Source organism: Pseudomonas sp. lyk4-TYG-107 (genome assembly GCF_030209055.1).
Lineage (GTDB): Bacteria > Pseudomonadota > Gammaproteobacteria > Pseudomonadales > Pseudomonadaceae > Aquipseudomonas > Aquipseudomonas putida_A.
This window is the reverse complement of sequence record NZ_JARVST010000012.1, coordinates 1-113,786: the sequence shown is the minus strand read 5'-3', so window position 1 is coordinate 113,786 and position 113,786 is coordinate 1. Positions and strand designations below refer to the sequence as shown.

Sequence of the window (113,786 nt, the reverse complement as noted above, 5' to 3'; positions counted from 1 at the left end):
AAGTGTTACCAAAGTGTCTGACCGCCTGGCCCAGGTTGAGTATCGAAAAAGCCAGTGTAAACTTCTGTTCGGTGTCGAGTCTCGATGCCTCCGACTCTGTCGGGCTGTAAAGGGTGTCTCTATACCCGGGAATTCTTGAAAATATGAAATCATCCAAGAATGCAATCGCCTCAGGCTTCACGCTATCAATCCCAGCACCGTGCAAGCCCTCGACGCGCATCGCGTCAACAACGTCCTCGATTGTCAGTCCTGAAACATCAACACCAACGTCACAGCTACCTGGATTTGAATTGCAGAAACCCAATGCCTGTTTCGCGAGATCCCGCGCTGCTCCCTCGTGCAAATCGTGGTTGTACCGCGTTGCATTTCCCGCGATATCAGCACCCAGTTGGAAGTCCCCCCCAACAGCTGCCGCCCCAACTAGACCAGTAAGCTGCGAAAGCATTTGATGCAGTTCTTTGTTATCGCCTACGAAATCAACAAGAACATTCATAGCCGCTTCGTTCAACCCGGCAGCCGCCGCACCGGTAGCAAAATCCCCGCCCATTGCCTCGGAAAGCAAGCCACCCATCAGCGCATGCGCGACGGTTTTCTCAAGACTGCCCTCTGGGAACTTGATGGTGTCGCCAACCCAATTAAACCCGGTCGCCATCGCTACACTGCTCGCCTCCCCCAGCAATGCAGCACCAAAATTATCACCAAAACTTCCCCCACCAATGGTGGTGGAAATGCCACTGGAAATGATCGCCCGGCCAGTCGTGCGGATTGCGACGTCGGTAAAGTTGCTGCTGGTCAGGATATTTGCTGTTTTGCTGGTTCCACCCGCAAACCAATTCGCGTCTGCATAGTTCAGTACGCCAGCCGTAAAGCCGGCGATGGCCGCACTCTTGAGGCTGTCAGCGCTGAACGTCTCCTTGAAAGCAGCGCCCAGGTTGCCCTTGTTGTTGATCGTGCTGGTCACGGCGGTGGTCGCCAGAGAGGTGGCAATTACACCGCCGGCACCGCCGCTGACCAAGGCCAATCCTCCGGGGCCCATCACGAACGACATCATGATCGCAATTGCGATTTGTGCTGCCGGACCAACTCCCGAGTTCTCGTACTTGAACGACTCGTGAATCTCCTTCACCAGCCGCCAATCAACATCCCCACGCGCCTCGGCATCCTTCAACCACGCCAACTGCGGATCAGCCTTGACCATCGCATCGATGGTCTGGCTGACGGACTGCTGGTTGACATCCTTGATGTCGATCTTCAGGCCATCGACCGCTTTGATGACGATGTTGCCCTTGGCAATCATCTGGGTCTGACGCAGGGTTTCATCGGTATTACCGCGACCTTTGGACGACACCCACGCAGCATTGTTGTTGGTCTTGGTATGGCTTTCGTCATGGAGGTCTTTGACCCCTTCAAACGTAATCGCTCCACCGCTGTCCAGCGTGATGTTGTTCCCACTTTCCAGCTTGGCAACCTGGTAGAGCTGATCGCCTTTGCTGGACAGCGTCAGATCGCCGCCAGCCTTGATCTCGGAGCCGATATGCTTGATATCGGTCACCTCGTCCCGCTTCATTTTGAGCTTGCCGAAGCTGCCCTTTTTCTTCATGTCATACAGCGAGTAGTCCGTGTCCTGCGCTGCAAGAATGTTGAGGTTGTCACCCGCGACCAGATAAGCTTCGTCGCCTGCAGTCACGCGACTGGAGATCACGCTGAGGTCTTTACCGGCACTCAGCTTGACGTCGCCGCCTGCGGTGATCCCGGACATGACCTGGCTGACATGGTCCTCCTGCATCGTGAGTTTTTTGCTTTTGTACAGCGAGTGCTCCTCATCAGCAGCCGAGCCGATGGTCAGGTTCTCGGTCGCAGACATCGACACGTCACGCTTGGCATCGATCTGACTGGCGATGACCGAAAGGTCCCGTCCGGCCGTGATGTTCAGATCACGCCCGGCATCGACGGTTGAGCCGTACTGGGTAACGTTGTCATTGGTATGCAGTCCACGCTGAGAACTGAAGGCCTTTTCAGCGGAAACCAGATTCACATCGCGACCGGCATTGATCGTGGTATCTGCGCCGCTCTTCAGAACACCACCCGTGTTGATGACGTCTCGTCCAGCCTTGAGCGTCAGATCGTTGGCCGCTTCGATGCGCGCAGCGTTGTCGATGAAGTCCGAACGCTCGTTCATGTCGCCAACACCACTCTCATGGGTGGTGACGCTGCGTTCATTGATGATGTCGCCACGAGTGGCAGTCAGCGAGACGTCACGCCCGGCGATAATGCCGCCAGCCTTGTTTACAAGGTTATTGCCTGCGAGAAGATCAAGACGATTGCCTGCTTCAATCAGGCCACTGTTGACCAGATTGTTGTCGGCGGTGGCTGAAAGGTTGTTTTTGGCGCGCAATGTTCCGGCGTTTTCCAGATCCTTGCCGGCAATGAGCGTGACATCACTGCCTTGAATCAGCGCGCCGTTAGCTGCGAGGCGATTATTGGCATTGGCCAGGTAGAGTACCGGGACAAGCACTTGCTCGCCGTTTACCACGGCGTTTTCCATCCAGACGATATCGTGAGTCAGTGCCGCGACCTGTTCGGATGTCAGGCTGACTCCCACTGCCAGATTGAGCTGATTTTTGCTGGCGATGGCGTTGTCCATCAGGTACTTGTACAGACCCTCATCGGTGGTCTGACCATCGATGAAGCGCTGGCCGGTACGTGCCACAACCGCCTGCTGGACCAGGCGCTGCTCATAGAGCCCGTCGCCCAATCGCTTGGCGCTCTTGTCAGGATCGTACCCAAGGTTCGACAGCAGATAATCCGAACCCATGAACTGCTTGAGGTCAGTCAATACCGGGTTGGTTTCTATCAGATACTTGTGTGCATTGGATGACTTGCTGGTCACCGGCAAGCCTTGTACGCGATTGATCGTGAAGTCGGTGGAGCGGCCAGGCAATGCCGTGCCACTGGTGTCGGCAGCGGGTGTGCTGACGTCGAGAGCGCTGGCCGTCGCACCCGTTTCGCCTGCCTTGTGATCAGCCGTCTTCAAGTCAACCGTACTGCCTGAAGCCTGAGCATTGTTTGCCAGATGGATGTTCCTTGGCTGGGTATCGGTCAAGGTTTGCTGGCGATTGGCGGGGCTGATCGCGGCGCCACCCATGGTCCAGCTATCCGGACCGGTGGCGGTCGGCGTGCTGTTGCCTTGTCCGCTCAGACGGAACAAGCCGTTTTGCCCGGTGGGCAGACTGAAACCGGGCAGCGCTAACGGGTTGACTTGCTGTTGAGCCAGATCGGGTGGCAGCTGTGCGTTGATGTAAATCGGTGTCGAATAAGCGCTACCCGCACCTGTTTCGGTTTTGTTGCGGCCGGCTGCGACATAGGCGTAGTAAGGCCGTTCGACGCTGTTGCTGATTTTCTGCGTGGCATTGAGTGTGATGTTGCCGCCCGCCTGAATCACCGCATCGTAGGCGTTGGTCGAGCCTGTTACCGTAATCTCCGGGCCGGTGAGCTTGCCCCCGCCCATCAACTTGATAAAGGCACTCAGATCCGCTTCGACGTCGGGTGACGGCGTCCCACCGTTTTTCTTGTTGAACGCATCTGCTGCGGCGACTGCCCCGAAGATCTGCTTCACATAGTTCCAGTACGTGCGCTTGGTGACGATCTCCTGCTCTTGCAAACCGGTGTTATTGATAGTGTCGGCATTGGCCACGATGTTGCCGGTGGCGGCAATCGTGCTACTGGTGTTGTTCAGCGTCGACGCATTGATCGAGATGTCGCCGCCGCTGGTCATGCTGGCAGCCGCACTGCTGGCGTTGACTTTCAAACGATCGGTTTCAGCGATTTCCCACAGGCCATTTCGCCGCCCTCCACTACGGAAGTCACAGCCAACGATAGGAACCAGATTGCAATCAAGTTGCGTGATGACAACTGAACTTTTTTCTTGCTTGGTGTATTCCAGGATCGCCCGAACGTTGTTGATGGTCAGGGCATTGATGGTCAGGTTCTGAGCGCTGTAGATGTCACCGGAAGAGTTATCCAGCAGATCGGCTTTGCCAGTTCCGGAATCCCTGCCGATGTAAACGTTGCTCAGCCCGTAGAGTTGGCCATAGGAGTTATTGAGGTTCGCAACCTGCAGGCGCATGTCGCCGCCGCTGGTGATCAACGCATTGGTGTTGAGCAGTGATCCGCTGGTCAGTGTCAGATTTTGTGCCGCAGCCAGCGTGCCGAAGTTGTTGACCGCTCCGGCATTGATGGTCATGTTGGCTGCCGAGGTCAGACGAGCGCCATTGTCCAGGCGGCCACCGACATTAAGCGTGGTGTCCCCGCCGCCGGCGATACTCGATGTCGCGCTGCTGAGACTCACCTGCGCGGCACTCAGATTCAGAGTACCCAGGCTACTGAGCCGCCCCGCGCCCCAATAAGCGCCACCGAGGCCGACATTCATCCGGCCGTCACTGGCAATCAACCCGTCGTTGAGCCAATTGACGCCATTGCCGGTGAAACTGTCAGACGCCAGCAATTGCCCGGTAGCGGTCTGGGTCAGACTGTTGACATTGACGGTAAGACGCCCGGCCTGGATAACGCTGCTGTTGGTCCAGCTGTCAGCACCGATCGTCAGGCCGCCACGGGTTACCAGCGCCCCCCCTGCATTCATCAGGTTGGCGGTGGATATATCAAACGTGCCGGTGCCGACGTGCAACAGGCTGCCGCCGGTATTGAGGAAGCTGCCGGTGCCGAGCGTCAGGTCGGTGTTGGCGGTTTCCAGCGTGCCGTTGCGGTTGTCGAACAGGCCGCCAATCTGGAAGCTGGTTTTGCCGCCGCTGCCGAGGGCACGCAACTGGCCGGTCTGGTTATCGAGGCTGGCAGCCTTGATGGCAAGGGTGCTGTCGCTTTCGATGATGCCCAGGCGGTTATTCAATGCGCCGGTCAGATTGAGGTCGATCTGCTGGCCGGCAATCTGGCCGTCGTTGTCGCCGCTGTTGTCGAAGTTGTTGCCGGTGACGTTGATTTTGCCTTTGGCGTAGAGGCCGCCATTGCGGTTGTCGAAGTTGCCGGTGGTGATGACTGCATCGCCGCTTTGCGCCGAAATGCGTCCGCCGTAGTTATCGAGTCCACCCGGTGCGACGAGATTCACGCGTTGAGCCTGAATCACACCGCCCTGGCGATTGTTATTCAGGTCGTAGCCATTCTTCAGCGCACCGGTCAGGCGCGCAGAGAACGCAGCTTTCAGGCTGGCGAGGACGCCGCCACGACTATCGAGGTTGCCAGCGTCGAGGGTAAGGTCCCCGGCATCGGCAATGATCCGGCCGCTCTGGTTATCGATGTCGCCGCTGGTGGTCAGGGTCAGTGCGCCCTTGCTTTGCAGAGTGCCCTTGGCGTTGGCCAGACTGGCCGCCCGGATCTGTACATCGCCATTCTGGCTGTAGATCAAACCGTCGGCGCTGTTCTGGATGACGCCAGGCGTGGTGATCGTCAACACGTCATTGGCCGCGACGGTGCCGCGATTGCGGTTGTCCAGGCCGCCACTGAGCAGGGTCATCAAACCCTGACTGGCCAGTTGGCCGCCCTGATTGTTGATCTGTGTGGCGCGTTGCAGCAGCAGTGCGCCACCGCTGGCGAGCTTGCCGTTGGTGTTGGTCAATGCGCCGAGCAGGTCGAGGGTTACGGCGCCATCGCTGGCCGCCATGCCACCGGTGTTATCCAGTGTGGTGCCGACAAAGCTCAGGTCCTGTTTGGCACTGACACTGCCGCCGGCGTTGCCCAGCGTCATCGCCTGCATCGTCAGGGTAGCACCGCTGTAGATCGAACCACCCGCAGCGTTATTCAAAAGACTAGCGACGGTCAGAGCCTGCGCTCCGCCACTGGAAACCACGCCCTTGTCGCTGTTATCCAGGCTCGCGGCGTTGACGTTAAGGGCTTTCTGGCTGACCAGTGCACCGGCACCGCTGTTGAGCAAGTCCCCGCTCAGTGTCACATCGAGGCTGCCGCTTTTGCTGGAGAGCGTGCCGCTGTTGCGGTTGTCGAGGCTCTGGGCATTGACGTCCAGACCTTGCCAACCGGAGATCAGACCGTTCTGGTTGTGCAGTTGGCTGCCCGTGAGGCTCAGCAGGTTGCTGCTGATCAGTTTGCCGCCGCTGTTATCGATGGCCCGGGTTTTAAGGCCGATGCTCTGGCTGCTGGAGATTTCGCCGCTGCGGTTGGTGAGGTCACGCAGGTGCTGAATGCTCAACTGGCCTTCAGTGGTGATCAGGCCGCCTTCGTTGTTCAGATCAGCAGCGGCCGCGCCGAAATCAATGGCGATGGCACTGCCCAGCAGCGAGCCGTTCTGGTTGTTCAAGCCGTTGCTGTTGACAGTCAGGCCAGTGGTGGCATTGATCAGCCCCAAGTTCTGGTTGGTGAGCAGGCCGTCGAGGTTAAGGTCCAGATTCGAACGGCTGGTCAGTGTGCCGCCGCTGTTGTCGAGGCTGGTCGCTTTGACATCCAGCGCAGCCGCGGCAATCAGGCCTTTGATGTTGGTCAGCGCCTGGTCGATGCGCAGCGTCACGGCCTGGTTGCTGAGCAATTTGCCGTTGCTGTTGTCGAGGCTGCGCGCCGTCACTGTGAACGCCTGGGTGCTGGAGATCTCACCGCCGTCGTTGTTGACGTCCTCAAGGTTCTTGAGCATCAGCAACGGCGCGCCGATCAGGCCGTTCTGGTTGTTCAGTTGACCGTGATTGAGGTCCAGGTCCAGCGACATGTTGCTGAACAACTGGCCGCCCTGCTGATCGAGACCGGTGACGTTCGCGGTCAGCGCAGCAACGCTGGCAATACGACCGCCATCCTGGTTGGTCAGTTGGGTCGCCTTCAGGTCCAGCGTATCGCCACTGTTCAACTTGCCGTTGTGGCTGTTATCCAGCGTACCGGTGTGCACCACTACCGCGCCTTTGGCGCTGAGGCTACCCCCGTTGCTGTTGTCGAGGCTGGCACTGCTGAGATTGAGGCTGGCGTCGGTGACGATCTGACCACCGCGGTTGAGCACCACGCCGGTGGTGTTCAATGTCAACGGCCCGGCAACCGACAGGCTGCCGAGATTGTTGGTCAGACTCGCCGCTGTCACGCCAAGGCTGCCCTCGGCGCTGATCAGGCCCTGACTGTTATTCAGGTCACCGCTCAGGTCGAGCTTCAGGTTGCTCTGGCTCAGGAGCGCACCCGCAGTGCTGTCGAGGCTGCGGCCGGTCAGGGTCAGGTCGGTTTTACCCGAAATCAACCCCTTGGCACGGTTGAGCACTTCATCAACGGTCAGGCTCAACGCACCTTGTGCAATCAGCTTGCCGCCGTCGCTGTTGTCCAGACGACTGCCGACCAGCGTTACGTCAGCCTGGCTGGACAGCTCGCCGCCACGGTTATCGACGGCATCGACCGTCAGTTGCAGCGCCTGATTCGCCCCGACGAGACCGGCGTTACGGTTGTCGAGGCTGTTGCCGGTGAGCTTCAGCCCGGCGGTTGCCACCAGTTCACCGTGCAGGTTATCGAGGGTCGCGACGTTAGCGATAACGTCGGCTTTGCCGGCGATATGCCCTTCGCTGTTGTCGACGCTGTCGGCTTTCAGATTCAGTTCATCATCAGCGATCAGCGTACCGCCTTGGTTGACCAGTTGGCCGTCCACCGTCACCCCGAGGGTGCCACGGCTGGTGATCAGGCCGCCGCTGTTGTCCAGGCGAGCGCGTTTGGCATCCACGCTCTGCGCGGAAATCAGGCCCTTGACGCTGGCCAGCAGTTGCTCGATGCGCAGGGTCAGGTCCTGATTGCTGATCAACTTGCCGCTGTTGCTGTTATCGAGGTTTTGCGCGATCAGGGTGAAGGCTTGGGCGCTGGAGATTTCACCGCCCTGGTTGTCGACATCCTTGAGGTTTTTCAGCACCAGCAGCGGCGAATTGATCAGGCCGTTGCGGTTGTTCAATTGGCCGTGGTTGAGGTCAAGGCTCAGGAAGGTTTTGCTGAACAGTTGACCGCCCTGCTGATCGAAGCCGGTGACCGTTGCGGTCAGGGCTTTTTCGCTGGCGATGCGACTGCCGATGCCGTTGCTCACTGCGCCGGCGTTGAGCGTGAGGGTGTCACCGCTGACCAGGCTGCCGCCGGAGGCGTTGTTGACGGCACCGGTGGTCAGCGCGGTGGCTTTCTTGGCGCTGATCAAGCCGCCCTGACTGTTGTCCAGACTCTGCGAAGTCAGGATCAGCCCGCTGTCAGTGGCAATTGAGCCCGCCTGATTGTTCAGGCTACCCGTGGTGGTCAGCGCCAGCGCGCCGGCGCTCGACAAGTGACCGCGTGTGTTATCGAGACTGCCCGCGTTTACAGTCAGCTTCCCTTCGCTGCTGATCAGACCCTCGATATTGCTCAAGGCGTTGTCGAGACGAATGTCCAGATTGCCCTGTCGGGTAACGAAATTACCGCCGCTGTTGTCCAGACTCTGCCCGATCAGCGTCGAGGTACCCACACTGAACAGTTGTCCGAGGGTCTGATTGATGACCCGGGCCACAGTCAGGCCAAGGGTGGTTCCGGCGAGGACTTTGCCGCTGTCACTGTTGTTCAGGCTTTGACCGATGACGTTCACATCGACGGTGCTGGAGATTTCACCGCCGCGATTGTCGATCTCGCCGACCGTGAGTTTCAGCGCTTTTGTGGTACCGACCAGACCGGCCTTACGGTTGTCGAGCGACTGGCCACTGAGCAACAACGAACCTTGGGCGACCAATTCACCACCCTGGTTAACCAATTGCGTCACGTTGGCGTTCAGATCGGCTTTGCTTGAGATACGCCCGGCGCTGTTATCGATGCGCGTCACGCCGAGAATCATCGGCCCTGCCGCACTGAGCAAGCCGCCACGGTTATCCAGTTGTGTGCCGCTGTAGTTGACGGCGGCCTGACCATCGAGCAGACCTTTGTCGCGGTTGTCGAGTGCGCCAACGCTGAGTTGCAGGTCTTTGGTCGCGCGAACTTTACCGCCACGGTTGTCCACGGAATCGCTGCGCAAGGTCAGGCGATCCTTGCCAACCACGCTGCCGCCACGGTTGTCGAGGCTGCCACTCTGGACATCGACCGCACCTTTGGCGCTCAGCTCACCGTTCTGGTTATCGAACAAGCCAGTGATGCGCGCGGTCAGACTGCCGTCGCTGACGAGGCTGCCTTGCTGGCTGTTGTCGAGGCTGGCGGCGGTGATGCTGACATTCCCCCCCGAACCCAACACACCGTTGCGGTTGTTCAGCGCACCGATCAAACCGATGTTCAGCGCTACGTCGCCCGTCACCTGGCCATCGCTGTTGTCCAGCGTGATGGCGTTGATACGGGTGGTGCCGGCGCTGGATATCTCGCCATCGTGATTATTCAGATCGCCGAGATCGGCGCCGAGGCTGCCGTTGCTGCTGATCACGCCCTGGGTGTTGATGACCTTGCTGGCGTTCAACTGCACCGTCGAGTTGCCGAGGACGCTGCCCTTGTTCTGATTGTCCAGAGTGGTGGCTGTGAGGCGCGTGTCCTGCTGGGCGCTCAACGTACCGCCCTGATTGCTCAGGGTTTGCGCGACAGTCGCCGTCAGGTTGCGACTGGCGATCACGCTTTTGCCGCTGTTGTTGAGGTTCTGCGCACTCAGGTTCACGTCGCCAGCGCTGTTACGGCTGTTGTCGGCGTTGACCCCGGCTTCAATGATGCCGTTGTTGCTCAGGGTTCCACCGGCGCTGAGGCTGATGCTGTCGCGTGCAGCGAGGTTTTGCTGGTTGCTCAGATCGCCTTGGGTTTGCACGTTCAGAGCGGTGCCAGCGTAGACCGGACCTTGGGCACTAAGGCTGTTGGCTTTGATGTTCACAGCAGTGGCTGCCGAGGTCTGCGCCAGGGTCAACTGGCCGTTGGCATCGATCTGGATATCGCCACCACTGGCAGCCAGGTTGCCCGCCAGTTTCACCCCGACCCCGGCCTCGGTGCCAACCAGTTTGATCGCCCCGGCATACATCCCGCCCAGCGCCGAGGAGTCAATCGCCAGTTGCGGTTTGGTGCTGCCGTCATCGGCACGGGCCGTGGCATTCAGGGTTTGTGCGTTGACGTCGTTGCGCCCGGCAACAATCGTCAGATTCTGCGCCTGAATTTCGGCGTTGATCTTCGCGCTACGGGTGATGATTTCGAAGCGGTCGACGTTATTGGCGTTGAGGCCTGCGCCTTCGATCGCCACAGAACCCTGATCAACCTGAAAACGATCCAGCCGGCCCGCGCCATCCAGCACCGGCTTACCGGTAGTCAGCGTCACGCGCGGTGCGTTGATGAAGCCGCAGCCATTACAGGTGATGCCATACGGGTTGGCGACGATCACTCGCGCTGACTGCCCTGCCACTTCGGTGTAACCGCGCAACTGGCTTGGGTTGCCGCTGATGACTTCGTTGAGAATAGCTTGCGCCGAACCGCTGTTTTTCAGGTTCGGGTTGCCAATGATGTGCCCGGCCAACTGGGTGTTCGAGGTCTGCGCCGAGCCGTTGTTGAGGATGACACCCTGCGCGCCGACGTTGTAATCGTGGAACTGGTTATGCGACAGCCCGCTGCCGTTGGGCGTGGCGATGTTGATGATCGGCACGCCATTGCCGGCCCGATCCAGCGCGGTGTTCGGGTTGGCCACGACAATGCCGTCGGCCTGCGCCCACATCGGTTGCCAGAACATCACGTTCGCCAGCAGGAACGCCAGCCCGCGCTTGGGCATGCCCAGAAACGACTCACGGGTTTTTACGGCCGCAGAAGGCTGGCCTGCAAGGAAGGCGAACTGACGAACATCCATGTCGATGGTCTCGAAGAATTTGAATTAGATGAAAAAGTCGAGGCGGAAATAGATCGGCGCTTCACGCTCGGTCAGCACGTCCGGGCGTTCGAGGGAATGCGCAAAGGTCACGCTGGCGGCCACATGCTCACCGCGGGCGAACAGTTCCAGCGAGTTGCTCGACATGCGTCCGTGCTGATCACCGTTGTAACGGTCGCCGCGAATCACGCCTTGGTCGTAACCGAGGCTGGTGCCGTATTCAGCGAACACCGGGCGCAGCCATTCGGCCGTGACCGGTCGGCTCCAGCGCAGATCGTTGCGCCAGTAGCCGCCGCTGTCGCCGGACAACGACTGATCCTTGTAGCCACGGATCGACGCTGACCCGCCAAGGCTGGTGCGCTGCGGACTGAACAGCACGTCTTCGCTGCGCTGGCCGGTCATCAGGCTGCTGAAGCTGAAGGATTCGCCCCATACCTTGAACGGCTGCAGGTAGCTCAGAGTCGCGGTGTATTTGCGGTAGCGTGCGTCGGGCTCGCCGGGGCCTGGATCGTGGCTGCCCTGCGCATCGAACGCGCCGATGCCTTCCTGCATGCCGGCGTCGAAGTTGACGAAGGCGCTGCCGATGCGGCGACCGTGGTTGAAGCCGAACTGCGCTTCGCTGATGCGGTTGCTGCTCAGCTTGAGCTTGCTGTCTTCGATGTAGGTGTTGGTGCGCAGGTAGGACAGCCCGGCGCTGAGCGAAGTCTTGCTCACCGAGTCGCGATGGATCACTCGCTCGGCGCGCAATTGATGGTTTTCGCTGTCGCCGGTCTGCTTGAAGTTGTAGCCGTTGGCGGCGATCTGCGAGCGGTAGTCGCTCTGGCTGTAGGTGTAGCTGAAGTTCCACCAGCCCCACGGCAGGTTGTAATTGAGCATGGCGTTGCTGGAGGTGTGCTGGTGATCGGTCATTGCGTCGTGACCGCCGCGCAGGCTCAACTGATCGGCCAGGCCCAGCGGGCTGTCCCAATCGAAAGTGGTGCCCCACTGCTGTTCACCGGTGCTGCGTTGGCCGTCGTTGCTGCGCGACAGTCCGGCCCGCCATGGCTTCTGCGGATTATTGGTGACCAGCACTTCACTGCCGCCGACGTTCTTGCCCGGCGCCAGCTCCATCTTGGCCTGATTGGACGGCAGGCGATTGAGCTGATCGACCATCTGCTCGATCTCGCGCAGGTTGACCAGATCGCCGGACTTGCCGGGAAAGGCCATCGCCAGTTCACGCTCCGAAAGCTTGCTGTTCTCGGCGCCTTTCATGCCTTCAAGTTTGCCCTCGACCACCAGCACTTTCAGGTGCCCGCCGGACAGATCCTGCTGCGGCAGGTAGGCACGGCTGGTGACCAGGCCTTTCTCGATGTAATGGTCGGTGATGACCTTGAGCAACTCGTTGAGTTGCGGCACCCCGAGGCACTGGTCGATGTAGGGCTTGAGCAAGCGAGTTTTGTCGCTGTCGGACAGACTGTCGGCGCCCTTGAGCTCGATGTCCTTGATCGGGAAACAGCGGGTGTCGGTGGGCGCTGCCGGTTGCGCAGGCTTGGCATCTTTGCCGGGCAGGTCCTTGAGTTCTTCCAGACGTCGCTGCTGCTCTTCAAGCAGGCGATTCTGGCGATCGCGGATCAGGTCGGTTTCACCGGGAGTGGGTGCAGCGAAGGCAATCTGGAGTGGAGACAGGCACAGCAAAGCTGCGCACAACCTCGCCGCGAGGGCGGGTGGGTACATGTTCGATCCCTCGATACGGAATGACATCAAAATAGTGGCGCGATATTAGATGGCCATCATTTTGACGTCAAACAATCGTTTCATCCTTTTGTCGGGTTTGTAACAGGGATTGAACAATCGACGCGGCTGCGGTTTTCCGGGGGGAATCCTTGGTTCAGTGCGCAACGCCCAACTTCGTCGTCACGTCCTGAGGTGCCAGTAAGCGGCCATCCGCTGAACGCAATTTCAGTTTCCTGATCGGCTGCCGCTGCTGCGCATCAACCATCACCGAACCCGGCTCACCCGGCGCATACAGGTGCTCCCCGCCCCACTGCGACAGCGCGACGATCACCGTCTGCAAGGCCTTGCCGCGTTCGGTCAGCACGTATTCCTTATAGGCACCGCCATCGGCGGCCGGCACGGTTTGCAGGATCCCCTGCTCTACCAGGCTCTTGAGCCGAGCGCTGAGCATATTCTTGGCGATATCCAGATTCTTCTGAAAATCACTGAAGCGGCGGATGCCCTCCAGCGCATCGCGGATGATCAGCAGCGACCACCAGTCACCGATCAAATCCAGCGTACGGGCGACCGGGCAGGCGTTGCCGTGCAGGCTTTTGCGCTTCACAGGGTGTTTCTCCATCAAATCCAGCGTGTGGTTGCATCTTACAACTGTGAAGCTGGAAAAGAACCACGCCACCCGCCATGGCAATTGAGCACTTGCGTACAAGTGACAGCCGCGATTTGCGCCGATAGTGATGGGCGGCCATGCGGCATCCGGCCTTCCTGAACGATTGCCCACAGCAAGGAGTTTCCATGAGCACATTCACTACCGATGACGGCACACAGATCTATTTCAAGGACTGGGGCAGCGGCAAACCCGTGCTGTTCAGCCATGGCTGGCCGCTGGATGCCGACATGTGGGAATACCAGATGGAGTACCTGAGCAGTCGCGGCTACCGCACGATTGCGTTCGACCGCCGTGGTTTCGGCCGCTCCGATCAACCATGGACCGGCTACGACTACGACACCTTTGCCGATGACATCGCGCAACTGATCAACCACCTCGACCTGCGCGACGTGACGCTGGTCGGCTTCTCCATGGGCGGCGGCGACGTCAGCCGCTACATCGCCCGCCACGGCAGCGAGCGCGTTGCCGGGCTGGTGCTGCTCGGTGCAGTGACGCCGCTGTTCGGCAAGAAAGCCGACTATCCGCAAGGTGTCGACACCTCGGTGTTCGACGGGATCAAGGCCGGTCTGCTCAAGGATCGCGCGCAATTCATCGCTGATTTCGCCGCGCCGTTCTACGGCACCAATCAGGGCCAGAAAGTCTCCGACGGCGTGCTCACGCAAACCCTGAACGTCGCCCTGCTCGCCTCGCTGAAAGGCACCGTGGATTGCGTCACCGCATTCTCGCAAACCGACTTCCGTCCGGACATGGCGAAGATCGACGTACCAACCTTGGTGATCCACGGCGACGGCGATCAGATCGTGCCGTTCGAAACCACCGGCAAGCAAGCCGCCGCGCTGATCAAGGGCGCCGAACTGAAAGTCTATGCCGGCGCCCCCCACGGTTTTGCCGTAACGCACACCGAAGCGCTCAACGAAGACCTGCTGGGTTTCCTGAACCGCTGATGTTCGTCGGCGCGACAACCTTCTAAGAGTAGTTGTCCGCCTGCTTCAATCTGCCATCAACGCTGCCAGTGCCAACGCGTTACCCAGCGCGGCACCACTGGCAGTGTTGTCGAAGATGCACCAGGCCGCGGCACCCTCTGCTGCCGCGACTTTCATTTGCTCTGCCAGCGCTTGCAGATAGCGCTCATCGTAGGCGCTGTGGTAAATGCGTGGCGAACCGTGCAGCCGCCAATAACGCACATCCGCCCAGCCCTGCGCCGAACCATCGGTGCTGATCCGCGACGGATCGACCACGACCTGGGAAATCCGATACGCCTGCAACATCGGCGCCGCCACCACCCACGACTCATGCCGTGGCTCAAGCACCACGTCACCGGCGAAGCGTTGGCGCAACGCCACGAAAAACGCCTCTGTGCGTGCCGGCTCAAAGGCCAGCGACGGCGGCAGTTGCACCAGCAAACACCCCAGCCGATCGGCCAGGCCTTCGCACTGCCCGAGAAACTCATCCAGCGCTTGCTCACAGTTTTGCAGACGCAACTCATGAGTAATCTGCTTCGGCACCTTCACTGAAAAGCGAAAGCCCGGCGGCACCGAATCCGCCCAGCGCGCATAAGTCTGACGCCGATGCGGGCGATAGAACGAGCTGTTGATTTCCACGCAGTCGAACCGCGCCGCATAACGCTGCAGATGCGTGCCCTCGGCCGGAAACTGCGGCCAATACTCACGCCCCAGACTCCAGCCCGCGCAACCGATAAACATCAAAAAAGCCCCTTCGCCGCTTCACGCATGAAAATCTCCACTGTCTCGTTCACAGATTTCAGGCACAACGAAATGCCTGTGGGAGCTGGCTTGCCAGCGAAGGCGTCGATACATCCACAAACGCTGTGCCTGACACAACGCTTTCGCGAGCAAGCTCGCTCCCACAGGGTTCAGCGGTGCTCACAGATTGGAGCGCGACGAAGCGCCTACACGATTATTTTTTGCCGGGCAGGACGCTGGCCAGTACCTGCTTGGCGGCTTGCACGATCACGCCCGCCTCGTCCGGGTCGCCTTTGAGCAAGGTCGTGGCAAATTTCTTCGCCTGTTCGAGCTTGATGTGCGGCGGCAACGGCGGCACGTTGGGATCGGTTTTGAACTCGATCAGCACCGGCACGTCCGAGGCCAGCGCCTGCTCCCAGGCGGCAGCGACGTCCTCGTCGCGGTCGACGAAAATCCCCTTCAGGCCGATGGAAATGGCGAACAGGTGATACGGCACGTCGGGAATGCTTTGCGAGGCTTCGAACTTCGGATCGCCCTCCATCACCCGCTGCTCCCAGGTGACCTGATTCAGATCCTCGTTGTTGAACACCGCACAGATCCACTTCGGGCTGCTCCACTGGCGCCAGTATTTGGCGACGGTGATCAGCTCCGCCATGTTGTTCATCTGCATCGCGCCGTCACCCACCAGCGCAATCACCGCGCGCTCGGGATGGGCGAACTTGGCGGCGATCGCATATGGCACGGCAGCGCCCATCGAGGCCAGGCCACCGGACAGCGAACACTGCATGCCCCGGCGAATCTTCAGGTCTCGGGCGTACCAGTTGGCGCAGGAACCCGAATCGCTGGTGATGATCGCTTGATCCGGCAGGCGCGGTGACAGTTCATACACCACCCGCTGCGGATTGATCGGATCGGCTTTGGACATCGCGCGTTTTTCCAGGGTCTTCTCCCAGGTACTGCGCCAGCCTTCGATTTTCTTGCGCCATTTGTGCGAAGTTTTCTGTTCGAGCAACGGCAGCAGTGCAGCAAGGGTTTCGGCGGAGTCGCCGACCAGATTGACCTCCATCGGATAACGCAGGCTGAGCATGTCTGGCTGCAGATCGATCTGCACGCCACGCGCCTGACCTTCCTTGGGCAGGAACTCGGCATAGGGGAAACCCGAGCCGATCATCAGCAAGGTGTCGCACTCGTGCATCATCTTGTAGCTCGGTTCGGTGCCCAGCAGGCCGATGCTACCGGTGACCCACGGCAAATCGTCCGGCAGCGCAGCCTTGCCGAGTAACGCCTTGGCGACCCCGGCACCGAGTTTTTCCGCAATGGCGATCACTTCATCCGTTGCCTGCAGTGCGCCGGCGCCCACCAGAATCGCGACTTTTTCACCGCTGTTCAGCACATCAGCGGCGCGCTGCAGATCGGCCTCGTAGGGCAGCACTTTCGGCTTGGTGTAACCGACGCCGGAATGCGCGGTGCCATGCGCCCGCGCCGGTGGCTCATACTCAAGATCCTGCAAATCATTGGGCAGGATGATCGCCGTCACCCGCCGCTCGCCAACCGCCGTACGCACGGCGCGGTCGAGCAAATGCCGAACCTGCGACGGCGCCGACGCCTGCTGCACAAACGCCCCGGCCACATCCTTGAACATCGAGACCAGGTCCAGCTCCTGCTGGTAATGACTGCCAAGCGCCGTCCGCGCCTGCTGGCCGACAATCGCCAGCACCGGTTGATGATCCATGCGTGCGTCGTATAACCCGGTGATCAGGTGCGAAGCACCCGGTCCCGAAGTGGCGATGCACACGCCCAACTCGCCCGTGAACTTGGCGTGGGCCGAGGCCATGAAAGCGGCCATTTCTTCGTGTCGCGCCTGAACGAATTCGATCTTGCCATTGGCTCGGGCGAGCGCGCCGAACACGCCGTTGATGCCGTCTCCCGGATAACCAAAAATCCGCGTGACGCCCCATTGGCTGAGCCGCTCAACCAGAAAATCTCCCACTGTCGTCGTCATCTCGTTCCTCGCCTGTCACCTGTGCATGAAGCCTGCCCGGCGAGATATCCGCCGGGCAGTACATGGGTCTGGACAGCTTGGGAGCGCGCGAAGTTTCGATTGTTTTTACCCGACGGCGTTGCCGAGCCGCTCCCTGTAGGAGCTGACGAAGGCTGCGATCTTTTGATCTTCAAAAACAACATCAAAAGATCGCAGCCTTCGGCAGCTCCTACAGGTTCAAGTGGTTCAACTGGTAGCGGGCATGGGTGAAGGCCACTCGGCCTCATCGATTTGCGCCAGACTCAGGTGCGCCGTTTCTCTGAGCAGCAATGAACACAGCGCCACGATGCCCAGCGCAATCGCGCCGTAAACTGCCACCCCGAAGGCGTTGTGATTGTTGGCGATCAGAATCGCTGTGGCCGCACTGGAGGCTGTCCCGCCGCCCAGCGCCGCACCGATCTGATAAGCAGCCGACATTCCCGAATAACGCATGTGCCGCGGAAACTGCTCCGCCAGAAACGCGGGAATCGGCCCCTGCGTTGCGCCCATGAACGCACCGATGGCGACGTAGGCGGCGGTTGAAACCAGCAGGCTCTTGAGGCCGACCAGCGGGAAGAACGCAAAAAAACCGAGGGCCATGATCACCGCGCCGAGGATCATTACCTTGCGGCGTCCGATGCGGTCCGAGAGCAAGGCAAACAACGGCGCAGTGATCACAATGGCGATCGACAGCGACAAGTCGAAAACCAGCGCATCGGTGCTGCCATAGCCCAGTTGCGTGGCGTACGACAGAAAGAACGTGCTGCCGATGTAGGCGATGGTCACGTAGCCGAAAGCGATACCGGTGCACAGCAGCATGGCTCTGGGCCGTGCGCGCAGCGCTTCGAGCAACGGCATGCGCACGTGCGTCTGCGGTTCGGCGGGTTGTTCAAGCGGTTTTTGCAAGCGCGCATACAGACCGATCAGCACCAGCACGCCACCGAGCCAGAATGGAATACGCCAGGCAAATCCGGTCAGGTCATCGTGCGACGCGACACTGACAATGGCGAAAACCCCGGCGCCGAGAATCCCGCCGATTCCGATGCCCATGCTGGTGAAACTGCCCCACAGACCACGTCGTCCGGGCGGCGCCGACTCGATGCCGAACAGCGCCGCACCGCCCCACTCGCCACCGGCGGCAAAGCCTTGCACCAGCCTGAGCAGCACCAACAACACCGGTGCGCCAGCACCAAGGGTCGCATAGCCCGGCAGACACCCGATCAACAAAGTGCTCAGGCCCATCAACAGCAGCGTGATCACCAGCATTTTCTGCCGGCCGAGTTTGTCGCCGTAATGCCCGAATACCATGCCGCCAAGGGGCCGGGCAAAAAACCCGGCACCAAAGGCGCCGAACGCCACCAGCGTCGCGGTCAGCGGGTCCATCTGCGGAAAGAACACCTTGGGAAACACCAGCGCGGCGGCGGTGCCGTATATCACGAAGTCGTAAAATTCCAGGGCGGTGCCCATGCCGGAGACGAAAAACGTCCTCAGCGCAGACGGGGAACCGCTCGTGCGATCAATCTCGGTAGCCATGTGCAATGCTCGTTTTGTTTTTATTGGAGGCAGCGATTCAGAAGCGCAGATGGCCGTTTCGGGCCAGCTGCGCGGGGTTGCCGGCGGCGTATTCGAGCACGCTGTTTTCAGTGTCGATGCCGATGGTCAGCAAGGTTTCCCAACGCTCGGTCGCCGGCATGCTCAGATCCGGGTGGAAGCAGATCGGCGCGTCTTCGCCCGCCTCGCCGCACATCGCCTCAGCCCTGCGGCTCAGATTGCCGCTGGCCATGTTTTGCAGCGCCGCGTTGACGTGATCGAAACGCGCGTAAGTCGTCGAGGCATCGGGGGTACGCTCGCCGAGGCTCAGTTCGGGATCGAGAAAGTGGTTGGTGTGGGTGATCCAGCCTTCGGCATCGGGCCGCACCACAGCGGTGAAGACCGGCGACATTTCGATGCTCACCGCACGCGGGGTAGAGTCCTCGCGGGAGAACACGGTCAGTACCGTCGAGGCACTGACCCGTGCCGAACGCGCCAGCGCAATCGCCTCCTCAACGCTGCTGGCTTCTTCGAGGATGCGCCGCGCAATCGCGTGCACCGGCACCCCGGCGGACCCGTTGTCGCTGGCGTGATGCAGGATGTTGAAATGCAATCCCAGCCCCGCACTGTTGACGCCAATCTTGCCGAGCATGCCGAACTCGGTGAACAGCTTGACCGTCATACCCTTGGCCGTGGTCAGTTGCAGGATCAACCCGTTGGGCACCAGCGAATCGTGCCAGTCCCAGGTCTGAATAGTGCGCGGCGCCAATGCGCCGTTGGGCGCAAACACCGCGGTGGAACACTCGCCTTCGGTGGACGCCGGCATCACCGCGAGAATCTCGGTACGGGCATTCAGGCTGGCGAGCTGCCAGAGTGGTATCCCGGCGCCCTCAGCAGTGGCGACGATCTCTTCGGCTAGGCTCGGGCACCAGCTTTGGAGGGTTTGCAGACTGGCTTCGCCGATGGCCTGCACCTGTGCCTGAGGCACACCGACCTGATTGAAGAAATCCAGATAGAGCTCAACGGTCTGGCGGATCTGAGCCGCCCAGGTGGCGCCAATCTGTTGCCCGCGAATCTGTGGGTTGCGGGTGTCGGTGACAAAGCAATGAACATTCACGAAAAGGTTTCCTTGGGTACGTTACAGAGAGATGCCGTCAAGGCTTGCGGCGGTAGATTTCGCGCCCGGCAAACCAGGTATTGAGCACTTGGGTGTCGCGCAGGGCCTGCGGCTCGACACTGAACACATTGCGGTCGAGGACGATCATGTCGGCCTGCTTGCCGGGTTTGAGCGAACCGATCCGGTCTTCCAGGCGCAGCACTTTGGCTGCGTTGAGGGTGTAGGCCTGGAACATCGTCTGGCGGTCGATGTCTTCAGCGGCGTTGAGCACGCCTTTCGGGCCTTTGCGGCTGACGGCCTGATAGATCGCCTTCCACGGTTCGGGGGTGGTGATCGGCCAGTCACTGGCACCGGCGATGGTCGCGCCATTCTTGAGCAGCGAGCGCGCGGGATAGGTGTACATGAAGGCCATCGCGCTGACGTAAGGCTTGACCAGATCCATGCTCGACTCGTCGGCAGCGGCCCAGAACATCTGCATCGAGGCGATCACATTCAACGCCTTGAAGCGGGCGAATTCCTTTGGGTTGACCATTTGCAGGTGGGTGATCGAATGGGCGATGCCGCTCTGCCGATCCTTGCGCGACTGCTCGATGCCGTTGAGCGATTCACGTACCGCACGGTCGCCGATGGCGTGGATGTGCACCAGCCAGCCACGGGCATCGGCGGCACTGACCAGCTCGCCGAAGTGCGCCGGGTCGATCAGCAGCTCACCGGTGTTTTTCGAGTTGCGGTAAGGCTCAAGCATCGCCGCGCTTTGCGCCGGCACTTCGGCCACACCATCGGCGAAGATCTTGATCCCCGGCAGAGTCAGGTTGCTGACCCCGAGAAACTGTTGGCGCACCTTGTCCAGCTCATCAAGGTCGGTCGGCCTAGCCTTGGAGTCCGCCATCAGCAGCGCCGCAACGTGAGCGGTGAGTTCGCCGTTTTCCGAGAGTTTTTTGTAGGTCGGCAGCACGCCGAGCGAGGTGTTGGTAACGTCACTGCCGGGGACCTCGTTGGCGAGCGGGTCCAGCCACCCGGTGATCCCCAGGCTCTTGTAGTAGTTCAGAGCCGCGCGCCCGCCCGCCAGCAACTCATCAGCCGTCGGCGGCGGCAGCAAGGCCTGCACCGGGTACAGACCGGCATCGACGAGGAAGCCATCCGGGCTGCCGTCGGGGTGGTGGCCGATGGTCGCCTGCTCTTCGCCTTTGAGTGCCTTGATCTTTTCAGCCGTCACGCCAGCGCGGTCGAGCATGGCCCGATTGGCCCAGCCGGTGTGCAGATCCCAGCCCAGCAGCAGGATCGGCTGGTTCGCCCATTCGCCCTGATTGAAGCGCTGTTCAAGGCCGGCAATGTCGCTCCAGTAAGTCGACGGCAATCCGCCGACACTGAGGAATTCTCCACGCTGCGCCTTGCCGTCCTGACGCCATTTCCGCAGGTGCTGTTCCAGTTGATCAAGCGGCAACAGTTGCCCGTCGAGGTTGGCCTGCAACATCTGCAGACCGCCCTTGATGGTGTGCGAATGCGAGTCGATGAAGCCGGGCATCAGCACCTTGCCGTGCAGGTCGATCACTTGCGTGGCCGCCGTCTTCAGACGCATCACCTGCGCATCCGTGCCCACGGCGAGGATCTTGCCGTGTTCCACCGCAACCGCTTGCTGCAAGGCTTGGCCGGGTTCGGCGGTGTAGACCCTGGCGTTGTGCAGGATCAGATCGGCGGACGCCAGACTTTCCAGTGAGGCACAGGCCAGTGCCGATGACACCATCAGCGTCAGTAGCTGCTTCATGAGGCTTCTCTTTATTTTTGTTAGGCTGCGAGCAAGCCTATCCAAGCCCTGGCGATAACTGAATGCCACCTCGCGCACAACTTCTGTGCCCAGCAGGAATAGATCAATGGACAAGATGAGTGCCCTGACCATGTTCGTCGCCACCGCCGAACACGGCAATTTCAGCCGCGCCGCCGATGTGCTCGGCAAGACGCCGTCAGCCCTGACCAAAGCCGTGGCGCAGCTGGAAGACGAGCTCGGCACGCGCCTGTTCGACCGCACGACCAGACGCATGGCGCTGACCGAGGCCGGACGGATTTATCTGGACGGTGCGCGGCAGGCGCTGATGCAATTGCAACTGGCCTGCGAAGGCGTCGAACAGCTCAAGCACGAATTGAGCGGCGGCTTGCGCATCACCGCCCCGCCCTCCTTCGCCCCGGCGTTTCTCAACGAAGTCTGCTGCCGTTTTCTCGACGCCCACCCGCAGGTGCATCTGGAAGTCGACTTGAGCGACAGCTATGACGATCCGGTGGATGGCGGTTACGATCTGGCGCTGCGTGATGGCCCGATCGACCTGCCGGGGGTGATCGCCCAACCTATCGTCGAGAATCAGGTGGTGTTGTGCGCCAGCCCGGCGTACCTGGCGCGCAAGGGCAAAGAGGTGTCACTGGACAACTATCAGCAGCACGAGTGGCTGATCTTCCGCCACCCGCTGCTCAACCGGCATTTCTGGTGGGTCAAGCAAGGGGACCGGCGGATTCGCCTGACCCAGCCGAACCCGCGAGTAGCCAGCGACAATTACGACTTCCTGCTGGCATGTCTGCTGAAGGGTCAGGGCCTGCAGTTTCTGCCGCAATGGAGCGCCGCAGCGTATCTGGCGCGCGGTGAACTGGTAGAAGTGATGCCCGAATACTGGCGTGAGCCAAGCGCGTTCGGCCCGTGGATCTACGTGCTGTACCTGGCGCACCGGCGCAGTACGCGCAAGGTCAAAGTGTTTATCGAATTCTTGAAGGCGCACTGGCGCCCACTGTCACAAGGGACGAATGAAAATGGATCTGCCACAGACATGGCGCCAACGCTTCGCTGATATCCGCTACGAACAACAAACCATCGGTGAATCCCGTGCCGACGTGTTCCGCCTCACGCCCGCTGGATCAGACCCGCTGTTCGTCAAATCGGAACCGCGGATTTCCTTTGCCGAATTGCCCGGCGAAGTGCAGCGCCTGCGCTGGCTGGCGGAGCAGGATCTGCCAGCGGCGCGCGTGCTCGACAGCGTCGAAGAAAGCGAGCGCTTCTGGTTGCTGATGACTGCCGTACCGGGGCGTGACCTCGCCAGCAGCGAGCATCTCGCACCGCAGCAAATTGTCTCGCTGGCGGCTAATGCCTTGCGCACCTTGCATGCGCTCGACATCAAAAACTGCCCATTCGATCATCGCCTCGATGCGAAAATCGCCTTGGCCCGCGAGCACCTGCTGGCTGGTTTGATCGATGAAGAAGATTTCGACGATTCGCGCCTCGGCCAAAGCGCCGAAGCGGTGTTCGAGCAGATGCTGGCCGCGCGCCCGCACAGCGAAGACCTGGTGGTGACCCATGGCGACGCATGCCTGCCCAACTTGCTCGCCGACAACGGTCGCTTCAGCGGTTTCGTCGACTGCGGGCGACTGGGGGTTGCCGATCGGTTTCAGGACTTGGCACTGGCAGCCCACAGCATCGCCTACAACCTGGGCGAGCAATGGCTGCCGGTATTTTTCGAGGCTTACGGAGTGCAACCGGATCAGCAAAAAATCGCCTTTTATCAGTTGCTCGACGAGTTTTTCTGAGGCGTATCTCAGCGATGCGGATGCACCGTCATCGCCACCAGTTTGATCACGATCGGCCGCACCACGAGGATGCAAAGGAAAGCCACCGGCATCGCCAGCTTGTAGGCGTGCAAGGCATTACTCAGGTAGTCGTTATCAATCCCGGAGTTGGCCGCAGTGATCACCAGCGACATCAGGAACGCCATGATCGTCGCCATGTACAACGCAAACACGTACGGCGTTGCACGCGGCGACAGCTTGCGCCGGTTGGGATACAAGGCATCGGTAGTGGTTCTTTGATTCATATGGCTTTTCCATCCATTGACAGGGAGCCGGCACCTTAGCAAAGCCCCCTGCCCTCAACTAGACGGCCCGCCACAGGTACTTTATAAAGCACAACTTACGAATCAAACCTACGCGGCGGGACACGGATGAATCTGTTGGCGGCGATTGCCAGTTTTATCAAAGTGGTCGAAGCAGGCTCCATCGTCGGCGCCGCCAAGACCCTGGGCGTCAGTGCGGCCGCGGTGAGCCAGACCCTCAGTCGCCTCGAAACGCACCTCGGCGTTCGCCTGCTGCAACGCACCACCCGCAGCATGGCCCTCACCGAAAATGGTGCGCTGTATTACGAAAAGGTCCGACGCATCGCGGCTGATCTGGAGTCGGCGCAAAGTGCGATCGTCGGCGATGAAAGCGAACTGCAAGGGCGTTTGAGCATCGCCTCCACCAGTGCATTCGGCCGCCACGTCCTGGCGCCGTTACTCGCCAGTTTCGCCGCGCTGCATCCACGCCTGCTGGTCGAGCTGTCGACCACCAACGGCAAAATCAACCACATCCAGGACGGCATCGACCTGAGCCTGCGGATCAAGCCGCAACTGGAAGACGGCATCGTCGCGCGCCGGATTGTTTCCCTGCCGTTCATCTTCTGCGCCGCTCCCGCCTACCTTGCGCGCGCCGGGGTGCCGCAATCACCGCAAGAGCTGCAACACCACGCCTGCCTCGCGTTTCGCTATCCACTGGATGGACGCTTTCTGCGCTGGGGCCTCATCCGCGACGGCCAACGCTACGACGCCCCGATCAACGCCACCGCCATCAGCGACGACATCGATGCCTTGGCGCAAATGGCAGTCAACGGCGCAGGTGTCACGCGCCTGGCCGAATTCGTCGCTGCGCCCTATCTCGAGAGCGGTCAACTGGTGCAACTGTTCGAAGATCTTCCGGGTGAAACCCACGGGCATGTCGAACCGATGGACATCTATGCATGCGTGCAGGAACGTGCAGCGATGACGCCGAAGGTCAGAGCCTTCATGGATTATTTGACGGAGCACCTGAACAGGCGCTGGCCGATGCAAGCCCGTTGATCATGCCTGGCTGATGAATGCAGCGCTCTGTCTTCAAGGCTGCAGATCACCCCCGAGCCATTGGCTGCACGCACTCATCTGCTGGCTAATCCACTCACGAAAAAGCATGGCATTGGCGCTCTGTTCGAAGGGTCGCGGTGACAGCAGGCAATAACTCGAACCGTCGCGAACGAAGCCGAACGGCGCGATCAACTGGCCGGATTTGAGTTCGTCCTGCACCATCAGAAACGACGCCATACCGACGCCCAGCCCGGCCAGCGCGGCCTGAATGCACAGGTAGAAATGCTCGTAATCGACCCGACTGCCCCCTGCCGCGCTGATCCGGGTCTGTCGCATCCAGTTGTCCCACGCCTGCGGGCGGGTCTTGCTGTGCAGCAGGCAGGCGCCGCGCAAATGATCGCCGTCAGGACGACTGGACAGCACGCAAACCGGACCGATCCACTCTTCACAAACAGTCACGGCGTGCACGGTCTCGTCCCAATGGAAATCGTCGCGGCGGATCGCCAGATCCACGCCTGAACGAGCGAAGTCGATCGGTCCGCCGGCCGTCAGCAATTGCACCTGCAACTGTGGGTGTGCGCTGTGGAAGTCAGGCAAGCGCGGGATCAACCACTTCATGGCGATGGTTGGCTCGCAGGACACCACCAGCACATCGTCGTGGACTTCACGCTGCAGGCGATAAACCGTGTTCTGCAATTGCTCGAACATCGGCGCGGTGACGTTGAACAGCAAGCGTCCCGCGTGATTGAGAAAAATCGCGCGGTTACGCCGCTCGAACAATTCGACCCCGATCGCCTCCTCCAGCAAGCGCACCTGACGGCTGACCGCGCCGTGGGTGACGTGCAGCAACTCAGCGGCCTTGACGAAACTCTGGGTCTGGGCGGCGGTGTTGAAGAAGCGAAAGGCAGCCAGCGGAGGCAGGTTCATATAGACGATGATTTCTCACAGATTTTCGCGACTATAAATCGTTTTTTTTGCCAAAGACACTTCTCCATCATGTCGCCGCTCAGGGCCTGTTAATTCCATCCACGCTGTTGGCGGCGATGCTGCAGGCTCTGTATCTGTGAATTCAAGTAGCGCAAATAACGCGATGGAGCGTAGGGATGAATGAATTGTTTCTGGTAATCGCCATCACTATTCTGGCGGTGATCAGCCCCGGCCCGGACTTTGCCATGGTCACTCGCAACAGTTATGCCTACGGGCGGCGCAGTGGTTTGCTGGCTGCGCTGGGCATCGCCTGTGGCGTGCAGGTTCATGTGTTCTACACGGTGTTCGGGGTGGCGCTGATCATCACTCAGTCACCCATGTTGTTCTGGATGATGAAGCTGCTGGGTGCCGGCTACCTGGTCTATCTGGGCATCAAGTCCTTTACCAATAAATCTGTTCTGACATTTGCCGAGGCGAGCGCTTCGGCACCCCGTGCCTGGAAGGTGTTCTGCTCAGGTTTTCTGACCAATGCACTGAATCCGAAAACCATGTTGTTCGTGGTAGCGGCGTACAGTCAGGTGGTGGAGCCAGGCAGTTCGCTGACGATGAACTTCGCCTATGGCCTGTTCATGTCGGTCATTCATTGGCTGTGGTTCAGCCTGGTCGCGCTGTTTTTCTCCACCGAACGGCTACGCCGGCGCCTGCTGGAAAAACAGCGGCTCCTCGACAAGGTCATCGGGATCGCGTTGATGGGTCTGGCGGCGTGTTTGATCATTCCGGGGGTTGCGCAGTCTTGAGCTAGAGCGTTTATGCTGTCTGGTCTGATACCCGTCAGGTCATTCTCGGCAAGTTCACCATGAGGCCCATTTCATGAGTAAAGCGCCCTACGTACCGCCCAAAGTCTGGAAACACGAAGCCCCGTCCGGCGGCCAGTTCGCCAGCATCAACCGCCCGATTGCCGGGCCGACGCATGAAAAGACCCTGCCCGCGGGCAAACACCCGCTGCAGTTGTATTCACTGGCGACGCCCAACGGCGTCAAGGTGACTATCCTGCTGGAAGAATTGCTCGCACTGGGGCACACCGAGGCCGAGTACGACGCGTGGCTGATCCGCATCAACGAGGGCGATCAGTTCTCCAGCGGTTTTGTCGAGATCAATCCGAACTCGAAGATTCCGGCGCTGCTCGACCGTAGCGCACAGCCGCCGATTCGGGTATTCGAATCCGGTTCGATCCTGCTGTATCTGGCAGAGAAATTCGGCGCCTTCCTGCCGAAAGATCCCGCCGGCCGCACGGAAACCCTGAACTGGCTGTTCTGGCAGATGGGCGCCGCACCTTATCTGGGCGGTGGCTTCGGGCACTTCTACGCGTATGCGCCGGAGAAGCTCGAATACCCGATCAACCGCTTCACCATGGAAGCCAAGCGTCAGCTCGATGTGCTTGACCGGCGCCTTGGCGAGAGCCGCTATCTGGCCGGCGACAGCTACACCATCGCCGACATCGCGGTCTGGCCGTGGTACGGCCAACTGGTGCGCAATAACGTGTATTCGGCGGCCGAATTCCTCGCAGCGCAGGAGTACACCCACGTACAACGCTGGGCAGAAGAAATCGCCGAGCGCCCGGCAGTCAAGCGTGGCCAGCGGGTCAATCGCACCTGGGGTGACGAGGCCAGTCAGGTTGCGGAGCGACATCAGGCCAGCGATCTGGACTGACGCCACATTCCCACAAAGATTTGCGCTGGACAGGGGCATCCCGGTTCACAGCAACCTTTGTGGGAGCGAGCTTGCTCGCGAAGGCGCCAAGTCAGTCAACACTGACATCACAGACCTACCGCTTTCGCGAGCAAGCTCGCTCCCACAGGGAATTCGGGTTGGACATGAGGATTTGTGAACCTCAGCAATTACATTGAGACCACACCACCACTGTCGCCAAAGGATCTGCAATGCCCCCTGGAAAACGTGAACTGGCGCGGATCGAGCGGCGCTTGATTGCCACGCTCACCGACGCGTGTGAAACCGCAAAAGCTGAAATCAACGGCTTCACCTGGCTGACCCACACCGCTGACCTGAACGCGTTGGCGGCGACCCTGAACGTCATTTGGGTGTTCGACACCGAAGCCGACAAAAACCTCGCCCTGACTGACGCCAAGGCACGCCTCTTCGAACTGACGGCCACTGCGCTGAGGGAAGCCGATATCGACCTGTCCCCTTCAGAGCGCAACGTGCGTTTCGACTCCGAGGAGGCGTGCCAGCGTACTCACGGTGGCAACTGGCGTGAGCGTCTGGCGCAAAAAACGCGCGGGCAACGGTGACACCCTGCTTTCGATCAGGTTGGCTATCATCGCTCGCAGCAGGCTTCTCTCAGAGACAGTGAAACCATGGAACAGTCCAGACCAGATCCAGATTCCGATTGGGTAGTGCGCAGCACTCAACCGGGGCGGATAGAACGTATCGAAGCCCGGTTTGGCGGCCATGGCTACCACCCACATCGGCACGATACTTACTCGATCGGTCGCACCCTCTCTGGCGTGCAAAGCTTTCACTACAAGGGCAGCCTGCGCCACGGCTTACCGGGAAACACCTTGCTCCTGCATCCTGATGAACTGCACGATGGCATGGCCGGGACCGAAGCGGGGTTTCGCTATCGAATGGCCTATATCGATCCGGCTTTGATTCAGCAGGTGTTGAAGGGTGAACCGCTACCCTTCATCGCCGGCGGTCTGTCCAACGACCCACGCCTGTATCGCGCCAGCGAAGCGTTCGTGCAGGCGATGGATTACTCACTTGATCCGCTGGAAGAACAGGACGCCCTGTTTGATCTGGCAATGGCCCTGCGCGCCGTGGCCGGCAAACCTCGCGGGCGCAAACTGCTCGATTACCCGGCAGCCGAGCGCGCAAGGGAATTCATCATGGCTCACCTGCACCAGAGCATTACGCTGGAAATGCTGGAGCACGCCAGTGGCCGTGAAAGATGGAGCCTCTCTCGGGACTTCAGAGTGCTGTTTGGCACCAGCCCCTATCGCTTCGTGACCCTGCGTCGCCTGGATATATTGCGCACGCTGCTGCTTGACCGATTCTCGCTGGTGGATGCCGCACTGGCTGCGGGTTTTCACGACCAAAGTCATATGACCCGGCACTTCACCCGCACTTATGGGGTATCTCCGTCGCGTTGGCTGGAACGCGTCCTGGGGCAAAGGCAACTTGCAGGATCGTACAAGCATCGCCAATAGCGCCTTCGCTAGGCTGACGACTCCTGTCTGATAGAGGATTTGTCATGCCACATACCAACAAAGTACCAGCACTGCACGCCATCAACATGGCGCAGAAATCCGCGCTGATTGATCAGCAGTGGAGCCCCCGTGTGGTCGCCGAAATGAATGACTACCAGTTCAAAGTGGTTCGCATCGAAGGTGAATTCATCTGGCACTCCCACCCGGAAACCGATGAGGCCTTTATTGTGATTGATGGCACGCTGCGGATCGACCTGCCCCATGGCAGCGTATACGTCGAACCAGGTGAGCTGTATGTCGTGCCGCGCGGGATCGAACATCGGACGGCAGCGGAGGGAGAAGCGCGCCTGATGATGATCGAGCCTCGGGGTGTGCGTAACACCGGGCACGAAGGTGGCGAGCGCACGGCTGACAACGACGTCTGGATCTGAGCAGGAGGCGCCGTCAATCTGCGATTTGACGGCGCCTTTTTTGAGTGGCGGGCCGTTGGTTGGCCGCTGATTGTACGGGCGTTTTTGTACTGGGTTTACTGAGCGAGCGCCGCCTCAGACCGCCTCTTCGTCAGCCGGCAACGAAGCCAGCATCTCCGCGCGGCACACCTCAAGAATCTCGTCGGCCAGCGCGGAATCATCCGGACAGGCGCGCGACAGCACAATCGCGCCGACAGCCCGCGACAACAGGTCGATCATTTTCTTCCTCCCCTCGCCCGCCACGGCGTCCGGCCCGGTTGGATATTTGTCTCCCAGGGTCTGCAGGGTGCGCTCGATCCCTTCGGCAAACGTCTTTTTCACCTCATCCGATTGACGCGCCGCGTCGCCACACAGCGCGGCCATGGTGCAACCGCTGCCACGTCCGTCGCGATGTTCTCTCGTCACATAGACATCGATGAAGCCTGGCACGTCGAGCGCTTCAGCACCTGCCAGCGACTTGGCAAGACTGCAGGACGCGGCTTCAGCCATCAGGTCGGCCTTGGAGCCGAAATGCTTGTAAAAACCACCGTGGGTGAAACCGGCAGCCGCCATGAGATCCGCCACACCGACGCCGTCAAAGCCACGCTCACGGAACAGTTCGGAAGCGGTCTCGACGATATGTTCTCGATTGGCCTGCGCCTGGGCCTTGGTCACTCGCACGTGCAGTACCTCGTGTTCATTGGGAATGCTTGCGCCAATCATACATAGATGCTGGTCATAATCAAAACCGTTGACAGTTTAGATTTCGATCATCATCCTAATTGCACGCACACCGATCTCTACCAACGGGCACGGAAGAAATACCAGATGAGTAACCAGACTCTGTTCACCCCTTACACACTTGGCGACCTGACGCTGTCGAACCGCGTGGTCCTCGCACCGCTGACTCGCAACCGTGCAGGCGCAGGCTTTGTACCCAGCGAGTTCGCGGCCACCTATTACAGCCAACGCGCCAGCGCAGGCTTGCTGATCAGTGAAGCCACGCAGATTTCCCGACAAGGTCAGGGCTATCAGGACACGCCGGGGATCTACACGCCGGCACAGATCGACGGCTGGCGCCAGGTGACCGATGCAGTCCATGCCAAGGGCGGAAAAATCTTCCTGCAACTGTGGCATGTCGGCCGCGTGTCGCACGTTGATCTGCAAGAAAACGGCGCCGCCCCCGTGGCCCCTTCTGCGCTACGCGCCGCCACCAAAGTCTTCGTCAACAATCGCTTTGAAGATGTCTCGGCGCCGCGCGCGCTGGAGACCAGTGAACTGCCGGGGATCGTCTCGGATTTTCGCCAGGCTGCGGCAAACGCGATTACCGCCGGGTTCGATGGCGTGGAAATTCATGGCGCGAACGGCTATTTGCTCGATCAATTCCTCAGGGACAGCGCCAATCTGCGAACCGACGCCTATGGCGGCTCGATTGAAAACCGGGCGCGTCTGTTGCTTGAAGTGACGGCGGCCGTCGTTGATGAAATCGGCGCCAATCGCACCGGTGTGCGCCTGTCTCCGGTGTCGCCGGCCAACGGCGTCTCCAGCAGCGATCCGCAGGCGCAATTCGATTACGTCGCCGAGCAACTCGATGCCCTCGGCGTGGTTTATCTGCATGTGGTCGAAGGCGCGACCGGTGGCCCGCGCGACGTGGCGCCCTTCGATTTCGGCGCACTGCGCCAGCGCTTCAAAAACACCTACATCGCCAACAACGGCTATGACCTGGACCTGGCGACTTCGCAGCTCGCCAAAGACCACGCCGACCTGATCGCCTTCGGTCGCCCGTTCATTGGCAATCCGGATCTGGTGGAGCGCCTCAAGCAGGGCGCGCCGTTGTCCGCGTTCGATCCCGCCACCCTCTATGGCGGCGGTGCGGCAGGCTACATCGACTACCCGACGCTGGCTGAATCGAGCGTCAGCGCCAGCTGAGCGCGTTCCGTTTCTCACACCCTGAAAGAGAGATCCCCCATGAGCACCCGCCCTACTGTTCTGATCACTGGCGCCTCCACCGGCATTGGCGCGGTCTACGCCGAGCGCTTCGCGCAACGCGGCCACGATCTGGTATTGGTCGCCCGCGACCAGGCACGCCTGGACGCACTTGCAGCCCGCTTGCGCAGCGAACACGATGTCACCGTCGATGTGATCCCGGCGGACCTGACCCAACTCGCTGATCTGAGCACCGTTGAAAACCGCCTGCGCGAGGACGCCCGTATCGGCATCCTCGTCAATAACGCCGGCGCCGCCCTCTCCGGTAACTTCATCGACCAAAGCACCGACAGCGTTGCGCAACTGGTCGCCCTCAACACCACCGCACTGGTGCGCCTGGCCAGCGCCATCGCTCCACGTCTGGTCAAGGCTGGTGACGGCGCGATCATCAACGTCGGTTCGGTGGTGGGCCTGGCACCGGAGTTCGGCATGACCGTCTACGGCGCGACCAAGGCCTTCGTCCTGTTCCTGTCCCAGGGACTGAGCCTGGAACTGTCACCTCAGGGCGTCTACGTGCAAGCCGTACTCCCCGCCGCCACCCGTACGGAGATCTGGGATCGCTCCGGCATCGACATCAACACCTTGAGCGACATCATGGAAGTAGGTGATCTGGTGGACGCCGCTCTGGTCGGTTTCGATCGCCGCGAACCGGTGACCATCCCGCCACTGCACGAAGCGCAACGCTGGGATGATCTGCAAGGCGCACGTCAGGGCCTGATCGGGCAAATCCGTCAGTCTGCGGTTGCCCAGCGCTACCTGGACCCACAGTGATTGTCTGGTAGCGAGCACGCGCGGCGGATTCGATGCAGGCGCAAGTCACTGCATCGAATCCGGCCTGCGATCCGGAGCAGAAATGAATCAAATCCTGGCAAATAACCACACTGGCGCGTCGACGCCATTCAGCAACGCGGCGAACCAGTCGATCACGGTCAACGGCGTTCGCTTCGCTTACCGCGACATCGGCCCTGCTATCGGCGTGCCTCTGGTGCTGTTCAACCATTGGGGCGCCGTGCTGGACAACTTCGATCCCGCGATCATTGATGGCCTGGCACGAACCCGACGGGTCATTACCACTGACTATCGCGGTATTGGCGGCTCTGGTGGAACCGCGCCACTGACTGTCGGTGAAATGGCTGACGATGCCATTCAGTTGATCCGGGCGCTGGGCTTGGAAACCGTTGATGTACTGGGATTCTCGCTCGGCGGCTTCGTTGCTCAGGACATCGCCCTGAAGGCGCCTGATCGGGTGCGTCGCTTGATTCTGACCGGTACCGGTCCGGCCGGTGGCGACGGCATCGACAGAGTCGGTGCGGTCACCTGGCCATTGATCCTCAAAGGCTTGCTGACCTTGCGCGATCCCAAGGTCTACCTGTTCTTCACCTCGACAGCCAATGGCCGTCGATCTGCGTCGCAGTATCTGCAACGCCTGAAAGCACGCAAAAACAATCGCGACAAAGGCTCGACACCAAGCGCTTTTCTGCGCCAGTTGAAAGCGATCACCGCGTGGGGCCAACAGCCGCCGCAAGACCTCGGACGCTTGCGCATACCCACGCTTATCGTTAACGGCGACAGCGACATCATGGTGCCCAGCGTCAACTCGATGGCGCTGGCCAAGCGCATTCCCAACGCACAACTGGTGATTTATGAGGATGCCGGGCACGGCGGAATTTTCCAGCACTGCGTTGATTTTGTCGCCAAGGCGCAGGCATTCCTCGACGCCTGACGACACGGCGCAGCAACACCGCAACGCGCCAGCTACCCTCCTTACAACCGCCAAGAGCCGCACTACGATGAAAGCATTTCTGATTGATCGCTATGGAAAGAACACCGGGCGCATTGGCGAAGCGTCTGCCCCTGTGGTGGGTGCCCGTGATGTCTTGATCGAGGTACACGCCAGCAGCGTCAATGTGCTGGATTCGAAGATCAGCAGTGGCGAGTTCAAGCTGATTCTGCCCTATGCATTACCGCTCATACTGGGCAATGATCTGGCGGGTGTCGTGGTTGAGGTTGGCTCACAGGTGATGCGGTTCAAACCGGGAGACGAGGTTTACGCTCGCCCGCCGGAAACGCGGATCGGAACGTTCGCCGAATGGATCGCCGTGGACGAAAACGCGGTCGCACGAAAACCTGCCAATACCAGCATGGCACAAGCCGCGTCCCTGCCCTTGGTCGCGTTGACGGCGTGGCAAGTACTGGTCGAAACCGCACAACTGAAAAAGGGTCAGAAAGTACTGATTCACGCGGGATCCGGTGGGGTTGGCAGCATTGCCATCCAGTTGGCCAGACACCTCGGCGCCTTCGTCGCCACGACCACCAGCACCGCGAATGTCGAATGGGTCAAGGCACTGGGGGCCGATCTGGTCATCGACTACAAACAGCAAGACTTCGAAAGCGTCCTGCACGACTACGACGTGGTGTTGAACAGCCTTGGCCCGGACGTTTTGCAAAAATCACTCAAGGTCCTGAAGCCCGGCGGCCAGCTCATTTCCATCTCGGGCCCGCCCACTGCACAGTTCGCCCAAGAACAAGGCTTGTCCTGGCCATTGCAACAGGTCATGCGCCTGTTGAGCTTCGGTATCCGGCGCAAGGCGCGCAAGCAGGCGGTCAACTACACGTTCGTCTTCATGCGGGCCAATGGTGCACAACTGCAAAAAATTGCCACGCTGGTCGAGGAGGCAATCATCCGACCGGTGATTGACCGCAGCTTCTCGTTTGCCTCGACGGCAGAGGCGTTGAAGTACGTCGAGCAGGGGCGCGCCAAGGGCAAGGTCGTCGTTACGCTCAAATGACAACGTGTCCCTCGTCAGCCGGCCGCGTTCGACTCGACCAGATGAACTTCAGTCGCACTGCGACCGGCGCACCAAGCGAGCACCGACGCAATCACCAACACCGCCGCGCTCAGTTCGAAGGTGGCTTTATAACCGCTCAGATCAAACGCCAGTCCACCGACGATGGCCCCTGCGGCGATGGCCAGTTGCACGATGGCCACGAGCAAGCCTCCGCCGGCTTCGGCATCCTCCGGGAGTGTCTGCGCCAGCCAGGTCCACCAGCCAACGGGAGCCGCCGTGGCGACCAGCCCCCAGAGTCCGAGCAGCACCGCAGTCAGCAGCGGCGATGCGCCGAAGTTGACCAGCGCCAGCGCAATGACCGCCATTATCAGCGGGATAACTGTCAGCGTTCGGTACAGGCCAGTGCCGAGGAATCTTTCGATCACAAAGGTCCCGATAAAACCGGCAAGCCCCAGCCCCAGCAGCATCAAGGACAGGGTTGCAACGCTGACCCCGGTGACCCCCTCCAGAAAGGGCCGCAGGTAGGTGAACAGCATGAATTGCCCCATGAAAAAGACGCTGACAGCGACCATCCCCAAGGCGACCGGCCATTGCTTCATCAGCCGCAGGGCGTTGCCGCTACCGGCCTGACGCTCGAGCTTGAAGGACGGCAGACTGATCAGCAGCCACACGGCCGCCAGCGCAGCGACCGGAACCACACAGAAGAACGCGCCGCGCCAGCCTATCAACGCGCCGAGGAAACTCCCCGCCGGAGCGGCAATTACCGTCGCCAGCGCGTTTCCGCCGTTGACGATCGCCAGTGCCCGGGACACTTGGTCAGGCTGCACCAGACTCATCGCGGTTGCCGCCGACAACGACCAGAAACCGCCAATGGCGATACCGATCAGGGCCCGCCCGAACATGAACGACGGATAGCCCGGCGCGAATGCGACCACCGTCCCCGAGACGATCATCAGCAAGGTCAGACCCAACAGCAGCTTCTTGCGCTCGACACGAGCAGCGACCGCTGCAATCACCAGGCTGGTCATCAGGGCGAATGCACCGGACACGGAAATCCCCTGCCCGGCCTGACCTTCGCTGATGTGCAGTTCGGCGGCAATCGGCGTCAGCAGGCTGACCGGCATGAATTCTGAAGCGACTAAAGCGAAAGCGGCCAGCGACATGGCCAGCACCGCGCTCCAGCCGCGTTGTTCTGTAGAAAGAGAAGTCATTGAAACTACCTGTATTGCGAGAGGCGTCCGGGCGATTGCCCGGACGCACTGTTTTTCACAGTGCCAGGATCGCATCGTCGAATCGCGTCAATCCCGTAATGGTTTGACACATTCTCCCGGTCGATTGGCCTCTGCCCTAGTGCATTCCTCTTGAATGCTTGCCTGATCCTCTGAGGTTGCAGGGTGGTGTATAGGAAACGCCTGTGCAGCGGATTAGAGTTCGTTCAACAGGAGTTGCCCGACATGATCCCTACCCCGCTGCGCCACCAATCACCTTTGGCGTTGAACATTGACTCGCGCGTGAGCGTGCCGGGTGACTTCGCCACGTCGATAGCCGGCCTGTCGCTGTTTCGTCGCGATCAGCCGGCGCCACCAACCGTGTGCATGATCGAGCCGAGCCTGATTCTGGTGGGCCGCGGGGAAAAGCGCTTGTGGGTCGGCGGTGAGGGTTACAGCTACGACCCTTCGCGGTTTCTGGTCACCTCGCTGGATCTGCCCGCCAATTCCGAAGTGATGCTTGCCAGCCCCGAGCAACCCTGCGTCGGGCTGGTGCTGAAACTGGATGTCGGCATGCTTGCCGAGATCCTCAGCAAAGGTGGCTTGCCTGCGAAACGGCAGCCGTCGACGAACACCGGCGCTGGCATTGGCAACATGTCTTCCGCTCTGGAAGGCGCGCTCGAACGCCTGCTGGCATTGCTCGACGAGCCTGAGGCGATCCCGGTGTTGGCGCCGCTGGTGCTGCGGGAAATCCACTATCGGCTGCTCCATACCGATCAAGGCGCGCGGCTGCGGCAGATCACGGCCGTCGATGGCCAGGGTTATCGCATTGCCAAAGCCATCGACTGGCTCAAGGTCAACTACACCGAGGCGCTGCGCATCGATGAACTGGCGGCGCGGGTGCAGATGAGCGCACCGACTTTTCACCACCACTTCCGCCAGCTCACCGGTATGAGCCCGCTGCAGTACCAGAAATGGCTGCGATTGAACGAGGCGCGCCGGCTGATGTTGATGGAGCGTCTGGACGTTTCGCGAGCGGCGTTTGCGGTCGGTTATGAAAGTCCCTCGCAGTTCAGCCGCGAATACGCACGCCTGTACGGCACCGCACCCAGTCGGGACATCGCGCTGCTGCGTGGCGACCCCTTCGCCGCAGAAGCACTGGGCAATACGGCCAGTTGAGCAAAAGAACACGCTTTACCGGTGAGGCGCCACGCAGCGTTTCACCGCTTATAAAAATGCACGTCAACCGATGATCGAGCGGGTGAACCATGGAACTACGAATCAACCAGAAAACCTATCAGGTCGATGCCGACGCCGATACGCCCCTGCTGTGGGTGATCCGCGATGATCTGGGCATGACCGGCACCAAGTACGGCTGTGGACTGGCGCAGTGCGGCGCCTGTTCCGTGCTGGTGGACGGCAACGTGGTGCGCTCGTGCGTCACGCCGGTGGCCGGTGTGGTCGGCCGCGAGGTCACCACCATTGAGGCGATCGAGGCCGATGACGTGGGCAAACGCGTGGTCTCGACCTGGGTTGATCTGCAGGTCGCCCAATGTGGCTACTGCCAGTCCGGGCAGGTGATGGCCGCCACGGCACTGCTCAAGCAGAACCCCAAACCAAGTGATGCGCAGATCGAGGCGGCGATGGTCAACCTGTGCCGCTGCGGCACGTACAACGCCATTCATGCCGCCGTGCATGAACTGGCCGGCAAGGGAGACGCCTGATGAACGTGCGTATCGATCCTGCTCAGGAAGCATCAGCACTGGCTCTGCACGAACCAATCAACGTGTCGCGCAGACGTTTCCTGGCCGGCACCGCTGTCGGCGCACTGGTGCTCGGTTTCGGCCTGCCGCTGGGCACGACTCGGGTGCAAGCCGCAGTGGCGGCCGCGACTGCCGAGCGCGGCACGCAGGTGCCGGCGTTTCTGGAAATTCGCCCGGACAACCGCGTGCGCCTGCTCTGCCCGTTCATGGAAGGCGGACAAGGTACGTTCACCGCGATGGCGCAGATCGTCGGTGAAGAACTGGATGCCGACCCGTCGACATTCCTGGTCGAAGCCGCGCCGCCCGGCGAAGCCTATGTGGTGATGGAAAACGGTATGCGCATCACCGGCGGCAGCATGTCGGTGCGCATGAGTTACCCGGTGATGCGCCGCCTCGGCGCCCTCGCCCGCGCCATGCTGCTGCAGGCCGGTGCGCAGAAACTTGGGGTGCCGGTGAGCGAACTGAGTACCGAACCCGGCAAAGTCGTGCACGCCAAGTCGGGCCGCTCGCTGGCCTACGGCGAACTGGCCGAACATGCCATGGATCTGCCGGTTCCCGATCCGGCCTCGGTGCAACTGCGTGATCCGAGCCAGTTCCGCTGGATCGGCAAACCGGTGAAGCGCGTCGATGCCTACGACAAGTCCACGGGCAAAGCGCTGTACAGCATCGACCTGAAGGTCGACGACATGCTCCACGCCGCCGTTCAGCATGCCCCGCGTTTGGGCATGACCGTGGGCAACCTGCGCAACGAAGAGCAGGTCAAAGCAATGAAAGGCGTGCATTCCGTGCATCGTCTGCCGGGTGCCGTGGCCGTGGTCGCCGAACGCTGGTGGCACGCCAAACGTGCAGTGGAAGCGATTCAGGTCGACTGGCAGGAACCCACGGCCGACAGCAAGGTACGGCCGATGCCCGCCGACTTTTCCAGCGATGCCTGGCTCAAGCGCCTGGCTGAAGACAAAGGCCCGGCCAAGGATGATGAAAATGAGGGCGACGTGGCTGCAGCTCTGGCGAACGCCAAAACGCGGATCGACGCCACCTACCACAACCAGTACCTGAACCACGGTCAGTTGGAGCCGCCGTCGGCGCTGGCCCGCTTCAATCCCGACGGTTCGCTGGAAGTCTGGCTGCCGAATCAGGCGCCGGACATGTTTCGTGCCGACATCGCCAAACGCACCGGGCTGGATCCGTCGCGCATCACCTTGCATTCGCCATTGCTCGGGGGCTTCTTCGGTCGGCACTTCCTCTACGATGCCGCCAGTCCCTACCCGCAGGCAATTGAGTTATCGAAAGCGGTTGGTCGCCCGGTCAAACTGATCTGGAGCCGCGAGGAAGAGTTCCTGCGCGATGTGCTGCGTCCCGTGGCCGCCGTGAATTTCCGCGCCGCGCTGGACAACGACGGCTGGCCGCTGGCAATCGAAGCAATCAGCGCCACCGAAGGCCCGACCGAGGCGCTGGCCGGCAAACAGGGTGAAAAACTCGACCCGACGGCGCTTGAAGGCTTGTCGGGCAAGTCCTATGCGATCCCCAACAAGCGCATCGCGCAGATCTACGCCAAAGGCCCGGCGATGCTGGGTTACTGGCGTTCGGTGGGCAATTCGCTCAACGACTTCTTCTACGAATCGTTCCTTGACGAACTGGCCGACAAGGGTGGCAAGGACCCGTTCGAATTGCGCCTGCATCTGCTGCGCGACAACCCGCGACTGACCACGCTGCTGCAAGCAGTGGGCGAGCTGTCGGGTGGCTGGAAGCGTGGGCCGTTCACCGCGGCGGACGGCAGCAAACGTGCGCGAGGCGTGGCGATGGCGTCGCCGTTCGGTACCCAGACCGCCGTGATCGCCGAGGTCTCCATCGAGAACGGTCAGGTCAAGGTGCACGACATCTGGCAGGCGATCGACCCCGGCAGCATCGTCAATCCGGCGATTGTCGAAGCACAGGTCAATGGCGCGGTGGCGCTGGGCCTGTCGCAGACCCTGGTGGAGGAAGCCGTGTGGATTGATGGCAAACCGCGCGCGCGCAACTACGACCTGTATCCGATCCTGCCGCCTGCGCGGATGGCCCGGGTCCACGTGCGTGTTGTCGAGAGCGGGGAAAAAATGGGCGGCATCGGCGAACCACCGTTGCCCGCTGTCGCGCCCGCCGTCGCCAATGCGGTGGCAACGCTGACCGGGCAACGGGTGCGCAGCCTGCCCATGAGCCGACACACCTTCACTTGATCAGCGCCGGAGCGTCCATGAATAACCGCCGATTCGCAAGAACCGCTGGCTGGCTGGCAGTGCCGTGCCTGGTCGCGGCAGGCCTGCTGGCCTGGTATGTCACTCGTGAGCCTGTCTCGCGCCTTGAAAACAACCAAACCGCCGTGGCCGATATCGACCCGGCGCTGGTCGCTCGTGGCGAATACGTCGCCCGACTCAGCGATTGCGTGGCATGCCACAGCGTGCCGGGCGGTGCGCCGTTCGCTGGCGGCCTGGAAATGGCCACGCCACTTGGCGCGATCCACGCGACCAACATCACCCCGGAGCCGGAAACCGGCATCGGTCGCTACAGCCTGGCGGACTTCGACCGTGCGGTACGCCACGGCGTGGCACCCGACAGCCGTCGTCTGTACCCGGCGATGCCCTACCCGTCCTACGCCAAGCTCAGTGACGACGATGTGCGAGCGCTGTACGCGTTTTTCATGAAAGGCGTGGCACCGGTCAAGCAGGCGAATATCCCGAGTGCGATTCCTTTTCCGTTGAACCTGCGCTGGCCGATTGCGTTGTGGAACGGTGTGTTTGCCGATACCGAACCTTACGTGGCCAAACCGTCGCAGGATGCCGTGTGGAATCGCGGCGCTTATCTCGTGCAAGGCGCCGGGCACTGCGGCAGTTGCCATACGCCGCGCGGTCTGGCGTTCAACGAGAAGGCTCTGGATGAATCCGCCACGCCGTACCTCGCCGGCGCCTTGCTCGATGGCTGGTACGCGCCAAGTCTGCGTGACGACCACAACACCGGTCTGGGCCGCTGGAGCGAACCGGAGATCGTGCAGTTCCTCAAGACCGGGCGTAACAAACATGCAGTGGTTTATGGCTCAATGACCGAGGCGTTCAACAACTCCACGCAGTTCATGAGCGATGACGATCTGAGCGCAATTGCCCGTTATCTCAAGTCATTGCCCGGGGACCGTCAGCGCGACGGCCAGCCATGGCAGTACCAAACGGTTTCGGCGACGGAACGTCTGGACGCGCCCGGTGCCCATACCTACGTCACGCGCTGTGCTTCGTGCCACGGTTTGGACGGCAAGGGCCAGTCGGAATGGATGCCGCCGCTGGCCGGCGCCACCTCGGCACTGGCCAAGGAAAGCGCCTCGGCGATCAACATCACCCTCAACGGTTCGCAACGGGTGGTGGCCGCCGGAGTACCGGACGCCTATCGCATGCCGGCATTCCGTGAACAGTTATCGGATCAAGAGATCGCCGAAGTGCTGAGCTTCATGCGCAGCACCTGGGGCAATCAGGGTGGTGCCGTTGAAGCGCAGGCGGTCAACAAACTGCGTGGACGCACGGATCCGGCCAGCAGCAGCCCGATCATCCTGCAAATGCGTTAGAGGAACGTTTGATGGAAAGCATCGACTTGCTGGTCCTGCGCACCGCGCGGGACTGGCTCGCCGCCGGCGAGCAAGTGTTGCTCGCCACGGTGGCGCGCACATGGGGCTCTTCGCCGCGCCCGACAGGGTCGATGATGGCCTTGCGTAACGACGGTCGCGTGGTGGGCAGCGTGTCCGGCGGCTGCATCGAGGACGACCTGATCCAGCGCTACACCACCGCGCATGGCGGCAGCGGCCTCAAGGACAGTGCGCCCGAGGTGGTGCGCTACGGCGTCAGTGCCGACGAAGCGCATCGTTTCGGTTTGCCCTGTGGCGGCACGCTTGAGCTGATTCTGGAGTTCAACCCGTCCTGGCAGGTGCTCGACGAACTGCTGGTGCAACTGGATGCCGGGCAACTGGTGCGCCGCTGCCTGGCACTGGATAGCGGTCGCGTCACGCTGGAAACCACGGCAACTCCTGAGCAATTCAGTTTCGACGGTCACCGGATGCTCAATACCCTCGGGCCGGGGTATCGGCTGCTGATGATCGGTGCCGGCGCGCTGGCCGAGTATCTGGCGACCATGGCGCTGTTCAACGGCTTCAAGGTCGCGGTGTGCGACCCGCGTGCCGAATACATCGAAACCTGGGCGGTGAACGGTGTGGAGCGGATCATCGGCATGCCGGATGACGTGGTGCGCGACTTCGCGGTTGATCTGCGCACCTGCATCGTCGCCTTGAGCCATGATCCGCGACTCGACGATCTGGCACTGCTCGAGGCCCTCCACAGCCCGGCGTTTTACATCGGCGCCATCGGCTCGCGGCGCAATAGCCAACTGCGCCGCGAACGTCTGATCGAGCATTTTGGTGAGACCCAGGCATCACTCGAGCGGCTGCACGGGCCAATCGGCATCTACATTGGCAGCAAGACACCGGCGGAGATCGCGGTCAGCGTGATGGCCGAGATCCTGGCCGCGAAGAATGGCGCCAGCCTGCCGAAGGCGTTTTCGATCGCCAGAGCCAAGGCGCAACAGGGTCTGGCGCAATCGCATTGAGCCCCGTTGCCTGGCCCTGTGCCTATATCAGGCGACTTTGATCACCACTTTGCCAAACGCGCCCTTCGCCAGATGCTCGTACGCCTCGCGCGCTTTCTCGAACGGATACACCTGATCGATCACCGGGCGAATCTTGTGCTGGTTGAGGAAGACGTTCATTCGGTCGAAGGATGAGCGCGGTGCCACGGCGATACCGCGAATGGTGGTCTGGCGGAAAATCAGCGGCATCAGATTGAGTGCAACGGTCTGCCCGGTCAAAAAGCCGATCTGGGCAATGCGCCCGGAAGCCTTGGTCGCTGCAACCGACTGATTGATGCCGTTGCCACCGGCCACGTCGAGCAGCAGATCCACGCCTTTGCCGTCAGTCAGCCGCAACACTTCATCGGCCCAGTTCGGTGTCGTTCTGTAGTTCACGCCCGCGACCGCTCCCAGTTCCTTCACGGCTTGCAGATTGTGCTCGCTACTCGATGTGGCGATCACTTTGGCGCCCAGCGCCGTGGCGATCTGCACGGCAAAAATCGACACCCCGCCCGTGCCTTGAACCAGCACGGTCTGACCGGGCTGGATCTGTCCAAAGTCGACCAGTGAGTACCACGCCGTGAGCGCAGCAATCGGCAACGTCGCCGCCTCTTCGTCGCTCATGTTGTCCGGCGCGGCAACGGCGCTGTCTTCGTGGATGATCATGTATTCGGCCAGTCCGCCGGGCAGCGGCGAACCAAAGCAGTAGTCCGGTTCATTCGGCCCCGGCTCGCCATCCAGCCAGCGGGAATACAGATGCGAGTTGACCCGATCGCCGACCTTGAAGCGGCTGACGCCGTCACCCACCGCGACCACGGTGCCCGCTGCGTCGCTCACCGGAATCAACGGTTTGGGCACCATGTGCGGCTCGTAGATGCCGTCAACGATCGCCTTGTCGCGAAAATTGAGGGACACGGCGCCGACCTTTACCAGCAATTCGCCGGACTGTGGCTGCGGGGTCGCTGTCTCTTCCAGGTGCAGATTGTCGAGGCCGAACTCTTTCAGTAACCAGGCTTTCATTGCGAATCTCCAAAAACGGATCAATGGCTGCAAACCACCAAGGGTTTGCCTGGGCACATCTTTCGCTGTTGGGCTCGCGCAATAAATACGCAAAAAGGCACATGATTATTCTATCCTCAAGCAACAATTGAATTCCGTCAGGTCCCGATCATGGAATTGCTGCAATCGATGCGACTGTTCGCTCGGCTTGCCGAGCTCGGCAGCTTCACTAAAGCCGCCGAATCGCTGGACATCGGGCGCCCCCAGGTCACCCGTTACATCCAGGAGCTGGAAACATCCCTGGGTGTGCGTCTGTTTCAGCGCACCACCAGAAAAGTCGCGCTCACCACCGAAGGCCAACTGTTCTATGAGCGAGTGCAGGAAATTCTCGCGGATATCTCGGCCGCCACTTCGATGTTCGACCGCAGCGGAGCAACGCTCGAAGGCCGGCTTCGGGTCGATATCCCGACCGCGTTCGCGCAACTGGACTTCATCAAAAACCTGAAAACCTTCACCAGCGCCTTCCCCGGGATCGACATGGTGCTGGGCGTGACTGATCGGGCGGTCGACCTGATCGGTGAAGGCATCGACTGCGCGTTACGAATTGGCGAGTTACCGGACTCGACCTTGATCGCTCGCCCGATCGCCATGGCGACCATGGTCACGTGCGCAGCCCCCGAGTATCTGCAGGAACACGGCGAACCGCGGACACTCGACGATCTGAATGCCCATCGCGGGGTGAATTTTCTTTCCGGCCAAAACAACAGGACATTGCCCTGGCACTTCTCGGTCAAAGGCAAAGACCGCGCGTTCATCAGCAACGCCGGCATCACCGTCACCGAGTCGAATGCTTACGTGCAGTGCGGCGTAGCGGGCTTTGGAATCATTCAGGCGCCAGGCATCACCGTGGCCGAATATCTGGCCAGCGGCACCCTGGTGGAAATCCTCAGCGCCTATCGGCCCACCCCGCGCCCGGTATCACTGCTGTACCCCAGCCGCACGCACCTGGCTGCGCAGGTACAAGTATTTGTCGAATGGCTGCAGCAGCACTTTGTGCAGATCTATCCTGACTGGCTGGAACAGTAGCGATCACGTCCGGTGGCGGGTGAACTGCTGTTCCGTCACCACGCTACCCCACTGACTGCCCTGCTCTTCCATGGTCAATTCGAACCCGGCCGCTTCGTACAGTCGGCGCGCGGCGTCGAGGCCCTTGAAGGTCCAGAGCTGGATCGCATCAAAACCCTGCTGATCGCAAAACTCCACTGCCGCGCTCAGCAGTTGCCGGCCCACGCCACTGCCGCGGCAGCCGTCGTCGAGGATGAACCAGCGCAAATGCGCCTGATTGTTGCCCAGATCCTGGCCGTCGATTGCGATCGAGCCGACGATGCGCTCATCAAGCGTGGCTACCCAGATCTGGTTGCAGGGCTGATCGAGGCGCCCGACAAACTCCGCCGTTTCACGGGCGACGCGGCTTTCAAAGATCGCGCCGAAACCGGAATGCCGCGAATAATAATCCGCATGCATTTGCGCCACGCGGCCGATCAGCCCGGGGCGATAGCCGGCGCTGATGTGCAGGTTCGGCGTAAGTGGCCGGTCGGCGCCCAGACGGATGGTCTTGAGCGCATGCGCGTAGGTTGACAGGCCCTGCGCCACGCTCTGTTGTTGCGACGGATTGAGCGTGTCCAGTGCCTTGCTGACCTGGGCCTGGCCATAGGCATGAATGTCGGCGACGGTCTGCCGGCCCTGCGGCGTCAAGTGCAGATGCTTGACCCGCGCGTCCTCGGCGGCACGCTCCTCGATCTCCCCGGCCTTGATCAGTTTGCCGACCATGCGGCTGACACTGGATTTTTCCAGGCCAAGGCTTTGCGCCAGTTGCGCAGCGCTGACGCCGTCCCCGGCCTCGATTTCCAGCAATGCGTGCACGCCGGAGGCTGAATAATCGGTCGCCGCCAAGGTGGCGCGCAGGAAACCGAACTCACGCACCATCGTGCGCGACGCTGTACGGATTTCTTCGATCAAGGCTGAAGGGATACTCATGACACATCACCGCTGAAATTTAGTTGTACCATACAACCATATTTCAATATGACGGCGCAAGAAGCCGACGACTCCGGGCGAGCGGTCGATTGTCGGCGTCGTCACAGCAGCAAACGTCAGACAAAAAAAGCCCCGCAACCGAATGAGGTGCGGGGCAAAGTATTGGCTGGTTGCGGCCAACCAAAGGAGCTCGGTCAGAACGGTTTGCGCAGCCGGGTCAGATGCAATCCTGGGCAGCGCGTTCAAAACTGGAAGGCAGGAAATTCGAGGCCAGCAAGTGACGCTCGTAGATGAACACCTTGCCGCCGTTGCCGGCCTTGTAGGCTTCCAGCACGTTGTCTGCCGACACCTTGCTCGGCACCACGATGCGGTAGCTGCGCTGGGTCTGCGAGACGGTCGGGTTCAGCGCACTGCCCTGCAGCTTCGGCACTACGCAATCGGCGTATTGCGCCGGAGTCTTGTTGGTCTGCAAGGTCAGCGTCGGGTCGTTCGGTGCGGAGGCGCAACCGGCGAGCAGCAAGGAAGCAACGGCCAGGGTCGGGGCAAAAAAAGTACGCATCGGTGTAATCCTGAAAATAAAAGTCCGGTTCATCCGGCAGCGGTTCAGCGTCACGGCGCCGCCGCTGCCCTTTTGGTTTTGAGTGTTCAGCTGGAAGCCACCAGCGCCTTGAGCGAGGCGTCGAACTGCTTCAAGGCATTGAGTTGCAGGTCACGTTGTTGCTCGATCTGCGCGGCAATCTCGTGTGCTGCTTTGTCGTGTACCCAGACCGACGGAATCTGTTTCTCCACCGAGCCTTCGGCCTTGCCGATGTACTGCAGGTCGGCATCGTAGAAACGCGCGATGAAATGCGCCTCGTACAGGCTGTTCTGCTGAGTCAGCAGGCGATTGAAGGTGTCGAGTTTCACCACAATGTCCGGATGCGCCAGAATCAGTGCATCGAGGTTGTCGTAAACAGTCACCGACATGAACTGGCGCTGCAACGAGCTGAGCAACCAGTCGATCGCCAGTTCCGGGTCGGAGCTGCTGACAAAGGCGGCGCGGATTCGCGAATCCAGTGCATCCTTGGCACCGTGCAGCGCCATGTCGTGGTAACGCGTCAGGTATTGCAGGTTTTCCCGGGTGTTTTCGCTGTACAACACACCCACGGTCTGTGAATGCTGCAAAGTCGCGCTGCTGCCGGCGATTGGCTGAAGATGACACGCACAGGCGTCGTCGGCGTAAGACGGTGCCGTGGCTACCATGCCGCTCATAAGCAGAGCGGTCAGCGCCAGTCGGGTCAGGGTCTTCATCGCGCAATTTCCTTGAGCTGCGTTTTCAATGAAGGCAATTTTCCGCCTATTGAATGCAAAGCTGAACTTGCGTTTCGTGATGGTCACTATTACTTCTAGCGATAGTTGCGCACGATAAAGACGGGTACACACTCATCCCCAATGACTAAAACAACAGTGAGGAAGCCGATTTGAGAACCTTTGACCTGATCCGCGACGCGGTTTTGCCCGATTTTCGCGAGCGGGTGGCGGAATACCTGGTGCAGTACGAAAACGTGTTGCTGGACAAGGACATCACCGATGCGCAGCTCAAGCGCGATACCGCCAATCAGTTGCGTGGCTATTTGCGTGGGTTGAACACCACGCGGGTGCTGGGCATGGCTTATTGGGAAGAACTGGATCGACGGGTCGTCGACACTTGGCTCACGCCTCACGAATGAGCGTGGACGCCGGTCGGTGATGATCGTATGCGGCGCCTGCCAAAACGGCCCCGAACGCTTACAATCGGCGGCCTTACCGACCTTCTGACAGGCTCCCCCGGAAATGCCGCTCGACCCACCAACGATGCTGACCATCTCGATCGCTCTCGCAGCCGCCGCCGCGCTGTATCTGGCGGTCGAGTGGCGCAGTATTCGTGAGCCTTCGCTGCTGTTCTGGAGCGCCGGTTTCGCCACCATCACCATCGGTTCCACCCTGGCCCTGCTGCGCAGCAACGGTTTTCTGCTGATCGGCATCTGGTTTGCCAATGGCTTGCTGGTGACCGCGCACTTCCTGTTTCTGCTGGGGGTGGCGCGCTTTACGCAGATCCGCCTGTCACGCGCCTGGTACCTGATTTTCGTCACCTGGCTGGTTTTGCTGTTGCTGCCGGACGGGCCGCTGTGGTCGAAAGTCATGCTGGCCGCCAACTCGCTGCTGGTCGCCGCCTCGACGCTCAAGGCCAGCTTGCTGCTGCGCCCGCATGGCAGATCGCTGAGCGTCGGTGCGGTGCAATTGCGCTACGTGCTGCTCGGGCATGGGATTTTCTATGTGGCCAAGGCCCTGACCGTAGTGATCCCCGGCACGCTGATCGACCTGGCTGCGTTCCGTGGCGTCATCATCCAGATCTCGCTGGTCGAGGGCGCGATGGCGATCATGCTGATCGCACTGTCGATGACCGGCACCGAACGCTACCGGCGCGAGGAGCAGATCGCCCGACTGGCCGCCCGTGACCCGCTGACCGCCCTCTACAACCGCCGCGCCCTCGACGTGCGCGCGCCGGGCCTGCTGCGGGGCGTGTCTGCGGCGCATCCCGGCGCCCTGCTGCTGATCGACATCGACAACTTCAAATCGGTCAACGATCAGTACGGCCACAGCGCCGGCGACCGTTTGCTGGTGGCCCTGAGCGAAATGATCCGCGCCGAGACCGCCGATGAGGCGCTGGCCGCGCGTTTGGGCGGGGACGAGTTCGTGATTTTGCTGAGCAACGCGCCGAGTGATCACATCGTCAGACTGGGCGACGCCCTGCGCGATCAGTTTCAGCGCATTGCGATCCAGACATTTCCCACCGCCGAGCCGGTGACGCTGAGCATCGGCGCCACCCTGTTCAACCAGCCGCCGGCCAGCCTCGCGGCATTGATCGAACAAGGCGACGCCGCGCTGTATGAATCCAAGCGCGGCGGCCGCAACCGCCTGCGCCTGACCGGACTCACCACTTCAGGATGACCAGACCCATGACCCGTTCCGAAACGCCTCTGCAAGACCTCACCGCCCCCGAAGGCGTCTGCTACGGCTGCGGCGGCCGCAACCCCCATGGCTTGCACGTCAAAAGCTACTGGCACGAAGACGGCGTGCATGTGATGGCCGAGCACCTGCCGGACGACAAATACTGTGGCTGGCCGGACCTGGTGTACGGCGGCCTGCTGGCGATGCTGGTCGACTGCCACTCCAACTGGACCGCGATGGCTTACCACTACCGCCACGAACATCGCGAGCCGGGCAGCCTGCCGCGCATCGACTGCGTCACCGGCAACCTCGGCCTCAAGTTCATCAAACCCACACCGATGGGCGTCACCCTGACCTTGCGCGCCAGGGTCGAGGGCGAAGTCGGGCGCAAAACCCGGGTGATCTGCGAGGTGTACGCCGGGGAAGTGCTGACGGCGGTGGGCGATTCGGTGTTCGTGCGGGTCGATACCGGGCAACTGGCGGACGCGGCGCACGGGCGCTGACTCCTACAGGGCATGGTGCTCGAATTAACCCGGGCGCTGGCCCGAAAGACTGCATGACCGATTTGCGGCCCACAGCAGAGATGGCAGACAGACGTCTAAACGCCTCGGCAATCGTAAGATTCACTTACATGTTTTTCCGCTTGTGGTGCACATTGCCAACCCCTTATAAGAGCGGCTCTCACTCGCGAATTGAAGGATGCACCCATGAGCAATGCCTGGAACGAAGGGTATTTCACCGACGAGGGTTACACCTATTCGTACAGCCGGGAAATCAACCCGGTGTTCCAGCGTTTTTGTTTGTTGTTGCGCGGTTTTGCCACCCTGGAAGGCAGCGGCGGCTACCACTGCGAGCTGGGCTTTGGCCAGGGTGTCTCGATCAACATCCACGCCGCCGCCAACCCGGGCAACTACGTCGGCACCGACTTCACGCCATCTCAGGCCGCGCATGCCATCGCATTGGCGAACGACTGGAACAGCCAGGCCCGTCTGTATGACGACAGTTTCGAGCAACTGCTGGCCCGCGATGATCTGCCGGCGTTCGACAGCATCAGCCTGCATGGCATCTGGTCCTGGGTCAGCCGCGACAATCAGCAACTGATCGTCGAGTTCGCCCGTCGCCACCTCAAGCCCGGCGGAATGTTGTACGTCAGCTACAACTGCTTCCCGGGCTGGTCGCCTTCGGCGCCACTGCGCAATCTGTTCAGCCTGCACAATCGCTTTGCCAGCCAGGCCTCGACCAGCCCGGCCAAACGCATCGATGCCGCGATGGAGTTTTCCGAAACGCTGCTGGCGGCCAATCCGAAGTACGCCAGAGCGGCGCCGGCCCTGGGTGCCCAGTTGCAGAGCATCAAGGGCCAGAACCGTCAGTACGTGGCCCACGAGTATTTCAACCGCGACTGGGACTGCAAGTATTTCATCGACGTGGTCGATGCCATGACCGCAGCCAAACTCGACTACGCCACTACGGCCGTACCGCTGGACACCGTGGCTGCGCTGAATCTGAGTGCAGAGGGCATGGACTTTCTGGAAGGTATCGAGCACCCGATCATGCGCGAACAGGCGCGCGACTACTTCATCAATCAGAACTTTCGCCGGGATCTGTACGTACGCGGCGCCAATCGGCTGTCTGCCGCCGAGCAACGCGATGGCCTGCTGAGAACGCGTTTTGTCCTGCTGCAAGCGATTGAGAGCATTCCCGGCACGGTCACTGGTCCCGCCGGCGAGGCTGCGCTGCAAACAGAGATTTACAGCCCGGTGCTCGAAGCGCTCGCTGCCAGTGCCTACGCACCGAAAACCCTGCAGCAGTTGTCGATGGCCGTCGGCTCCGTGTCTTACGACGACCTGGTGCAGGCTGTCACCGTGCTGATCGGCATGGGCGTCGCCGCGCCGTGCCAGAGCGAAGCCGCCGAAAGGCAGGTGCAGGAACATTGCGACACTCTCAACCTGCAACTGTGCAAACGCGCGCTGTTCAACAACAACATTCAGGTGCTGGCCAGTCCGGTCACCGGCGGTGGCGTACCGATCAGCCGCGTGCAGCAGTTGTTCCTGATTTCGATCAAGCAAGGCATGACCGACCCGCAAGACTGGGCGCAGTTGGCGTGGGCCGTCATCGGTGATCAGGGCGAAGTGCTGCACAAGGGTGACCAGCCGCTGCTCACAGCCGAAGAAAACCTTGCCGAGATGACCGAACAGGCCCGGGCATTTGCCCAGACACCGCTGGACATTCTTATAGCGCTGAAGATTGCTTGATCCTGATATACGCCGGGCGACTGGCCGCGATAGAAGCGGCCAGTCGTCTGCGTGTATGGCCCTGACTGCCGCCTCCTGAGCCTTCCTGCCCCCACCTGCCACGCAGCGCCCCGTTAAAAAAGCAAAATTGCCATGTGTTTCCGTCGTTCCTTCTTGCGTCGCACTGTTCATTGCCCGTTCCTGTCTGCCTGGAGTTTCTTCGATGCCGTCGCCCAAATCCCTGCCCTCTGCCCTGCTGGGCCTGGCCCTCGCCTGCCCGGTCATGGCCGAGGAACCCAAAGGCATGGAGTTGGGACAAGTACTGATTTCGGCTGAAGAACAAAGCGGCGCCGATGCCTCCGTCGCCGAGGCCCAAGCCCGTCTGGCGCAAGTGCCAGGCGGCAGCAACGTGGTCGACCTGCGCCAGCCGTTGCAGGGCCGGGTGGCGAGCAATCAGGATGTGCTGGCGTATCAGCCGGGGGTCTACGCGCAATCGGCGGGTAATGAAGGGGTGAAAATCTCGATCCGTGGTTCGGGGATCAACCGCGCACCGGGCGCCCACGCTTCGGGGCTGTACACGATGCTCGACGGCCTGCCGCTGACCGGCCCCGGCGGCACGCCCTACGAACTGCTCGAACCGCTGTGGCTCGACCATGTGGAGGTGCTGCGCGGCGCCAACGGCTTTGATCGTGGTGCACTGGCACTGGGCGGCGCCATCGATTACGTCAGCCACACCGGCTACGACGCGCCGAAATTGCAGGTGCGCTATGCCACCGGCAGCCACGGTTATCAGCAGCGTCAGGTGAGTTCCGGGCAGGTGCTGGGCGACTTCGATTACTACGTGTCGCTGACCGACTCGAACGCCGACGGCTATCAGGATCACACCGCCAGCGAGAGCAAAGGCGTGATCGCCAACTTCGGTTATCGCTTCAATCCGAACCTGGAAACCCGCTTCTACTTCCGCTATCGCGAGACCGACAACGACCTCGCCGGCCGCGTGACCAAACACTCGATCGAGCACACTCCACGGGCGGCCAACCCGGCCTACGTGGCGCGCGATGACAGCCGCAAACAACCGGGCAGCACCTTCATCGGCAACAAGACCACCTACTACATCGACGACGATTCGAGCATCCAGACCGGGCTGGTCTATCACGACTACCCGATGGACCTGCGCGAAGGCCCGAACCGTCTGAAAGTGGCCTACACCGATGTCAGCGGCACGTTCGATTACAAGCGCCGCGACACCCTGTTCGGCATGGAAAGCCGCAGCACTGTGGGCCTGCGCACCACCAAACACCTGCCGAACGACGGCGCCAGTGAGTTCGTACGCATCCCGTCCGGCAACACCGCCGCGTATGCGCCGGGCACCCGCATGCGCAACTTCACCTATCAGGGTTCGGACACCGTTCTGCACGTGGGCAACGACCTGGAAATCGCCGACGACCTGTGGCTGACCACGGGCCTCGCCGCCATTTACACCCGCCGCGAAAGCGCCGTCACCTACCCGCAAAGCGGCGGCAAGACCAGCCTGAACGACTGGGATTACGCGCCACGTCTGGGCCTGCGCTATCAGGTCACGCCGGACCTGCAAGTGTTCGGCAACCTCAGCCGTTCGGTCGAAGCACCGCACCCATGGTCGCTGATCTACAGCTCGAACATCCGCTTCCCGGCCGGCAACGGTGCGGCGACCGGCACTCAGAGCGACCCGATCAAACTGCAGAACCAGACCGCGACCACCCTCGAACTCGGCGGTCGCGGCGACAGCGCGCTCGGCCAGTGGAGCCTGGCGTGGTACTACGCCCAAGTGCGCCACGAATTGCTGTCGGTACTGCCGGACGCCAACGCCGTCACCCCGTACGAACTCAACGCCAGCCCCACCGTGCACCAAGGCGTGGAAGCCAGTCTGCAAAGCACGCTGTGGTCAGCCGCCGACGGACGTAAATTGAGCCTGCGCCAGGCCTACACCTTCAGCGATTTCCACTACCGCGACGACCAGCGCTTCGGCGACAACCGCCTGCCCGGCCTGCCGATGCACTACTACCAGGGCGAACTGCGCCACGACTGGCCACAAGGCTTCTTCGCGGCGGTCAACACGCAACTGGTGTCCAAGGTCGCGGTGGATTACGCCAACAGCTACTACGCCGATCCCTACGCACTGTTCGGCGCCACCGTCGGCTACAACGCGCCGAAAAACGACTGGCAGACCTGGCTCGACCTGCGCAACCTGACCAACAAGCACTACGCCGCGACGGTCACACCGGGGTATGACGACAAGGGTCAGGATGCGGCGCGGTCTACGCCGGGTGAAGGGTTGGGGGTCTATGTCGGGGTGTCGTGGAGTTTGCTTTGACGGCATGACCTGACCAGCAGCAGAAAAACGCAGCGGGTCAAAACGGCCCCTGCGTCATCACCCGCGTCTCGATGATGCTGCGCAGGGCAACGACGCGCTTCTGATACAGGTCAGTCAAACAATCGACCTTCGCACCACAGGCCTTGCGGCTTTTGAGGAAGGCCTGCTGCTCACCGATCAAAGCATCGCGCCCGCCCATCGGCAGCAGGCGTTTGTCGAGGCTGAACAACTCGCCCATGGTGACGTCCAGGTCGTTCAAGGCGCGGTTGGCGCAAACGGCTTTTTCGTCCATGGATTTGGCCTTGTCGCAGTCGAAACTGGCGGCTTGAGTTGAATTTGCAGCGATCAGCAGCGCACAGCCGAGGGCGGCAGCGGTCACCCGTGAAATTTCTCGAACTCGTGTCATGTCGTCGTATCCAACGTTGTAAGTCAATGGAGGTATGAGAAATGAAAAGCACCGACGACAGCAAGCCTGCAACCCCGCATAACGCACCATCGCTCGATTCCTCGGGCAAACCGGTGGATGTGGTGCGCCGCGATCTGCAGGACCGCGACGACGACACCCGCACCGTGGATGAGGTGATTACACCCACGTCCATTCGTGAAAAGGAACAGGATGCCGAGGAGCTCAAGCGTAAGACCGATGAAATCGAGCGCAAAGTCGCCGACGGCAACTGACGCAACACTCCCCGTCCTTGAAGTAGAAATTTTCATTGTCTGTCCCGGGTTTTCCTGCCCGGGACAACCCTCCCCTTGCCCTGCAAGCCGCGGTTTTACTGGCTTCATCCCTTCTGCTTCAGCAATTTGTATTCACATCCCAGCTTAATAATATTTTACCGATACCCCCCTCCTGCCTAGTCTGACCGCAAGCAAAACGGACAAGCCTGAAGCGATCCGAATCCACTTGCCTTGCCAGGAAGGATGTAGAAATGACCACTGAAATAATAAAAACAGACACGCTTGTCGTGGGGGCCGGACAGGCCGGTGTGGCGATGAGCGAGCACCTGAGCAAACTCGGTGTGCCGCATCTGGTGCTGGAACGCAGCCGCATTGCCGAACGCTGGCGCAGCGGGCGCTGGGACTCGTTGGTGGCCAACGGTCCGGCGTGGCACGACCGTTTTCCGGGGCTGGAATTCGATGATGTCGACCCCGACGGTTTCGCCCCCAAGGAGCGCGTCGCGGACTATTTCGAAGCCTATGCGAAGAAATTCAACGCGCCGATCCGCACCGGGGTCGAGGTCAAAAGCGTGGTGCGCAATGTCGGGCGTCCGGGCTTCACCGTCGAGACCTCCGAAGGCGTGATCGAGGCCAGCCGCGTGGTCGCGGCAACCGGCCCGTTCCAGCGCCCGGTGATCCCGCCGATCGCGCCGCAAGACCCACGTCTGTTGCAGATCCACTCCGCTGATTATCGCAACCCGCAGCAACTGCCCGCAGGCGCAGTGCTGGTGGTTGGCGCTGGTTCGTCGGGCGTGCAGATTGCCGATGAATTGCAGCGTTCCGGCAAGCAGGTCTATCTGTCGGTCGGTGCGCATGACCGTCCGCCGCGTGCCTATCGCAACCGTGATTTCTGCTGGTGGCTGGGGGTGCTCGGCGAGTGGGATCAGGCGGCGATGAAACCCGGCCGCGAGCACGTGACCATCGCGGTCAGCGGCGCGCATGGCGGGCGCACCATCGACTTCCGTGGTCTGGCCCATCGCGGCATGACCCTGGTTGGCGTGACCGAGTCGTTCAACAACGGCGTAGTGACCTTCAAGCAGGATCTGCGTGACAACCTCAAGCGTGGCGATGAGAACTATCTGGCGCTGCTGGATGCCGCGGATGCCTACATCGAACGCAACGGCCTGGATCTGCCCGAAGAACCCGAGGCGCGCGAAACCTATCCGGATCCCGAGTGCGTGAAAAATCCGCTGCTCGATCTGGATCTGGCCGAAGCCGGTATCACTTCGATCATCTGGGCCACCGGGTTCGCCGTGGATTATTCCTGGCTGCAGGTTGCAGCGTTTGACGACAAGGGCAAACCGCAGCACCAGCGCGGCGTGTCCAGCGAGCCGGGGGTGTATTTCCTCGGGCTGCCATGGCAGTCGCGACGCGGTTCGTCGTTCATCTGGGGCGTGTGGCACGACGCCAAACACGTGGCCGATCACATCGCCACCCAGCGTAAATACCTCGACTACAAGGATGCCGAGCAGCGTGAAGCGGCCCTGCACTCGACCGCCAGCACCAAAGCCGCCGATACCGTCGACGCTTGATTGCCCTCTTTCGCGGCGGTGCCCGGTGCGCCGCTGATCACCTCGTCTGGAGCTGTACATGAGCAAGCCAACCCACACCCGCATCCGTATGTTCAACACCAAGGACACTTACCCGAACCAGACCCTGGACAACGATTTGTGCCAGGCCGTGCGCGCCGGCAATACCGTGTATGTCCGGGGTCAGGTCGGCACTGATTTCGACGGCAATCTGGTGGGCCTCGGTGATCCGCGTGCGCAGGCCGAACAGGCGATGCGCAACGTCAAACAGTTGCTGGAGGAAGCCGGCAGCGACATGAGCCACATCGTCAAGACCACCACCTACCTGATCGACCCGCGCTATCGCGAGCCGGTGTATCAGGAAGTCGGCAAGTGGCTCAAAGGCGTGTTCCCGATCTCCACCGGGCTGGTGGTGTCGGCACTGGGGCAGCCGCAGTGGCTGATGGAGATTGATGTGGTGGCGGTGATTCCCGAGTAAGTCGGAAGACCGAGTCGCGGCTATCGCGAGCAGGCTCACTCCTACAAGGGAACGCATTTCAAGGTAGGAGTGAGCCTGCTCGCGAAGAGGCCGGCCCAGACACACAAGGAGTTAGACCATGACCTTTTCAATCGCAGCCCGTTGCCCCGATACCGGCCAGTTCGGTGTCGCCATCAGTTCCTCCAGCATCGCCGTCGGCGCGCGTTGCCCGTGGCTGTTGCCGGGTGTCGGCGCGGTGTCGAGCCAGAACATCACTCTGCCCTCCCTCGGCCCGGAAGTCCTGGCGCTGATGGAGCAAGGCCACGCGCCCGACGCGGCGCTGGACCAGGTGCTGACCCGCAACGGCTACAGCCAGTACCGGCAGATCACCGCGATCAACCACCTCGGCCAGACCGCGCATTTCAGCGGCGCGCAAACCCTCGGCGTGCACAACGCGGTCTCCGGCGAACAATGCGTGGCCGCCGGCAACATGCTCGCCGGGCGCTCGGTAATCGAAGCGATGGTCAGTGCCTTTGAGGACGGCGAAGGCCAGTTGGCCGACCGCTTGCTCAAGGCCTTGCACGCCGCACAAGCCCTCGGTGGCGAAGCCGGGCCGGTGCATTCGGCGGCCGTGGTGGTGGTCGGCGAACAGACCTGGCCGATCGTCAATTTGCGCGTTGATTGGGCCGACGAAGACCCGATCGGCCAGTTGCAAAAACTCTGGGACGCCTATCAGCCGCAGTTGCAGGACTACATCGACCGCGCACTCGACCCGGCCAAGGCGCCGGGTTATGGCGTTGCCGGTGATGATCGATGAACAGCGTCGGGTTGCTCAGGACGCTGGTGGGCTTCGACACCACCAGCCGCGAATCCAACCTGCAACTGATCGAGTTCGTGCGCGACTACCTCGCAGGCTTCGATGTGCCGTGCGAGCTGATCTACAACGCCGAGCGCAGCAAGGCCAATCTGTTCGCGAGCATTGGCCCGGCCGAGCAACCGGGCATCGTGCTCTCGGGGCACACCGATGTGGTGCCGGTCGATGGTCAACCATGGACAGTAGCGCCGTTTGAACTCAGCGAGCACGACGGCAAGCTGTTCGGGCGCGGTACCGCCGACATGAAGGGCTACATCGCTTGCGTGCTGGCGCTGGTGCCGGCGCTGGTCGCTGCAGAGCTGCGCATGCCCGTGCACATCGCCCTGTCCTATGACGAAGAAGTCGGCTGCCTCGGGGTGCGCTCGTTGCTCGCCGAGCTGGAGCAGCGCCCGGTCAAACCGCTGCTGTGCATCATCGGTGAACCGACCGAGTTGAAACCGGTGCTCGGCCATAAAGGCAAACTGGCGATGCGCTGCGACGTGCACGGCCATCCGTGTCATTCGGCTTACGCACCGCTGGGGGTCAACGCCATCGAGTACGCCGCCGAGCTGATCGGTGAGCTGGGGCGCATCGGCCAGCAACTGAAGGCGCCCGAGCATCACGACGCGCGTTTCGATCCGCCCTACAGCACGGTGCAGACCGGAGTGATCAGCGGCGGTAAAGCGCTGAACATCGTCCCTGCCGACTGTCGCTTCGACTTCGAAATCCGCGCCCTGCCCTCGCAGGATCCAACCCAGGTCGCACAACAGTTGCAAGCTTACGCCGAGCAGCAAGTGCTGCCGCGCATGCGGGCAGTGAGCGAGCACAGTGCGATTCGTTTCAGTGAGCTGTCGGCTTATCCCGGCCTGGCCACCGATGCGCAGAGTCAGGCGGCGGAGCTGATTGCGGCGTTTTGCGGTTCACGGGAATACGGCACCGTGGCGTTCGGCACCGAGGGCGGGCTGTTCGATGCGGCGGGTATACCCACCGTGGTCTGTGGCCCCGGCAGCATGGATCAGGGGCACAAACCTGACGAGTTTGTCAGTCGTGCGCAACTCGATGCCTGCGATGCGATGCTGCAACGGATGCTGGCCTCGATTCGCGCCTGATCCTTTCGGCCTGACTGCCTGCCTTCAAGCGTGCAGTCGGGCCAATTCCTCACGGCAATGATCAACGAACAACTGCACCGGTTTGGTCAGTTGCACCCGACGCAGCCAGGCTGCCGACAAGCCCGAGCCGGTCACGGTTTCCGCCAGCGGCACGCACACCACTTTCTGCCCGTCGTAGGTGTACTCGCCGAACGGTCGGGTCACCAGAATCGAAAAGCCGAAACCGCGCCCGACCATGCCGCGCACCATCTCGATCGACGGCGAGCTGAAGACGATGTGCGGGGTCAGTCCGCGCTCCTCGAAAATGCTCACGAAGTAGGTGCGGCTGGGCACCACGTCGAGCAGGATCATCGGCTCCAGCACCAGATCGTGCAGCGAGACTTTAGCCTGTTGCGCAAAGCGATGGTCGGCCGGCAGCAACGCATAGGGCTGCTGCGGCGGCATCAGCGGCGTGGTGTCGATGGTGGTGTCGAGGTCATGTTCAAACAGCATCGCCATATCGATACTGCCGGCGGTCAACGCCTGTACCAGCTCCTGCTGCTCGCCATCGCGAATACGGATTTCCACCCCCGGCCAGCGCTGCTTGAACCCGGCGATCAGGCGCGGCAGGTACAGCGGCGCCACCGTTTCGAAACAGCCGATATCGATCTGCCCCGAGACCACGTCGTTGTCGGCCAGCGCGTTCTGCTCGAACTCATGCGCCACCCGCAGCAACTCCAGGGCCTTGCGATAGAACCGCGAGCCGCTGGGCGTCAGCGAAACGCCCTGGGCGTGATGGCGGATGAACAGCTGCACGCCGAAGCTTTCTTCCAGATGCTTGATCGCGGTGGAGACCGACGGTTGCGCGATATAGAGCTTGCGCGAGGCTTCGGCGACGCTGCCGCAGTCCGCGGTGGTGACGAAGTATTTGAGCTGGCGCAGGTTGTAGGCGGCCATATGAACCTCTGCAAGTGAGACAACGCTTTTGTGGTGAGGAGATTTATCTGTTGTCAGGACATTTATCTGTAGTCAGGAGGCTCTGTGGTGAGGGGATTTATCCCCGATGGGGCGCGAAGCGGCCCCTGTTTCTAAAGTCAAAAGAGGGGCCGCTTCGCAGCCCATCGGGGATAAATCCCCTCACCACAAAACTGTGTAAATCCAGGACAGAGTGAAGCCTGAACATACCGGAGCTACGCATTACACGCGGCATATATTTTTTAAGGTCTGAAGCAACAAACTTACTAATTTATCTATCCCGGGCCTTTGCACATGATCGCTTCAACAAGAAATGCGCCGTCCGTGTCGGCGCTTACCGAAGTACGTCCACGTACTCATCCTTGCCTTGGAGTTCGTCATGTCCACCTCTGCAACAACATCCGCGCCGCTCATTGAAAAACACACGATAGGATACGTGCCCCCCGAAGATCGCCACGGAAAGGTCAGGGATCTGTTCACGCTGTGGTTCGGCGGCAACATTGCACCGTTGCCCATCGTCACCGGCGCGCTGGGCGTGCAGTTGTTCCACTTGAATCTGGTCTGGGGCATCGTCGCGATTCTGGTCGGTCATCTGGTCGGCGGCGTGCTGATGGCGCTGCACTCGGCGCAAGGTCCGCAGATGGGCATTCCACAGATGATCCAGAGCCGCGCACAGTTCGGCTCGCTCGGCGCGCTGCTGGTGGTGCTGATTGCCGGGGTCATGTACATCGGCTTCTTTGCCTCCAACATCGTGCTGGCCGGCAAGTCGCTGCACGGCGTGGTCGACAGCGTGCCGGTGCCGGTCGGCATCGTCATCGGCGCCCTCGGCTCGGGGATCATCGGCATCATCGGCTACCGCTTCATCCACGTGCTCAACCGCATCGGCACCTGGGTGCTGGGGATCGGCATCGTCGTCGGTTTCGGCTACATCTTCACCCATATCCAGACCGATGACTTCCTCACCCGCGGCAGCTTCAACCTTTCCGGCTGGCTCGCCACCGTGTCGCTCGCCGCGCTGTGGCAGATCGCGTTTGCGCCGTACGTGTCCGACTATTCGCGTTATTTGCCGGCCGACGTCAAAGTCTCGTCGACGTTCTGGACCACGTATCTGGGTTCGGCGCTGGGCTCGAGTCTGGCGTTCATCTTCGGTGCCGTCGCTGTGCTGGCGACACCCGTGGGCATGGACACCATGGATGCGGTCAAGCTCGCCACTGGCTCGATCGGCCCGCTGATGCTGGTGCTGTTCCTGCTCAGCGTGATCAGCCACAACGCCCTCAACCTGTACGGCGCGGTGCTGTCGCTGATCACTCTGGTACAGACCTTTGCCTACCGCTGGATCCCCACCGCGAAAAGTCGTGCGGTGATCTCGATCATCGTGCTGCTGACCTGCTGCTTCGCCGCCGTCGGCGCGTCGAAGGACTTCATCGGCCACTTCGTCGACATGGTGCTGGTGCTGTTGGTGGTGCTGGTGCCGTGGACGGCGATCAACCTGATCGACTTCTACGCCATTCACAAGGGCCAGTACGACATCCAGTCGATCTTCCAGGTCGACGGTGGCATCTACGGACGTTACAACCCGCAGGCGTTACTGGCCTATGCGATCGGCATTGCGGTGCAGATCCCGTTCATGAACACCCCGCTGTACGTCGGCCCGGTGTCGGCGCACATCAACGGCGCCGACCTGTCGTGGCTGGTGGGGCTGCTGGTGACCTCGCCGCTGTACTTCTGGCTGGCCAGTCGTGACAGCGCCTATCGGCGGCGGATGATGGGCGGGAAACTGGTGGGCAGTCACTGAGATTGATTCGATGTAAAAAGAAGGCCCGCCATGCGCGGGCCTTCTGCGTTGTGGTGTGGTATTTCTTGATGCCCCGACAGGCACCCACGAGACAGGGAAAACTCATGCTGCGAATTCTGGGCAAGGCGTCATCGATCAACGTGCGCAAAGTGCTGTGGACCTGCGCTGAACTGCAGATCCCGTTCGAGCGTGAGGATTGGGGCTCGGGCTTCAAACCCACCGACACCCCGGAGTTCCTCGCCCTCAACCCCTGCGCCATGGTGCCGGTGATTCAGGACGGCGATTTCACCCTGTGGGAATCGAACACGATCATTCGTTATCTGGCGGGCAACCATGGCGGCGCAGACCTTTACCCCGCCGAGCCGCGAGTTCGTGCGCGGGTCGATCAGTGGATCGACTGGCAAGCGTCGGAGTTGAACCGGTCGTGGTCGTATGCATTCATGTCGCTGGTGCGCCAGTCAGCGAATTATCAGGACAGCGCCGCTCTGGCCAAGGGCATCGAGCAGTGGTCGCAGACCATGGGCATCCTCGATCAACAGTTGCAGAAGACTGGCGCCTACGTCAGTGGCGACCGGTTTTCCCTCGCCGATATCCCCATCGGGCTGTCAGTCAACCGCTGGTTCGAAACGCCGCTCGCGCATCCGGACTATGCCGCCGTCAGCGCTTATTACGAGCGTCTGAGCCAACGTGAAGGCTTTCGCCTGTACGGCAGAAACGGTACGCCGTGACAATCAGATCAACAGATCTTCATAAAACGCGCCGAACGGTCGCTGCGGGTGGGCGATCTGGATTTCCAGAATCCACACCCCGGCATTTGGCGTCTGGTCGAAATCGCCGAGATTGCCGCCGCGATGGATCGCGTGAGGGAAATCGCTGACGCGGTGGCCCTTGATATCGAGATTGAGTTTCCAGCCCATGGCTTCAGCCTGATCGCTGGCATAGCGATAAAGTTCGACACCGCTCACGCCTTGGCGCCACAGTGCCTCGACACGCTTGAACAGCTCCTTGGACGCCGCCGCGCAGGCGATCATTTCCGGATCGGAGCCGGTGGTGAAGGTTGCGCCGGCATCGCCTTCGTGCCCCTGCCAGACCACGCCCATGTCAATGAAGAAAATATCGTTGTCACCGAGCACCGGATCGCCTTCGGAACGCTCCTTGAACGCCTTCAGCGTATTGGCGCCGAAGCGAATCAGCAGCGGATGCCAGATGCGGTCCATGCCCAGTTCGGCGAGGATCTGCTTGCCCCGCTCCTGGGCTTCGGACTCACGCATGCCGGGCTTGATCACCCTGGCGATGGCATCAACGGCGTTCCAGGTCAGGCCCTGCGCATGACGCATCGTTTCCAGCACAAACCGCTCACCGACCGCTTCTTTACCGCTCAGGGCTGCACTCATTTGCTTGTTCCTCATGGCTACGCTGTGTAGTTTTTTATATTGCGAAACGCCGATCAAGATACAGCCATGACACAACGTGTCAATTACTCTTCCGCACGCACCACACCGCGCTCCTCCAGCAAACGCACGAACATGCTCAAGCTGCGCGACACCGTGCCCCGGCGCCACACCAGCCAGGTGGTCAGATAGCGAAAATCCGCCGCCAGCGGCCAGACGCTGACCGTCGCGCTGCCAGGCATGCTTTGCAGCATTTTGCGCGGCATCAGCGCCAGCCCGGCCCCGGCGCTGACGCAGGCGAGCATGCCGTGGTAAGACTCCATCTCGAAAATCTTGCCCGGCACGGCAGCGTCGGTGCTGAACCATTTTTCGAAGTGATGACGATAGGAGCAGTTGGAGCGGAACGCGTAGATGTTCTCGCCGTTCACATCCGCCGCGCGCCGCACCGGGGGGTGATTGAGCGGCGCGATGATGACCATCTCTTCCTCGAACGCCGGCACGCCTTCCAGCGCCGGGTGCAGCACCGGGCCATCGACGAACGCCGCCGCCAAGCGCCCGGCGAGTACGCCGTCGATCATTGTCCCGGACGGGCCGGTGGACAGATCCAGATCGACCTTGGGATGCAACTGGTTGTACGCCGCGAGCAGTTCAGGAATCCGCACCGCTGCGGTGCTTTCCAGCGAGCCAAGAGGAAACGCGCCCTGCGGCTCTTCTCCCGCGACCGTGGCTCGCGCCTCCTGCACAAGATCGAGAATGCGCCGCGCGTATTCGAGAAAACTCCAGCCGGCGGGCGACAGGCGCAGACGGCTTTTCTCGCGAATGAACAGGTCGACGCCCAAGTCCTGCTCCAGCTGTTTGATCCGCGTGGTCAGGTTCGATGGCACGCGATGAATCTGCGCCGCGGCGGCGCTGATGCTGCCGTGCTCGGCAACGGCCTTGAAGATTTCCAGCTGCACCAGATCCACAGTCATTCTCCAATCGTGAAAGAAACGATCTTTATTATTCAGTTTCCAGAAAACAAACGCCACCCTACTCTAGGCCCATCCACTGAACTCGCAGGAGCCAGCCATGAACCAGATTTCCAGCCAGACCCACGCCATCTCGATCAACCCCGCCACCGGCGAGCAGATCGGTCACTACGCCTTTGAATCCGCCGAAGCCCTCGACGCTGCGCTGACCCGCGCCGCGTTCGGTTTCTCGAAATGGAAACGCAAGCCGCTGCAGGATCGTTCCCGCGCCCTGACCGCCCTCGCCGGCGCCCTGCGTGACAGCGCCGAAGCCATGGCGACCATGATCACCCTGGAAATGGGCAAGCCGATCGCCCAAGCCCGTGGCGAAATTGAAAAATGCGCCAAGCTCTGTGAGTGGTACGCCGAAAACGGTCCGGCCATGCTCGACGCCGAACCGACTCAGGTTGAAGGCGGCAAGGCGCGCATCGAGTACCGACCACTCGGCCCGATCCTCGCGGTGATGCCGTGGAACTTCCCGATCTGGCAAGTGCTGCGCGGTGCCGTTCCGGCGCTTATCGCCGGCAACACCTACGTGCTCAAGCATGCGCCGAACGTGATGGGCAGCGCCTACCTGCTGCGCGACGCGTTCAAGCGCGCCGGTTTCGCCGATGGCGTATTTGAAGTGATCAACGTCACCCCGGAAGGCGTTTCCACCGCCATCGCCGACCCGCGTATCGCTGCTGTAACCCTGACCGGCAGCGTCCGTGCCGGCATGGCCATCGGTGCTCAGGCCGGTGCCGCGCTGAAGAAGTGCGTGCTGGAACTGGGTGGTTCCGACCCGTTCATCGTGCTCAATGATGCGGATCTTGATGAGGCCGTGCAGGCTGCCGTCATCGGTCGCTACCAGAACTCCGGCCAGGTCTGCGCCGCGGCCAAGCGCCTGATCATCGAAGAAGGCGTGGTCGAGGAGTTCACCCGCAAATTCGTCGAGGCCACGCGTCAATTGAAAGTCGGCGATCCGCTGTCCGCCGACACCTACATCGGGCCGATGGCGCGTTTCGATCTGCGTGATGAACTCGACCAGCAAGTGCGCGACACCCTCGAAGAAGGCGCCACCCTGTTGCTCGGCGGCGGTAAGGCGCAAGGCCCGGGCAACTACTACGAGCCAACCGTGCTGGCCGATGTCACCGACCGCATGACCTCGTTCAAACAGGAACTGTTCGGCCCGGTGGCATCGATCATCACTGCCCGCGATTGCGCCCACGCCATTGCCCTGGCCAACGACAGCGACTTCGGCCTGACCGCGACGATCTATACCGCCAACGTCGCACTGGCCCAGCAACTGACCAGCGAACTGGACACCGGTGGCGTGTTCATCAACGGCTATTCGGCCAGTGACCCACGCGTGACCTTCGGTGGCGTGAAGAAAAGCGGTTTCGGTCGCGAGTTGTCGCACTTCGGCGTGCGCGAGTTCTGCAACGCGCAGACGGTGTGGCTGGATCGCAAATAATCAGGACTCCAACACGCACTGGTGGGAGTGGGCTTGCTCACGAAGGGGCCGGCATGTTCAGCATTGATAGTGACTGACCTGACGCCTTCGCGAGCAAGCCCGCTCCCACACTCGAAAATTCCGCACACACCGCTATAGCAAGTCGGGCGCTGTTTTTTGCGGCTGCGCAACCGCCCGCCCCTTGCTCAACAACCCGAGCACCACCGCCGCCGAGGCCAGGGTAATCAGCGTAAGGACGTGCAGCAGGTACTGAAATGCCGTGGCATAACCCTGCACCAGACGCTCTTTGGCCAGCCCCGGAACGGTGTTGAGCGCATGCGCCATGTCCCCCGTGGTGACCCGGTGCGCGGTCTCGGCAATCAACGCCGCATCGACACTGCCTGCCACTGCCCCCGTCAGATCGGTATGCAGCAGCGAAGTCAGCACGGCGCCCACCACCGCCAGCGCAATACCCTCACCCGCCACGCGCACGGTATTGAAGATCCCCGCCGCCATCCCCGCGCGCTCTTTCGGTACGACGCTGACCGACAGACCATCCATCAAGCCCCACGGCAAACCGGTGCCAATCCCGATCAACAGCATCGCAATGACCAAGGCGGATTTTGGCTCGCCGACGTTGTACAGGCTCAACCCGTGCAAGCCCACCGCAGCGATCAGAAAACCGATCCCCGAGAGAATCCCCGCCGAGACAAACCGGGTCAGCGACGCCGCCAGCATCGGTACCACCAGCATGGGCGCCGACAGCGCCAGTAACAGCAGGCCGGCATCGATTTCGCTCAAGCCTTCCACGCCGATAAAGCGCAATGGCAACATCACCACCAGCACGATGTAGCAAAAACAGGTGCCGATCGGCAGCATCTGCACGCCGATGAAGCGCGGAAAACGCAACAGGGTCAGATCGAGCATCGGATGTTTAACGCGCTTTTCGATGATCACGAACAACCCCAGCAACAATGCCGAAGCACTCAGCAGACCGACTACCAGCGGGCTGCCCCAACCGCTTTCCGGGGCCTGAATCACGCCGAAGGTGAACAGCGCCAGCATCGTGCTGAAGGTGATCGTGCCCGGCCAATCCAGTCCCGTGGCATCCGGGTTGCGGCTTTCGCGCATGCGCGGCAGGCCGAAGACCATGGCGATTACGCCGATCAGCGCGGTGAAAACAAAAATCGCCCGCCAGTTGAACACCTCGATCAACGCGCCGGCCAGCAGCGGCCCGAAAGCCAGACCGATGCCGAATGTGGTGCCGAGTACGCTGTATGCACGGGTTCGCGCATGGCCTTCGAATTCTTGCGCCAGCGACGCTGAGCCGCTGGCCAACGCCGCAGCACCGGCCACGCCCTGCACTGCACGCATCCCATCCAGCCAGTACACCGACGGTGCCAGGCTCTGCGCAATCGATGCTGCGGTGAACAGCAACATGCCGAAGCTGAACAGGCGTTTACGCCCATAGACGTCGGCCAACGCTCCCGCCGCCATCAGCAAACTGCCGAATGACAACATGAACGCATTGGTGATCCAGGTCAGGGCCACGGGGCTGCCGCCCAGATCACGACCAATGGCGGGCGTCGCCACCGCGCCACCGGTAAAACTCAAGGGCAGTACCAATGCCGACAGGCACACGGCCGCGAGGATTAGCACCTTGTTATGCGCGCCTGGTTGATGAGCGACCGTTGTCATGCATTCATCCTTTAAAGAAATTGCCAGGCTGCGACTTTAAGGCCGTCAGATTGATGCGATAATCCCAGCAATTTTGCATGACTTTGTGAAAGAGATTCACAGATGAAATCACCCTCAGCGGCAGACCTTTGCGTATTTCTCTGTACGGCGCAGCACTTGAATTTCAGCAAGGCCGCCGTCGAACTCGGGCTCACCCCGTCAGCCCTGAGCCATTCGGTAAAGGCTTTGGAGAATCGCCTCGGTGTGCGTCTGTTCAATCGCACCACCCGCAGCGTGGCGTTGACCGAGGCCGGTGAGCGCTTTTACGCGCGCCTGAAACCGGCGTTCCGCGACATTGACGATGCACTGGAAGACCTCAACCATTTTCGCGACAAACCCACCGGCAACCTGCGTATCACCTGCGGACGCCAGGCGTGCGAACTGGTATTGCTGCCGATTGCCAGCGAGTTCTTGCAGACGTATCCGGACATTCGCATGGAGGTGGTCGAAAGCGAAGCGTTGCTGGATATCGTCGCTGGCGGATTTGATGCGGGCGTGCGCTTTGGCGATCGACTGCAGGCCGACATGGTCTCGCTGCCGATTGGCCCGGCGATGCGTTCGGTGGTGGTCGCTTCGCCGGCATTCCTCGAACGCTATCCTGCGCCGCAAAAACCCGAAGATCTGCGCGATTTGCCGTGCCTGCGCCACCGCTACCCCAGTGGCGCCCTGTATCGCTGGGAATTCGAACGCGATGGCATTGCCCAGGAAATCGAGGTCAACGGCCCGCTGACGCTGGGCGACGTCAGCTTGATGGTCGGCCCTGCACTGCAAGGCCTGGGATTGGCGTATGTGTTCGATGACATGGTCAGCGAACACTTGGCATCGGGGCGTCTGATTCAGCTGTTGGCCGACTGGTGCCCCTACTATCCGGGCCTGCATCTGTACTACCCGAGCCGGCGCCACGTACCGGCGCCGCTCAAGGCTTTTATCGACTTTGCGCGCGAGCGAAGGGGTCACTAGGGCTCACAGATATTTCAGCCAGGCAATGTCGCGACGCCGCGATTTCAGCGCAGAGAACCAGCGTACCGCCGGGTACAGTGCCAGCGCCAACAGCAGTGACACCAGCCAGATCGCCGCGACTGAATCGAAGCCGAAATAGCTGCCCTGATTCAGTCCGAACAGCGCCACGGCAATCACATACAGCACCTTCAGCACGTACAGATGCAGCAGATAAAAGAACATCGGCGCCGAACCGAAGACCGTCAGCCAGCGAATCCAGTGCCGCATCTGTAGCCGTTCGAACGCCAGCAACAGCAGCAATCCGATGCTCACCGTCAGGCTGATGAACAGCAGCGATGGCGGGTACTTGGTGATGTTGAAAAACGCCATCAGCGTTTGCACGGTCGTGTCTTCAACCGCCCAAGGCTTTTCGCCGTATCCGTTGAGCAACCGCAGCCCGACGAAACCCAGCAGTCCGGCGATACCAGCCAGCAACAGGCACTGCTGACGAACTCCGGCGTCGGCCGCACGGGCAAACCACGGGCCCAGCGCATAACCCAGACCGATCACGCCGATCCACGGCAACAGCGGATACGAAGTGCGCAAGCGCAGACTGTCACCGACCTCGATCCAGCCCCGATCATGCAGGATCGCCCATGGCACATGCAGTGCCGACTCCAGCGCGAAATGCAGCCCGTCCAGCAGGTTATGCCCGGCAATGATCGCCAGACTCAGCGTCAGCAACAGCCAGCGCGGCAACCAGACCAGCAGCGACAACGCGATCATGCTCAAGCCAATCGCCCAGATCACCTGCAGATAGATCACGCTCGGCGGCAACTGAAACGTCCATGCAAAATTCACCAAGGTGAATTCCAGCACCACCAGAAACAGCCCACGCTTGAACAGGAAGGCACTGACATCGGCCTTGCCCGCGTACTTCTCGCCGAACAGCCACGCAGACAATCCGGTCAGCAACACGAACACCGGTGCGCACAGATGCGCCAACGTGCGACTGAAAAACAACGCCGGCTCGGTGTTGGCGATGTCCATCGGGTCGGACACCTGACGGTGCAACAGAAACGTTTCACGCACGTGATCCAGCAGCATGAACAGGATCACCAGACCGCGTAACGCATCAATGGACAGCAAGCGGCCGGTCGGCAGCGGGTTGGAACGGGCACACGCAATCGTCATGGACATTTCGCCATCGAGTCAATGAATCGGGGGCGCATAACTACACGTCCCGCCAAATATTGGCGTTACTCTATAACACTAAAAGTCGATTCCCAAGCCAAACGCCATTTGCCCAATCACGTCAGGCTTCTATAGTGATCAGGCGCCCCCTGCGCTTTGCGCCTGCTGTCGAGCGTTGCCCATGACCTCAACCGAACACCTGATCATCTGCGAGCATTGCGACTGCGTGTACGAAAAGGTCGTGCTCGGCAAACACCAGAAAACCCTCTGCGTGCGGTGCGGCGGCGTGCTGCAGCGCTACAACGGCTTGACCGTCGAGCAGCGGCTGGCCCTGAGTTTCACTGCGGCGATGCTGTGGCTGTTCGCCAATTTCTATCCGGTGATGAGCATCAGCATGAAGGGCCTGAAGAACAGCGCGACGCTGTGGGATTCGGTACTGGCGCTGAGTCAGGGGCCGATCACCTTCATGGCGATGGTCGCGGCGATCTCGATCATCATCGCCCCGGCGTTTCAACTGGTGCTGTTGATCTGGGTGCTGAGTTTCGCCTTGTCATCGCGCCGGGCGCCGGGCTTCAAGCTGTGCATGCGCTGGCTGGAGACCCTGCGTCCGTGGAGCATGCTCGAAGTGTGTCTGCTGGGGGCGATGGTGGCGGTATTCAAACTGGCCGGGCTGCTCGATGTGCTGCCGGGTATCGGCCTGTTCGCTTTGGCGGTGCTGAGCCTGATGATGATCCGCATTGCCGGCCGCGACATTCGTGATCTGTGGGACATTCTATGAAGCGACCCGCGACCGCCAGCGAACTGAATCTGTGCCTGTGCCACAGCTGCGGACTGGCCTGCGACATGACCGACGAGCCGCACGAGTGCCCGCGCTGCGATGCGCCGCTGCATCGGCGCAAGACCAACTCCCTGACGCGCACCTGGGCCTATCTGTTCGCCGCATTGGCGTTTTACGTGCCGGCCAATCTACTGCCGGTGATGAACACGGTGATGCTCGGCAACGGCGCCGACAGCACGATCATGAGCGGCGTGCTGGAGTTCTGGGAGGGCGGCGCGTGGGACATCGCACTGATCATTTTCATCGCCAGCATCGCGGTGCCGGGGATCAAATTCGTCGCCCTGTCGCTGCTGCTGATCACCGTGCAGCGGGGCAGCGACTGGGCGCGCCGTGAGCGTTCGAAGCTGTACCGTTTCGTCGAGCTGATCGGCTACTGGTCGATGCTCGACGTGCTGGTGGTCGCACTGGTCGCGGCGCTGGTGAAGTTCCAGGCGCTGGGCGATATCGAACCACGCCCGGGCATCCTGTTTTTCGGCATGGTGGTGGTGTTCACCATGCTCTCGGCGATGAGTTTCGACCCACGGCTGATCTGGGACAACGCCCCGGACGACGAACCGCTCAGCGACGCACCACCTCAAGCAGCACCTGCAACGGATGGCGCAGCGCCCGATCCGACTGGCGCTTGACCTGACTGCGGCATGAGTAACCGGTGGCCAGCGCTTCGCCCTGCTCCGCCGGCGCCTCAACCTGCCGCGCCCACGATTGCTCGTAGATCACCGCCGAGGTTTCGCGGTTGCGCGCTTCATGGCCATAGGTGCCGGACATGCCGCAGCAGCCGGTGGCCTGCGTCGCCAGTTTCAGCCCGACTCGCTCGAACACTTGTTCCCACTGGCGAGTGGCGGCCGGCGCGTTGGTTTTCTCGGTGCAGTGTGCCAGCAGACGGAATGACCGGGCCGCATCGGCAGTAGCCTGCTCCGGCATCACCTTGAGCAGCCATTCCTGTACCAGCGCGACTTCCGGGCAGTGGTCCATGCCGGGCACTTTCAGGTATTCCTGGCGATAGACCAGCGTCATCGCCGGGTCCAGTCCCAGCAACGGCACACCGACATCGGCCAGTTCACGCAGTTGCCGGGCATTGCGCAGCGCCGCGCGGTTGAACGCCGACAGGAAACCCTGCACATGCAGCGGCTTGCCGTTGGCGCTGAACGGCGCCAGATAAACCTGATAGCCAAGCCGCGAAATCAGCTCCACCAGATCCGCCAGCAGCGGCGCTTCGAAGTAACGGGTGAAGGCATCCTGCACCAGCACCACACTGCGCTCGCGCTGGGCCGGGGTCAGCGCCGACAGCGTGGAAACCGTCGCCGGCTGCACCTTCCAGCGGCGCAGCGCAGCGTGGAAATCAAAGCGACTGAGCAACGGCACATCGACCATGCCGCCAAGACGCTCCAACTGTTTGCGCACAAAGGTTGCGCCCATCAAACCGTTGTACAGCGCCGGAATCCGCGCCATGTACGGAATGCTGTACTCCAGCGAGGCAATCAGATAATCCCGCGCAGGGCGCAGATAACGGCTGTGATACAGCTCAAGGAAACGCGAACGGAATTCCGGCACGTTGACCTTGACCGGGCACTGTCCCGCGCAGGACTTGCACGCCAGGCAGCCGGCCATGGCGTCGTACACCTCATGGGAAAAGTCTGCATCCTGCGCGCGGCTGTTGCGCCAGCGTGTCCACAGGTTGCGGAAAAATGCCGGACGACGGATCGCCTCCGACAGCACATCCACCCCTGCCTCGCCCTGCAAACGCAGCCATTCGCGGATCAGCGATGCGCGACCCTTGGGCGATTGCGCACGCTCGCGGGTGGCTTTCCACGATGGGCACATGGCGTCGTCGGGATCGAAGTTGTAGCAGGCGCCGTTGCCGTTGCAGTGCATGGCCGCGCCGTAGCTTTGCCAGACCTTTTCGTCGATCTGCCGATCGAGTTCGCCGCGCAGGGTCACTTCGTCGATTTTCAGCAACGCCGCACCGGTATTGGCCGGGGTGGCGATCTTGCCCGGGTTGAACTGGTTGAACGGGTCGAACGCGGCTTTCAACGCTTGCAACGCCGGGTACAGCTCACCGAAAAACGCCGGCGCGTATTCCGAGCGCAGGCCTTTGCCGTGTTCACCCCACAACAGGCCGCCGTAGCGCTGGGTCAGCGCCGCGACGCCGTCGGACACCGGGCGCACCAGCGCCGCTTGCTGCGGATCCTTCATGTCGAGAATCGGCCGTACGTGCAACACACCGGCATCAACGTGGCCGAACATGCCGTACTGCAAACCGTGGCTGTCGAGCAGTTCGCGCAGTTCGGCGATGTACTCGGCCAGGTGCTGCGGCGGCACTGCGGTGTCTTCGACAAACGGCTGCGGCCGCGCTTCGCCGGCAACGTTGCCGAGCAGGCCGACTGCGCGTTTGCGCATGCCATAAACCTTGTTCACCGCCGCCTGACCGACCGCCAGGGTATGGCCGAGGCGTTCGACCGTGGTGTCGCTGCTCAAGTGTTCGAGGAAGGCTTCGACCCGGTGTCGCAGGTCCTCGGGATCATCACCGCAGAACTCCACCAGGTTGATCCCCAGTGTCGGGCGCTCGGCACTTGCCGGGAAGTATTCGGCGACGCCGTGCCAGACGATGTCCTGCATCGCCAGCAGCAACACCTTGGAATCCACGGTTTCAATCGACAGCGGCTTGAGCGCCATCAGCGCCCGGGCATCGCGCAACGCATCCATGAACCCGGCGTAGCGAATGTTCACCAGCATCGTGTGTTTGGGGATCGGCAGTACGTTGAGCTTTGCCTCGACCACAAAGCCCAGCGAGCCTTCGGCGCCGCACAGCACGCTGTTGAGGTTGAAGCGGTTGTCGGCCTCGCGCAGATGCGCCAAGTCGTAGCCGGTCAGGCAGCGGTTGAGATCTGGGAAGCGCTGTTTGATCAGCTCGCCCTGCTCGTCAATGATCTGCCGCGCACAGCGATAGACTTCGCCCACCTGATCTTCACGGGCGCACAGCGCTGTCAGGTCGTCTTCCGCCAGCGCTGCGCCGTGCAGACGCTCGCCACCGCGCAGGACCATGTCGAGTTCCAGCACGTGGTCGCGGGTCTTGCCGTAGGTGCAACTGCCCTGCCCGCTGGCGTCGGTGTTGATCATGCCGCCGACGGTGGCGCGGTTGGAGGTCGACAGCTCCGGGGCGAAGAACAGCCCGGCGGATTTCAGTGCGGCGTTGAGCTGATCCTTGACCACCCCGGCCTGCACCCGCACCCAGCGCTCTTCGACGTTGATTTCCAGAATGCGGTTCATGTGCCGCGACAGGTCGACGACGATGCCGTCAGTCAGCGACTGACCGTTGGTGCCGGTGCCGCCGCCGCGCGGAGTGATCACCACTTGCTGATAAGCCGGTTCGGCGATCAGCCGTGCGACCCGCGCCACATCCTCGGCATCCATCGGAAACACTGCCGCTTGCGGCAGACGCTGGTAGATCGAGTTATCGGTGGCGAGCACTACGCGGCTGGCGTAATCAGCACTGATCTCGCCACGAAAACCACTGGCTTTCAGGGCTTTGAGGAACTTCTGGTAATCGGCGGTCAATGCAGTGGCGGGCGACAGCTGGGCAATCATCGGTCGGGAAATCTCGGTCAAAATCGGGCCGTGCGGCGGTGAACAGTTGTGCGCAAGGAATGATTGCGTCACGCTCCCGCCATCTCATGGTGCTTATGTTCATTGCTTGGCGCTATCGGGACAAACGTAAAATCGACCCGCAATCCATGACTAAAACGAATGAATCCGCGAACCCTCACCCCTTCCATGTCGTTATTGCTGGCCTTCGAGGCTGCCGCACGCCATGAAAGCTACACCCGCGCTGCCCACGAACTGTCGCTGACGCAAAGCGCGGTCAGCCGTCAGGTGCAGATTCTGGAAAAGATGCTCGGCATGCGCCTGTTCAGTCGCGAGGGCCGGCAAGTGGTGCTGACCGATGTCGGGCGCATGTATCAGCGCGAACTGGCCGAAGCCCTCGGGCAGATCCGCAGCGCGACGTTGCAGGCCATGGCGTTCGGTTCCGGCATTCACAGTTTGCGTCTGGCGACGCTGCCGACCTTCGGCTCGAAATGGCTGCTGCCGCGACTCAAGGACTTCTACACCGCACACCCCGGCATGACCGTGCACTTGCATTCACGCATCGAAGCGATCGACTTCGACACCAGCGAGATCGATGCGGCGATCTGCGTCGGTGCGGGAGACTGGCCGGGGCTGAGCGCCCTGCCCCTGCACACTGAAGAACTGGTAGTGATTGCCAGTGCGCAGTTGTCGTTGGCCGAACGCGACGACGCCGAACAGCACATCGCCGGGCAGTTACTGCTCAATGTCAGCAGCAATGCCCAGGCCTGGGCGGAATGGTTCACCCATCATGGTTTGCCACACCGCAGCATGCGCATCGGGCCGAGCTTTGAAATGACTTCGCACCTGATTCAGGCCGTCCGGGCGAATATTGGCGTGGGGCTGGTGCCACGGATTCTGGTGGAGGATGAATTGCTTAACGGCGAGCTGCAGCAACTGGGGGAGCCGATCACCAGCCGGCGCAGCTACTACCTGGTGTATCCGCCGCGTAATGAGGCGTCGCCGTCACTGAAAGCGTTCAGGGATTGGCTGGTACGATCGTTATGACAGATCGTCTCGCCCGAGCAACGTTCACCGCTTGGGAGGTGGTGGAGCGCTAGGACCACGGGCAGTTTGCGGCGAGTTCCTGTCGTTCGAGCCAAGGTAGCGTGCCACATCTGGCGGCATGGGTCTCGGTGCTTCGGCGGTCATGGCTGGCTCTCTTTTATGGTGGTGAATTCAACCCACTGAACTTTCGACGAATCTATCACCAACAGGTCGGCGTCAAAAGGCTTGGCAACGCCATCGTCACCCAACCATTTCGGGCTCTGCATCACAAACTGTCCATTCGCAGGTTCGGCAGGCCATTCACAAGGCCAGCCAAACAGGCGCCTTTCGTCGTTCAAATGCAGCGTAATGAGCCGATCGTGGCGTGCAAAGGTGCTGTACCACTGGCTGGGAAATGACGTTTTTCTGGTTACATTTCGAAACCGTAACCAAGCATGCAACTTGTCATTTGAAGCGAGATTGCAGGAAAGAAATCCGAGCGTCACTGACACAAAGAACGCCCATATTGTCTGCGCCTTGCCATCCCATATTCCTACAGAAAATCCCTTCGTCCCCACCCATAGACAGATTGCACCTATCCCCAATACAGCCCCATGAATCACAAACGTAAAGATCAACGCCTGCACAATCTGCCCAAACGTATCAGGCCGTTTGAACGCGGTGAGCGTGTAAAAAATCCAGGTAGAAACAAATCCGGGAATCAGATACTGCAACAACGGAATAACTTCTTTGACCAGATCATCCATGATCCGTGGCTCCTTGAAAGGCATGCCCCTCCGGTTACCGGGCGGCACTCAAAAGCCTAGCGCACACTGGGGATACGCCTCGTGCCGATCTGTCACAGCGCATTTCGCAAAGCAAAAAAAAGCAGAAACCATTGATCCGGTTTCTGCTTTTTGTGGGGCTGGCTTTTGCAGCGGAGGCTGGGCTTTACAGGCAGTCACGCACCGATTTGCGCAACGACCCGGACTTGGCCCATGGCGGTCCCTGATACAGGGAAACGCGACTGCCGTCCTTGTATTTGATGATGTCGAGAATCTCGTCGGCGGTGACGAGGCTCGGCGCCTTGATCCGGTAGCCGTTGGAAATGGACGTCTGCGTGGTCTTAGGAATGTCCTGCTGCCACAACGGCAACAAGCACGCGGCATAGTCTTTAGGCGCTTTGGTGGTGGTTTTGCTGAGATTTGGCTCGCCCGGCACCAGCGATGCTGGCAATGAGCAACCCGCCAGCAATGCCAACGCCAAACTCCCGATCCATATCCGCATGGTGTTTCCCTGATCTTGAAAAACGCGAATGTAACGTGTAACCGGGTGTACATCCAGCGCGGCACGTCGCCCACAAGGGAGATTGGACAAATATTTACATGCATGCAGCCCGGTGGCAGACGAGCTGCGCATCATCGAAGAAAAATGCGACTACTCTGTTCTACCGAGAATGTTCCGGAGGTGATCATGCGGCTCAATGAATACGAACACGAACTTCAGCGCGACCTGCAAGCCGTTGCATCGGATCTGAGATGGTCGGCGGTCGACCTCAAACGCATCGCCGAACAGCTGCGCAAGAGCGGCAATGAAGCGGATGCCCAGGCGGTACTCAGGTCCTGCGAGGTGCTGCAAAGTGATGAAGAACGCTTGCAGCTGTATGCCAGGGAAGTGAAAACGCGCTCCATCAGCCGGATCAAAGTCCACTGATCCCCCCTTTACCTCAACAAAAGCCCCGGCAATCACCGGGGCTCTTTCGTTACATTTGCTTCAACTTGCAGTGTGACTTCGCGCTCGCACCGAGCGTTTTCTGTAACCCGGCAACGCAGCGGCATAGGCCAGCGCTTCCTCTCTGCTACCGAACGACGCAAGCCGATCGCCTTGAGTACAAACCCGCCACGGGCCGTTGTTCACGCTGAGTACGTCGTAGCCGTTCATGTGCATTTTGCTCAAGACCGGAATGCTCATGGGTACCTCCTTTTTGCCGACGGTGGATTCAGCTCTGCCTTTTTAACTTACACCCGGATGCCGCAGTTGTGCCGACCGGGTGTCGCCATCGCGATGCGCCAAGGCTCTGGCACTTTCCGCCAGGCCAAACACTCAAAACCCCAAGGGAACCTTTGAATCCGGGCCCGGCTCGAATATTGCAGTTTTATTTCATTTATGTGACACGCAGTAAACAGGTAACAGATGAAAGTACGCGCCACCGTTATTTGCGAGCAGGATCGACACGTTCTCCTGGTGCGCAAACCCCGCTGCCGCTGGACATTGCCCGGCGGCAAGGTCGAGCCTGGGGAAACCAAAGCCGGGGCGGCGACGCGCGAGCTGCAGGAAGAAACAGCACTGGATGCCGAGCAGATGTTGTATCTGATGGAACTGCACAGCGGCAGCACCCAGCATCATGTCTACGAGGCGTCGGTGCTCGATCTTGAGCAGTTGCGCCCGCAAAACGAGATCACCGAATGCATCTGGCATCCGCTGGACGCGGTGCAGAATCTACCCACCAGCGAGGCGACGTTACGCATCGTGCAGGCGTTTCAGCGGCGCTTGTAAGGTATCAGCCGGCGAATGCCCGGCGCCCGGCGCTCATTTCCGTGCGCAACTCACCAATGAAGTTGGACAGATCGCGGATCGTCACCAGATGTTCCGGCGACACACCATTGAGCAACAACTCGACTCGCCCGGACTCAGGCTCATACACCTTGATCCGCAGCAGTCCCTGCTCCACTTGTGTGCATTCGCATTCAAGCGACGGAAAGCCGGATTCGACAATCCGGCAGATGTCGGCAATGGCTAGCATGGGCGCACGCCTCGCAGGCGATGAGTCGGTCGACCGATTCAGCATAGATGAGCGATCAATAATCTGCCGCCCAAGCAAGTGCCAACCCGATCACATTTCCAGCGCGGCCTCAGTGCGCGTCATGATCCCAGATCCAGTTCCACATTCCCGGCAACTGCACCGGCTGCGAACTCTGCTGAACCGTGCGCGCCAGCGCCGCTTTCTGCAGCGCCGCGTGGTCATCGTAGAACGGTTTGTCCGCCAGTTTCACGCCCGTGGCGGCGGCGCTGTCGAGCAGGATCTGCAGGTACTCGCGGGTATGCCGCGCGGTGTAGCGGTTGAGGTCATGAAAGGTCACCACCACTGGAATCACCCCGTCTACGGTCGGAAATTCGCCGAGGGCAATGCGCTCGCGGACTTCCGATAGCTGGCGCAGCATATTCGCCCGACGTCGGGGACTGGCGTTGAAGCCCCAGATCTTGCCGTCATTGGCGCTCAAATCGGTCAACAACACGTGCAAGCCATGCTGCTGATACGCGGCGAAGGTGCGCTTGTCGTAATTCCAGAATGGCGGACGCAGCAGGATCGGTGCTGCTCCGGTGATCGCGGCGATATCCGCCGTGCCGTTGCGCAACGACTGTTCCAGTTCTTGCGGATCGAGCGAGCGATGGTTGGTGTGCCAATGGGTGGCGGTGTGGAATCCGAGGATGTGCCCTTCGGCGTGCTCACGCCGCATGATGCCGCGACCAATGTCACTGTTGCCCGCACGCGGCGCACGGGTCTGGACGAAGAACACCGCTTTGATGTCCGGTTGCACCGGGTTGACCTTGAGGCTGTCGAGCACTGTCGCCGACGGATTCCAGAAACTCGAGGCGCTGGGGCCATCATCGAAGGTCAGCAAAAAGCGCACCGGCGCCTGGGCCTTGAGCCGGGTTTCGGTTTGCGCGGTCATTTCGATCGGCGCGGCAATGCAGCCGGCCAGCCCAAGCGCGATGGCCGCTGCACAGAGAAGATTGAACGCGTATTTCATGTTTTGCCTTGCGCCTGGCCGTTGCGGCCCTGTTGTCGACTGGCAAAACTCCCTCGCCCTGATCCATCCCTGCGCCCGGCTCCGCGAGCCAGGTTTGGATAGGGTACACAGGCTTTGGTTCCGGCGCTCGCTCAGTCAGCCAGAGCCTGTTGAAACAAGGTATCGATGACCCCGGCGGTGGCCAGCGGCGCCGGCAGTGCCTTGACCTTGAACAGGAAGTCCGCAGTGCCTTGCAGGTCGACCGCCGCCTGCTGATCCACCGGCCCGACAGTCATGTGCGCCTGACGCAACCAGTGCCGTGAAACCTGCTGATCGAGATTGGCTTTCTTCGCCCACAGGTCCGCGTATTCGTCGGTGTGGCTGTCGACCCAGGCCCGCGCCTGTTTCAAACGCCCGAGAAAATCGGCAATCGCGGCACGCTTGCTGTTGATCGACGGCGCTGACGCGGCAATCGCGCTGAGGCCTGGCATCAGGTTTTTCGCGGTGAGAATCGGCCGCGCACCGGAGAACACGATTTGCTGGGAGATGTACGGTTCCCACACCGGGAACGCGTCGATGCTGCCCTGTGGCAATGCCGCTGCCGCATCAATCGGCATCAACTTGACGAAGTCGACGTAGTTTTCCGGCAGACCGCCCTGCTCCAGGGCGCGCAAGGTCAGTTGCTGGCTCCAGGCGCCGGGCCAGTAGGCGACTTTCTTGCCCTTCAGATCAGCGATGGTTTTCACCGGCGAATCTTTCGGCACCAGCAAGGCGATAGTGTCCGGGTTCTGGCGCGACACACCGATCAGTTTCACCGGCGCCTGTTTGGCGGCGAGAAACAGAAAACCCGAATCGCCAAGAAAGCCCAGATCCAGCGAGCCGGTCTGCAACGCCTCGGCCAGTGGCGCGGCGGCCTGGAAGTGCTTCCAGTCGACGCTGTAAGGCGCGTCTTTCAACACGCCGGAGGCTTCGACCGAAGCGCGGATGTTGTAGTAATTCTGGTCACCGACGTGCAGGACCAACGGCTCGGTAGCGTAGGCCAGCGGTGCGGCGAACAAGGCGGTCATCAGTGTGCTGCGGAGCAAACGGGATATCTTCATGGGGGGTCCTGCGACGGGATTTTGCATAGACCATAACGCTGTTGATAAACCGATTTTAAATTCGATTAATGCATAAGCTCAGCGCCCGGAATGCTCACTGTCCGCTGCGCAACAGTGCCTTGCCACAATGTTTCCCAAGCAACAGTTGAAAGGCGCTAAAACCGGGGAAAACCCCGTAAACATGGGTCGAGAAGCACATGGCACAGAGCCTGCAATATTCCATTCATGCAGGACGCAGCCGATAAAAATATATTTTTTGACATAACAACCAGTGCCTTTGCCGGAGCGCCCCATGACATCGTTCTTACCGTTTATCCGCCTCAAAACGCTGCTGGTCGCCAGCGCCATGGCATTGAGCCTGCAACCGCTGGCCGAAGCCGCCGAAGCGCCGCCTGCGGAAGTCCATCTGGATTACGCTTACTACTCACCGGTGAGCCTGGTGCTCAAGCATTTCGGTTTTCTCGAAAAGGCCCTGCCACAAACCAAAGTCAGTTGGGTGCTGAGTCAGGGCAGTAACCGTTCGCTGGAATACCTGAACAGTGGCGGCGTCGATTTCGCCTCCAGCGCCAGCCTCGCTGCCGTACTGAGCCGGGCCAACGGCAGCCCGATCAAATCAGTCTACGTCTACAGCCGCGCCGAATGGACCGCGCTGGTAGTGCGCAAGGATTCGCCGTACCAGAGCCTCGCCGACCTCAAGGGCAAGAAAATCGCCGCCACCAAAGGCACCGACCCGTACCTGTTCACCCTGCGCAGCCTGCAACAGGCCGGGCTGAAGAAAGACGACGTGGAACTGGTGCACCTGCAACATCCGGACGGGCGCACCGCGCTGGAAAAAGGCGATGTCGACGCCTGGGCCGGACTCGATCCGCACATGGCCGCCAGTCAGGTACAGGCCGGTTCGCGTCTGCTGTATCGCAATCCGGCATTCAACAGCTACGGCGTAGTCAGCGTCACCGAGCAGTACGCCAAGGAGCATCCGCAAACCATCGACACCGTGATCAAAGCCTACGAGCAGGCGCGGGACTGGGCGCTGAAAAATCCCGACGAGTTCGCCGCGCTGCTTGCCAAGGAATCCGGTCTGCCGCTGGACGTGGCCAAACTGCAGTTGTCGCGCACCGACCTGAGCAGTCCGCAACTGACCGCCAACGATGTGCAAGCGTCGAAAGCTGCGGCACCGATTCTGGTGTCTGAGGAACTGGTGCGGCGTGGAGTGAATGTCGATCAAGTCATCGATCAGTTGCTCGACAGCGGAGTGCAGCAAGCCGTCGCCCGCCAGTAATCGACCAGACTCACAGCCCATCCGCGCCCGGCGCGGATTCGCTGTGAGCGGAGCCCACGTATGAGCACTCGCAGTAACGAACTGCCCGCGCCGCCTCGCAGCTTGCCGAGGCCGCGTCCTTCATCTCTCAACCCGACATGGCGCCGGCGCCTGAAAGGTCTGGCCCTGCCGCTGCTGATCGTGGTCGCCCTGGAGTTCATCGTGCGTCTCGGCTGGCTTCCGTCCTATCAAATGCCGGCGCCCAGCGAGATCGCCCTGACCCTCACCGACCTCGCCGAAGGCGCCCTGTGGAAACACATCAGCGCCAGCCTGTTGCGGGTGTTGCTCGGTTTTGCAATTGGCGCCAGCCTTGCGCTGGTGTTCGCCGCCTGGGTCGGCCTGAGCCGTGAGGCCGAGGCGTATCTGGAACCGACGTTCGCCGCGCTGCGTTCGATTCCGAGTCTGGCCTGGGTGCCGCTGTTGCTGCTGTGGCTGGGCATCGATGAAACCTCGAAGATCGTGCTGATCGCCATCGGCGCGTTCTTTCCGGTGTACGTCAACGTGGTCGCGGCGATTCGCAACATCGATCGCAAACTGGTCGAGGTCGGACGTATCTATGGCTTCAGCCGCTGGCAACTGGTGCGGCGGATTCTGCTGCCCGCCGCCCTGCCCGGCCTGTTCACCGGACTGCGCAGCGGCATGAGTCTGGCGTGGATGTTTCTGGTGGCCGCCGAGCTGATCGCCGCGACCAAGGGCCTCGGTTATCTGCTCAGCGACGGCCGCGAAACCTCGCGGCCGGACATCGTGCTGGCGGCGATCATCGTGCTCGCCTTGCTCGGCAAACTCAGCGACGGTTTGCTCGCGGTGCTGGAACGCCGCTGGCTGATCTGGCGCGACACCTTCACCGGTCAGGAGGCGCAGGATTGATTGGCCAGAGCCAACTATGCTGAAAGCGTCCATCCAGAGATTCGGCGCATGTGCGGAAGACTCTCGCAGTACCGCGGCATTCACGACTTTGTCGCGGTGCTGAGCATTCCCGATGCGCTGATCAATCACGTCGGCGACGCTGCGCTGGAGCGATACAACGCGGCGCCGACCACGTCACTCGCGGTGCTCCATCAACATGATCAACGCCTGTATGCCGACAACCTGCGCTGGGGCTGGCGCCCGCACTGGGCCAAGGACCGCGCGGCGCCAATCAACGCGCGCGTGGAGAAAGTCGCCCATGGGCCGTTCTTCCGGGCGATCTGGCGTCATCGGCTGATCGTGCCCATCGACAACTGGTTCGAATGGGTCGACGGCCCGGATAAAACCCGACAGCCGTGGCTGATCCGTCGTGCCGATCACGGGCCGGTTTTCTGTGCCGCCATCGGACAATTTCCGACACCCGGCAGCGATGGCCGGGAAGACGATGGATTCGTGATCATCACCGCCGACAGCGTCGGCGGCCTGCTCGATATCCATGATCGAAGACCCGTGGTCTTTCGCGCTGACATGGCTGCCGAGTGGCTCGACAGCGCCACGCCTGTTGAACGCGCCGAACAGATGCTCCTGTTTGAAGGCGAACCCAGTGATGCCTTCGCCTGGCACAAAGTCGGCAAGGCAGTCGGCAATTCACGCAATCAGGGTGCAGGGCTGATTGAAGAAGTGGCTTAAAGATCCACGTTCTCACGCGTCTACCTTGTAGTTGACGCAAGATCTTTACAGCTGGTGTTTCATTGTTGAGACAGCCCGAGAAAAACAGTCGTTTGAGCGAACCAACCGCCTGTCTGACATTTCAACCGTCATACATACATTTACATGCACTACGGATAGCATGCGCGCCGCATTTCCATTTGGCATACCAGTTGACCAAAGAGTCAGCAAAACCAGGAATCCCCTACAACTTTAACAAGCCTTGCAGAGAACTAAGTTGCGCGACGATTTTGCAATCAAACAGGCCAACGGCCTGGAGTGTATCTATCTGTCCATGACAGAACGCTTTCAACTCGACTGTTTTATCGGCCACTACATCAAGACCCGAAACCTGCGTTCAGTGCCGGACATCGAACGCGTCTTGCGCACGACCCTCCAGAGCTATCCCGGTCACCCGCCGGTGATGGTCAACGAGCTCAATGCATGGATCGACAAGACTCTGGGCTATCGGGCGTCACATCCGGACTTCCCGCACCTGGAAGACCTCTGAAAAAAAGAAGCCCCGCTGCTGCGGGGCTTCTTGCATGTTGTCAGAGTTTCACGTCAGGCCCGGTAAGTTCCTTGCCATCGTCGTGCTTCCACGTCTGTTCCTTGCGTTTCTCACGCTCGATTTCTTCTTCGCTGGGCTCGTCTACTTCATCGTCTACTTGTTCGTCTTCATCGGGACGCTTTTGCTCGGTCGTCATGTGCACCTCGCCTTGTCAAAAATAGTCATCCAACCAGCTTAGAACAGTTTTTTCCTGGCAACTTACAACCACCAGCGCAGCAAAAAGAAAAACGCCATGCTCAAGAGCATGCTGAGCAAGGTATTGCGGGTGTACAGCACCAGCCCGATCGCTACGAGCGAACTCAGCAAATACGGATTATCCCACTGCAAATTCAACTGTTTGTCCGGCATGAACACGATCGGCCCGCAGATCGCTGTGAGCATTCCCGGTACGGCAAACCCGAGAAACTGCCGTGCGTTGCTGCTCAAACGCAGCGGCAGGCGCGGTTCGAGAAACACGTAACGGTTGAGGAACACCAGAATCCCCATGCCGAAAATCACTGCCCAGACCATCATGCACGCCCCCGATACAACTTGTTGCAGACAAACCCTGCGGTCATCCCGGCCAGCCCCGACAGCACCAATGCCGAGCCCCACTGCCAATAGCTGAACAGCACCGAGCAGAACAGCGACACCGCCACGCACACCACGGTCGGCACGTTACGCACCACCGGGGTGATCAATGCGATGAAAGTGGCGGCAATCGAGAAATCCAGCCCCAAGTGTTCAAGCCCCGGAATGCTGCTGCCCAGCACGATGCCGGCCAGGGTGAACAGGTTCCAGGCGATATAGAACGTCAGGCCGACGCCCAAGGCGTACCAGCGGTTGAACTGCTGACGGTCATGCTGACTGGTGAGGGCGAACAGCTCATCGGTGAGCAAAAAGCCCAGGCCGATGCGCCAGCGCCCGGGCAGCGGCGAAATCACTGAGCGCATGCTCATCCCGTACAACAAATGCTGCGAGGTCAGCAGCAGCGTGGTCAGCAGGATCGAGAAAATCCCGGCACCCCCCTTGAGCATACCGATCGCCACCAGTTGCGCGGCCCCTGCAAACACGATGCTCGACAGGCCCTGCCCCTGTAACGGCGTGAGATTGGCTTCGATCGCCATGGAGCCGGCCAGCAGCCCCCACGGCGCCGTCGCCAGTGATAACGGCATGATCGCCGCAGCGCCGCGAAGAAACGCACGGCGCGGCATAAGTGAGTCAGACATAACGCTCTTCAACCGAGGAAACGGTCGCAGACTCTGCCAGCAAGTGCCCCTTCGTGGCTTGAACAATCTTGCGCACTTGCGCTAAATCGCCGCGTCCCGAGTCCGCTGTCGGCGTACCATGGAGGCCTTCACAACCACGTCAGGGAGACGACATGCTGTACCGAATCGCAGCCGACGGGCTGGTGCTGTTCCATCTGTCATTCATTCTGTTTGTGCTGTTCGGCGGGCTGCTGGTGCTCAAGTGGCCACGCCTGATGTGGCTGCATCTGCCGGCGGCTGCATGGGGCGTGGCGGTCGAGGTGTTGCACCTGACCTGTCCGTTGACCTACTGGGAAAACCTGATGCGCCACGCCGCCGGGCAGACCGAATACGCCGGCGGCTTCATCGAGCACTACATCTGGCCGATCATCTACCCCGCAGGTCTGACGCCACAGATCCAGTTGGCGCTGGGCAGCGTGGTGCTGGTGATCAACCTGCTGGTCTACGGGCGTCTGGCCCGTGCGTGGAAACTGCGCCGCGCCAGCCGTATTCCGTTTTAACGCGCGGCGGGTTTCAAGGTTTGCAGCCAGGCTGGATCCAGGCGCTTCTGGTCGATCTCCAGACCCAGTGCCTGCATCCGCTCCTTGTGCGCTTCGACTTCCCGGCGCAACTGCGCATGATCGCTGGAGTTACCGTCCAGTTCGTGCATCTGGGTCAGTCCCAGATGATAGAAGCGCAAGACCTTCATCGCAGTCGGATCGTTCTGTTCCACCGCAGCGGTCACCTGATGCATCACGTTGGTCACGCTCATCAGGCTGCGCTTGAGCCGCCAGCTATAAACCGCCGGGGCCATCCACGCCTGCTGCCAGAACTGCCCGCGCATCAGCGCCGCTGTCAGCAGGAAAGCCACGAACACCCCGCCGACATTGAACCGCAGGTTATCGCCGCCGGGCTCGCCGAACAGCGCCACTGCCGCCGTCGAAAGCACCATCGCCAGCACCAGGAACAGCACGGCAATGATCAACGTGCTGCGGCGGGTCTGCTGGCGAAACGTTGCTGGGTCCATCGGCTGGATCTCGAACATCAGGCATGACTTCCTTGAGCGATAAAAAGGGCAACGGAAAAAACTCGCTGCGCATTATCGCCTCTCTCGGGGATTTAGCTATGCTGGGGGCCCTTTTCATCTTTTCAGCGTCCAACGGGGACATGGCGGTACAGCGCAGATCGTGCCATCTTCATTCATGGATACACACTATTCGGATGCCATCCGCCTGGTTCAGGGATGACATCGTTTTAAGGATCATTGCATGACCCAACGACACGTAATCAATGCCTCGGTCAGCCCGAAAGGCAGCCTGGAAACTCTTTCTCAACGTGAAGTTCAGCAACTGAGCGAAGCCGGATCCGGCAGCACCTACACCCTCTTCCGCCAGTGCGCCCTGGCCATCCTCAATACCGGCGCGCATGTCGACAACGCCAAGACCATCCTCGAAGCCTACAAGGACTTCGAAATCCGCATTCACCAGCAGGATCGCGGCGTGCGCCTCGAACTGCTGAACGCCCCGGCCGACGCGTTCGTCGACGGCGAAATGATCGCCAGCACCCGGGAAATGCTGTTCAGCGCCCTGCGTGACATCGTCTACACCGAAAACGAACTCGACAGCCAACGCATCGACCTCAGCACCTCGCAAGGTATCAGCGACTACGTGTTCCACCTGCTGCGCAACGCGCGCACCCTGCGTCCGGGTGTGGAGCCGAAAATCGTCGTGTGCTGGGGCGGTCACTCGATCAACACTGAAGAATACAAATACACCAAGAAAGTCGGCCACGAACTGGGTCTGCGCAGCCTCGACATCTGCACCGGTTGCGGCCCCGGCGTGATGAAAGGCCCGATGAAGGGCGCGACCATCGCCCACGCCAAGCAGCGCATCCACGGTGGGCGCTACCTCGGCCTGACCGAGCCGGGGATCATCGCCGCCGAAGCGCCGAACCCGATCGTCAATGAGCTGGTGATCTTGCCGGACATCGAAAAACGTCTGGAAGCGTTCGTGCGTGTTGGCCACGGCATCATCATCTTCCCGGGCGGCGCAGGCACCGCCGAAGAGTTCCTGTACCTGCTGGGTATCCTGATGCACCCGGACAACGCCGGCCTGCCGTTCCCGGTGATCCTGACCGGGCCGAAACATGCCGCGCCGTATCTGGAACAGCTTGATGCCTTCGTCACCGCCACCCTCGGCGATGCGGCGAAGCAGCACTACGAGATCATCATCGACGACCCGGCCGAAGTCGCGCGGCAGATGACCGCCGGCCTCAAAGCGGTGAAGCAGTTCCGCCGCGAGCGCAACGACGCGTTCCACTTCAACTGGCTGCTGAAGATCGACGAAAGCTTCCAGCGTCCGTTCGATCCGACCCACGAGAACATGGCCAACCTCAAGCTGCACCGCGACCAGCCGCCCCACGAACTGGCCGCCAACCTGCGCCGCGCGTTCTCCGGGATTGTCGCCGGCAACGTCAAGGACAAGGGCATCCGCTTGATCGAAGAGCACGGGCCGTACCAGATCCGTGGTGACGCGGCGATCATGCAACCGCTCGACGCGCTGCTCAAAGCCTTCGTCGCCCAGCACCGGATGAAACTGCCGGGCGGCGCGGCGTATGTGCCGTGCTATCGCGTGGTGGCGTAACTCTCCCGCCCCCCCAATGTGGGAGCGGGCTTGCTCGCGAAAGCGGTGTGTCAGGCAACATTGATGTTGACTGAAACGACCTCTTCGCGAGCAAGCCCGCTCCCACAGGTTCTGGTGTGTGGCGCACAGGGTATTGCCAAGCGGAGTCCCCTTTGGGAGCGAGCCTGATCGCGAAAGACCACCCTCAACCTTATCCCGCCAATCGCGCCGCCAACGCCTTGGCCTGCAACGCCACATCCGTCACCGCCGTGCTCTCCCACCACATCCCGCGCAGCGGTGGCCCCATCGCGAACAATCGGCTGCCGGCCTGCCCTTCAGCGTCCAGCACCGCTCCGTCCACCGCCGCCGCAATCCCCAACGCCAACGGCCCCGGACGCACCAGCCCGCGCGCCAGCAACTGCTGCGGCAGCGGTCGCGCGACGCGGCGCCAGTCGTACTCGATACCACTGGAATTGATCAGCGCTGCGCCATGCACCACGCAGGTTTCTGCCTCGCCACGACGCCGAATACGAATGCTCACTCCCTCGCCCACCGCCGGCTCAAGCCCCTTGAACGACGCCGCCTGAATCCGCAACCGCCCCTCCTTGTGCAAGCGCTCCACCAACGTCGCACTCAACGGCGGCGAACGGTGATGATGACTCTCCCACCACGGCCGTACATGGCGTACGAATTGTCGACGCTGCACGTCAGTCGCCTGACTCCACAGCCGTCCGATATGAGCCCGCACCGTGTCCAGCGGCGCCTGCCAATCAATGCCCTGAGCGATCGCCTCGCGGCAATGCCTGCGCAGTTCACGCAACAACTGTCGCGGCGTGCGGATGCTCGGATCTTGCGCAAGAAAATCCATCCACGCCGGCGGTTGTCGCCGCACATGGGGCAACAGCCCATGACGGGAAAACACTTCGATCGGCCCACGATGCCCGGCCTGCTCCAGCGAAACCACCGCATCGACCATGGTCAGGCCGGAGCCGATGATCAGCACAGTCGACTGCGGATCGAGCTGGCGCATGGCCGCGACATCCCACGGGTCGAGCGCTGCGGCATTCAGGCCGCTGGACTCTTTCTGCGGCGTGCGTGCGGCGGGGAACATGCCCGTGGCGAGCACGGCATAGGCACCACGCAGAGTCTGCCCATTGTTCAAACTCACTTGCACCGAATCGGTATCGGTTTGCAGATCGACGACTTCGGCGCAGATGTGCTCGACCGTCGAACCGTGCTGCGCACCCACGACCCGCGCTTCGGCCAGACGCTGCTGTACATACACGCCAAACAATCCGCGTGGCGGGAACAGCTCACTGATCGGCACATTCTGCTCGGCAGATTCCGGCCAGCCACCGGCAGCGATGTGCGCGGTCAGCCATTGAGTCAGGTCATCGGGGTTATCGGGGTCGACACTCATGCGCGCTGCATTGCCGTTGAGCGTGTGGCCCAGTTCGACGGCGCTGTAGGCTTCGCCACGGCCAAGTTCGGCGCGTGGCTCAATGACCAGAATCTTGCGTTGGCCGGGCAGTCGCAATAACTGCACGGCCAACATCGTGCCGCTAAGGCCACCGCCGATGATCAGGATGTCTGCGTTCTGATTCATTCAAATCACCACATTACGCACAAAGCGCACCGCTACCGGCCCGTCATTGCGATAGCCGTGCGGCTGGTTGCTGGCAAACATGAAAAACTCGCCGGTCGCAATGGTATTGGTCACCTCTCCCACCGTTAACGTCAGGCAACCTTCGAACACGTAGATCTGCTCGCTCCAGCCATCGGCGTCCGGTTGCGACGGATAGACCTCCCCCGGTTGCAGACACCATTCCCACTGCTCGACCTCACGGGTGGCGGTGGCCTTGGACAGCAGCACCGCTTTGCTCCCGGGAATGGAACCTGCCCACGCTACTTCGTTGATGCGGCTCGGGTCGCGCGCGTCGGGTGCCTGGATCAGGTCGCTGAAGGCCACGTCGAGCGCTTCGGCAACGCGATCGAGGGTGGTCAGGCTGACATTCTTTTCCCCGGCCTCGATCGCCACCAGCATGCGCCGACTGACGCCGGACTTTTCCGCCAGCGCGGTCTGGCTCATGTCGGCAGCGTGGCGCAGGCGCCGGACGTTGTGACTGACGTGTTGCAGGACGGACGCCCGTTGGCTGGAATCTTTGTGCACTATATTGCTCACTCGGTGGGGTTGGGCAGTATACTGCGCAACGTTGGGCGCATTGTGCGTCCTGCCTTTTATAGTGCGCAAGGACATGACGTCAGTGAACAGCTCCCCCACGCCTCTTCGCTTCTCCCGTTTCAGCAAGGCCGAGTGCGTGCTGGTGCTGATCACCATGGTCTGGGGCGGTACGTTTCTGCTGGTGCAACACGCCATGACCGTCAGTGGGCCGATGTTCTTTGTCGGCCTGCGCTTTGCCGCTGCGGCCGCCATTGTTGCGCTGTTCTCCTGGCGCCAGTTGCGTGAACTGACCCTGTTCGAGCTCAAGGCCGGATCGTTCATCGGCGTGGCGATCATGCTCGGTTACGGCTTGCAGACGGTTGGTCTGCAAACGATCCCGAGCAGTCAGTCGGCATTCATCACCGCGCTGTACGTGCCCTTCGTGCCGTTGCTGCAATGGCTGGTGCTGGGCCGTCGTCCGGGGTTGATGCCAAGCATCGGCATCATGCTGGCGTTTACCGGTTTGATGTTGTTGTCCGGGCCGTCCGGGGCTGCGCTGAACTTCAGCCCCGGCGAAATCGCCACCCTGATCAGCGCCATCGCGATCGCCGCCGAGATCATTTTGATCAGCACCTATGCCGGTCAAGTCGATGTACGCCGGGTGACCGTGGTGCAACTGGCGGCGACCTCGGTGCTGTCGTTTCTGCTGGTGGTGCCGACCGGTGAAACACTTCCGGATTTTTCCTGGACCTTGCTGGTGACCGCACTGGGTCTCGGCGCGGCGAGTGCGGCGATTCAGGTGGCGATGAACTGGGCGCAGAAGAGTGTTTCGCCGACCCGGGCAACATTGATCTACGCCGGTGAACCGGTGTGGGCCGGGATCGTCGGGCGAATCGCCGGGGAGCGCTTGCCGGCGATTGCGCTGGTGGGTGCGGGGTTGATTGTGGCGGCGGTGATTGTCAGCGAGCTGAAGACCAAGGGTAAGGTTGTCGAAGAAGACGCGGAGCTGGAGCGGGAGACCCAAGGTTAATCCGCAATATCTTTAGTGCCTGACCCATCGCCTTCGCGAGCAAGCCCGCTCCTACATTGGAATGTATTTCAAATGTGGGAGCGGGCTTGCTCGCGAAAGGGCCATCCGTCACAACATCCCTCCCCCTGAAACAATGCCAAACCAAATTTTTCAGACTACTTTGTAGGATTCTGAGACATCCTCGGGTTTGGTAATCAGGTAGCTGGCACGTATGATGCTTCACAAACTTCCGCAGATTAGAAGCCTATGTCCCTGATAGTTCTACTGCTTCTGCCATTCATTGGCAGCTGTCTGGCAGCGGTGCTGCCACACAACGCGCGTAATACCGAATCCCTGTTGGCAGGTCTGGTCGCTTTGATCGGCACCGTGCAGGTCGCGCTGTTGTACCCGCAAATCGCCCACGGCGGGGTGATCCGCGAAGAATTCATGTGGCTGCCCAGCCTCGGTTTGAATTTCGTCCTGCGCATGGACGGCTTCGCCTGGTTGTTCTCGTTGCTGGTGCTGGGCATCGGGGCCCTGGTCTCTTTATATGCGCGTTATTACATGTCGCCGGACGACCCGGTGCCGCGCTTCTTCGCCTTTTTCCTGGCGTTCATGGGCGCCATGCTCGGGCTGGTGATCTCCGGCAACCTGATCCAGATCGTGTTCTTCTGGGAGCTGACCAGCCTCTTCTCGTTCCTGTTGATCGGCTACTGGCACCACCGCTCGGATGCCCGGCGTGGCGCTTATATGGCGCTGATGGTCACCGGTGCCGGGGGACTATGCCTGCTGGCGGGGGTCATGATCCTCGGCCATGTCGTCGGCAGCTATGACCTGGACAAGGTCCTGGCCGCCGGCGATCAGATTCGCGCACATGCTCTCTACCCTGTTCTGCTTCCTCTCATCCTCATTGGCGCGCTCAGTAAAAGCGCCCAGTTCCCCTTCCATTTCTGGCTACCGCACGCGATGGCGGCGCCCACTCCGGTTTCGGCCTATCTGCACTCGGCGACCATGGTCAAGGCCGGGGTGTTCCTGCTTGCGCGCCTGTGGCCGTCGCTGTCCGGCAGTGAAGAATGGTTCTACATCGTCAGCGGCGCCGGTGCGTGTACGTTGTTGCTCGGCGCCTACTGCGCGATGTTCCAGAACGATCTCAAGGGCCTGCTGGCCTACTCGACCATCAGCCATCTGGGCCTGATCACCCTGCTGCTCGGCCTGAATAGCCCGCTGGCAGCGGTCGCTGCGGTGTTCCACATTCTCAACCACGCGACCTTCAAGGCTTCGCTGTTTATGGCCGCCGGGATCATCGACCACGAAAGCGGCACCCGTGACATCCGCAAACTCAGCGGCCTGATCAAACTGATTCCGTTCACCGCCACATTGGCCATGGTCGCCAGCGCGTCGATGGCCGGCGTACCGCTGCTCAACGGCTTCCTGTCGAAAGAAATGTTCTTCGCCGAGACCGTGTTCATCAACGCCACCGCGTGGGTCGAAGCAGCGTTGCCGATTGTCGCGACCATCGCCGGTACATTCAGCGTCGCCTACTCGCTGCGTTTTACCGTCGACGTGTTTTTCGGCCCTACCGCCACCGACCTACCGCACACCCCGCACGAACCGCCGCGCTGGATGCGCGCGCCAGTCGAGCTGCTGGTGTTCACCTGTCTGGTCGTCGGGATCTTCCCGGCGCAAGTGGTCGGCCCACTGCTCGCGGCTGCCGCGCTGCCGGTGGTGGGCGGGACGCTGCCGGAATACAGCCTGGCGATCTGGCACGGTCTGAACGCGCCGATGATCATGAGCCTGATCGCCATGTCCAGCGGCATCGTGGTCTATCTGCTGCTGCGCAACCAGCTCAAGCGGGGCCGCTTCAAATACCCGCCGCTGGTGGGTCGCTTCAACGGCAAGCGCCTGTTCGAGCGCAGTCTGGTGCTGATGATGCGCATGGCCCGTCGGGTCGAACGACGACTCGGCACCCGCCGCCTGCAAATGCAACTGTTCCTGATGGTTTTGGCGGCAGTGCTCGCCGGCCTGATCCCGATGTTGCACAGCAGCCTGAGCTGGGGCGACCGGCCGAAGATTCCGGGTTCCATCGTGTTCGTCACCCTGTGGCTGCTGGCGATTGCCTGCGCCCTCGGCGCCGCGTGGCAGGCCAAGTATCACCGTCTCGCCGCCCTGACCATGGTCAGCGTCTGCGGGTTGATGACCTGCGTGACCTTCGTCTGGTTCTCGGCGCCGGATCTGGCCCTGACGCAACTGGCGGTGGAAGTGGTGACCACGGTGTTGATCCTGCTCGGCCTGCGCTGGCTGCCGCGACGCATCGAAGAAGTCTCGCCACTGCCGTCGAGCCTGCGCAAGGCCCGGGTGCGCCGCTTGCGCGACTTGCTGCTGTCGATTGCCGTCGGCGCCGGCATGGCGCTGCTGTCCTACGCGATGCTGACGCGGCAAACGCCCAACGACATTTCCTCGTTCTACCTCAGTCGCGCCATGCCCGAGGGTGGTGGCAGCAACGTGGTCAACGTGATGCTGGTGGACTTCCGCGGCTTCGACACCCTCGGTGAAATCACCGTGCTGGTGGCCGTGGCGCTGACCGTGTTCGCCCTGCTGCGACGCTTCCGCCCGCCGAAAGAAAGCCTGCAACTGCCGGCCCAGCAACGCCTGCTCGCGCCGGACGTGGTCACCGATCTGGTCAACCCGCGCAGCGCCAGCGACACCGCACTCGGCTTCATGATGGTGCCGGCGGTGCTGGTGCGCTTGTTGCTGCCGATTGCGCTGGTGGTGTCGTGCTACCTGTTCATGCGCGGTCACAACCAGCCGGGCGGCGGTTTCGTCGCCGGACTGGTGATGTCGGTGGCGTTCATCCTGCAATACATGGTTGCCGGTACGCAGTGGGTCGAGGCGCAAATGAGCCTGCGGCCGTTGCGCTGGATGGGCACCGGGCTGCTGTTCGCCACCGCCACCGGGCTCGGCGCGATGGCGGTCGGTTATCCGTTCCTGACCACCCACACCTGGCATTTCGCCTTGCCGCTGCTCGGCGAGATCCATATCGCCAGCGCGCTGTTCTTCGATATCGGCGTGTACGCCGTGGTCGTGGGCTCGACACTGCTGATCCTCACCGCCCTCGCCCACCAATCGGTGCGGGGTCACAAGACCGCATCGCTGCCCAAGTCCGTCGCCAGCAAAGGAGCCGTCTGATGGAAGAAGTCATCGCAATCGCCATCGGCGTGCTCGCCGCGTCCGGCGTGTGGCTGGTATTGCGGCCACGGACATTTCAGGTGGTCATGGGCCTGTGCCTGCTGTCCTACGCGGTCAACCTGTTCATCTTCAGCATGGGCAGCCTGTTCATCGGTAAAGAACCGGTGATCAAGGACGGCGTGACCCAGGACCTGCTGCACTACACCGATCCGCTGCCGCAGGCACTGGTGCTGACGGCGATCGTCATCAGCTTCGCCATGACTGCGCTGTTCCTGGTGGTGTTGCTGGCGTCGCGGGGCCTGACCGGCACCGACCACGTCGACGGCCGGGAGCCCAAGGAATGATGGCGATGACTCACCTGATCGCCGCACCGATCCTGCTGCCGCTGCTGACCGCCGCCATCATGTTGATGCTCGGCGAAAAGCACCGACCGCTGAAGGCGAAAATCAATCTGTTCTCCAGCCTCGTCGGCCTGTTCATTTCGGTGATGCTGCTGCAGTGGACGCAAACCACCGGCGTGCCCGGTTCCATCGGCGTGTATCTGCCGGGCAACTGGCAGGCGCCGTTCGGCATCGTGCTGGTGGTCGATCGCCTGTCGGCCTTGATGCTGGTGCTGACCGGGATCATCGGCGTCAGCGCCCTGCTGTTTGCCATGGCGCGTTGGGATGGCGCCGGGTCGAGCTTCCACGCGTTGTTCCAGATTCAACTGATGGGTCTGTACGGCGCCTTCCTTACCGCCGACCTGTTCAACCTGTTCGTGTTCTTCGAAGTGCTGCTCGCGGCCTCTTATGGTCTGTTGCTGCACGGTTCGGGTCGGGCGCGGGTATCGTCGGGGCTGCATTACATCTCGATCAACCTGCTGGCCTCGTCGCTGTTTCTGATTGGCGCGGCGCTGATCTATGGCGTCACCGGTACGCTGAACATGGCCGATCTGGCGCTGAAGATTCCGCTGGTGCCGGAAGCCGACCGGGGCTTGCTGCACGCCGGTGCGGGGATTCTTGCGGTGGCATTCCTGGCCAAGGCCGGCATGTGGCCGCTAAACTTCTGGCTGGTGCCGGCCTACTCCTCGGCCAGTGCGCCGGTGGCGGCGATGTTCGCGATCATGACCAAGGTCGGCGTCTATACCCTGCTGCGTCTGTGGACGCTGCTGTTCTCCGGGCAAGCCGGGGCTTCGGCGTTTTTCGGTGGCGATTGGCTGATCTACGGCGGCATGGCGACCATCGCCTGCGCGGCGCTGGCGATTCTCGCCGCGCAACGCCTGGAGCGGATGGCCAGCCTGAGCATTCTGGTGTCGGCCGGGATTCTGTTGTCGGCGGTGGGTTTCGCCCAGCCAAACCTGATCGGCGCGGCGCTGTTCTATCTGGTCAGCTCGACCCTGGCACTGAGTGCGCTGTTCCTGCTGGCGGAGTTGATCGAGCGTTCGCGTTCGGCCAACGAAATCCCGCTGGAGGATGAAAGCGAGTTGCTGCCGCGTCCGCAGGAATCGCTGCAACCGCCCAAGGGCATCAATCTCGACGATGAACAGAAAGCCGTGGTCGGCCAGGTCATTCCGTGGACCATGGCGTTTCTCGGCCTGAGCTTCATCGCCTGCGCGCTGCTGATCATCGGCATGCCGCCGCTGTCCGGATTCATCGGCAAGCTCAACCTGATCGGTGCGCTGCTTAATCCGTTGGGGCTGGGTACTGATGCGCCGATCTCGAACGCTGCATGGGCGTTGCTGGCGTTGCTGATCCTCTCCGGGCTGGCCTCGTTGATGGCATTCGCGCGCATGGGCATCCAGCGTTTTTGGACGCCCGAGGAGCGTCCTTCGCCGCTGCTGCGCAAGCTCGAATGCGCACCGATCTTCCTGTTGCTGGGGCTGAGTATCGCGCTGACCTTCAAGGCCGAACCGCTGCTGCGTTACACCGAGGCCACCGCCGACGCGCTGAACAACCCGCAGCAATACGTGATGGCGGTGCTCGGCACCCGCGCCGTGCCCAGCCCTGAAGCCAAAGCGGCGATGCTGGAGGTGCAGCCATGAAGCGCGTATTTCCGGCTCCATTGCTGTCACTGGCGTTGTGGGTTTTGTGGCTGACGCTGAACCTCTCCGTCAGCCCGGGCAACCTGCTGCTCGGTGCAATCCTCGGGTTCGCCGCACCGTTGATGATGCGCAAGCTGCGCCCGAAACAGGTGCGCATCCGCCGTCCGCTGACGATTTTGCGCCTGTTCGTGATGGTCGGTCGTGACGTGATCCTCTCCAACCTGATCGTCGCCTGGGGCGTGATCAACGCCGGTCGCCGCCCGCCGCGCTCGCGCTTCGTCAAAGTGCCGCTGGACCTGCGCGACGCCAACGGTCTGGCGGCGCTGGCGATGATCTGCACCGTGGTGCCGGGCACCGTGTGGTCGGAGCTGGCGCTGGATCGCAGCATTCTGCTGCTGCATGTTTGGGATCTGGATGACGAGGCGCACTTCATCCACCACTTCAAGACTGCCTACGAGCAGCCGTTGATGGAGATTTTCGAATGAGCCCGTTGCTGTCGAACGCGATTCTGCTGACGCTGTTCCTGTTCTCGCTGGCGATGGTTCTGACCTTGATTCGCCTGTTCAAGGGGCCGTCGGCACAGGATCGGGTACTCGCGCTGGATTACCTGTACATCGTCGCCATGCTGATGATGCTGACCCTGGGCATTCGTTATTCCAGTGACACTTATTTCGAGGCGGCGCTGCTGATCGCGCTGTTCGGCTTCGTCGGCTCGTTTGCGCTGGCGAAATTCCTGCTGCGTGGCGAGGTGATCGAATGAATGCTGAATTGTCATTGTGGGTGGAGATTCCGGTGGCGATCCTGCTGGTGCTCAGCGGGGTGTTTGCACTGATTGGCGCGACCGGATTGCTGCGCATGAAGGATTACTTCCAGCGCATGCACCCGCCGGCGCTGGCCTCGACACTGGGCGCGTGGTGTGTGGCACTGGCGTCGATCATCTGTTTTTCGGCACTCAAGTCCGGGCCGGTGATGCATGCCTGGCTGATTCCGATTCTGTTGGCGATTACCGTGCCGGTGACTACGTTGCTGCTGGCGCGGGCGGCGTTGTTCCGCAAGCGCATGGCCGGGGATGATGTGCCGGCTGAGGTGAGCAGTCGCAGGACCGAGAGCGGTAGTTAACTTCAACTTTTACGCTGCCTGGTCTGGCCTCTTCGCGGGCAAGCCCGCTCCCACAGGGGAACGCATTCCAAATGTAGGAGTGAGCCTGCTCGCGATAGCAATCTCCGGATCACCTCAAACCTCAGACCCAAGCCACCGCCAACAACCCCGCCCCCAACGCCAGACACAGCGGCGAATACACCCAGGTATCCAGTCGCGCAAACCGCGACCCCTTCACTTCTTTGAAAAACCCCACCAGATTCGAATCGCCGATCGCCCGGGCGAACATCAATAACGCAATCGCACTGATCACCCATTGCAACGCCTTGTGATGCACCGCCGGCATGCCCCAGCCGACGCGCATGCACACCAGCGCGGCGATCACCAGTAATGCTGCCGCTACCAGCAAGGTGATCCAGCCTGACGGTTTGAACGCCGGTCGCACCGTCACCACCAGTCCTTGCACCGGCACTTGCGGTACCGCCGCCACCGCCGCCCACTGCCCACCCAGCGCCCAATACACGTGTACCAGGGCGATTGCCGCGAATATCGTCACCAGCCATTGAGCCAACACAAAGGTCATGGTCAAGAATCCTTTCGAGGGATTTGAACAAAACATCCTAGTCGGCATTTTTTGAAGTGCACGACCGATCAGCGGTACGGTAAAGTGCCGCCCCATGAAATTCACCCGTTCCGATCGCTCACTGCTGGCCTGGATGCTCTACTGCTGCGTCCTGTTCAACGTGTTCGCCTGCAGCATCGGTCACGGGCAAATGGTCGGGATGCAGCTCAACGGCATCGGCGGGCAGTTCTGTACGGTCGACCCGGCCACCCAAGCGCCACAGACCAGCAATCCCAGCGAAGAACAATTGCCGACCCTGTCCAAGGCGTTCGGCTGCCCGCTGTGCTCGGTCGGCGGCGGCATGGGTCCGGCGTTCAACTCCAGCCTGACCCTCGCGGTTCTGCCCGAGCAACACAGCCCGCCGCTGGCGCCCATCGTCAGTGCCGACCTTCCTGCCCGCTTCACCTGGCCTTCGGCCAACCCTCGCGCCCCGCCGCTCGCCTGAGTGTCTTTGCCTTTTTGATTTTTCAGCTCACTGCGCCAACGCGCGGCGTTCGCCTGTGCGCTGATTCCTAGACAAGCATTCAGGATTCAACAATGAAACATATTCCTCTGCTGGCGAGCCTGTGCGGCTGCCTGTCCCTTAACGCCTGGGCGCAATCCACCGTGGATCTGGCGCCGATCACCATCGACGGCGAATCCACCAGCGAACCAGGCCTGAGCCTCGATCAATCCAGCGGCATGGCCTCGCGCCTCGGCTTGAGCGTGCGCGACACACCGGCCTCGGTGGCCGTCGCCAACCGCAACGACATCGAACGCCACGGCGCACAAAACTTTCAGGACGCCGCCAACACCCTGCCTGGGGTCAATGCCAGCGCGCCGCCAGGCTTTGGCGGATTCGTCTCCTATCGCGGTTTCACCAGCAGCCAGATCACCCAGATGTTCAATGGCGTCACCGTCTCCGGCGGCCTCGCCCGGCCGGTGGATTCATGGATCTATGATCGAGTCGAACTGGTGGGCGGCCCATCTTCGCTGATCAACGGCGCAGGCTCGGTCGGCGGCTCGTTGAACTACGTGACCAAACTGGCGACCCGCGACGAACAAGCCGCCGAAGGTCGCGTCAGCTACGGCAGTTACGACACCACCGAAACCGCGTTCGGCCTCAACCACGCGCTGACCGACCCTAGCGCCGACGTGCAGCACTACGCGCGGCTCGATGTCAGCCACAACACCAGCAACGGCTACATCGACCGTCAGGAGCGCGATGCCTGGAGCGTGGCGTTCTCGTTGCTCAGCGACCTCACGCCGGATCTGTCGCACACCCTGGCCCTGGAATATCAGGACGAACACGAAGACAGCCCGTACTGGGGCACGCCGGTGCTCAACCCCAAAGCCGGCGAGTTGAAGATCGACAAACACAATCGCTTCAACAACTACAACGTCGATGACGGGCGCTACGAACAGCGCACGATCTGGGTGCGTTCGATCATCGATTACCGGATCAACGACAGCACCACTCTGCGCAATACGCTGTATCACCTCGACAGCCAACGCGACTACCGCAACCTCGAAACCTATCAGTACAACGCCGACAACACGGCGGTGAACCGCTCCACCGCCTATCAAGTGCGGCATCAGGGTGAGCAGAACGGCAACCAGTTCGAGCTGCGCCACGACAACACCCTGTTCGGCCTCGACACCACCTGGTCCGGCGGTTTCGAGTACAAGGTCAACCAGACCACCAACTCGCCGTTGAATATCAAAGGCGCAAGCACGGTGGATCCGAACAACTACCGTCCGGGGCATTTCTACGACATTCCCGGCACCAACCCGACACTGATCAGCGACAAGACCAACGAGGTCACCACCAAGGCACTGTTCGTGGAAAACCGTCTGGCACTGACCGACAAACTGGCGTTGCTCACCGGCCTGCGTTACGACGACATCGACCTCGACGTGACCAACCACCGTACGGTGACAGCCGCCAACCCCAAACACCTCAAGCGCAGCTGGGAGCCGGTCACCGGGCGCGTCGGCCTGACCTACCAGTTCATCCCGTCGGCCAATGTCTACGTGCAATACAGTACCGCCGCCGAACAACCGAACGGCACGCAGGACTTCGATGTTTCCACCGGCAAGCAATGGGAAATCGGCAGCAAGTTCGACTACCTGAATGGCCGTGGCTCGGCGACAGTTGCCGCCTACACCATCGAGCGCAAGGACTTCGCTGTGACTGATCCGCTGGATCCGACCAGCAGCATCCCGGTAGGGCAGCAAACCTCGAAGGGCATCGAGATCGCCAGTTCCCTGCGGATTACCGACAAGCTGTTGGCCGAAGGCAACTTCGCCTGGGTCGATGCGCAGTACGATGACTTCACCGAAAAGAACGCCGCCGGTGCGGTGGTTTCACGCAAGGGCAATACACCGACCAACGTCCCGGATCGGGTCGGCAATCTATGGCTGACTTACGATTTTTCGCCGCAATGGCAAGCTGGGGTCGATGCGCGGTATGTGGCGTCGGTGTATGCGGACACGGCGAACACCATGACCGTGCCGTCGTACACGCTGTTCGGCAGCTTCCTCAGCTACAAGGTCGACTCGCACACCACCGTCACCGGCCGAGTGCGCAACCTGACCAACGAGGTGTATGCCGAGTTTGCGCATGTGTCGCCGGCTTACTATCTGGGTACACCGCGCACCTTTGAATTGGCGGTGCAGACGAAGTTCTAAAAGCCGGAAAGCTTCGCGAGCAAGCCCGCTCCTACAGAAAAACACGTTCCAATTGTGGGAGTGAGCCTGCTCCCACAGGAGAGCGCGTTCCAATTGTGGGAGCGGGCTTGCTCGCGAAGAGGCCAGCAGTCTCAACGTTTATTTCAGATCAGCCGCCACCTTCTCCGCCACATCCTTCGGCACCCACGCCTGCCACACCTCCGGATGCGCCTTCATGAAGGCCTCAGCCGCCTGCCGTGGCGCGGTGTGCTTCTCGCTCATCTCGGCCAACGCCTTGTTCAGCGGCTCGATCGGGAAATCCACCTTGCTGAAGAAATCCGCGATCTGCGGATACTGCTTCTGGAACGGCGTAGAAACCCCGATCGACAGCTTCGATGCCAGCGAACGGGTCGGTTTCGGATTGGGGTTATCGGCATCGGTCAGGGTCTTCCACGCCTCGGCATCGAACGGTGGCTCTTCCAGCTGCACCAGTTTGAATTTGCCCAGCAATGGCGTCGGCGACCAGTAATAGAACAGCACCGGTTTGCCCCGACGGATCGAAGAGCTGATCTCGGCATCCAGCGCCGCACCCGAGCCACTGCGGAAGTTGGTGTAGTCGTCCTGCAGCCCGTAAGCGGTCAGTTTCTGCTTGTTCACCACTTCCGAGGTCCAGCCGATCGGGCTGTTGAGGAACCGACCCTTGCTCGGATTTTCCGGGTCCTTGAACACGTCCTTGTATTTCTTCAGATCGCTGACACTGCGCAAGTCCGGCGCCAGCGGCTTGATGCCCTTGGCCGGGTCACCCTTGATCACGTACTCCGGCACCCACCAGCCTTCAGTGGCACCCTTGACCGTATCGCCGAGACTGACGACCTTGCCCTCCGCTTCAGCCTTGACCCACACCGGGCTGCGCCCTGCCCACTCTTCGCCAATGACCTGAATGTCATTGTTGGCCAGCGCGGTCTCCAGGGTGATGGTGGTGCCGGGCAGCGTATCGGTCGGCAGGCCATAGCCCTTCTCGACGATGATCCGCAGGACATCGGTGATCAGGCTGCCGCTTTCCCAGTTCAGATCGGCAAAATGAATCGGTGCCTGTGCCGCCGCTGCCGGCTGCGCGGCCGTCAGCACACCGAACGAAACCACGCTGGCGGCCAATAGCCGTCGAATTCCTTTCATGCTTTGCACCTCGTGCTGTTCACAGCAATAGCAGGATGGTCTGGCAGAAGACCGCAAGCCTCTGAATACTCAGTCAACTGACTGTAGCCGAGGTTCCTGCTTTTTCCGGGCCGCAATCCCGGCGAGGTTACGTTTCAGACTTTTCCTGCAAGCTTTGCAGCTCGCGTCTGACCATGCTGGCGTATTCCGCAGGCCGCAAGGTGTAGATCTGCGCTGCCACCCAGTTCAGCCACGCGCCGTGCAATTCGGCTTTGGCGTTGAACAGGCGCAAGGCCTCTTCACGTGCGCGGTCGAGGTTCTGCGAATGGAAGTCGGCGCGACTCACACCACCGATCACTCGCTGGCCTTGAACGTGATCAGTTCGCCCTTGCGCCACTTCGCCGCTTTACCGGTAACGGCTTTCAGGGTCTTGGTCAGGCCTTCCTGCAGTTGCTGGTGCGCGGCAAACACCGTCACCACGTTGTGGCCTTCCTTGAACAGGATCGCGTGGCCGTCCGCTGTATCGACAAAGGCGTAGTCGCCCAGGCCGTACACCGTGAGTTTGATTTCGCGAAAGCGGATGTCCATCTTGCCGCCTTCACGGCTGGGCAGCACGGCCGCGCTGAAATGATCGCCGACCTTGAGCTTGAGCCCCGGTTTGTCATCGACTACCAACGCACTTTCGGTGTCGATCTCGGCCACGTAAATGCCTTCGGCGTTCTGTTCGGTGATGTAAACAAAACGCGACTGGAACAGCTTGACCAGCTTTGCACGCAAATCACCCAACACGAACAAAGCATGCATATCGAGGTTACTGACTGCCAAAGAAACATCCCCACATCTGAAAAAGTACCCGGCGCCAAAACGCGCACGGCAAAAAAACGGCCAGGCCGATGCTGTTACCGAATGACTTCAGTACACCTGAAACAAGCGGAGCGCCCATACATCACAAGTTCGCAAGACTACTGGAAAGTCAGGCGAGAAACTTGCCTCGATGTTCGCCAGGCCTTGAAGGAAAAATCTTCATTGAAGCGCAACGAAGACTGACTACAAACTTTAGGGAAAAAACTGACGAAAAAAAGCCCTTTTCCGACATATCGCCGGTAAAAAATTGCTTTAGATAGGCACCTGTCGCCAACAGACACTGGCGATTCTAGAGCAGCGATGCTGCTTCCGACTACCCGAACCGACCTGTAACCGTCGGCTATCTCATGAAAAGGACTTCATATGTGCACTCTGACTCACTTTGCCCAGCCCTCCAAACCAGTCATGGATACGCCTTTCGTGCTGCACGGCACTGATTTGCCGGAACTTGCGCAATACGCACAAAGCGTTCAGACCCCACGATTTCAGGTGGTCCCGGCAGGTAACGCGTTCTTTCATATCAAGGAATCTTCCACCGGTCGTGTAAGAGGTTTCCGCGAAGACCATAACGAGGCGTGCGCCCTCGCCCGCTTGCTTGAATCACGGATCGAACTCTTGTCCAACGGTTGCCTCAGATAAAGAGCGAGCGACAGCGCCATTCCGGCACACGCAAAAGGAGTACACGATGGAACTGCCTGCATATGATCTGAAAACCCTGTTCGACCAACTGGGCCTGCCGTCGGAAAACGGGGCAATCGACGACTTCATCGAAGCGCATCCGCTGGACGCTAATACCAAACTGATCGATGCCGACTTCTGGACGCCACAACAGGCGCAACTTCTGAAAGAGTGGCTGCGCGCCGACGGCGAAGAAGCGGTGATGGTCGATGAATTGAACGTACGCCTGCACGACGGACGTTAATAAATGTCAGTGCAGGCTGTCGCCAGGCTCGGCCATCAGTTGCGCGAGCCAGGCAGCCTTGCACTCCTCCGCCTCGTCGCGACTGGCGAACGCGGTGCCACGCCGCTCACCATTGAGCAACACCACCCAGCAGACGCTCTGGCCCATCGCGCGCAATCCGGCGGGCACACCACTGCCAATCATCACCGCGACATCGACTCTGCACATACTGACCTCTCGACTTCATTAGCTACCTAACTAACGGCCATGTTAATGACTTCGTCGCAGAGGAAACAGCAACGCCCGTGCACAGATTCATTGCGCGAGCGGTAACAATCGATCAGCGCGGATTTTCCGGCTTGTAACCCAGGCGCAGACCGCCCCAATGCCGGCCCTTGACCATGATCGGCACCGACAAGTCGTGCATCAGCTCCCCGGTGTCACGGGTGTAGGTCTGCAGCAACACCGCCTGTTGATGGCTGCCGCAGCGGATCCCGGTGCGGTCGGCGAACTTGCGTTTGGTGCGGTTACCCACCGCGTCCACCTGCGCGTCACCGGTCAACGGCTGACTGAACGCCAGGTTGTGCGTCGGCACATAACCCTGCGGCGTGCAGGCGATGGCGAACACCAACCCCTCATGGCGCGGCAACAGGGGCTCCTGAATCGCCGGCAATACCTGATCGGTGTAGCGGTCGAAACGGGTTTGAAACTTCGCCGGTTGCGTCCCGGGAATCGGTTGATATTGACGGTCGAACAAATCCTCAAGACTGATCCGCCCCTGCTCGACATCCGCCTCGAACCGCGCGGCAATCTGACTCGCGCCCTCACGCGCCAGGTCATAGACGCGCTGGTGATAGTCATCCAGACCGACTTCGGCCAGACGCTCGCTGATGGTTTCCGCCTGCCCTTCCATCTGCACAGCGGCCTCGGCCAGACGCCGGGTCTGCTGATCGCTGATCGCCAGATCGCTGCGCATCTGCTCGATGGCCTTGAACAGGCTGTCGAGTTGTTCGCGATTGGTTTCCGCGCCACGGGCGATTTCGCCGACCTGACTTTCCACCCCTGCCGCCAACCGCGCGATGTTTTCCAGATGCTGACCGGTATTCTCGACCTGCTCGACACCGGTCTGCAGATCGCTGGACAGCTCGCGGATCTGCTCCACCACTTGCGCCGTACGCTGCTGAATGTCGGCAACCATCTCCCCGACCTCGCCGGTCGCCGAGGCAGTCCGCGCTGCCAGACCGCGCACCTCATCCGCCACCACCGCAAAACCACGGCCATGCTCACCCGCCCGCGCCGCTTCAATCGCCGCGTTGAGGGCGAGCAGATTGGTCTGGCTGGCGATGGACTGAATCACCAAGGTCACCCGTTGAATGTCGTCGCTGCGCAGGCTCAGGGCTTCGATCAGCTCACGACTGGCGTTGGCGCGTTGACTGAGTTGATGCATGCGCGCAATCGAATCCACCAGTTCGGTGCGCCCCGCCGCGCTGCTGTGATGCGCTTCGCTGGCGGCGTCCAGCGCTTCACGACTGAGCTGCGAAGTGGCGTGTTCGGTGGCGATCATCACTTCGGCGTTGCTGACAATCTGCGCCGCCGCATCGAGTTGCGATTCGAGTTTGCTCGCCAGTTGCTTGACGGAAAACGCCACACCGGCGGCTGACAGCGCGTTATGACTGGTGGTGTAGGAAAGATCGCGGGTGAGTTCGGAAATCGCGCTGCCGGCATCGACAGGCGCAGCATCAGGGGTGGCCCGCGAGCGCAGGCGCGGCAGCCAGACAATCAGCACCGCCAGCGGCAGGCCCATGTACAGCGACCATCCACCCAGCGTCATGCCGGCGAGCAACAGCATCAGGGCGATGCTTTGCAGGGTCGGAGCGATCCAGCGGTTTTTCGGCAACAGCACTGGTGCGGGCAAAGCCCCAACCAGAGATCCATCTCTCGTCATATCAACACCCCACGCTTGTTCTCATTGTTGTGACTGCATTAAACGCCACTAGAACGCCATTATCCATGGTCCGTTAGTCGTGGAGTCTGCAGCAGGTCAATGGAACGGCGCGCAACATATCGCAGACGAGCAAAAGCAAAGATCGCAGCCCCGTCAGCTCGTGTAGGAGCTGACGAAGGCTGCGATCTTTTGCAGGCGCCCCCGATTCAGGGGGCAGCCATGGAATCAGGCCTGACGCTGGTGCTTGTCGATCTGCTCGTGACGCTCTTGAGCTTCGATGCAGTACTTGGTGGTCGGGCTGATCAGCAGGCGTTTCAGGCCGATGGCCTCGCCGCTGTCGTCGCACCAGCCAAAACTGTCTTCCTTGATGCGCTCAAGGGCTTGTTCCAGTTGCGGCAGCATGCGCTGGTCGCGATCGATCGCGTTCACCAGCCAGGTGCGCTCTTCTTCAACCGAAGCCGCGTCCGCCGGGTCGGCCGGAGTGTCCAGGCTTTCGATGGCGATACGGTTTTGCTCAATGCGCTCGTGGGTTTCGACTTTCATGTTCTGCAACAGCTCAGTGAAGAAAGCGTGTTGCTCGGCATTCATGTAGTCATCTGCCGGCATGGCCAGCAACTTGTCCTTTGTCATTGATATCTCTATAAAAAAACGTGCATTAAGGCGAAATAGGGAGCGTTCCGGCGAACCGTGTCCGGTCGACGAAAAGGCATCGTTTATTGCAAACGCCACCCGGCACTCAATTTACGAAGGGGCGGCAGTCTAAGGCCCGTTTGAGGCCTCAGCAACTGTAAATACCGGGAATTTGTCCGACAACAGCCGTAAACAGCTCTGACACAGGCTTCATGGCGGTCATCGGAGTGCGTTTATAGCAAGAAATTCAGTCGAGCGGCTGTATATAGAAGACAAACGGCTAACCGCTGATGCCTCATCGCGAATTTTTTCTTCTCCCGGTGCATCGTTTCAGCCAAGCAGAACCCTAAAAGCCCTCCTAACATCAGCCACAACCCAGCACTTTGTGTGATTTGATCAGCCTGAAGGAAGACTTATGCCCCGCCCCGATCTGCCGGCCAACGACGAGCGCCCCCTCGCCAGCCCCCCGATCAATGCCGAGCGTCTGCTGCAACTGATCACCGACGAATACGACACCCTGCCGCGCCAACTCAAGCGCATCGCCAGCTACATGAGCCAGCAAAGCGACCGGATCATGGTCGATCGCATCAGCGACATCGCCCGGGAATGCGAGGTGCATCCGTCCGCCATCGTACGTTTCTCGCAGCGCTTCGGCTTCAGTGGCTTCAGCGAAATGCAGGCGCTGTTCCGCGCCGCATACACCCACAAAGCCTCGCCGGTGCACAACTACCAGCAACGCATCCGCAGCATGATCGCCAACCAGTCGCAGCAGGCCAGCGACGGCGACCTCGCCCGCGAATGCATTGACGCCACCCGCTCCGGCATCGAACGCCTGGGCCGCGAACTCGACGACGTCGCCTTCGAAAAAGCCGTCGACCTGATCGTCAACGCCGACAACATCTATGTCGTCGGCGTGCGCCGCTCTTTCGCCGTCGCCGACTACCTCGTTTACAACTTGCAACACACTCACAAGCGGATTCACCTGGTTTCCGGGCTGGGCGGCAGTTATCGCGAGCAGATGCGCAGCGTGCGTAGCGGTGATTTGGTCATCGCCATCAGCTTCACCCCCTACGCCAAGGAAACCCAACACTGCCTGCGCTACGCCCGCCAGCAACAGGCCAACACCCTGATCCTCACCGACAGCCACCTCTCGCCTTTGGCCAAAAACGCCAACAGCCTGCTGCTGGTGAATGAGGGCAGCGCACTGGCGTTCCGTTCGCTGAGCGCTACGTTGTGTTTGTGTCAGGCGTTGTTCGTGGCGGTGGCGTATCGGCTGGAATTGAATGTGGATGAGATTCACGAACAAGCCGGGTTTGACGACTGACATTTGCCTCAGGCTCGGCTAGGTTATGCCTTCCCACCGGTTCGACTTGAAGGAACGCGTCATGAAACTGATCGGCATGCTGGACTCCCCTTACGTGCGCCGCGTGGCGATCTCCGCCAAACGCCTCGGCATCGACCTCGAACATGAATCGGTCTCGGTGTTCCGCCACTTCGAGCAATTCCAGCAGATCAACCCGGTGGTCAAGGCGCCCACGCTGATCCTCGATGACGGCGTGGTCCTGATGGACTCCACACTCATCCTCGACTACCTCGAAGCCGTCAGCGGCAAAAGCCTGCTGCCGAGCGACCTCAAACAACGCGCCCACGCCCTGCGCCTGATCGGCCTCAGCCTCGCCGCCTGCGAAAAAGCCGTGCAGCTCTACTACGAACGCAACCTGCGCCCGGCTGACATTCAATACCAACCGTGGGTCGAACGCGTCGAGGGCCAACTCGCCGCCGCGTTCACCGCCCTCGAACAGGAACTGGAAAAAACCGGCCTGCCCACCGACGGCACCCTCACCCAGGCCGGCATCAGCCTCGCCGTGGCGTGGAGTTTCACCGACCTCGTCGTCCCCGACCAGATCGACACCCGCCGCTATCCGCACATCGCCCAATACACCGCGTACGCCGAAACCCTCGAAGCGTTCGTCAGCACCCCGATGACCTGACCATGAGCGCCACCGACACCGCCGCCCCGGCGTTAAAGGAAATCTTCAACGCCGAACGCCTGCAACATATCGCCAGCGAAATGAGCGCCGTGTACCCGGCGTTCAAGGCCAAGGCGTTTCTCAAGCACGCCAACCAAGGGCTGGCCGAACTGTCGGTGATGCAACGCATGGCCCGCGTCAGCGAAAGCCTGCACGCCGTGCTGCCACTGGACTACGAAGATTCCCTCGAAGTCCTGCGCGAACTCGCCCCCCGCCTCAACAGCGGATTCGTCAGCATGTGCCTGCCGCACTACGTCGCCAGCTACGGCGGCCACGCCTTCGATACCTCGATGCAAGCGCTGAAATACTTCACCACCTTCGGCTCCTCCGAATTCGCCATCCGCCACTTCCTGCGCAGCGACCTCGAACGCTCGCTGGAACTCATGCACGACTGGACCCAAGACCAAAACCACCACGTCCGCCGCCTCGCCAGCGAAGGCACCCGCCCCCGCCTCCCCTGGTCATTCCGCCTGGAAGCCGTGCAAGCCAACCCGCAACTGACCGCCGGAATTCTCGATCGGTTGAAGGCCGACGAGAGTCTGTACGTGCGCAAATCCGTGGCGAACCATCTGAACGACGTGACCAAGGAACATCCGGAATGGGTGCTGGACACGATTGAAGGCTGGCCACTGGAAAACAAACACACGGCGTGGATTGCCAAGCATGCGTTGCGCAGTTTGATCAAACAGGGAGATCTGCGTGCGCTGACGGTGATTGGTGCGGGGGCGAAGGCTGAGGTTGAGTTGCTGGATGTGCGGGTTGAACCGGCGGTGGTTCGGTTGGGTGAGGCGATTACGTTGTCGTTTACGGTGAAGTCGACGGTGGCGCATGAACAGCGGTTGGTGATTGATTATGCGATTGACTATGTGAAGGCGAATGGCGGGGTTTCGGGCAAGGTTTTCAAGTTGAAGACGGTGGAGGTGCCGGGGTTTGGGGAGGTGGTTGTAGGGAGGCGGCAGGTTATTAAGGATTTTACGACGCGGAGGCATTTTGTGGGGCGGCATGGGGTTAGGGTTTTGGTTAATGGGGAGGTTTTGGGGAGTGGTGCGTTTGAGATCGTTGCTGATTGATACCGCTAATAGATTCCGTTGATCTGGCAGTACTTGGAGTTACAGGGAATTACGGATAAGGCTGCTTTCGGCCAAAAGCTGTCGGTCAGAAGAGTCTAAAATATTGGGTGCTATTCAATTCGCCGGTCATGCGGCGGGTCAAAATTGACCCAGTTGGATAGCTTTATGACAGCATGAGAGGTTTGATAATGGATGTAACGGGGATTAACTGGGGCTCGGTAGCCGATTGGGCTTCTGCGTTCGGATCTGTGTCGGCAGCGATGGTGGCATTGTACCTGGCACATACGTCACAACGCGTGCAACTATCGGTCATTTGCGGGGTGCGGGTTATAGTCGGTGGCGGCGCGGCACCCGTGCACCTCGCGTCCATAATGGTAACCAACACCGGAGATAGACAGTTCAAAATTTCAAATATCTCTATTCAGCATGGACTTATTAAAAAAAAATATGGCGTCTTAAAAATAGGCGCTCCAACCGAGTACTGCGAAAGCTTGCTGCGCGTACTCAATGATGGTGACCAAGCGCATTTTGGTTTTCCGCTTGAATCTGAAACCAATTGGGTTGCGACAATGGGAAATGATTGTCTAACCGAGCTCGATATCGCCACTATTCGAATAACAATCCATTGCTCCAACGGACAGAGCGTCAAAATCAAACCTGAAAAACCGTTGCTAGACTTCATCCGAACTCGCATGCGCAAGCTTCAAAATAATGAGGCAAATACCTTATAAATCTATCGTCAAGTGCAAAAGACAAACAAACCAAAACGGCAATAAAATGACCAATCAAAAAAAGCAAATTAAAAAATCTAAGTTATTCATGGTAGGTGATGATGCGTCAGCCTAGTTCGGATTGGATCCGTGAAAGTATTTGGCTTCGCTGCTTTCGTGAGGTTATAGGGGAAGTCGCCTATCATCGGGGTTTGGATTCACTGAAAACTCGCACGCGAGAAAAATGGCAACCCGATGATAGAGTAATTTATTATTCAACTTTAGAGCGAGAGCGCAGGCTAGGCGCAGAGTGTTTTTTAATTAAAAACATTTATACTGGATTAGATCATGGTACAGCGGGTGACGCAACTGAGGAATTTTGGGTAGAACTATTGCAAGATCTGCTACCACAATATGAAGTCGTTCTTAAAGGTGTGATCGCTGGGACAGGCCCATTGATATCTCCTCAAATTGATATATTGATAGTGGACAAAAATTTTCCTAAAGCTATTTTTAAAACCAAGGTGTATCCGATCGAGTCTGTTGTGGCTGCTTTTGAATGCAAACTAAGCTTGCGTTTGCAACATATAAAAGATGCTGTTCATACGGCAAAGCTTTTAAATGGTACAAGCTCAAGTGATCCAATTGATAAAATACCAATTTTCTACGGCGTATTGGCCCTTTCTAGTGATATCGAAAATAAATACAAGCCTGCATATGAGTCTGTTCTCGATGCGCTTGCAAAGCATCACTTTGATTTAGGTCCATCACTGTGCATGGTCGATGCAGTACTTTCGCTTAATAGTTTTTGTTTGGCGGGAACTCGCACAATTTTTTGCTACGATGTTGATAATGAGCCAATGAACATGACTTTCGAAAGAGTATATGAATATCATGACGAAGGAGAAGCTAGGCCGGCAGATAGCGCCCTAGGGCTTTTCATTCAGAAATTATTATCGCATTTGGCGAAAAGCGACTCATCCCTTGCTAATACCCGGAAAATGTATGACCTATTCACCAGATATCCACTTGGAAGTAAGACTATAATTACTGAGGACTTATCAAAATATATTTCTGCAGGTCAAATTGAAAAAATTTCTAGATCACTATACCCCGAAGAAACGACTGTTTATTCTTTGAATATCTAGGTTTTTTCGATTACAGTGAAATAGGGGGCAGATCACCATTATTGAAATATTGTTTGCCCGCCTATTCCTCATCTGACTATCTAATATATCTAAAGCGCGATCGATAAGATCAGAGACTTGGCCAAAGAGCTTCAATATAAGCTAATTCAGCATCTATAATTGCCTGGGCATTAGCCATTATCCCATTAGACACAAATAACTTCGAGTTGCGAACATCAAGTACGCACAACCTATCCCTCTCAAGAGAAAGTGCCGACAATGACAATTCCAGAATGGAATGTACGAGATCAACTCTATTCTTAGCCAATGTATCAGCTTTTGTATAAAGCTTTATTACGTGTCGACGCCCATCAAATTCAACGCCCAACTCAGGATTAACAGAGATAGTGAAATTATGATAAGAATAGCTTCCTCTTGGCGGATTAAACCAAGTTATTTCTTTTCTTCCCCACCACTTCCTATATCCTTCAACCATCTCAGAATAATTTTCTACCTTATTGGCTGGTAAGGTTTGCAGAATTTCACCAAGCGAATCTTTAGACCTACCCAAAGAATGAATCTCAACCACCCCCTCGCGAAAACGACGATAGTAATCCGTCGCAGGAGAATAAGCTTCCCGGTTCTTGATTTCGCGAACCTTAGTGACCCGAGGAGTACCGGCCTTTGAAAAAACATCAACCAAATCAGTGAGCGACAATGAGGGCATACAGCATCCTTATAATAACAGCGAGGTTACTGAGAATGGCAATTATAAGAATGCTAGTCGCTCAAGGCACGATGTCAAGCGGAGTGACTACACTAGAAAACCTTGATGCAACAAAAAGCTTGAGGAACTGTTTAAGAATGCAATCCCCGCTACTCATTAGGCACGTTAGAATTGTGAGGAACGAGACTAGTACATCAATAGTGATCTGGCACCATTTTTACACCTCCCTATATCTCGAGAAAAAATTGTTGTAAGCCAAACAAATTCCTCAATATCAGATCCATTTTTTCCGTGACTTTACCCGCCCGACGCGGTTCCACCGCCAGTACGTAGAACCGTCTTGCCCTTTACATCTCCCACGGCGCTGTCTCCAACCCAGACCTTCATGTCGTTAGGTTCGGTAAACCGAGTTCGCACCATGGAGATTTAGGGTCGTTCTTTGCTGAAAGCGGATCGTTTGACTGGCACCCGCTGATCAACTGAACACAAAGCATCGTTGTAAGTAGTTTCATCAGATGACGGTTACCAACTCCCAAACGGAATGCCGTACTTATCGATATACCGCTTAGCCTTTTCGCTCACAGGATAAGCATATTGACCGCCGTTCTTGCCCAACTCAGGCTCCAGCGGCTCCAACTCAGCCTGAGCGCGAGCGACTTTAACTGGGCGCCGACAAAGGTCTCTCACCCACACCTGCACCACTCCACCCGGTGCGAGTCCCAAATAGACCGAGGCCATGAAGCGTGCCGTTTTCTCAGGAGTCTCCGGGCAACGCTGGTGGGTAGACGTCACCATCACCTGTCTGGCCTCCTCAGGAATATCTACCCAAACCCTGTAGGTTTTTTGTTCCGGTATCGATTGCCAGCGGACGAAGATGCGCTTGGGTAACCCTGCACCGATAACCGGTTTGCCTGTACCTCCGACACCAATCCAACCGCGCGCAGACTCCTTGCCATCAGTCGGTTCTGCACCACTGGCGTTCCCTCCCCCGGCACGTAGAACGACTTTACCGTTGATGTCCTCCACGGAGCTGTCTTCAACCCAGACGTTCATGAAGTTGGGTTTGATAAATGCCAGCTCCCACCAAGGATACTTGGGATCGTTTTCACCAGAGTTGGTGCTTGTGACATGACAACCAGTGACGATCAAGCCGCCCAACAAGGTTACGAGCATTCTCATTGCCAAAGCACCCAACTATTCAATTGCCACGACTACCAACTCCCGTATGGAATGCCATATTTATCGATATACCGCTTGGCCTTTTCACTCACCGGATAGGCGTAACGCCCTTCGTTCTTGCCTTGGCTCGGCCCCAGTGGCTCAATTTCGGCCTGTGCTCGCGCTACTTTGACCGGGTGATGACATGAGTCTCTTACCCAAACCTGCACGACGCCACCGGGAGCTAGACCTAGATAGACCGACGCCATAAATCTTGCCTCCTGATCGGGAGTCTGCGGGCAGCGCTGATTGACGGACGTCACCATCAACTTTCGTGCCTCCTCTGGAATATCTACCCATGCTTGCCAGGTTTTCTGTTCGACGATTGATTGCCAACGGACCCAGATGCGAACGGGCAGGTCTGCTCCCACCACCCTCCTCCCGCTACCGCCAACCCCACCTGTCCATCCCCGGGCTGACTCTGTACCATCTTCAGGTTCTCCCCCAGCAGCGGTGCCGCCGCCGGTTTTGTAGAAAATCCTGCCGTTAATGTCTTGAACAGAACTGTTTTCAACCCAGACCTTCATGTAGTCCGGCTCAATAAACGCCAGCTCCCACCATTCGGACTTCGGATCATTTTTGGCTGAGAGTGGATCAGCAGACTGGCAGCCGGTAATTACCAGCGCGCATAGCAAGGCTAAAAGTATTTTCATTACCAGAGTGCCCAGTCAGGTACGTGTGGATGTTGCACGCGAATCGAATCGGTCGTAGGGGCATTGATGTAAACGGCACGGATACCACTGCCATCTCTTCGCCCGAGAGGATGATTCCAATTTGCAGACATATGAATGTACTTGAGCTTCAGTTGTTTTTCCTCTTGCGGGGTGATGTTGTAATCACCTGCCAGAAATCGATCACACAGCGCACGAAGCTCAGTGGGAACTGCCAATTCTGGGGTATCAGGAATGTCGTTGAACTTAACACCCTTCTCTTTTGCAAGCTGGAGCATCACTCGCAGATATACCCTGGACAGCATGCCGCTCACTGGACGCTTGAGTTGCAAGGCCGCATAAACGCGCTTCTTGCGAGGACTAAGTCGATCCTGCCTATCGATTGGCAGAAGAAGGGGATCAGGGGTAACGACTTCCAACATTTCCGTAGGCCAACCTTTAGCTAGCCACTGATCTTTTATAGCCATCGCATCAAGGTAGATCGAAGTGGTAGAGACGTCGGTAAATTGCGAGACCTCAAGCGTTTGCATGGGACTGACAAGTACGCACTCCTCAACCTCATCGCGGTAGCCGCCGCCGATATCAGAATGGGCGCCTGGCAGCGTGATCTCCAAATGATCAGCTTTGACCCGACTCAAGGCGAAGTTCGCTCGGCACTCGTCGCGCGCAGAGAGTTGAATGACATCTGTGAAAAAACGTCGATCGAGGTACAGCTTAATACCCGTGGCGATGGGACTTTTCACATTGCCCAGATTTGACCAACCTGCAACTGACGGCACAGTGTCGAAAAGACCGATGAAGCCCATCCTGATACTACCGTTGTATTGCTCGACAAAGGTTCGGCTGAAAGCACGGGCATTACTGCGTAGAACGTCCCCTAGAGGACCTTGTTTTCCGCGTACGATTTCGTTGGCAAAGTGTCGAGCGGCAGCGGCGCCACGGCTAAAACCAAAGGTGTCAAACGTCAGAGAGGTAATTTCGCTATTGGGATGGCTATCCAAGACGTCCTTGATACGCAGCTTGATATCGGTAAACGAAAGCTGAACCCGACCAGCAACGCCAGTTTCTCCTCGACCAGTCCCCGCACCAAACGTGCTGTCCTCTTCTCCTGATCGAGTTCCGATCCCTTCGACATAGACCATACGAAACGCTTGCTTTTGAGAACTGTCTCCTTCGGCCTGTTGAGGTGCGAAGTACAGGTCACTCAATTTTTTAACATTACTGACGTCGTTACCGTAGCTGCTATCCGGATCACTCATGTACGGCTTGCAACTGGCATCGATATCCTGCGGCGCAATGGGATGATGAGCACCGCAGAGCAACCCCGCAGCGGAGTTGTTTGCGTTGTTACCAGTACCATCAAAGAAAACCCCAATCCTCAACGCAATCCCGATTTTCTCAGGCTCGCGCGCAGGTTCTTTTCCGTGCTTCTCATACTCAGCCCAACGCTGGGCATGAATATCGACGGGTTTGGCTTCTTCGTAGCGGTAGTTTTTCGGGGGGTTGGGAACGTAGCCACTCAATCCTTGATTCCTTGTTCTGATCCTTGAAGAACGGGCCGAAGGGTGACAGCCGAGGCTTGGGGGCGCAAGGCGTGGCTCTGTGCCAGCTCGATTGAAATTGCTGGGTGCGACGAGGGTATGGCTCGTCGCACGGGGTGGTTAGTGGGCGATTTCGACGTTGTCGAGGGCCTGGTTTACGGCGAGTTCGCCGAGCATGACGACTTGGGCGATGCCCAGTGCGGTTTTGCGGTGGGAGGTGTCGAGCATGGCGGCGAAGTTGTTGAGCATTTCGCTGGCGGAGCCGAGGGTTTCGCTGGCGTTGGCGAGCAGGGATTCGGTGTCGCACTTCGGGTTGGCGAGGTACATGGGTTCGGGTTTGTGGGGGCTGGCCATGATTTGGGTGGCCGGGGTGAGGTAGTGGTCGAGGGCGCGTTCGGCGGCTTCGTGGAGCTTTTTGGAATCGAGGGATTCGTAAGGGGATGCGAGGTCGGTTTCTGGCGGGTTGGGTGTTGGTTTGATCACGGTGAAACTCCTAGTTATTGAAGAGGAGCCTTCACCTTCGCTACCAAACGAAGGGTGGCGGCCACACGCGGGTTGGTAGACCGGTAACTAGGACCCGGCACACCCGAAGGTGTCCTGCGCATGGCCACCATTGAGCAGCGACCTGATGAGGTCTGCGAACGGTGCGCGATGCGACTAGTTATGGCGGGCTACCAAACCCGATCACTGTTTTTCAGCGACCGACAGACGATAGAACCCGCGCTCTAGACGCACAAGCCGGCGGATTCTGGCTTACTCGTAGGCGATGGCGCAAGGCGTTGTAGGGCTTCGGTGGTAACGGCAGGCTTCATATAAACATCCCGATTATTTCCTGTTTATCCGCCGGTTGAACGGGCTACCGATCCAGCACCCACCCCGCAATGATCGGAATGCACTGTTCAGTCCAAAAAAGTCATTTACGCACCTACCTCGCCATCGCCCGGCTCGCTAGAGTGCAGCGCTCTTTTCAACTGGCTGACGTACTGATGAATCTGTGGTTTCGATTGCTCTGCATGCTTTTCCGCCGACCGTGGCGCAAGCCGGTCAATGCGCTGGAATCCACCGTTATCCGCATGCGCGTGTGGCCGCTGGATCTCGATTTGAATCGGCACGTCACCAATGGTCGCTACTTCACCATGGCTGATGTCGGGCGCATGGATTTTGTGTTGCGCAGTGGCGCGTTTCGGGTGGCGTTGCGCGCTAAAGCGTTGCCGATCGTTGGCGATACCTGGGGCAAATTTCGGCGTGAACTGAAGCTGTTTGAAGCGTTTGAAATTCACAGCCGGATGCTTGGCTGGGACGACAAATGGAGCTTCATGGAGCATCGCTTCGTGAGCAAGGGCCGGGTGATCGGGGTGGTGGTCATGCGCGGGCTGTTTCGGTCGGCGAAAGGCACGATTGCGCCGGGTGAGTTCGTCAGGGAGTTGGGGTTGCCTGAACAGTCGCCGGAGATGCCGGAGTGGCTGACGTCGTGGTCGGCGAGTTGTGATCTGATGAGTCGTCAGCTTAGGGGTGAGGAGGTTTGAGTGATTGGGTGCCTGGATGATCGTGTTTATGGATGCAGCACGGTGTCGTTTGGGCTGGCGTCTTCGCGAGCAAGCCCGCTCCCACAGGTTCGCGGTCAGGCTCGG

At 60.3% G+C, this 113,786-nt stretch carries 108 protein-coding genes and 1 pseudogene (1 of these 109 running past the window's edge); 61 read left to right on the top strand and 48 right to left on the bottom strand.

What is annotated here, in order from left to right:
• The 3 genes from QRN61_RS11655 to QRN61_RS11645 all read right to left on the bottom strand — a co-directional run.
• A protein-coding gene (locus QRN61_RS11655; RefSeq protein ID WP_285373831.1) for a two-partner secretion domain-containing protein crosses the window boundary here: on the bottom strand, positions 1-10,777 show its 5' portion. It extends 443 nt beyond the left edge of the window; the window shows 10,777 of its 11,220 coding nt (coding positions 1-10,777); its start codon is at positions 10,775-10,777; its stop codon lies off the left edge, out of view.
• Between the two features lie 24 nt (positions 10,778-10,801).
• Positions 10,802-12,508: a ShlB/FhaC/HecB family hemolysin secretion/activation protein gene (locus QRN61_RS11650; RefSeq protein ID WP_285373830.1), complete on the bottom strand. Its 1,707-nt coding sequence runs from the start codon at positions 12,506-12,508 to the stop codon at positions 10,802-10,804.
• Positions 12,509-12,662: 154 nt separating this feature from the next.
• On the bottom strand, positions 12,663-13,112 hold the full coding sequence (locus QRN61_RS11645) for a winged helix-turn-helix transcriptional regulator (RefSeq protein ID WP_285373829.1): 450 nt from the start codon (positions 13,110-13,112) through the stop codon (positions 12,663-12,665).
• A 188-nt stretch (positions 13,113-13,300) separates the two neighbouring features.
• On the opposite strand from QRN61_RS11645, the gene QRN61_RS11640 reads away from it, so the two are divergent.
• Positions 13,301-14,119, top strand: a complete 819-nt coding sequence (locus QRN61_RS11640) for an alpha/beta fold hydrolase (RefSeq protein ID WP_225135318.1) — start codon at positions 13,301-13,303, stop codon at positions 14,117-14,119.
• A 45-nt stretch (positions 14,120-14,164) separates the two neighbouring features.
• On the opposite strand, the gene QRN61_RS11635 is transcribed toward QRN61_RS11640, so the two are convergent.
• The 5 genes from QRN61_RS11635 to QRN61_RS11615 all read right to left on the bottom strand — a co-directional run bounded on the left by QRN61_RS11635 (position 14,165) and on the right by QRN61_RS11615 (position 21,310).
• Positions 14,165-14,878: a DUF72 domain-containing protein gene (locus QRN61_RS11635; protein ID WP_285373828.1), complete on the bottom strand. Its 714-nt coding sequence runs from the start codon at positions 14,876-14,878 to the stop codon at positions 14,165-14,167.
• A gap of 214 nt (positions 14,879-15,092) precedes the next feature.
• On the bottom strand, positions 15,093-16,880 hold the full coding sequence (locus QRN61_RS11630) for a thiamine pyrophosphate-requiring protein (RefSeq protein WP_285373827.1): 1,788 nt from the start codon (positions 16,878-16,880) through the stop codon (positions 15,093-15,095).
• A gap of 225 nt (positions 16,881-17,105) precedes the next feature.
• Positions 17,106-18,431, bottom strand: a complete 1,326-nt coding sequence (locus QRN61_RS11625) for an MFS transporter (RefSeq protein ID WP_027613040.1) — start codon at positions 18,429-18,431, stop codon at positions 17,106-17,108.
• A gap of 37 nt (positions 18,432-18,468) precedes the next feature.
• On the bottom strand, positions 18,469-19,545 hold the full coding sequence (locus QRN61_RS11620; RefSeq protein ID WP_285373826.1) for a C45 family autoproteolytic acyltransferase/hydrolase: 1,077 nt from the start codon (positions 19,543-19,545) through the stop codon (positions 18,469-18,471).
• A 37-nt stretch (positions 19,546-19,582) separates the two neighbouring features.
• On the bottom strand, positions 19,583-21,310 hold the full coding sequence (locus QRN61_RS11615) for an amidohydrolase (RefSeq protein ID WP_285373825.1): 1,728 nt from the start codon (positions 21,308-21,310) through the stop codon (positions 19,583-19,585).
• A gap of 106 nt (positions 21,311-21,416) precedes the next feature.
• Here QRN61_RS11615 and QRN61_RS11610 point away from each other — a divergent pair, with 106 nt between their 5' ends.
• Both QRN61_RS11610 and QRN61_RS11605 read left to right on the top strand, forming a co-directional pair.
• Positions 21,417-22,376 carry a LysR family transcriptional regulator gene (locus QRN61_RS11610; protein WP_115989560.1) on the top strand — a complete coding sequence of 320 codons (960 nt, stop codon included), beginning with the start codon at positions 21,417-21,419 and terminating at the stop codon, positions 22,374-22,376.
• A complete protein-coding gene (locus QRN61_RS11605; RefSeq protein WP_027613036.1) occupies positions 22,339-23,109 on the top strand; it encodes an APH(3')-II family aminoglycoside O-phosphotransferase in 771 nt (256 codons plus the stop codon). The genes QRN61_RS11610 and QRN61_RS11605 overlap by 38 nt, the downstream gene beginning before the upstream one ends.
• A gap of 8 nt (positions 23,110-23,117) precedes the next feature.
• On the opposite strand, the gene QRN61_RS11600 is transcribed toward QRN61_RS11605, so the two are convergent.
• Positions 23,118-23,393, bottom strand: coding sequence for a DUF2798 domain-containing protein (locus tag QRN61_RS11600; RefSeq protein WP_027613035.1), 276 nt, complete (start codon positions 23,391-23,393; stop codon positions 23,118-23,120).
• 126 nt (positions 23,394-23,519) lie between these two features.
• Here QRN61_RS11600 and QRN61_RS11595 point away from each other — a divergent pair, with 126 nt between their 5' ends.
• A complete protein-coding gene (locus QRN61_RS11595; protein ID WP_103368586.1) occupies positions 23,520-24,449 on the top strand; it encodes a LysR family transcriptional regulator in 930 nt (309 codons plus the stop codon).
• A gap of 33 nt (positions 24,450-24,482) precedes the next feature.
• On the opposite strand, the gene QRN61_RS11590 is transcribed toward QRN61_RS11595, so the two are convergent.
• The gene (locus QRN61_RS11590; protein WP_103368587.1) at positions 24,483-25,376 is read right to left on the bottom strand and encodes a LysR substrate-binding domain-containing protein; all 894 of its coding nucleotides are present in this window, start codon (positions 25,374-25,376) and stop codon (positions 24,483-24,485) included.
• 176 nt (positions 25,377-25,552) lie between these two features.
• On the opposite strand from QRN61_RS11590, the gene QRN61_RS11585 reads away from it, so the two are divergent.
• The 5 genes from QRN61_RS11585 to QRN61_RS11565 all read left to right on the top strand — a co-directional run bounded on the left by QRN61_RS11585 (position 25,553) and on the right by QRN61_RS11565 (position 29,034).
• Positions 25,553-26,173, top strand: coding sequence for a LysE family translocator (locus tag QRN61_RS11585; RefSeq protein WP_285373824.1), 621 nt, complete (start codon positions 25,553-25,555; stop codon positions 26,171-26,173).
• A gap of 73 nt (positions 26,174-26,246) precedes the next feature.
• Positions 26,247-27,086: a glutathione-dependent disulfide-bond oxidoreductase gene (gene yghU, locus QRN61_RS11580; RefSeq protein WP_285373823.1), complete on the top strand. Its 840-nt coding sequence runs from the start codon at positions 26,247-26,249 to the stop codon at positions 27,084-27,086.
• A gap of 230 nt (positions 27,087-27,316) precedes the next feature.
• Positions 27,317-27,685 carry a hypothetical protein gene (locus tag QRN61_RS11575; RefSeq protein ID WP_285373822.1) on the top strand — a complete coding sequence of 123 codons (369 nt, stop codon included), beginning with the start codon at positions 27,317-27,319 and terminating at the stop codon, positions 27,683-27,685.
• 66 nt (positions 27,686-27,751) lie between these two features.
• Positions 27,752-28,603, top strand: coding sequence for an AraC family transcriptional regulator (locus QRN61_RS11570; RefSeq protein ID WP_285373821.1), 852 nt, complete (start codon positions 27,752-27,754; stop codon positions 28,601-28,603).
• Between the two features lie 44 nt (positions 28,604-28,647).
• Positions 28,648-29,034 (top strand): cupin domain-containing protein, encoded by a 387-nt coding sequence (locus tag QRN61_RS11565; RefSeq protein WP_166497375.1) that lies wholly within the window; start codon positions 28,648-28,650, stop codon positions 29,032-29,034.
• Positions 29,035-29,148: 114 nt separating this feature from the next.
• Here QRN61_RS11565 and QRN61_RS11560 read toward each other — a convergent pair whose 3' ends face one another.
• A complete protein-coding gene (locus QRN61_RS11560; RefSeq protein WP_285373820.1) occupies positions 29,149-29,775 on the bottom strand; it encodes a TetR/AcrR family transcriptional regulator in 627 nt (208 codons plus the stop codon).
• A gap of 105 nt (positions 29,776-29,880) precedes the next feature.
• Between QRN61_RS11560 and QRN61_RS11555 the strand changes: the two genes are divergently transcribed.
• The 4 genes from QRN61_RS11555 (at position 29,881) to QRN61_RS11540 (ending at position 33,827) form a co-directional block, all read left to right on the top strand.
• On the top strand, positions 29,881-30,981 hold the full coding sequence (locus tag QRN61_RS11555) for an alkene reductase (RefSeq protein ID WP_285373819.1): 1,101 nt from the start codon (positions 29,881-29,883) through the stop codon (positions 30,979-30,981).
• A gap of 39 nt (positions 30,982-31,020) precedes the next feature.
• Entirely contained in the window at positions 31,021-31,809 is a 789-nt protein-coding gene (locus QRN61_RS11550; protein WP_027613025.1) for an SDR family NAD(P)-dependent oxidoreductase, read from the top strand.
• Positions 31,810-31,891: 82 nt separating this feature from the next.
• Positions 31,892-32,761: an alpha/beta fold hydrolase gene (locus QRN61_RS11545; protein ID WP_285373818.1), complete on the top strand. Its 870-nt coding sequence runs from the start codon at positions 31,892-31,894 to the stop codon at positions 32,759-32,761.
• A gap of 67 nt (positions 32,762-32,828) precedes the next feature.
• Positions 32,829-33,827 carry an NADP-dependent oxidoreductase gene (locus QRN61_RS11540; RefSeq protein ID WP_285373817.1) on the top strand — a complete coding sequence of 333 codons (999 nt, stop codon included), beginning with the start codon at positions 32,829-32,831 and terminating at the stop codon, positions 33,825-33,827.
• 14 nt (positions 33,828-33,841) lie between these two features.
• Here the strand turns inward: QRN61_RS11540 and QRN61_RS11535 are convergent, their stop codons facing one another.
• Positions 33,842-35,038, bottom strand: a complete 1,197-nt coding sequence (locus tag QRN61_RS11535; RefSeq protein WP_285373816.1) for an MFS transporter — start codon at positions 35,036-35,038, stop codon at positions 33,842-33,844.
• Between the two features lie 243 nt (positions 35,039-35,281).
• On the opposite strand from QRN61_RS11535, the gene QRN61_RS11530 reads away from it, so the two are divergent.
• The 5 genes from QRN61_RS11530 (at position 35,282) to QRN61_RS11510 (ending at position 41,412) form a co-directional block, all read left to right on the top strand.
• The gene (locus tag QRN61_RS11530; RefSeq protein WP_285373815.1) at positions 35,282-36,214 is read left to right on the top strand and encodes an AraC family transcriptional regulator; all 933 of its coding nucleotides are present in this window, start codon (positions 35,282-35,284) and stop codon (positions 36,212-36,214) included.
• A gap of 89 nt (positions 36,215-36,303) precedes the next feature.
• Positions 36,304-36,759, top strand: a complete 456-nt coding sequence (locus tag QRN61_RS11525; RefSeq protein ID WP_027613020.1) for a (2Fe-2S)-binding protein — start codon at positions 36,304-36,306, stop codon at positions 36,757-36,759.
• Positions 36,759-39,011, top strand: coding sequence for a xanthine dehydrogenase family protein molybdopterin-binding subunit (locus tag QRN61_RS11520; RefSeq protein WP_027613019.1), 2,253 nt, complete (start codon positions 36,759-36,761; stop codon positions 39,009-39,011). Before QRN61_RS11525 ends, QRN61_RS11520 begins: the two co-directional genes overlap by 1 nt.
• 17 nt (positions 39,012-39,028) lie before the next feature.
• Positions 39,029-40,381 carry a c-type cytochrome gene (locus tag QRN61_RS11515; protein WP_285373814.1) on the top strand — a complete coding sequence of 451 codons (1,353 nt, stop codon included), beginning with the start codon at positions 39,029-39,031 and terminating at the stop codon, positions 40,379-40,381.
• Positions 40,382-40,392: 11 nt separating this feature from the next.
• Entirely contained in the window at positions 40,393-41,412 is a 1,020-nt protein-coding gene (locus QRN61_RS11510; RefSeq protein ID WP_027613017.1) for an XdhC family protein, read from the top strand.
• A 27-nt stretch (positions 41,413-41,439) separates the two neighbouring features.
• Here the strand turns inward: QRN61_RS11510 and QRN61_RS11505 are convergent, their stop codons facing one another.
• Positions 41,440-42,450: a zinc-dependent alcohol dehydrogenase family protein gene (locus QRN61_RS11505; RefSeq protein ID WP_150368841.1), complete on the bottom strand. Its 1,011-nt coding sequence runs from the start codon at positions 42,448-42,450 to the stop codon at positions 41,440-41,442.
• A 168-nt stretch (positions 42,451-42,618) separates the two neighbouring features.
• Between QRN61_RS11505 and QRN61_RS11500 the strand changes: the two genes are divergently transcribed.
• Positions 42,619-43,515 (top strand): LysR family transcriptional regulator, encoded by an 897-nt coding sequence (locus tag QRN61_RS11500; RefSeq protein WP_177408971.1) that lies wholly within the window; start codon positions 42,619-42,621, stop codon positions 43,513-43,515.
• Between the two features lie 3 nt (positions 43,516-43,518).
• Here the strand turns inward: QRN61_RS11500 and QRN61_RS11495 are convergent, their stop codons facing one another.
• The 3 genes from QRN61_RS11495 to QRN61_RS11485 form a co-directional block, all read right to left on the bottom strand.
• Positions 43,519-44,466 carry a bifunctional helix-turn-helix transcriptional regulator/GNAT family N-acetyltransferase gene (locus tag QRN61_RS11495; RefSeq protein ID WP_285373813.1) on the bottom strand — a complete coding sequence of 316 codons (948 nt, stop codon included), beginning with the start codon at positions 44,464-44,466 and terminating at the stop codon, positions 43,519-43,521.
• A gap of 217 nt (positions 44,467-44,683) precedes the next feature.
• Complete coding sequence (locus QRN61_RS11490) at positions 44,684-45,025, bottom strand: YajG family lipoprotein (protein ID WP_285373812.1); 342 nt, start codon at positions 45,023-45,025, stop codon at positions 44,684-44,686.
• An 86-nt stretch (positions 45,026-45,111) separates the two neighbouring features.
• Entirely contained in the window at positions 45,112-45,756 is a 645-nt protein-coding gene (locus QRN61_RS11485; RefSeq protein ID WP_285373811.1) for an ATPase, read from the bottom strand.
• Between the two features lie 170 nt (positions 45,757-45,926).
• On the opposite strand from QRN61_RS11485, the gene QRN61_RS11480 reads away from it, so the two are divergent.
• From QRN61_RS11480 to QRN61_RS11460, 5 genes are all read left to right on the top strand, one after another.
• Positions 45,927-46,175, top strand: a complete 249-nt coding sequence (locus QRN61_RS11480) for a hypothetical protein (RefSeq protein WP_027613011.1) — start codon at positions 45,927-45,929, stop codon at positions 46,173-46,175.
• A gap of 103 nt (positions 46,176-46,278) precedes the next feature.
• A complete protein-coding gene (locus QRN61_RS11475) occupies positions 46,279-47,436 on the top strand; it encodes a GGDEF domain-containing protein (RefSeq protein WP_285373810.1) in 1,158 nt (385 codons plus the stop codon).
• A gap of 8 nt (positions 47,437-47,444) precedes the next feature.
• A complete protein-coding gene (locus QRN61_RS11470; RefSeq protein ID WP_285373809.1) occupies positions 47,445-47,939 on the top strand; it encodes a PaaI family thioesterase in 495 nt (164 codons plus the stop codon).
• 204 nt (positions 47,940-48,143) lie between these two features.
• A complete protein-coding gene (locus QRN61_RS11465; RefSeq protein WP_285373808.1) occupies positions 48,144-49,688 on the top strand; it encodes a methyltransferase regulatory domain-containing protein in 1,545 nt (514 codons plus the stop codon).
• Between the two features lie 202 nt (positions 49,689-49,890).
• Complete coding sequence (locus tag QRN61_RS11460; protein WP_285373807.1) at positions 49,891-52,020, top strand: TonB-dependent receptor family protein; 2,130 nt, start codon at positions 49,891-49,893, stop codon at positions 52,018-52,020.
• Between the two features lie 37 nt (positions 52,021-52,057).
• On the opposite strand, the gene QRN61_RS11455 is transcribed toward QRN61_RS11460, so the two are convergent.
• Positions 52,058-52,426: a lysozyme inhibitor LprI family protein gene (locus QRN61_RS11455; protein ID WP_115989540.1), complete on the bottom strand. Its 369-nt coding sequence runs from the start codon at positions 52,424-52,426 to the stop codon at positions 52,058-52,060.
• Positions 52,427-52,467: 41 nt separating this feature from the next.
• On the opposite strand from QRN61_RS11455, the gene QRN61_RS11450 reads away from it, so the two are divergent.
• From QRN61_RS11450 to argE, 5 genes are all read left to right on the top strand, one after another.
• Positions 52,468-52,698, top strand: a complete 231-nt coding sequence (locus QRN61_RS11450; RefSeq protein ID WP_115989539.1) for a hypothetical protein — start codon at positions 52,468-52,470, stop codon at positions 52,696-52,698.
• A 251-nt stretch (positions 52,699-52,949) separates the two neighbouring features.
• Positions 52,950-54,269 carry a flavin-containing monooxygenase gene (locus tag QRN61_RS11445; protein WP_115989538.1) on the top strand — a complete coding sequence of 440 codons (1,320 nt, stop codon included), beginning with the start codon at positions 52,950-52,952 and terminating at the stop codon, positions 54,267-54,269.
• Between the two features lie 58 nt (positions 54,270-54,327).
• Complete coding sequence (locus QRN61_RS11440; RefSeq protein WP_003225869.1) at positions 54,328-54,744, top strand: RidA family protein; 417 nt, start codon at positions 54,328-54,330, stop codon at positions 54,742-54,744.
• Positions 54,745-54,862: 118 nt separating this feature from the next.
• Entirely contained in the window at positions 54,863-55,540 is a 678-nt protein-coding gene (locus QRN61_RS11435) for a DUF1028 domain-containing protein (protein ID WP_285373806.1), read from the top strand.
• Positions 55,537-56,685 (top strand): acetylornithine deacetylase, encoded by a 1,149-nt coding sequence (argE, locus tag QRN61_RS11430; RefSeq protein ID WP_139054755.1) that lies wholly within the window; start codon positions 55,537-55,539, stop codon positions 56,683-56,685. The genes QRN61_RS11435 and argE overlap by 4 nt, the downstream gene beginning before the upstream one ends.
• Positions 56,686-56,709: 24 nt before the next feature.
• Here the strand turns inward: argE and QRN61_RS11425 are convergent, their stop codons facing one another.
• Positions 56,710-57,621 carry a LysR family transcriptional regulator gene (locus QRN61_RS11425; RefSeq protein ID WP_096796405.1) on the bottom strand — a complete coding sequence of 304 codons (912 nt, stop codon included), beginning with the start codon at positions 57,619-57,621 and terminating at the stop codon, positions 56,710-56,712.
• Positions 57,622-58,018: 397 nt separating this feature from the next.
• Here QRN61_RS11425 and QRN61_RS11420 point away from each other — a divergent pair, with 397 nt between their 5' ends.
• Entirely contained in the window at positions 58,019-59,434 is a 1,416-nt protein-coding gene (locus QRN61_RS11420; RefSeq protein WP_285373805.1) for a purine-cytosine permease family protein, read from the top strand.
• 104 nt (positions 59,435-59,538) lie between these two features.
• On the top strand, positions 59,539-60,162 hold the full coding sequence (locus QRN61_RS11415) for a glutathione S-transferase family protein (RefSeq protein ID WP_285373804.1): 624 nt from the start codon (positions 59,539-59,541) through the stop codon (positions 60,160-60,162).
• 3 nt (positions 60,163-60,165) lie between these two features.
• On the opposite strand, the gene QRN61_RS11410 is transcribed toward QRN61_RS11415, so the two are convergent.
• On the bottom strand, positions 60,166-60,828 hold the full coding sequence (locus tag QRN61_RS11410) for a M24 family metallopeptidase (protein WP_285373803.1): 663 nt from the start codon (positions 60,826-60,828) through the stop codon (positions 60,166-60,168).
• Between the two features lie 83 nt (positions 60,829-60,911).
• Positions 60,912-61,790 carry a putrescine utilization regulator PtrR gene (gene ptrR, locus QRN61_RS11405; RefSeq protein ID WP_096796445.1) on the bottom strand — a complete coding sequence of 293 codons (879 nt, stop codon included), beginning with the start codon at positions 61,788-61,790 and terminating at the stop codon, positions 60,912-60,914.
• A gap of 103 nt (positions 61,791-61,893) precedes the next feature.
• On the opposite strand from ptrR, the gene QRN61_RS11400 reads away from it, so the two are divergent.
• A complete protein-coding gene (locus tag QRN61_RS11400) occupies positions 61,894-63,285 on the top strand; it encodes an aldehyde dehydrogenase family protein (RefSeq protein WP_285373802.1) in 1,392 nt (463 codons plus the stop codon).
• A gap of 132 nt (positions 63,286-63,417) precedes the next feature.
• On the opposite strand, the gene QRN61_RS11395 is transcribed toward QRN61_RS11400, so the two are convergent.
• Positions 63,418-64,962 carry an MFS transporter gene (locus QRN61_RS11395; protein ID WP_285373801.1) on the bottom strand — a complete coding sequence of 515 codons (1,545 nt, stop codon included), beginning with the start codon at positions 64,960-64,962 and terminating at the stop codon, positions 63,418-63,420.
• 102 nt (positions 64,963-65,064) lie between these two features.
• On the opposite strand from QRN61_RS11395, the gene QRN61_RS11390 reads away from it, so the two are divergent.
• Complete coding sequence (locus QRN61_RS11390) at positions 65,065-65,961, top strand: LysR family transcriptional regulator (protein ID WP_285373800.1); 897 nt, start codon at positions 65,065-65,067, stop codon at positions 65,959-65,961.
• A gap of 3 nt (positions 65,962-65,964) precedes the next feature.
• On the opposite strand, the gene QRN61_RS11385 is transcribed toward QRN61_RS11390, so the two are convergent.
• Positions 65,965-67,134 (bottom strand): acetyltransferase domain-containing protein, encoded by a 1,170-nt coding sequence (locus QRN61_RS11385; RefSeq protein WP_285373799.1) that lies wholly within the window; start codon positions 67,132-67,134, stop codon positions 65,965-65,967.
• Between the two features lie 181 nt (positions 67,135-67,315).
• Between QRN61_RS11385 and QRN61_RS11380 the strand changes: the two genes are divergently transcribed.
• The gene (locus QRN61_RS11380) at positions 67,316-67,912 is read left to right on the top strand and encodes a paraquat-inducible protein A (protein WP_003225887.1); all 597 of its coding nucleotides are present in this window, start codon (positions 67,316-67,318) and stop codon (positions 67,910-67,912) included.
• Positions 67,909-68,598 carry a paraquat-inducible protein A gene (locus tag QRN61_RS11375; protein WP_027612991.1) on the top strand — a complete coding sequence of 230 codons (690 nt, stop codon included), beginning with the start codon at positions 67,909-67,911 and terminating at the stop codon, positions 68,596-68,598. The genes QRN61_RS11380 and QRN61_RS11375 overlap by 4 nt, the downstream gene beginning before the upstream one ends.
• Here QRN61_RS11375 and ydiJ read toward each other — a convergent pair.
• Positions 68,531-71,557 carry a D-2-hydroxyglutarate dehydrogenase YdiJ gene (ydiJ, locus tag QRN61_RS11370; protein ID WP_285373910.1) on the bottom strand — a complete coding sequence of 1,009 codons (3,027 nt, stop codon included), beginning with the start codon at positions 71,555-71,557 and terminating at the stop codon, positions 68,531-68,533. The two genes, QRN61_RS11375 and ydiJ, sit on opposite strands and share 68 nt — an antisense overlap.
• 159 nt (positions 71,558-71,716) lie before the next feature.
• Between ydiJ and QRN61_RS11365 the strand changes: the two genes are divergently transcribed.
• Positions 71,717-72,601, top strand: coding sequence for a LysR substrate-binding domain-containing protein (locus QRN61_RS11365; RefSeq protein ID WP_285373798.1), 885 nt, complete (start codon positions 71,717-71,719; stop codon positions 72,599-72,601).
• Positions 72,602-72,741: 140 nt separating this feature from the next.
• On the opposite strand, the gene QRN61_RS11360 is transcribed toward QRN61_RS11365, so the two are convergent.
• Positions 72,742-73,347, bottom strand: coding sequence for a DUF6338 family protein (locus QRN61_RS11360; RefSeq protein ID WP_183780526.1), 606 nt, complete (start codon positions 73,345-73,347; stop codon positions 72,742-72,744).
• Positions 73,348-73,531: 184 nt separating this feature from the next.
• A complete protein-coding gene (locus QRN61_RS11355; RefSeq protein ID WP_003225912.1) occupies positions 73,532-73,867 on the bottom strand; it encodes a hypothetical protein in 336 nt (111 codons plus the stop codon).
• A gap of 186 nt (positions 73,868-74,053) precedes the next feature.
• On the opposite strand from QRN61_RS11355, the gene QRN61_RS11350 reads away from it, so the two are divergent.
• Positions 74,054-74,293 (top strand): hypothetical protein, encoded by a 240-nt coding sequence (locus QRN61_RS11350; RefSeq protein ID WP_096796398.1) that lies wholly within the window; start codon positions 74,054-74,056, stop codon positions 74,291-74,293.
• A gap of 60 nt (positions 74,294-74,353) precedes the next feature.
• Here QRN61_RS11350 and QRN61_RS11345 read toward each other — a convergent pair whose 3' ends face one another.
• Positions 74,354-74,551 carry a DUF2188 domain-containing protein gene (locus QRN61_RS11345; protein WP_247268948.1) on the bottom strand — a complete coding sequence of 66 codons (198 nt, stop codon included), beginning with the start codon at positions 74,549-74,551 and terminating at the stop codon, positions 74,354-74,356.
• 222 nt (positions 74,552-74,773) lie between these two features.
• Between QRN61_RS11345 and QRN61_RS11340 the strand changes: the two genes are divergently transcribed.
• Positions 74,774-75,136, top strand: coding sequence for an NUDIX hydrolase (locus QRN61_RS11340; RefSeq protein ID WP_096796396.1), 363 nt, complete (start codon positions 74,774-74,776; stop codon positions 75,134-75,136).
• A gap of 4 nt (positions 75,137-75,140) precedes the next feature.
• Here the strand turns inward: QRN61_RS11340 and QRN61_RS11335 are convergent, their stop codons facing one another.
• The 3 genes from QRN61_RS11335 to QRN61_RS11325 all read right to left on the bottom strand — a co-directional run bounded on the left by QRN61_RS11335 (position 75,141) and on the right by QRN61_RS11325 (position 77,471).
• Positions 75,141-75,383 carry a DUF1652 domain-containing protein gene (locus tag QRN61_RS11335; RefSeq protein ID WP_097090319.1) on the bottom strand — a complete coding sequence of 81 codons (243 nt, stop codon included), beginning with the start codon at positions 75,381-75,383 and terminating at the stop codon, positions 75,141-75,143.
• A 109-nt stretch (positions 75,384-75,492) separates the two neighbouring features.
• A complete protein-coding gene (locus QRN61_RS11330; protein ID WP_247268947.1) occupies positions 75,493-76,392 on the bottom strand; it encodes a polysaccharide deacetylase family protein in 900 nt (299 codons plus the stop codon).
• Positions 76,393-76,523: 131 nt separating this feature from the next.
• A complete protein-coding gene (locus QRN61_RS11325; RefSeq protein WP_285373797.1) occupies positions 76,524-77,471 on the bottom strand; it encodes an ABC transporter substrate-binding protein in 948 nt (315 codons plus the stop codon).
• A gap of 292 nt (positions 77,472-77,763) precedes the next feature.
• On the opposite strand from QRN61_RS11325, the gene QRN61_RS11320 reads away from it, so the two are divergent.
• The 4 genes from QRN61_RS11320 (at position 77,764) to QRN61_RS11305 (ending at position 80,914) form a co-directional block, all read left to right on the top strand.
• Positions 77,764-78,750, top strand: coding sequence for an aliphatic sulfonate ABC transporter substrate-binding protein (locus tag QRN61_RS11320; protein WP_096796393.1), 987 nt, complete (start codon positions 77,764-77,766; stop codon positions 78,748-78,750).
• Between the two features lie 60 nt (positions 78,751-78,810).
• On the top strand, positions 78,811-79,656 hold the full coding sequence (locus QRN61_RS11315) for an ABC transporter permease (RefSeq protein WP_027612981.1): 846 nt from the start codon (positions 78,811-78,813) through the stop codon (positions 79,654-79,656).
• A gap of 48 nt (positions 79,657-79,704) precedes the next feature.
• Complete coding sequence (locus QRN61_RS11310; protein ID WP_096796392.1) at positions 79,705-80,385, top strand: SOS response-associated peptidase; 681 nt, start codon at positions 79,705-79,707, stop codon at positions 80,383-80,385.
• Positions 80,386-80,641: 256 nt separating this feature from the next.
• Positions 80,642-80,914 (top strand): hypothetical protein, encoded by a 273-nt coding sequence (locus QRN61_RS11305; protein ID WP_285373796.1) that lies wholly within the window; start codon positions 80,642-80,644, stop codon positions 80,912-80,914.
• A 40-nt stretch (positions 80,915-80,954) separates the two neighbouring features.
• On the opposite strand, the gene QRN61_RS11300 is transcribed toward QRN61_RS11305, so the two are convergent.
• The 3 genes from QRN61_RS11300 to QRN61_RS11290 form a co-directional block, all read right to left on the bottom strand.
• A complete protein-coding gene (locus tag QRN61_RS11300; RefSeq protein WP_177408965.1) occupies positions 80,955-81,110 on the bottom strand; it encodes a hypothetical protein in 156 nt (51 codons plus the stop codon).
• 62 nt (positions 81,111-81,172) lie between these two features.
• Positions 81,173-81,484, bottom strand: coding sequence for an AzlD domain-containing protein (locus tag QRN61_RS11295; protein WP_166497451.1), 312 nt, complete (start codon positions 81,482-81,484; stop codon positions 81,173-81,175).
• Entirely contained in the window at positions 81,484-82,182 is a 699-nt protein-coding gene (locus QRN61_RS11290) for an AzlC family ABC transporter permease (protein ID WP_183780536.1), read from the bottom strand. The genes QRN61_RS11295 and QRN61_RS11290 overlap by 1 nt, the downstream gene beginning before the upstream one ends.
• 152 nt (positions 82,183-82,334) lie before the next feature.
• Here QRN61_RS11290 and QRN61_RS11285 point away from each other — a divergent pair, with 152 nt between their 5' ends.
• Positions 82,335-82,721 (top strand): DUF2784 domain-containing protein, encoded by a 387-nt coding sequence (locus QRN61_RS11285; RefSeq protein ID WP_027612976.1) that lies wholly within the window; start codon positions 82,335-82,337, stop codon positions 82,719-82,721.
• Here the strand turns inward: QRN61_RS11285 and QRN61_RS11280 are convergent.
• Positions 82,718-83,245 (bottom strand): DUF3087 domain-containing protein, encoded by a 528-nt coding sequence (locus tag QRN61_RS11280; RefSeq protein WP_285373795.1) that lies wholly within the window; start codon positions 83,243-83,245, stop codon positions 82,718-82,720. The genes QRN61_RS11285 and QRN61_RS11280 overlap by 4 nt on opposite strands.
• Positions 83,246-83,468: 223 nt before the next feature.
• Here QRN61_RS11280 and ppnN point away from each other — a divergent pair, with 223 nt between their 5' ends.
• Entirely contained in the window at positions 83,469-84,842 is a 1,374-nt protein-coding gene (gene ppnN / locus QRN61_RS11275) for a nucleotide 5'-monophosphate nucleosidase PpnN (RefSeq protein ID WP_027612974.1), read from the top strand.
• Positions 84,843-85,032: 190 nt separating this feature from the next.
• Here the strand turns inward: ppnN and QRN61_RS11265 are convergent, their stop codons facing one another.
• Both QRN61_RS11265 and QRN61_RS11260 read right to left on the bottom strand, forming a co-directional pair.
• Positions 85,033-86,427, bottom strand: a complete 1,395-nt coding sequence (locus tag QRN61_RS11265) for an FAD/NAD(P)-binding protein (RefSeq protein WP_285373794.1) — start codon at positions 86,425-86,427, stop codon at positions 85,033-85,035.
• Entirely contained in the window at positions 86,428-86,991 is a 564-nt protein-coding gene (locus QRN61_RS11260; RefSeq protein ID WP_150368875.1) for a helix-turn-helix domain-containing protein, read from the bottom strand.
• An 85-nt stretch (positions 86,992-87,076) separates the two neighbouring features.
• On the opposite strand from QRN61_RS11260, the gene QRN61_RS11255 reads away from it, so the two are divergent.
• The 7 genes from QRN61_RS11255 (at position 87,077) to QRN61_RS11225 (ending at position 94,316) form a co-directional block, all read left to right on the top strand.
• Complete coding sequence (locus QRN61_RS11255; protein WP_115989519.1) at positions 87,077-88,012, top strand: DMT family transporter; 936 nt, start codon at positions 87,077-87,079, stop codon at positions 88,010-88,012.
• 246 nt (positions 88,013-88,258) lie between these two features.
• Positions 88,259-91,177 (top strand): monovalent cation/H+ antiporter subunit A, encoded by a 2,919-nt coding sequence (locus QRN61_RS11250; RefSeq protein ID WP_285373793.1) that lies wholly within the window; start codon positions 88,259-88,261, stop codon positions 91,175-91,177.
• Entirely contained in the window at positions 91,177-91,521 is a 345-nt protein-coding gene (locus tag QRN61_RS11245) for a Na+/H+ antiporter subunit C (protein ID WP_003225953.1), read from the top strand. The genes QRN61_RS11250 and QRN61_RS11245 overlap by 1 nt, the downstream gene beginning before the upstream one ends.
• Positions 91,518-93,197 carry a monovalent cation/H+ antiporter subunit D gene (locus tag QRN61_RS11240; RefSeq protein WP_027612969.1) on the top strand — a complete coding sequence of 560 codons (1,680 nt, stop codon included), beginning with the start codon at positions 91,518-91,520 and terminating at the stop codon, positions 93,195-93,197. Before QRN61_RS11245 ends, QRN61_RS11240 begins: the two co-directional genes overlap by 4 nt.
• On the top strand, positions 93,194-93,682 hold the full coding sequence (locus QRN61_RS11235; protein WP_027612968.1) for a Na+/H+ antiporter subunit E: 489 nt from the start codon (positions 93,194-93,196) through the stop codon (positions 93,680-93,682). The genes QRN61_RS11240 and QRN61_RS11235 overlap by 4 nt, the downstream gene beginning before the upstream one ends.
• Positions 93,679-93,957, top strand: coding sequence for a K+/H+ antiporter subunit F (locus tag QRN61_RS11230; RefSeq protein WP_003225959.1), 279 nt, complete (start codon positions 93,679-93,681; stop codon positions 93,955-93,957). Before QRN61_RS11235 ends, QRN61_RS11230 begins: the two co-directional genes overlap by 4 nt.
• Positions 93,954-94,316 (top strand): Na+/H+ antiporter subunit G, encoded by a 363-nt coding sequence (locus tag QRN61_RS11225; RefSeq protein ID WP_027612967.1) that lies wholly within the window; start codon positions 93,954-93,956, stop codon positions 94,314-94,316. Before QRN61_RS11230 ends, QRN61_RS11225 begins: the two co-directional genes overlap by 4 nt.
• Positions 94,317-94,437: 121 nt before the next feature.
• Here the strand turns inward: QRN61_RS11225 and QRN61_RS11220 are convergent, their stop codons facing one another.
• A complete protein-coding gene (locus tag QRN61_RS11220) occupies positions 94,438-94,878 on the bottom strand; it encodes a DUF3995 domain-containing protein (protein ID WP_027612966.1) in 441 nt (146 codons plus the stop codon).
• 94 nt (positions 94,879-94,972) lie between these two features.
• Here QRN61_RS11220 and QRN61_RS11215 point away from each other — a divergent pair, with 94 nt between their 5' ends.
• Both QRN61_RS11215 and QRN61_RS11210 read left to right on the top strand, forming a co-directional pair.
• Positions 94,973-95,362 carry a DUF2946 domain-containing protein gene (locus tag QRN61_RS11215; protein WP_027612965.1) on the top strand — a complete coding sequence of 130 codons (390 nt, stop codon included), beginning with the start codon at positions 94,973-94,975 and terminating at the stop codon, positions 95,360-95,362.
• Between the two features lie 92 nt (positions 95,363-95,454).
• Positions 95,455-97,587, top strand: a complete 2,133-nt coding sequence (locus QRN61_RS11210; protein WP_285373792.1) for a TonB-dependent receptor — start codon at positions 95,455-95,457, stop codon at positions 97,585-97,587.
• A gap of 138 nt (positions 97,588-97,725) precedes the next feature.
• Here QRN61_RS11210 and QRN61_RS11205 read toward each other — a convergent pair whose 3' ends face one another.
• From QRN61_RS11205 to QRN61_RS11195, 3 genes are all read right to left on the bottom strand, one after another.
• Positions 97,726-98,742, bottom strand: coding sequence for an ABC transporter substrate-binding protein (locus QRN61_RS11205; RefSeq protein ID WP_097090304.1), 1,017 nt, complete (start codon positions 98,740-98,742; stop codon positions 97,726-97,728).
• 127 nt (positions 98,743-98,869) lie between these two features.
• On the bottom strand, positions 98,870-99,067 hold the full coding sequence (locus QRN61_RS11200; protein ID WP_285373791.1) for a hypothetical protein: 198 nt from the start codon (positions 99,065-99,067) through the stop codon (positions 98,870-98,872).
• Between the two features lie 8 nt (positions 99,068-99,075).
• A complete protein-coding gene (locus tag QRN61_RS11195) occupies positions 99,076-99,546 on the bottom strand; it encodes a hypothetical protein (protein ID WP_502942591.1) in 471 nt (156 codons plus the stop codon).
• A gap of 402 nt (positions 99,547-99,948) precedes the next feature.
• Here QRN61_RS11195 and QRN61_RS11190 point away from each other — a divergent pair, with 402 nt between their 5' ends.
• Together QRN61_RS11190 and QRN61_RS11185 are read left to right on the top strand one after the other, a co-directional pair.
• Positions 99,949-100,224 carry a hypothetical protein gene (locus tag QRN61_RS11190; protein WP_027612961.1) on the top strand — a complete coding sequence of 92 codons (276 nt, stop codon included), beginning with the start codon at positions 99,949-99,951 and terminating at the stop codon, positions 100,222-100,224.
• A gap of 46 nt (positions 100,225-100,270) precedes the next feature.
• On the top strand, positions 100,271-100,507 hold the full coding sequence (locus QRN61_RS11185) for a DUF2789 family protein (protein WP_027612960.1): 237 nt from the start codon (positions 100,271-100,273) through the stop codon (positions 100,505-100,507).
• Positions 100,508-100,513: 6 nt separating this feature from the next.
• Here QRN61_RS11185 and QRN61_RS11180 read toward each other — a convergent pair whose 3' ends face one another.
• From QRN61_RS11180 to QRN61_RS11170, 3 genes are all read right to left on the bottom strand, one after another.
• Complete coding sequence (locus QRN61_RS11180; protein WP_007966907.1) at positions 100,514-100,714, bottom strand: hypothetical protein; 201 nt, start codon at positions 100,712-100,714, stop codon at positions 100,514-100,516.
• A gap of 112 nt (positions 100,715-100,826) precedes the next feature.
• Positions 100,827-102,050: a methyl-accepting chemotaxis protein gene (locus QRN61_RS11175; protein ID WP_502942605.1), complete on the bottom strand. Its 1,224-nt coding sequence runs from the start codon at positions 102,048-102,050 to the stop codon at positions 100,827-100,829.
• Between the two features lie 606 nt (positions 102,051-102,656).
• The gene (locus tag QRN61_RS11170; RefSeq protein ID WP_003225981.1) at positions 102,657-103,061 is read right to left on the bottom strand and encodes a TraR/DksA family transcriptional regulator; all 405 of its coding nucleotides are present in this window, start codon (positions 103,059-103,061) and stop codon (positions 102,657-102,659) included.
• A 415-nt stretch (positions 103,062-103,476) separates the two neighbouring features.
• Between QRN61_RS11170 and QRN61_RS11165 the strand changes: the two genes are divergently transcribed.
• The 5 genes from QRN61_RS11165 (at position 103,477) to QRN61_RS11145 (ending at position 108,019) form a co-directional block, all read left to right on the top strand.
• Positions 103,477-104,385, top strand: coding sequence for a MurR/RpiR family transcriptional regulator (locus QRN61_RS11165; protein WP_007966905.1), 909 nt, complete (start codon positions 103,477-103,479; stop codon positions 104,383-104,385).
• A gap of 61 nt (positions 104,386-104,446) precedes the next feature.
• Positions 104,447-105,052: a glutathione S-transferase gene (locus tag QRN61_RS11160; protein ID WP_003225983.1), complete on the top strand. Its 606-nt coding sequence runs from the start codon at positions 104,447-104,449 to the stop codon at positions 105,050-105,052.
• Positions 105,053-105,054: 2 nt separating this feature from the next.
• On the top strand, positions 105,055-106,161 hold the full coding sequence (locus tag QRN61_RS11155; protein ID WP_285373788.1) for a DNA alkylation repair protein: 1,107 nt from the start codon (positions 105,055-105,057) through the stop codon (positions 106,159-106,161).
• A gap of 188 nt (positions 106,162-106,349) precedes the next feature.
• Positions 106,350-106,892 carry a hypothetical protein gene (locus tag QRN61_RS11150; protein WP_223008783.1) on the top strand — a complete coding sequence of 181 codons (543 nt, stop codon included), beginning with the start codon at positions 106,350-106,352 and terminating at the stop codon, positions 106,890-106,892.
• Positions 106,893-106,993: 101 nt separating this feature from the next.
• Positions 106,994-108,019 (top strand): DUF6602 domain-containing protein, encoded by a 1,026-nt coding sequence (locus QRN61_RS11145; protein WP_285373787.1) that lies wholly within the window; start codon positions 106,994-106,996, stop codon positions 108,017-108,019.
• A gap of 109 nt (positions 108,020-108,128) precedes the next feature.
• Here the strand turns inward: QRN61_RS11145 and QRN61_RS11140 are convergent, their stop codons facing one another.
• The 6 genes and pseudogenes from QRN61_RS11140 to QRN61_RS11115 form a co-directional block, all read right to left on the bottom strand.
• Complete coding sequence (locus tag QRN61_RS11140; protein ID WP_285373786.1) at positions 108,129-108,725, bottom strand: hypothetical protein; 597 nt, start codon at positions 108,723-108,725, stop codon at positions 108,129-108,131.
• 300 nt (positions 108,726-109,025) lie between these two features.
• Positions 109,026-109,237 (bottom strand): annotated as a pseudogene (locus QRN61_RS11135) (DUF2931 family protein); the annotation flags it as partial.
• Between the two features lie 10 nt (positions 109,238-109,247).
• Complete coding sequence (locus QRN61_RS11130) at positions 109,248-109,904, bottom strand: DUF2931 family protein (RefSeq protein ID WP_285373785.1); 657 nt, start codon at positions 109,902-109,904, stop codon at positions 109,248-109,250.
• A 32-nt stretch (positions 109,905-109,936) separates the two neighbouring features.
• Positions 109,937-110,596: a DUF2931 family protein gene (locus tag QRN61_RS11125; RefSeq protein WP_285373784.1), complete on the bottom strand. Its 660-nt coding sequence runs from the start codon at positions 110,594-110,596 to the stop codon at positions 109,937-109,939.
• Positions 110,596-112,137 (bottom strand): T6SS phospholipase effector Tle1-like catalytic domain-containing protein, encoded by a 1,542-nt coding sequence (locus tag QRN61_RS11120; RefSeq protein WP_285373783.1) that lies wholly within the window; start codon positions 112,135-112,137, stop codon positions 110,596-110,598. Before QRN61_RS11120 ends, QRN61_RS11125 begins: the two co-directional genes overlap by 1 nt.
• Positions 112,138-112,275: 138 nt before the next feature.
• Positions 112,276-112,638 (bottom strand): DUF6124 family protein, encoded by a 363-nt coding sequence (locus QRN61_RS11115; RefSeq protein ID WP_210558721.1) that lies wholly within the window; start codon positions 112,636-112,638, stop codon positions 112,276-112,278.
• A 503-nt stretch (positions 112,639-113,141) separates the two neighbouring features.
• Here QRN61_RS11115 and QRN61_RS11110 point away from each other — a divergent pair.
• Positions 113,142-113,681, top strand: coding sequence for a thioesterase family protein (locus QRN61_RS11110; protein WP_095136509.1), 540 nt, complete (start codon positions 113,142-113,144; stop codon positions 113,679-113,681).
• Positions 113,682-113,786: the final 105 nt, after the last annotated feature.

Coding starts and splice junctions, on each gene's coding strand:
- QRN61_RS11650 (WP_285373830.1), bottom strand. CDS start 12,508: ATGTACCCACCCGCCCTCGCGGCGAGGTTGTGCGCAGCTTTGCTGTGC.
- QRN61_RS11640 (WP_225135318.1), top strand. CDS start 13,301: ATGAGCACATTCACTACCGATGACGGCACACAGATCTATTTCAAGGAC.
- QRN61_RS11635 (WP_285373828.1), bottom strand. CDS start 14,878: ATGTTTATCGGTTGCGCGGGCTGGAGTCTGGGGCGTGAGTATTGGCCG.
- QRN61_RS11630 (WP_285373827.1), bottom strand. CDS start 16,880: ATGACGACGACAGTGGGAGATTTTCTGGTTGAGCGGCTCAGCCAATGG.
- QRN61_RS11625 (WP_027613040.1), bottom strand. CDS start 18,431: ATGGCTACCGAGATTGATCGCACGAGCGGTTCCCCGTCTGCGCTGAGG.
- QRN61_RS11615 (WP_285373825.1), bottom strand. CDS start 21,310: ATGAAGCAGCTACTGACGCTGATGGTGTCATCGGCACTGGCCTGTGCC.
- QRN61_RS11610 (WP_115989560.1), top strand. CDS start 21,417: ATGGACAAGATGAGTGCCCTGACCATGTTCGTCGCCACCGCCGAACAC.
- QRN61_RS11605 (WP_027613036.1), top strand. CDS start 22,339: ATGGATCTGCCACAGACATGGCGCCAACGCTTCGCTGATATCCGCTAC.
- QRN61_RS11600 (WP_027613035.1), bottom strand. CDS start 23,393: ATGAATCAAAGAACCACTACCGATGCCTTGTATCCCAACCGGCGCAAG.
- QRN61_RS11595 (WP_103368586.1), top strand. CDS start 23,520: ATGAATCTGTTGGCGGCGATTGCCAGTTTTATCAAAGTGGTCGAAGCA.
- QRN61_RS11590 (WP_103368587.1), bottom strand. CDS start 25,376: ATGAACCTGCCTCCGCTGGCTGCCTTTCGCTTCTTCAACACCGCCGCC.
- QRN61_RS11585 (WP_285373824.1), top strand. CDS start 25,553: ATGAATGAATTGTTTCTGGTAATCGCCATCACTATTCTGGCGGTGATC.
- yghU (WP_285373823.1), top strand. CDS start 26,247: ATGAGTAAAGCGCCCTACGTACCGCCCAAAGTCTGGAAACACGAAGCC.
- QRN61_RS11575 (WP_285373822.1), top strand. CDS start 27,317: ATGCCCCCTGGAAAACGTGAACTGGCGCGGATCGAGCGGCGCTTGATT.
- QRN61_RS11570 (WP_285373821.1), top strand. CDS start 27,752: ATGGAACAGTCCAGACCAGATCCAGATTCCGATTGGGTAGTGCGCAGC.
- QRN61_RS11565 (WP_166497375.1), top strand. CDS start 28,648: ATGCCACATACCAACAAAGTACCAGCACTGCACGCCATCAACATGGCG.
- QRN61_RS11560 (WP_285373820.1), bottom strand. CDS start 29,775: ATGATTGGCGCAAGCATTCCCAATGAACACGAGGTACTGCACGTGCGA.
- QRN61_RS11555 (WP_285373819.1), top strand. CDS start 29,881: ATGAGTAACCAGACTCTGTTCACCCCTTACACACTTGGCGACCTGACG.
- QRN61_RS11550 (WP_027613025.1), top strand. CDS start 31,021: ATGAGCACCCGCCCTACTGTTCTGATCACTGGCGCCTCCACCGGCATT.
- QRN61_RS11545 (WP_285373818.1), top strand. CDS start 31,892: ATGAATCAAATCCTGGCAAATAACCACACTGGCGCGTCGACGCCATTC.
- QRN61_RS11540 (WP_285373817.1), top strand. CDS start 32,829: ATGAAAGCATTTCTGATTGATCGCTATGGAAAGAACACCGGGCGCATT.
- QRN61_RS11535 (WP_285373816.1), bottom strand. CDS start 35,038: ATGACTTCTCTTTCTACAGAACAACGCGGCTGGAGCGCGGTGCTGGCC.
- QRN61_RS11530 (WP_285373815.1), top strand. CDS start 35,282: ATGATCCCTACCCCGCTGCGCCACCAATCACCTTTGGCGTTGAACATT.
- QRN61_RS11525 (WP_027613020.1), top strand. CDS start 36,304: ATGGAACTACGAATCAACCAGAAAACCTATCAGGTCGATGCCGACGCC.
- QRN61_RS11520 (WP_027613019.1), top strand. CDS start 36,759: ATGAACGTGCGTATCGATCCTGCTCAGGAAGCATCAGCACTGGCTCTG.
- QRN61_RS11515 (WP_285373814.1), top strand. CDS start 39,029: ATGAATAACCGCCGATTCGCAAGAACCGCTGGCTGGCTGGCAGTGCCG.
- QRN61_RS11510 (WP_027613017.1), top strand. CDS start 40,393: ATGGAAAGCATCGACTTGCTGGTCCTGCGCACCGCGCGGGACTGGCTC.
- QRN61_RS11505 (WP_150368841.1), bottom strand. CDS start 42,450: ATGAAAGCCTGGTTACTGAAAGAGTTCGGCCTCGACAATCTGCACCTG.
- QRN61_RS11500 (WP_177408971.1), top strand. CDS start 42,619: ATGCGACTGTTCGCTCGGCTTGCCGAGCTCGGCAGCTTCACTAAAGCC.
- QRN61_RS11495 (WP_285373813.1), bottom strand. CDS start 44,466: ATGAGTATCCCTTCAGCCTTGATCGAAGAAATCCGTACAGCGTCGCGC.
- QRN61_RS11490 (WP_285373812.1), bottom strand. CDS start 45,025: ATGCGTACTTTTTTTGCCCCGACCCTGGCCGTTGCTTCCTTGCTGCTC.
- QRN61_RS11485 (WP_285373811.1), bottom strand. CDS start 45,756: ATGAAGACCCTGACCCGACTGGCGCTGACCGCTCTGCTTATGAGCGGC.
- QRN61_RS11475 (WP_285373810.1), top strand. CDS start 46,279: ATGCCGCTCGACCCACCAACGATGCTGACCATCTCGATCGCTCTCGCA.
- QRN61_RS11470 (WP_285373809.1), top strand. CDS start 47,445: ATGACCCGTTCCGAAACGCCTCTGCAAGACCTCACCGCCCCCGAAGGC.
- QRN61_RS11465 (WP_285373808.1), top strand. CDS start 48,144: ATGAGCAATGCCTGGAACGAAGGGTATTTCACCGACGAGGGTTACACC.
- QRN61_RS11460 (WP_285373807.1), top strand. CDS start 49,891: ATGCCGTCGCCCAAATCCCTGCCCTCTGCCCTGCTGGGCCTGGCCCTC.
- QRN61_RS11455 (WP_115989540.1), bottom strand. CDS start 52,426: ATGACACGAGTTCGAGAAATTTCACGGGTGACCGCTGCCGCCCTCGGC.
- QRN61_RS11450 (WP_115989539.1), top strand. CDS start 52,468: ATGAAAAGCACCGACGACAGCAAGCCTGCAACCCCGCATAACGCACCA.
- QRN61_RS11445 (WP_115989538.1), top strand. CDS start 52,950: ATGACCACTGAAATAATAAAAACAGACACGCTTGTCGTGGGGGCCGGA.
- QRN61_RS11440 (WP_003225869.1), top strand. CDS start 54,328: ATGAGCAAGCCAACCCACACCCGCATCCGTATGTTCAACACCAAGGAC.
- QRN61_RS11435 (WP_285373806.1), top strand. CDS start 54,863: ATGACCTTTTCAATCGCAGCCCGTTGCCCCGATACCGGCCAGTTCGGT.
- argE (WP_139054755.1), top strand. CDS start 55,537: ATGAACAGCGTCGGGTTGCTCAGGACGCTGGTGGGCTTCGACACCACC.
- QRN61_RS11425 (WP_096796405.1), bottom strand. CDS start 57,621: ATGGCCGCCTACAACCTGCGCCAGCTCAAATACTTCGTCACCACCGCG.
- QRN61_RS11420 (WP_285373805.1), top strand. CDS start 58,019: ATGTCCACCTCTGCAACAACATCCGCGCCGCTCATTGAAAAACACACG.
- QRN61_RS11415 (WP_285373804.1), top strand. CDS start 59,539: ATGCTGCGAATTCTGGGCAAGGCGTCATCGATCAACGTGCGCAAAGTG.
- QRN61_RS11410 (WP_285373803.1), bottom strand. CDS start 60,828: ATGAGTGCAGCCCTGAGCGGTAAAGAAGCGGTCGGTGAGCGGTTTGTG.
- QRN61_RS11400 (WP_285373802.1), top strand. CDS start 61,894: ATGAACCAGATTTCCAGCCAGACCCACGCCATCTCGATCAACCCCGCC.
- QRN61_RS11395 (WP_285373801.1), bottom strand. CDS start 64,962: ATGACAACGGTCGCTCATCAACCAGGCGCGCATAACAAGGTGCTAATC.
- QRN61_RS11390 (WP_285373800.1), top strand. CDS start 65,065: ATGAAATCACCCTCAGCGGCAGACCTTTGCGTATTTCTCTGTACGGCG.
- QRN61_RS11385 (WP_285373799.1), bottom strand. CDS start 67,134: ATGACGATTGCGTGTGCCCGTTCCAACCCGCTGCCGACCGGCCGCTTG.
- QRN61_RS11380 (WP_003225887.1), top strand. CDS start 67,316: ATGACCTCAACCGAACACCTGATCATCTGCGAGCATTGCGACTGCGTG.
- QRN61_RS11375 (WP_027612991.1), top strand. CDS start 67,909: ATGAAGCGACCCGCGACCGCCAGCGAACTGAATCTGTGCCTGTGCCAC.
- ydiJ (WP_285373910.1), bottom strand. CDS start 71,557: ATGATTGCCCAGCTGTCGCCCGCCACTGCATTGACCGCCGATTACCAG.
- QRN61_RS11365 (WP_285373798.1), top strand. CDS start 71,717: ATGAATCCGCGAACCCTCACCCCTTCCATGTCGTTATTGCTGGCCTTC.
- QRN61_RS11360 (WP_183780526.1), bottom strand. CDS start 73,347: ATGGATGATCTGGTCAAAGAAGTTATTCCGTTGTTGCAGTATCTGATT.
- QRN61_RS11355 (WP_003225912.1), bottom strand. CDS start 73,867: ATGCGGATATGGATCGGGAGTTTGGCGTTGGCATTGCTGGCGGGTTGC.
- QRN61_RS11350 (WP_096796398.1), top strand. CDS start 74,054: ATGCGGCTCAATGAATACGAACACGAACTTCAGCGCGACCTGCAAGCC.
- QRN61_RS11345 (WP_247268948.1), bottom strand. CDS start 74,551: ATGAGCATTCCGGTCTTGAGCAAAATGCACATGAACGGCTACGACGTA.
- QRN61_RS11340 (WP_096796396.1), top strand. CDS start 74,774: ATGAAAGTACGCGCCACCGTTATTTGCGAGCAGGATCGACACGTTCTC.
- QRN61_RS11335 (WP_097090319.1), bottom strand. CDS start 75,383: ATGCTAGCCATTGCCGACATCTGCCGGATTGTCGAATCCGGCTTTCCG.
- QRN61_RS11330 (WP_247268947.1), bottom strand. CDS start 76,392: ATGAAATACGCGTTCAATCTTCTCTGTGCAGCGGCCATCGCGCTTGGG.
- QRN61_RS11325 (WP_285373797.1), bottom strand. CDS start 77,471: ATGAAGATATCCCGTTTGCTCCGCAGCACACTGATGACCGCCTTGTTC.
- QRN61_RS11320 (WP_096796393.1), top strand. CDS start 77,764: ATGACATCGTTCTTACCGTTTATCCGCCTCAAAACGCTGCTGGTCGCC.
- QRN61_RS11315 (WP_027612981.1), top strand. CDS start 78,811: ATGAGCACTCGCAGTAACGAACTGCCCGCGCCGCCTCGCAGCTTGCCG.
- QRN61_RS11310 (WP_096796392.1), top strand. CDS start 79,705: ATGTGCGGAAGACTCTCGCAGTACCGCGGCATTCACGACTTTGTCGCG.
- QRN61_RS11300 (WP_177408965.1), bottom strand. CDS start 81,110: ATGACGACCGAGCAAAAGCGTCCCGATGAAGACGAACAAGTAGACGAT.
- QRN61_RS11295 (WP_166497451.1), bottom strand. CDS start 81,484: ATGGTCTGGGCAGTGATTTTCGGCATGGGGATTCTGGTGTTCCTCAAC.
- QRN61_RS11290 (WP_183780536.1), bottom strand. CDS start 82,182: ATGTCTGACTCACTTATGCCGCGCCGTGCGTTTCTTCGCGGCGCTGCG.
- QRN61_RS11285 (WP_027612976.1), top strand. CDS start 82,335: ATGCTGTACCGAATCGCAGCCGACGGGCTGGTGCTGTTCCATCTGTCA.
- QRN61_RS11280 (WP_285373795.1), bottom strand. CDS start 83,245: ATGTTCGAGATCCAGCCGATGGACCCAGCAACGTTTCGCCAGCAGACC.
- ppnN (WP_027612974.1), top strand. CDS start 83,469: ATGACCCAACGACACGTAATCAATGCCTCGGTCAGCCCGAAAGGCAGC.
- QRN61_RS11265 (WP_285373794.1), bottom strand. CDS start 86,427: ATGAATCAGAACGCAGACATCCTGATCATCGGCGGTGGCCTTAGCGGC.
- QRN61_RS11255 (WP_115989519.1), top strand. CDS start 87,077: ATGACGTCAGTGAACAGCTCCCCCACGCCTCTTCGCTTCTCCCGTTTC.
- QRN61_RS11250 (WP_285373793.1), top strand. CDS start 88,259: ATGTCCCTGATAGTTCTACTGCTTCTGCCATTCATTGGCAGCTGTCTG.
- QRN61_RS11245 (WP_003225953.1), top strand. CDS start 91,177: ATGGAAGAAGTCATCGCAATCGCCATCGGCGTGCTCGCCGCGTCCGGC.
- QRN61_RS11240 (WP_027612969.1), top strand. CDS start 91,518: ATGATGGCGATGACTCACCTGATCGCCGCACCGATCCTGCTGCCGCTG.
- QRN61_RS11235 (WP_027612968.1), top strand. CDS start 93,194: ATGAAGCGCGTATTTCCGGCTCCATTGCTGTCACTGGCGTTGTGGGTT.
- QRN61_RS11230 (WP_003225959.1), top strand. CDS start 93,679: ATGAGCCCGTTGCTGTCGAACGCGATTCTGCTGACGCTGTTCCTGTTC.
- QRN61_RS11225 (WP_027612967.1), top strand. CDS start 93,954: ATGAATGCTGAATTGTCATTGTGGGTGGAGATTCCGGTGGCGATCCTG.
- QRN61_RS11220 (WP_027612966.1), bottom strand. CDS start 94,878: ATGACCTTTGTGTTGGCTCAATGGCTGGTGACGATATTCGCGGCAATC.
- QRN61_RS11215 (WP_027612965.1), top strand. CDS start 94,973: ATGAAATTCACCCGTTCCGATCGCTCACTGCTGGCCTGGATGCTCTAC.
- QRN61_RS11210 (WP_285373792.1), top strand. CDS start 95,455: ATGAAACATATTCCTCTGCTGGCGAGCCTGTGCGGCTGCCTGTCCCTT.
- QRN61_RS11205 (WP_097090304.1), bottom strand. CDS start 98,742: ATGAAAGGAATTCGACGGCTATTGGCCGCCAGCGTGGTTTCGTTCGGT.
- QRN61_RS11190 (WP_027612961.1), top strand. CDS start 99,949: ATGTGCACTCTGACTCACTTTGCCCAGCCCTCCAAACCAGTCATGGAT.
- QRN61_RS11185 (WP_027612960.1), top strand. CDS start 100,271: ATGGAACTGCCTGCATATGATCTGAAAACCCTGTTCGACCAACTGGGC.
- QRN61_RS11180 (WP_007966907.1), bottom strand. CDS start 100,714: ATGTGCAGAGTCGATGTCGCGGTGATGATTGGCAGTGGTGTGCCCGCC.
- QRN61_RS11175 (WP_502942605.1), bottom strand. CDS start 102,050: ATGATCGCCACCGAACACGCCACTTCGCAGCTCAGTCGTGAAGCGCTG.
- QRN61_RS11170 (WP_003225981.1), bottom strand. CDS start 103,061: ATGACAAAGGACAAGTTGCTGGCCATGCCGGCAGATGACTACATGAAT.
- QRN61_RS11165 (WP_007966905.1), top strand. CDS start 103,477: ATGCCCCGCCCCGATCTGCCGGCCAACGACGAGCGCCCCCTCGCCAGC.
- QRN61_RS11160 (WP_003225983.1), top strand. CDS start 104,447: ATGAAACTGATCGGCATGCTGGACTCCCCTTACGTGCGCCGCGTGGCG.
- QRN61_RS11155 (WP_285373788.1), top strand. CDS start 105,055: ATGAGCGCCACCGACACCGCCGCCCCGGCGTTAAAGGAAATCTTCAAC.
- QRN61_RS11150 (WP_223008783.1), top strand. CDS start 106,350: ATGGATGTAACGGGGATTAACTGGGGCTCGGTAGCCGATTGGGCTTCT.
- QRN61_RS11145 (WP_285373787.1), top strand. CDS start 106,994: ATGCGTCAGCCTAGTTCGGATTGGATCCGTGAAAGTATTTGGCTTCGC.
- QRN61_RS11140 (WP_285373786.1), bottom strand. CDS start 108,725: ATGCCCTCATTGTCGCTCACTGATTTGGTTGATGTTTTTTCAAAGGCC.
- QRN61_RS11130 (WP_285373785.1), bottom strand. CDS start 109,904: ATGAGAATGCTCGTAACCTTGTTGGGCGGCTTGATCGTCACTGGTTGT.
- QRN61_RS11125 (WP_285373784.1), bottom strand. CDS start 110,596: ATGAAAATACTTTTAGCCTTGCTATGCGCGCTGGTAATTACCGGCTGC.
- QRN61_RS11110 (WP_095136509.1), top strand. CDS start 113,142: ATGAATCTGTGGTTTCGATTGCTCTGCATGCTTTTCCGCCGACCGTGG.